A 115,343-nucleotide genomic window follows, 5' to 3' on the forward strand; every position below is an offset into this window, starting at 1 on the left:
CGTCAGCCAACAGGCGATCTTTGCCGCCCGCAAGGAAATCCTGGGCCTGTACATGGCCGATGCGGTAGAGGAATACCTGGTGCAATTGGTCATGGCCACGCGCACCCCGTCCAAATTCGACCCGGAAATGGCCGAGTGGATCGCCTACGGCGCCAGCCCCCGTGGCTCCATCGCCCTGGACCGTTGTGCCCGGGCCCATGCCTGGTTGGCCGGTCGCGATTTTGTCAGCCCGGAAGATATCCAGGCAGTCTTGTTCGACGTGCTGCGCCACCGCATCATCCTGTCGTTCGAAGCCGAAGCGGCCGGGATAGACCAGGACCGCGTGGTACAACGCATTCTTGACGTTGTTGCCGTCGCTTGAAGCCGATGAACGCAAGCGATGGCATACGCGTAACCCTCAGTGAATTGATTGAGATGCGTCACCACGTGCGCGAAGTGCAGCTGTTTTCCACGCCCGGCCAGCGCAGCCCGTTGATCGGTCTGCACCACTCCAAGCTGCGCGGGCGCGGTGTGGACTTCGATCAGGTGCGGGTCTACCAGGCCGGCGACGACGTGCGCACCATTGACTGGCGCGTGACGGCGCGCACCCAGGAGCCGCACACCAAGTTGTTCCACGAAGAACGCGAACGGCCGATCTTTATCATGGTGGAGCAAAGCTGCCGGTTGTTCTTTGGCTCGGGGCAGATGTTCAAGTCGGTGCTGGCCGCACAAGCCGCCAGCCTGATCGGCTGGGCGGCGCTGGGGCATAACGACCGGGTCGGCGGGCTGGTGTTCGGCGACAGCGAGCACTACGAAATCAAGCCCCGGCGCAGCAAACAAAGCCTGTTGCAGCTGCTTAACCGCCTTGTGCGGGTCAATCAGAGCCTGAACACCGAAAGCCGCCCCGAAGCCGACGCTCTGGGCATGGCCTTGCGCCGTGGCCGTGAAGTGTTACGCCCGGGCAGCCTGGGAATTGTGATCTGCGATGAACGAGCGCTGACTGACAGCGCCGAGCAACAGCTGAGCCTGCTGTCGCGACATTGCGACCTGTTGCTGTTGCCCATTTCCGACCCGCTCGATCACGCCCTGCCCGCCGCCGGGTTACTGCGCTTCGCAGAGCGCGGCGCACAGCTGGAGCTGGATACCCTTAACATTGATTTGCGCCAGGCCTACAAAGCCCAGGCCGAAGCGCGCATCGCCCGCTGGGAACGGCTGGCGCAGAAGCTGCGGGTGTTGTTGATGCCCCTGAGCACCCAGAGTGAAATGGTTGAGCAACTGCGCGAGTACCTCAACCCGCAACGGCCGGTTAAAAAACAATGAGCAGCCTGGACCAACTGCAACCGTTGATCGCCCCCCCAGCCATCGGCTTCTGGCCCCCTGCTCCCGGCTGGTGGCTGTTGCTGCTGGTGATCCCACTGCTCGGCTGGGGCCTGTGGAGGCTGCGCCGCTTCCTGCCGGTGCGCCGCCCCGTGGCCCGCGCAGAACAACCACTGGACCCGCTGCGCATCGCCGCCCTGGCCGAACTGGCCTTGATGCCCAAGCCCTACGACGGCGCACCCGCCGGCGCCTGGCTGCAACAACTCAACGGCCTGCTCAAGCGCCTGTGCCGTAACGACTACCCGTACAGCCAGAGCCATACCCTCAACGGCCGCAAATGGCTGGCCTTCCTCGACAACCGCTGCCCGGCTGCCGGCCTGACCCGCTGGATGGTGCTGGTGGAAGGCGCCTACAAGCCCGAATGCAAACTCGATGACAAAGCCATCGCCGGCCTGACTCAAGCTGTCGACACCTGGATCCGCAAACATGTTTGAGTTCGCCTGGCCGTGGATCTTCGCCTTGTTGCCATTGCCCTGGTTGATGCGCTTGATCCTGCCGGTAGCCGACAGCGGCGAGCCCGCGTTGAAAGTCAGCTACCTCAGTGACCTCGAAAGCCTGGCCCGCCGCCGCGCCCGGGCCAACCTGCCCGGCTGGCGTCAGCAGGCGCCCTTCGTGGTGTTGTGGCTGTTGCTGCTGACTGCCGCTGCGCGCCCGCAATGGCTGGGCGAACCCTTGCCGATTGCGGCCAGTGGCCGGGATTTGCTGGTGGCGGTGGACGTGTCCGGCTCCATGGATTTCCCCGACATGCACTGGCAAGACGAAGACGTGAGTCGTCTGGCCCTGGTCAAACACCTGCTCGGGGACTTTCTTGAAGAACGTCAAGGTGACCGCGTGGGCTTGATCCTGTTTGGTACCCAAGCCTACCTGCAGGCACCGCTGACCTTTGATCGGCGCACCGTACGCACCTGGCTGGATGAAGCGCGTATCGGCATTGCCGGCAAGAACACCGCCATCGGCGATGCCATTGGACTGGCGTTGAAACGCCTGCGCCAGCGTCCGGCGCAGAGCCGCGTGCTGATTCTGGTCACCGACGGCGCCAACAATGCCGGGCAGATCGACCCGCTCACCGCTGCGCGCCTGGCCGCTGAAGAAGGGGTGAAAATCTACCCCATCGGTATCGGCGCCGACCCTGAGCAAACCGGTTCCCTGGGCATTCTCGGCGTGAATCCCAGCCTGGATCTCGACGAGCCGGCACTCAAGGCTCTGGCCGAGGCCACCGGGGGGCAGTATTTCCGCGCCCGCGATGGCGAAGAACTGCTGAACATCAAAGAGACCCTCGACACCCTTGAGCCCGTTGAGCAGCAACCGACCCAGGCTCGCCCGGCCCAGGCGTTGTACAGCGGGCCCTTGGCGCTGGCGCTGATCCTGAGCCTGTTGCTGGTGATCCAGGAACGCTGGCCCAACAACGCCTTGCAACGCGCGTTCAACAAGCTGTCGAGCAAAGGGATCTTCCTGCAACAACACCCTGAATGGCGCCAGCGCCTTCAGCGCCTGCGCTTGCGGAGGCGTCGATGATCGCCTTGTGGCCGCACTGGTTCCGGCCTTGGTGGCTGTTGTTGTTGCCGCTGCTCGGCTGGTTGCTGTGGCAATTGTGGCACCGACAAAAACGTGCCGGCCGCTGGCAGATGATCCTGCCACCGGCCTTCCATGCGGTGCTGCTCAGTGGCGGCAACGGCCGCGAGAGCAAAGCGCCGTGGGTGGTATTGGGCATTGCCTGGCTGCTGGCTGTGCTGGCATTGCTGGGGCCCAGTTGGCAACGGGTTGAACAGTCCAGCCAGAAACCATCCGACCCGTTGGTGGTGCTGCTGGAGCTGACCCCGGAAATGCTCGCCACCGACAGCCCGCCCAACCGCCTGGAACAGGCGCGGCGCAAGCTGTATGACTTGCTGCAGGCTCGCACCGATGCGCAAACCGCCATCGTCGTTTATGCCGGCAGCGCTCATACGCTGGTGCCGCTGTCGGACGACCTGGCCACCAGCCGCAACCTGCTGGAGGCCCTGCGCCCCTCGATCATGCCCGAACCCGGCCATCGCGCCGATCTGGCCGTGGAAAAAGCCCTGGGCCTGCTAAAGCAAGGCGGTCTCGGCCAGGGCCGCCTGCTGCTGATCGGCTCGTCGCTGTCGAAACAGGAACGCCAGGGCATCCGTCTGCAATTGCAAAGTGCCCAGGCACCGCCCTTGTCGATCCTCGGCATTGGCAGCCGCGAAGGCACACCGGTGACCCAGGAAAACGGCGAGTTCCTCAAGGACGACCAGGGCGCGATCCTGGTGCCGCGCCTCGACAGCCCGACGCTCAAGGCCTTCGCCAGTGAAATGGGCGGCCGCTACCGTGCGGCGCGCCTGGATGACAAGGATCTGCGCCAGCTCGGTATGCTCGACAGCGTACAAGCCCTGCGCAACGACGGCCAGGTGCTGCACCTGGATACCTGGGCCGACCAGGGTTACTGGCTGCTGTTGCCGCTATTATTGCTGGCCGCTTGTGCCGGGCGTCGCGGCTGGCTGTTCTGCCTGCCATTGCTGCTGTTGGGCGCGCCTCAACCGAGCTACGCCTATGGCCTTCAGGACCTGTGGCTGCGCCCCGACCAGCAAGGCCAATACCTGCTCAAGCACAAGCGCCCGGCCGAAGCCGCCGAACACTTTCAGGACCCGCAATGGCAAGGGGTAGCGCTGTACGAAGCCGGCAATTACGCCGAGGCGATCAAACGTTTTGCCCAGGGCAACGACGCCTATTCCCACTACAATCGAGGCAATGCCCTGGCCAAAGCCGGTGAACTCGAAGCCGCGATCGACGCCTACGAGCAAGCCCTGGAAGCTCAACCCGATTTGCAGCCAGCGCTGAAAAACAAGGCGCTGATTGAAACCCTGATGCAAGAGCAAGCCGAGCCTGAGCCGGCCACGCCTGCAAAAAACGAAGATGACGAAAGCCCACAACCCGGCCAAACTGCGCAACCGGGTGCCAGCGGGCAAACGGGCCAGAGTGGCGAGCAATCGCCCCAGGGCCAGGGCGAAGCCGGCAACGATGAGGCTCAGGCCGGCGCCACGCCACAGCCAGGCGGCAATGAAGTGCCGGGCAGCGAACTGGGCGACGAGCACACCACCACGCCGCCCCTGCGCCCTGTCGACACGCGCCTTGAAGGCGAGCGCCGACAGGCGCTGGAGCAATGGCTGCAAGAGATCCCGGACAACCCCGGCGAGCTGCTGCGGCGCAAATTCTGGTACGAACAGCAACAACATCAGGACACGACTCGATGAGCCGCCGCACCACCCTTTTGCTCCTGCTCGCGTTGTCGGCAGGCCACGCCCAGGCGGCGAACCTGGTCGCCAGCGTAGACCGCAACCGCCTCAATTCCGGGGAAACTGTGGAACTGACGGTGGAGTCCAGCGATGTTACCCAATTCGGCAAGCCGGACCTGTCGCCCCTGGATGCACAGTTCGAAGTCAGCGGCACCCGTCAGATCAACCAACTCACCACCCTGGGCGGCGATAACCACGCCACCACCCGCTGGATTATCACCCTGCTGCCCAAGGAAAACGGCAGCGTGGTCATCCCGCCGTTGCAAGTGGGCGCACTCAAGACACAACCGATCACCCTGCAAGTGGTCGAGACCGCCAGCCAGAACACCAGCACCGAGCTGGCCCCGGTATTTATCGAGGCCAACCTCGACCAGACCGCCGTGTACGTCCAGGCCCAGGCGCTGTTGACCGTGCGCGTGTACCACTCGGTGTCGCTGTATGACGACAGCAGCCTCACGCCCTTGCAGATCCCTGATGCGCGCGTCGAGCAACTGGGCGAGTCGCGCACCTATGAGAAGGTCATCAACAGCATCCGCCATGGGGTGATCGAGACCCGCTACGCCCTTTACCCGCAGCACAGCGGCACGGTGGTGATTCCGGCGCAGACCTTCAGCGCCACCCTGGTGGAGTCGCGCCCCCCTCAGGAAAACACACTGCAGGGCACCAAGCCGGGCAAGATGATCCACGTCAGCTCCGCGGCCCTGCCGTTGACGATCAAACCCAAGCCGGACCTCTACCCCGCCGACGCTCCCTGGCTGCCGGCGCGCAGCCTGACCCTGAGCGAAGGCTGGAACCCCACGCCGGACCACGTACAAGTCGGCGACTCCCTGACCCGCAGCCTCACCGTTCAGGCCGAAGGCCTGTCCAGCGCGCAGTTGCCGGCGTTGCCCAGCCCCGAAGTCAACGGTCTGCGCCGCTATCCCGATCAACCGGTACTGGCCAATCAAACCAGCGACCGCGGCCTGATTGGCAGCCGTGAAGACCGCGAAGCCCTGGTGCCTACCCGCGCCGGAGAGCTGGAACTGCCGCCGGTGGAAGTGGTGTGGTGGAACACCCACGAAGATCATCTGGAACGCACCAGCCTGCCGGCGCGTACTGTGCAAGTGGCGGTCAATCCCAGCCTCGTGGTAGACACCCCCGCCACGCCGACCATCATCACCGCACCCGACGATGAGCGCCTGTGGCTATGGCAACTGAGCACATTGCTGTTGGCCTGTACCACGCTGCTGGGCTTCGGCCTGTGGTGGCGCGCACGCCGACAACCGGCGGTACAACGCGCCGCGCAAACCGGCCCCAGCCCACGCACCCTGCTCGACGACCTCAAGCGCGCCACCCAGGCCAACGACCCTCATGCTACCCGCCAGGCCCTCGACGCCTGGGCGCGACAACAACCCGAAACCCTGGCCGACATGGCCGCACGGTTTGTGCCGCTGTCAGATGCCCTGGACGGCTTGAATGGCGCGCTGTACAGCGAAAGCGGCCAGTACTGGTTGGGGGATGACCTGTGGCGCGCGATCAAGGCGATCCCCGTGGCCGAACGCGAGCAAGACCCGGCCACCGATACCACCAGTTTGCCGCCGCTCTACCCCAAGTAACCCAGCCTTAACCAACACCACAAACCCCTGTGGGAGCGGGCTTGCCCGCGATGGCCATAGGTATGGACACAATTTTGTAGGTTGTTGTAGCAGCACCCAACGGTAACCACGATGCGAAGCGAGCCGCTCTTGATCTGCTCTTGATCTGCTTTTGATCTCAGGCGCCCCGTTAAACCACGCTGGCCGGAATTCGACAGGGATTTGGGGGGTAAACCGGCAGGGATGCCGGTTTAGCCGCCCCGCGCCATGGATGGCGCGTGGCGGCGGCCCCCCAAATCACTGGCGGATTACGGGCACACCGAGCCTAAGCGAGGTGCCGAGTGGTGGGGCAAGAGCCCTTTGGTTACTTTGGGCTGGGCCGGCATTCCGGCTCTTTTCCAAAGTGACCCGCCGTCAGGGCGGAACCCTAAGTGGCCGTTACCTAAATAACGGATATGTACCCGGTCCAACTGTGTTGACTGTCAGGCCGTCTTCACAGGCAAGCCAGCTCCCACATTTGGACTGCGGTGCGTCAGGTAGATAAGCGTAGGCTGTCAGGCCGTCACGGGAGCAAGCTCCCTCGCCACAGGTTCAGCGCTGTACCAAAATTGTGTAGATACCTATGCCGCGATGGCGGTGTAACAGTCGGCAGATGTGCTGGCTGATACTCCGCCATCGCAGGCAAGCCACACACAGTTGATCCGCATCGCCTGCTCGGACGCCCACCTGCACTTAGTGATTACGACGCGGCACCTTCCATTCACGGTGGGGGAATTTGTACAGATAGTTCAGGTTATCCATATCGAACCGGCCATCCTCCTTGCCGGGACCACCGAAGAAGTTGATGCCGATATCCAGCTTGCGTAGCAATTTTGGCCGTGTGAGTAACTCCTTGGCCGCGTGGTGTGCCTCTGGTGAAAATGTCCTGTCGGTCGCTATCAGGCCAGCGGCTTCTTTCAACTCATTGAAGTTCACATAGCTGTCTGTCGCGCCAGCGGCGAACTCGCGGAAGTGGTCGCGGATCAGCCCTATTAGTTGTCGGTCAGTCACGCTTGCGTACGGGCGCGGGTCTGTGGCGCGGGCCTGGGTTTGCGTGCTTCGTGCCTGACGATGGCTAGCTTGGTTTGAGCGACTGTCAGCATCCGGTTGCTTGGGTAAAGCGGTGAAAGCGCTAGTGGAAGGTGGGTTTACTGAAAATGACATGGTGGGCCTCTGATTCATTCAGGGATTGATTGAAAAATCCACCTTCTGGGTGGTCGTCACTCAACCTGCCGTTCCATTCATCACAGTCCGTTCGACATGCATTGTTAAAGGCCAGCAATCCATATCCCTTTAATTTGCAGGACGTTTCCTAGACAATCCTTTGGCCTTGCGCCTGCTCAACCCACTGGCTAGCCTTCGCTTCGTCGCTGCATATCAGCGATCGGGTGTGGAAACCTGGAATGAGTAGGCGTCATGATCGTGTGCAAACGCTCAATGGCGGCTGTGCGCGGGCAGACTTCGGTCTGACTGGGTCCTACTCCCCGGTTTCCACCCCGCGTATGGCTGCCACCTAATTTGTCGTGTGGAAACGGCATAGGACGGCGCCCCAACTGAGTAGGAGCTATACCCATGAGCAAAATCGTCCCCGACCCACCCTTTCCCATTTTCGTCGCCCACGAAGACCTGAGTTTCGAAGACGCCATCGCCAGCATCTCCTCGCTGCTGCGTTGCGCCGCCACTACCGCCACCGAAACCGCCGAGGGACTCAAAGGCGCCCAACGCGACATGGCCTGTTCCACCGCTCACCTGATCGACATGGCCCGCACCCTCGCCGACCGTGCGCTGGATTGCCTGCAACCCAACCCCACTAACGCCCCATAACCCCTGTGTAGGAGCGAGCTTGCTCGCGAAAAACTCGCAGGCGCCGCGTTTATTCAGAAAACACGCGTTATCGTTGACGTTTTTCGCGAGCAAGCTCGCTCCTACAAATAACCATCGCGTCGCCCATAAGTCCACGCGCACTTTTACAGGTAAACTCCCCTCTTTTTCATCTTCTCCACGGAGTTCGCCTTGCGTCTGTTCCACACCTCCGACTGGCACCTGGGCCAAAACCTCCACGGCCAGGAACGCGACTTCGAACACGCCTGTTTCCTGGAATGGCTGCTGGGCCAACTTAAAGCCCAGCGCCCGGATGCACTGTTGATCGCCGGCGATATCTTCGACACGGTCAATCCGCCGCTCAAGGCCCAGGAGCGCCTGTATGACTTCATCATCAGCGCCCACGAACAAAACCCGGCGCTGACGATTGTGATGATCGCCGGCAACCATGACTCCGGCTCGCGTATCGAGCTGCCCGCGCCGTTGATGCGCCGCCTGCGCACCCATGCCCTGGGCCGGGTGCTGTGGCTCGATGATGGCCAGTTGGATGCCGAGCGCCTGCTGATCCCCTTGCCGGATGCCAAAGGCAAGATTGCCGCCTGGTGCCTGGCGTTGCCTTTTCTACGCCCGGCGGAAGTCACCGGTGCGCACTTGGGCGATGATTACTTGCGTGGTATCGGCCAGGTGCACGAATGGCTGATCGCGGCAGCCAATGCCAAACGCAAAAAGGGCCAGGCGCTGATCGCCATCAGCCATGCGCACATGGCCGGTGGGTCGGTATCGGAAGACTCCGAGCGCAGCCTGATCATCGGCAATGCCGAGGCGCTGCCGGCCAGCCTGTTCGATAAAACCGTCGGCTATGTTGCCCTCGGCCATTTGCACAAGCCGCAACAGGTCAATGGCGAAGAGCGTATTCGCTACAGCGGCTCGCCGATTCCGCTGTCGTTTTCCGAGATCGGCTACAAGCACCAGATTCTCGACGTGACGTTCCAGGGCGAAAGGCTGGTGGGCTGCGAACCGATCCTGATTCCCCGCTCCGTCAATCTGCAACGCCTGGATGCCGCGCCCCTGGCCGATATCCTCAAGCAACTCGGTGAGCTGCCCGACATCGACCTGCTCGCCGAAACCCAGCGCCACCCCTGGCTGGAAGTTCGCGTGCGCCTCGACGAGCCGCAACCGGACCTGCGCCAACAGATCGAAACCGCCCTGCAAGGCAAGGCCGTGCGCCTGGTGCGCATCGCCGCCGAATACGCCGGCCAGCGCGGCAACAGCGAAGGCGACGATGAGCGCTTGATCGAACTCGACCAGCTCACGCCCCAGGAATTGTTCAGCCGCGCCTGGCAGGACAGCTATGGCAGCGAAGTGGATGAGCAAACCCTGAAGGATTTCGCCGTGCTGCTCCAGGAAGTGCAACAGGAGGGCGAACAGCCATGAAGATCCTCGCTATCCGCCTGAAAAACCTCGCCTCCCTGGGCGGCCCGTTCGAAATCGACTTTACCGCCGAGCCGCTGGCCAGTGCAGGTTTGTTCGCCATTACCGGGCCGACCGGCGCGGGTAAAAGTACCCTGCTCGATGCGCTGTGCCTGGCGCTGTTTGGCGCCGTGCCGCGCCTGGGTGATACCGGCCAGGCCAAGATGCCGGATGCCGACACGGATATCTCCATCGGCGACCCGCGCACGCTGATTCGGCGTGGCACCGGCGGCGGTTATGCCGAGGTGGACTTCGTCGGCGTCAGTGGCCGTCGTTACCGTGCGCGCTGGGAAGCCAACCGCGCCCGCGACAAGGCCAGCGGCAAGTTGCAGAACAGCCGACAAAGCCTGATCGACCTGGACAGCGACCAACTGCTGGCCAGCCAGAAAACCGAATACAAGACCCAACTCGAATTGGCCCTGGGTCTGAACTTCGAGCAGTTCACCCGTGCCGTCCTGTTGGCGCAAAGCGAGTTCAGCGCCTTCCTCAAGGCCAATGACAATGAGCGCAGCGAACTGCTGGAAAAGCTCACCGATACTGCGCTGTACACCCAACTGGGTCGACGTGCATTCGACAAGGCCAAGGACGCCAGAGACGCCCACAAACAGCTGCAAGACCAGGCCACCGGCGTAGTGCCTCTGGCCCCTGAAGCACGCGCCGAACTTGATCAACAGTTGGCCGAGGCCCAGCAGCGACTCAAGACTCAGCAGGCCCAGCTCAAGCAGTTGGAGTTGCAGCACACCTGGCTTAAAGAGTTGCGTGAATGGCAAGAGCGCCAGCTCAGCGCCGTGGAACAATGGCAGCACGCCCAGCAGCACTGGGACAGCCAAGGCCCGCAACGCCAGGACTTGAGTCGCCTGGAGCAATTGGCACCGCAACGCCATCATTTCTTGCGCCAGGCAGAACTCGGCACGCTGTTGACACCAATCGCCGCGCAGATTCAGCAACATCTGGAGCAGCAAGTCGCCCTGCATACCCGCCAGGACCAGGCGCAACAACAGCAAGTGGCCGCCCAGGCGGCGCTGGCCGAGGCCCTGAAAAACCAGGCCGACGCGGCGCCTCTGCTGCGCCAGGCCGTTGAAGAACAGAACACCCTCGCCCACGTGACCCGGGAGCTGGCCAAGCGCAGCGAAGAGAAAAAGCAACAGCAAAGCGCCTGCGACGAAGGCCAGGCTCTGCTCAAGGGTTTGCAAGACACACAAACTCAAGTCGCCGAACGCCTGCACCGCCTGGCCACCGAGCTTGAGCACAGCGCCGCCCTTGCCCCGCTGAGCGAAGCCTGGAACGCTTACCGCGACCGCCTGCAACAGCTGATGCTGATCGGCAATCGTCTCAACAAGGGCGAGGCCGAGCTGCAGCAACTTGAACAGCGTGCCAGCGCCGCCGCCGAACAGTTCACCCAACAGCGCGAAGCCCTCGACCTGCTCTATCAGGAAGTCGGTGCCGAACCCCACGCGGTGGCCGAGCAAATTCAGTTGCTGGCCAGCCTGCTGCAGGATAATCGCAAGCAACAGCGTGCTTTCGAAGACCTGGCCCGCTTGTGGGACAGCCAGCAGCAACTGGATCAACAGACAGCCGCGCTGACACAACAACTCGCCGATGCCGCGCAACGCCGCGAGCGACTGAACCAGAGCGGTTTGCAAACCAAGGCCGAACTCAGCGTGGCTGAGCAAACCCTCACGGTGACCAAGCAACTGCTGGAACGTCAGCGCCTGGCCCGCAGTGCCAGCGTCGAAGAGTTGCGGGCGCAATTGCAGGATGACCAACCCTGCCCGGTGTGCGGCAGTCACGAGCATCCGTATCACCAGCCCGAAGCTCTGCTGCACAGCCTGGGTCGCCACGACGAAAACGAAGAAGCCACGGCGCAGAAGGCGGTCGACGATCTCAAGGAAAAACTCAACGAACTGCGCGGTGAAGTCGGTGGCCTGATCGCCGAACAAAAGGAGTTCCTGCGCCAACAGGAACAGCTGGCGATACAGCAACAGGGCCTGGCACAAAGCCTGGAGGCCCATTCGCTGTCCGCCTCGTTGTTCAACCAGGACGCCGCCAAACGCAGCGGTTGGCTGGCCCAGCAATTGGCCCAACTGACCCAGAGCCTCACTCAGGACGAACAACGCCAGAGTGCCCTGCTCAACCTGCAACAAAACGCCGGGCGCCTTCAGCAGCAGTTGCAAGCCGCCCAGGAGGCCAGCCAGCAAGCCCGACAATTGCTGGTGGACCAGCAACGGGAATTGGCCAAGGACCGCGAACGCCTCGACGCAGAACTCGCCACTTTCGCCAACTTGTTGCCAGCGCAAACCCTGGAGGGCTTGCGCAGTGCGCCTGCGGCGACCTTCATGCAACTCGACCAGCAGGTCAGCCAGCGCCTTGAGCAGTTGGGCCATCAGCGTGATGAACTGGCCGAGCAGCAGGAGCGCCAGCAGGCCATCGAGAAACAGCAGACCCACCAGCAACATCGCCAGCAGCAGCTTGACGCGCTCACGCTGCAAGCCAGCGAATTAGCTAAGCAACAACAGGTTGTTCAAGAAAAACTCAGCGCCTTGCTGGGTGACCACCCCAGCGCCGAACACTGGCAGCAGCAGCTGGAGCAGGCCGTCGCGCAGTCACGCCAAAGCGAGACCGACGCCAACCAGGAACTGCACACCGTGCACACGGCCCTGGTCCAGCTGGCTGCTGACCTCAAGGCCCAGCAGGACCGTCAGCACGCACTGCAAGCAGAACAACAAGCGCTTGAAACACGCATCAACGAATGGCGCGCCCTGCACCCCGACCTGGATAACCAGGGCCTGTCACGTCTACTGGCCTTTGATGAAGGCCAGGTCGCGCAGCTACGCCAGGACCTGAACAGCAGCGAAAAAGCTGTCGAGCAAGCCAAGGTACTGCTGCAAGAGCGCGAACAGCGCCTGGCCGAACATCAGGCCTTGCACAACGGTAATCTGGACGCCGATCAACTGGACCACAGCCTGGCGGCGCTCAATCAGCAACTGGCCGAAGGCGAGAAACACTGCGCCGAACTGCGCGCCCGTCAAACCGAAGATCAACGCCGCCAGGACGCCAACCAGGCCCTGGCCGAACAGATCGCCAAGGCCTACGAAGAATGGCAACGCTGGGCACGCTTGAATGCGCTGATCGGCTCGGCCACCGGCGACACCTTCCGCAAGATCGCCCAGGCCTACAACCTCGATTTGCTGGTGCACCATGCGAACGTGCAGTTGCGCCAACTGGTGCGCCGCTACCGGCTAAAACGCGGCGGCAGTATGCTCGGGCTGTTGGTGATGGACACGGAAATGGGTGACGAATTGCGCTCGGTGCATTCCCTGTCCGGCGGCGAAACCTTCCTGGTGTCGTTGGCGCTGGCGTTGGGCCTGGCATCCATGGCGTCCAGCACCTTGAAGATCGAGTCGCTGTTTATCGACGAAGGTTTCGGCAGCCTCGATCCCGAGTCCCTGCAATTGGCCATGGACGCTTTGGATGGTTTGCAGGCCCAGGGCCGCAAGGTGGCCGTGATCTCTCACGTGCAGGAAATGCACGAACGCATCCCGGTGCAAATCCAGGTCAAGCGCCAGGGCAATGGCCTGAGCACCCTGGAGGTCAAGTGAGCCAGGCGCTGCTGTATTCGTTCCGGCGCTGCCCCTATGCGATGCGGGCGCGGTTGGCACTGCGCTATTCAGGCGTGCCGGTGCAGATTGTCGAAGTGAGCCTCAAGGCCAAACCGGCAGAAATGCTGGCGCTGTCGCCCAAGGGCACGGTGCCGGTGTTGAGCGTCGAAGGCCGTGTGATCGAGCAAAGCCTTGAAATCATGCAGTGGGCCCTGATGCAGCACGATCCCGAGGATTGGTTGCTGCAAGGTGACCCGACGGTGTATGCGCTGATTACCGAGAATGATCAAGTGTTCAAACATCATTTGAATCGATACAAGTACCCCGAGCGCTTCCCCGAGCAACCAATGGAGGCTTACCGGGCCGAGGGTGAGGTGTTCTTGCGCAAGCTGGAGGCCTTGCTGGCAGAGCGGGAGTATTTGCTGGCCGATCACCTGAGCCTGGCAGATGCGGCACTGGTACCGTTCGTGCGCCAATTCGCCCATGTGGATCGCGAATGGTTTGCGGGGACGCCGTATTATCGGTTGCAGGCGTGGCTTCAACGGTTTCTGGAGTCACCGCTGTTTATTGCGGTCATGGCAAAAGCCTGAGTCTTGTTCGACTAATTGTGGGGGGGGCTTGCTACTGATGTAGGTGGGTCAGTCACAGGTGTGCTTACTGACACTCCCTCATCGGGGCATAGGTATCTACACAACTCTTTGGTGCGACGGCCGGACCTGTGGGAGGGGGCTTGCCCCCGATGGCGGCCTCAGGGCCGACCAGGATGCTGGACTTTGATCGAGTGCATATCCGTTTTTGGGTAGCGGCTGATATGGGTTCCGCTTTTACAGCGGGTCACTTTCGAAAAGCCGGAATGCCGGCCCAGGCGAAAGTAACCAAAGCGCTCTTGCCCCACCACTCGGCACCTCGCTTAGGCTCGGTGTGCCCGTAATCCGCCATGGATTTGGGGGGCCGCCGCCACGCGCCATCCATGGCGCGGGGCGGCTAAACCGGCATCCCTGCCGGTTTACCCCCCAAATCCATGGCGAATTCCGGCCAGCGTGGTTTGACGGGGCGCTTAAGATCAAGAGCAGATCAAGAGCAGATCAAGAGCGGCTCGCTTCGCATCGTGGTTAGCGTCGGCAGTGGCTACAAAAGTTGTGTAGATACCCATGCTTATCGGGGGCAAGCCTCCTCCCACAGTTTAGTCTTCTTCAACCCTGGGTTTTGTGATCCAGCGCTGCATAGAAATTGGCACTCTGTTGCAGGTATTTCTGGGTGTAGGCGGTGACGCTGGATTTTTTGCCGGTGACTTCCACGCTGGCAGCGGCGGGCAATGCTACGGTGGCGGAAACAGCGGAAGCGGCGATGATGGAGAAGAGATTCAAGTTCATGGCGGTAACCCTTGTGTTCGTTTGATTGAGTGGCCGGTGGAGGCCTTGGAATCAAACTTACGCCCGAGGGTTTGACCTTAGAAATGCTTTGAAACAGTAGCTGCTATCAATGCAATTAATACAAAGGCTCAGGCCCCGCATTGCGGGGCCTGCGGCTTATTGACGCACCAGAAACTTGAGATCGCTGGGGGCATCGATCGGCAATTTCTGCACGGTTTTACCCAGCAGACCGGTCTTGGGGTCGCGTTCTACCACCACGATTTCGTTGCTTTTCTGGTTGGCGATCAGCATGAACTTGCCGCTCGGATCGAGGCTGAACTCGCGCGGGTGGTCACCTTCGACCGAGCGACGCTGGATTTCCTTGAGGTGCGCGGTGGCCGGGTCGATGCTGAACACCAGCAACTGATTGGCCGTGCCGCGGTTGCTCACGTAGAGGAACTTGCCATCGCTTGAAACATGCAGCGCCGCACCCGCCTTGTCGGACACCGGTTGGCCGGCGGCATAGTCCAGCAACTGAGTTTGCGTCAGCTTGCCATCGCTGTAATCGAACACCGCGACCTGGGCGCTCATCTCGGTGGTCAGCCAGGCGTGCTTGCCGTCGGCGCTGAACAGCAAATGACGCGGGCCGCTGCCGGGCGGCAGCTGCACCGAGGCCGGATTGGCGGGCGTCAGCGGCAGTTCGTGATTGGCCTTGGGGTCGTACTGGTAGACAAATACTTTGTCAGCGCCCAGGTCCTGCACATACACGTACTTGCCATCCGGCGACGACACCACAGAATGCACGTGATTGGACGTTTGGCGCTCAGGATTCACGCGGCTGGCCGGATGCCCACTCAACTGCACCGGGGCCGACAGCTTGCCCTCGCCGTCTACCGGCAAGATCGCCAGGCTGCCACCCGGGTCTTCCAGTACCGAATAATTGGCGACGAACAGATGGCGGCCATCGGCGGCGACGCTGGAATGGGTTGGTTCGTTGCCCAGGCTCTGCACCTGGTTGATCAGGGTGAGCTGATGATTTTGCGGGTCGATGCTGTAACTGCTGACACGACCAACCGGGTCTTTCTGGCCTGGACCGTTCTCGTTGACCACAAACAGGTACTTCTGGTCTTTGGAAACCGTCAACCACGATGGGTTGGCCGTCTTGGCCGCCAGCACCGGCTTGCCGCTGAACTGGCCGGTACGGCTGTCGAATTGCAGGCGGTAGATGCCTTCGCTGGTACCGGCAGTGTAGCTGCCCACCAGCAGTTCATGGGTGTCAGCCGGTGCAGCCTGCACCGACATGGCACCGACGCTGCCCGCCATTAGCAAGGGCCAGAATTTACGCATCATCATCGGCTTCATCCTCATCGTTATTGTTGCCGGTGAAAGCGCTCATGCAGATCAGACGATGCTCGCCCGATTCACCGGTAAGGGTCCAGCTTTGCAGGGTTTCGTCAAAAGTCGCGGCCTGCACCTGGGCCAGGCTGAACGCCCAGCGTTTTTCTGCGCGACCGTCCATGGCGGTGATCAGCAACTTCTCGTCATTGAGCTCAAAATCGAAGGCGTGCAGGCCGTCGATTTCAAGCATGTCGCTGGTAGCAAGGACGGTGGTCAGGGTCTGGGCAGTCATGGCAGTCAATCATCTACGGGAAAGCTATCGATGATAGCGCAGGGCAGCGAACCCGGTGCTGTTTTCCCGCCCGCCGCAGTTACAAATACATCGAAACACACAGACCAACGCCACGGATCTTGAGGCTCGCATAAAGGTCTGGCGCGATACGGCAACAGCCTCTCACGTATTACCGATTTCGCCTGGATGCCAGTGCGATATTTTTCTTGCGCGTTTTCCATCCAAGCAAAGGAATTGCTCCCATGCAATCGATCAGAAACAACCCACGCGTGTTCACTGCCATATTGCCAACTGAAGCCGTGACGCCGCGTCATGAACCCGTACCCACCCCACCGTCGCCCATCCCTTCCAGAACCGAGCGCTCGGCACCGGTACGCATACCCAGCGCCATACAGAGCAGGCTTGAAGCAACGCCACCAGCGCAGACGCCCACCGAGGTGGTTGCCAACCCATTCGCCAGCCGCCCGACCGTGCGTTCGGTGGTCGCGACCATGCTGGATAGCGCCCTCAAGCACCGCTACCCCACGCTGGACTTCAAGAGTGCCAACACCTCCCTGGCGACCCGCCTACCTGCTGATTCGGAGCAATATGCATTGACTCCGCTACTGGACCTGGCGCTCAAACACCTGGCAACCGGCGCCGATCTGGGCATCACCGCCAAGAGCCAATGGGTCGAATCCGACTCCGCTAACCCTCTGCGTGTGGTCGACGCCGACGGCAACCTGACCACCCTGGACATGCGCACCGTCGAACTGGCCATCCGCGCCCTGCGCTCTGCTCTCCCTGGCGCTTACACCGCAGCCATTAGCCAGTATTGGGGCCAGGATGCCTTCGCTTCCACCAGTCGCTGGCAATGGCTCAGCGACACCCTCAACGACAGGCTACGCGTCGGTGGCCTCCAGCAGCCGGGCCTCAATAACCTGCAACGCGAAACCCTCGACCAAGTCGCACGCTACCCCGACACGGACGAACGCCGTCGGGTCAATGGTGCTGACGCCGCGCAGGTATTCATCGTGCAGACCACGGTGAAACAGGCGCAAACCTCCTCCACGCTGTTAAGTCCTGACCTGTTGATCACGCGCCAGGTGAACGGCCAAAACCTGGTGCTGCATGTAACGCCAGCAGGCGTGGTGACGCCTTACGTTTCTCTAGAGGATTTCGCCTCGGCCCTGTCGGACCGGCTCGCAGGGCAACTGAGCTTTGACCAATTGACCTGGAAGCGCATCGAACCAGACGGCAACATCTTTGATACCCAGGCAGCCGTGATCCTCAACCGCCAGTTGCAGAACCTTCAGGCCATACGGCTGCCAGCCAGCACCCCGGTGGAAAACCTGGAGCAGCTGTTTTCCGAGGCGACCGATACAGCTGCCATCTTCACTAGCCAGCCGACCACGACGCCGGAACGCTTGCAACAGATGAAGCGCAAGCTGCCCGGATGGCTGGGAAATGCCAGCATTGCCGAGCGTTTTGCCTACCAGCGCGACACCCTCGCTCTCGCCAGCAGCGTGGCACGTCATCAAGGGCGCAGTTTCCTCAGCGACATCCCCGATATCCGCACCTACGCCGAGCAGCAACTCAACGCCCAACTGGCATCCAAGGGCTATACCGCGAACGACCTGGAAGTCACTTTCAAAGTCGCAGTGGGTACCCTCGCCGGTGGCTACATCGAACCGATCAGGATGAGCCTGGTGGACATGGCCTTGGCTAACCTTGCAGGCCTGCCCAAGGGGACCATGGAGGTCCGCCTGCGTGGGCAGCCGGTGACCGACCCTCTGATGCCGCAGATGCTCAAGGACCTGATCAACAACGTCGACATTGGCGAGCATTACCCTGCTCTGCTCAAACAGCGCCTGCTCAGTGACACGCCGCCCGCACGTGAATGCGCCACACTGTTCGCCGAGCAGGTGCCATTGCAACTGAACATGCAAGCCCTGGAGCTCAAGCTCAAGGGCGAAGCCGGGATCACCGCGCAAGGCTGTCGTTTTGTCGAGGCCATCAGCCGCCCTGGCACCGGCCCGCGCACGGTCGATAACCAGGAGATCACGGTGCGGCCCCTGGCATTGCTGCGCAAGCCCGGCGCCACACCGGATGTGGTGGCCAATATGTTCCTGATCGAGCCCCAGTTCCCCGTCCGCGGCCCGCACCTGCTCTATCGGCCGATGCTCGCGCCAACGCTTCAGGAGTTCGCCAGCCGCGACGCGCTGTTGGCCGCCATCCAGGCGCCGGGCTCGTTGCAACAAAGCATCCTGGCCTGGCTGCCAGACGACAAAGCCCGTGCGGTCTACGGCAACGGTGGACTCAAGACACCCCACGTCGCCCACTACAGCGTGTTCAATGAATTCGACGCGCCACAAACACCCGCACCGACTACGTTGGCGATCGACGACTATCCTGCGGCCCGCACACTGAGCAAAGACCTGCTCGACGGCAACCTGATGCAACACCTGTACAACAGTAATGCCCAAAGCCTGGTATCCCTTGCCCACGGGCAGTCCACCTCGGATGCGCAGAGCCGCTGGGCGTTGCACAAGGAATTGGGCTGGTTGCTGTTCAATACCCTGCTCCCCGTGTTGCGCGGGCCAGGAGCCATGGCCGGCTGGCTGCTGCAACTGGCCAGTATGGAGAACGATATCCAGCAGGCCAGTGAGTCGACCGGTGGCGACCCCACACAAGCCATGGTGGACTTGCTGGTCAACGTCGCCACGCTCTTGAGCCATACCACGCCCGGCACACCAGCCGAACATCCGTTGGGCAAAACGCCCTTTATGCAGCGTGCAGAAGTCTCAAATCCGCTGCGGCGTGGGGCCCAAACACCAGCGCCCACACAAGTGCTGATAGAACAAGAACCGCCCGCGCCCGGCGGATTGCTCGACAGCCACCAGCCGTTCGACTTTGCCTTTTCCAGCCTGCACGGACTAAGCCCCGCCCAGCGCGCTTATATCGCCACCTTCAGTGTGGCCGCCCCCATCGGCGAGGTCGCACCGATTCAGCAGGGCATGACCGAGGGTCTCTACCTTATTGACGAAAAACTGCATGCCCGTATCGATAACCACTGGTACCGGGTCGCTTGGGATCTGGACGGCGCTTTTGTCATCGATGAGCAAAACAAAGCACGCCCCGGCCCGCCGCTGAGTCGTGACGGCCAGGGGCGCTGGCAGTTCAATATTGGCCCTAAGCTCAAGGGCGGCATGCCCGTCAGCGATCGGATACAAGCCACCCTCGACCACAACCTCAACCAGAGCAAGGCGATGCTCGAAAGATTCAAGGTTGAACGACAAAAAGTGCTGCCTATGGGGGTGCTGATGGAGGACGCCAAAGAGCGGCTCCAGGAGACGCAAGAGAATCTGAAAAAATCGGACAAAACCCTCAGTACTCTTTGGGGCCTGGTCAATAGTGGCGCACGTGGCGCTGACTTCGCCGACCGCTACCAGAAGGAGCTGCGTTTTAACCGCAGCCTGACAGCATTGCTGCGCATTAGCCTGGATAACTTTCAACGATTCGCCGACCCGATCATCACAGGCCGAAAAAACGCACTGCAGGCACTACACAGTGACAACCCGGCAGCTGATCTTGAGACCTTCAAGGAAGTACGTGGCGAGGAGTACAAGGCCATCGCCGAAATCCTGCGTTCGCTCTACGTTGACCATCTTTACGACGCCGGTGAGTTTACCCACGCTTGCTCGGGTGAGCCACTGTCCAAGCTAACAGAAAGAGTGCGCGCCAATCAGCCTGGCGCCTACGCCGAAATGGTCGAAACCATGAGCCAGCGCCTGGATCACCTCGGTCGTTTGATCAAGGCTGCAACCTCCTATGAAGCGTTGCTGGATGAATGGAAAAACGACTCGCCCGTGAATAAGAAACAGGCCGAGCTCTTTATCAAGAGCACCCGACAGCCACCGGCCAATCTGGTGCTGACAACCCGGTTGGAGCACCTGAGCACACTGCGCGAGCTGAGTATCGATCGCACGGTCAACACCCACTCCCCCGAGAAAGACTTCTTTCTTGATCGCTTCAATCGTGCCGAGCTCAATACGGTGTCCCTGGCCCATATCGAGTTGCAACAGCATGAGGGCTACACCGCCGACGAACGTATCGCAGTGCTCAGCAACTTGATCGATAGATACCAGAGCGAACTGAGCAACACCCAGGCACTCCAGGAAATCAGGCCTGAGGGCGTCCGGCCACTTTACGGCGAGTATTTCATTAAATGCCTGCAAGACGTGATCAGCCAGGCCCAGGCCGAGCTGGCCGACCTGATTCGTGAAGAACAACACCTGCCCCCGACAGTGCGCCCCCGGCAGGATCGGGCACGCAAGTCTCCCAACAAGCGGGTGTTCAAGACGCGTGACAAGCAGACTTTGATCGGGACGCTGCGCGACACCCAGCCGGGGCAGACAGTGCCGATCATTGATGTACTTGACCCCCAGAACGGCCAGGCATTGAAAACCTACAGTTGGCACCAGACCGAAGGCGAATGGGTGCAGGTGGTCAAGCCCGAATCGGTCACACCGACTCCGGCGCCCTCGCCAAAACCGTTATCGGCCTATATCAGCACTGCCAGCAAGCTGATGGAGGAGCGGGCATCCATTGAACGCTCGATTCAATTCCAGAAAAAGAAACTCGCTGATCCGACACAGCGAGAGTCCGTCAGCCCCAAGGATTGGAGCGACATGCTTGAGGCCCAGGCGGAGCGCCTTGAGCAAGTGGCAAACCAGGCCCTGGCCAACCACAGCGCAGACAGCGACACCGCCGCCCTGGTGGAACAATGGCAGGAAGCCGCGACGGACATGCGCGAGCAAGCCATTGCCCATCGCTGTGATGGCTACCTGGTCCAGGCGCCGCGCCCGGAAAACATCGACTACCTGTGGACCCACAACCGCGTGGACATCGGCTTGGTCAAGCGCGACAAACCACTCAAAGGGGGCGACTTCCTCACTGAATACGCGATACGCGATAAGAACGGCCTCAAGGACCTGTGGTATGCGCACTTCCACTACCCAAGCGCCGGCTCACCCGTTGAGGCCTACAGCGCTGCGCACCTGAAGATTCCTGCGCAGCGTTACCTGACGCAAAAGGACCTGGTGGGCCAGGCCGGCCAGAACGACACCTCCATCGACCGGATCCTGCGCACCCGGATCAAGCCCCCACTGGACCAGAAACTGTTCTTGAAGTTATAGCCCTGGCGCTGTATGAGCGAGCTTGCTCGCTCATACAGGAGTGGACATTTGAATCGGACTCAGTGGGCAAACAACGAATTGCCCTTCTGCCCCGCGAGCTTCTCGGGCTTGATCAGGAACCGCGCCAGCGCCGGCAGCAGCCACAGCGCGCCGAACATGTTCCACAGCAGCATAAAGGTCAGCATCAGGCCCATATCGGCCTGGAACTTGATGGCCGAGAAGATCCAGGTACATACACCGATGGCCAGGCACAGGCCGGTGAACAGCACGGCTTTACCGGTGGACTTCAATGTCTGGTAGTACGCCTCTTGCAGCGGCAAGCCTGCACGCAGGAAACTTTCCAGGCGGCTGTAGATGTAGATGCCGTAGTCCACGCCGATCCCCACCCCCAGAGCTACCACCGGCAAGGTCGCGACCTTGACGCCAATGCCCATGAACGCCATCAGCGCGTTACCCAGCACCGAGGTCAGCACCAGCGGCAGCACGATGCACAGAGTCGCCGCCCATGAGCGGAAGGTGATCATGCACATGGTCGCCACACACAGGTACACCAGGATCAGGATGATCAGTTCCGACTCCTTGATCACCTCGTTGGTGGCCGCTTCGATCCCGGCATTACCGGCGGCGAGGATGAACTCCAGGCCTTCCTTGTTGTTTTCCCTGGCGAACTCCTGCACGGCGTGCACCGCACGGTCGAGGGTTTCGGCTTTATGGTCGTTGAGGAACACCAGTACCGGCGCCAGCGAGCAATTGTTGTTGTACAGGCCGTCGGCACGGGCGATGGAGTTGTTCAATACGTCGGGGTTGCGCGACAGGGTTTCCCATTTCAGGTTGCCCTCGTTCATGCCCTTGATCATTTGCTTGGACACGGTCACCAGCGAGATCGCCGACTGCACGCCTTCGGTGTTCTGCATCTTCCACATCAACTGGTCGATAGGGGCCATGGCCTCATACCGTGAGCAACCTTCGGCGCGGGTCTTGACCATCACCACCAACACGTCGGAGCTGGTGGAATAGTTGCTGATGATGAAATTGTTGTCTTTGTTGTAGCGCGAGTCCGGGCGCAGTTCCGGTGCGCCTTGGTCGAGGTCGCCGATCTTCAGGTTTTGGCTGTACCAGAGGCCGCCACCAAAGGCGATCAAGGCCAGGAAGATCGAGACCGGCGCGACTTTCGGGCTGGCGAATTTGGCCAGCAGGCGCCAGAACGCATGTTCGCGATTTGCGTCTTTCTTGCTTTTGGCGATGGCACGCTTGCTGATGCCAACGTAGGAAATTGCCACCGGCAACAGGATAAGGTTAGTGAACACGATCACCGCCACGCCGATCGATGCGCCGATGGCCAGCTCACGGATCACGCCGATATCAATGATCAGCAGGGTAATAAAGCCGACCGCATCGGCCAGAATCGCGATCATCCCAGGCAAGAACAGTTGCCGGAAGGTGCGGCGTGCTGCTGTGAGTGCGTTATCGGCCTCGCCCGATTGCAGGGCAATACCGTTGATCTTCTGTACGCCGTGGGAAATACCGATGGCGAAGATCAGAAATGGCACCAGCATCGAGTAGGGATCCAGCCCGAAACCGGCGGCGTGCATCAGGCCCAACTGCCAGACCACCGCCACCAATGTGGTGCTCAGCACAGCGATGGTGCTGCGCAGGCAGTTGGTGAACCACAACAACAGGACCAGGGTGATGCCAAAGGCTACGCCGAAGAACAGCACCACCATGATCAGGCCGTCGATCAGGTCCCCGACTTTCTTGGCGAAACCGACAATGTGGATTTTTACGTTAGGGTTCTGCGCCTCGAACTTGTTGCGGATCTTGTCTTCAAGCTCGTGGGAAAACTTCTGGTAGTCCAGGGCCAACAGCTTGCCCTGGTCCTGCGGGTCCGGGTAGGACTCCAGCAGCGGGATATCAACAATACTCGACTTGAAATCGTTAGCCACCAAACGCCCGACCTGGCCGGACTTGAGCACGTTGTTGCGCAGCTGATCGAGGCTTTGCGGTGAGCCGTTGTAGCTTTGCGGGATCACTTCACCCCCGGCAAAGCCTTCTTCGGTCACCTCGGTCCAGCGCACGCTGGGGCTCCACAGCGACTTGAGGCCCGAACGATCAACACCGGAGATGTAGAACACCTCGTCGTTGATCTGGCGCAGGGTCTCCATGTAGTCCTTGGTGAAAATATCCCCGTCCCTGGCCTCCACCGAAATGCGCACGGTGTTGCCCAGGTTGGCCAGGTCGTTGCGGTGCTCCATCATCTTTTCAATGAAGGGGTGCTTGAGGGGGATCATCTTTTCAAAGCTGGTGGACGGGCGAATCAACGTCGCCTGCCAGAACAGGAAAATGCTCACCAGCAGGCAGATGACGATCACCGCCGGGCGATTGTTAAAGATCAGGCGCTCAAGAAAGGTCGCTTTATCGTTGTGATGACTGCTCATGCGTTCCCCGCCCTTCTTATTGTTTTACGAGTTCGGCGCCAGCGGGCGTAGCGACACGAACGCCACCCTGCCCCACCAGAATCAAGTTGCCATTGCCTGCGGCCGTGACTGCCGAGAGTGAAACCCGGTCCGGGCGATTGAACACGCTGAACGTCTGGCCGTCGTCGTGACTGACCACCACGCTGCCGCCGTTGCCGACCACGACGATGGCGCCATCATCGAGCAACGTGGCACCCGACAGGCCGAACTCCAGCGCACCGCGTGCGGCATTGAGTTCAACCTGTTCCCAGGTGCTGCCGAAATCCGTGGAGCGGTACAGGTTGCCGCGCAAGCCATAAGCCAGCAGGGTCTGCGGCTGCACGGTGCCAATCACCCCAAACAACGAGCCCTCGTAGGGGCCTTCGAGCTTTTCCCAGGTTTGGCCGTCGTCGCTGGAGCGGAACATGCTGCCCTGCTCACCGACAATAAACAGGCCGGCGTCTTTGATAGAGGCGATGGCGTTGAGGTGGAATTGATCTTCGTTATCGAGGCGGTCGCTGACGTCGACCCAGGTGCTGCCGCCGTCGGTGGTTTCAATCAACGCGCCGTAGGCGCCAACGGCCAGGCCGTGCCTGGCATCGTTGAACCACACATCGAGCAACGGCGCTTCGCGCTTGAGGTCTTGATATTGCTGAATCCAGGTGGCGCCGCCATCGGAACTGGCAAGAATTTGCGCATCATGGCCGACGGCCCAGCCCTGTTTGTCATCAACGAAAAACACCGCCGTGAGCAGTTGGCGGGTGGGGACTTTGGCTTGGGTCCAGGTGTTGCCCTGGTCATCGGAATACAGGATATGCCCACGATCACCGACCGCCACCAGGCGTTTGCCGGCGTGCGCCACATCGATCATCAAGCCTTTGGCGGCCTTGGGGGATTCAATCGCAAATACCGCGGCGGCGGGGGTATCGCTGGCGGCCAGCACGGGCGTGGACATCACGGCACCGGCAAGCAGCGAGAGCGCTGTGGCCAGCAACGCAACCCTGCGTGCGGCGCGTGGGCGGCAAACATCCCAACCCATGACAGGCTCACTCATAGACCTTTCTCCCATTTATTATTGTTAGGTCGGCTTATCTTCCAGGACCTTGAAACCTGCAATCTAGAGCGCCTGGAACCAGCAAGGGCCATCCTATCGGGCTTTGGAATCGTCTGACAATCGGCGCTACGTTATCTTTTGTTAACTGATGGGGTTTGGCTACGGCTGAATAGGGCTCTATCAACGCAAGTGATGAATGAATTTTTATTCCATCTCTTGATATTTGTGAATTTTTATTCCATTAATGCCATTCCTGAAAACAATAATCCAAAGGACCACGGCGATGCGTGAACTCGGAATCGGCTTGATCGGCACAGGCTTCATGGGCCGTGCCCATGCGTTGGCGTTCAATAACGCACGGGCGGTGTTCGAACTGCCGGTACAGCTAAACCTGGCCGCGCTGGCCGATGCCGACACCGAACGCGCCCAGCGCTGCGCCACAGCCTGGGGGTTTGCCCAGGCCCATGGCGATTGGCAGGCACTGATCGACGACCCGAAGGTTGACGTTGTGGCGATCACCACCCCCAACCACCTGCACTATCCCATGGCCATGGCTGCGATTGCGGCGGGCAAAGCGGTGTATTGCGAGAAACCCCTGGCCGTGAGCCTGGAGCAAGCCGACGCCATGCGCCGCGCAGCCAGCAGCGCCGGGGTGGTGACGCGGGTGGGCTACAACTACCAGCACAACCCGATGATCGTGTTGGCGCGGCAGATGCTGGCTCGGGGCGAGCTGGGCCAGATCATCAGTTTTCAGGGCGAGTTCAGCGAAGACTTCATGGCCGACCCGCTCTCGCCGTGGTCGTGGCGCTGCGAAGTCGGACACGCCGGCGGTGCCCTGGCCGACCTGGGCAGCCATTTGCTGTCGATGGCACGTTACCTGGTGGGCGATGTGGTCAGTGTGTGCGCCGATACCCAGACGGTTCACGCCCAACGTCCTGCCACCCAAGGCAGCAACGAGTTGAAATCCATCGCCGTGGATGACCAGGTGCACGCCCTGCTGCGTTTCGCCAACGGTGCACGTGGCACGGTGAGCAGCAGTTGGCTCAAGCACGGCTACAAAAACCACCTGAGCTTTGAGATAAGCGGGACCAAAGGCACCTTGGCGTTCGATCAGGAGCGCTTGAATGAACTGCGCCTGCACCGCGTCGGGCAGGACGGTTTTCAACGCGTGTTGGCAGGCCCTGCACTGCCCGGCTATGCGGCGTTCAGCCCGGCGGCGGGGCATCAGTTGGGCTACAACGAGCTGAAGACGCTGGAGGTACAGGAATTGATCATGGCCCTGGCGGGGCAAGGTGCGGATGGCACGGACTTTGAGGCTGCCTGGGAGGTGGAGCGGTTGGCGACGGCGATTCGAGTGGCAGCCCTTGAAGAGCGCTGGGTTGAGGTCTGCGCTCTCTAATCAACCACCGCCTAAATAATCAATCATGTCGCCTCGCCTACGAGGCGACGTCACTCATTGTTGCAAACTCTTCGTACACACTCGTCTTGCTGAAAAAAGCGAAACAACCCACTTAACCAATATCAACTCTATCAAACTAACTGCCAGCCTCAGTTAAAACATCCCGCTGCCCTCCCCGCAAAGTAATCTTTCCGACGACTATTTTTACGCCATTAACAAGTTCACACTTACCTGCTAATACAATTACAAGTCGAAACACCCCACACCTAGAGCCAGCCCCCAAAAAAATATAAGTTAGCTTCCGCCTTCAACTTAACTTTAATGCATAACCAGGCCCTAACTTAAACTCACGCTCAAAGGCACAATCATGTCAACCATTCAAAACTACCCACCTTCACGACTGCTTCATCTGCCAGCGGGTTCCCCTAGCTCACCCATCGATGATTCACCTGCTTCCGAAACCGCTAACAAGGTTGCAAAAAGCCTCACCCGCAGCCACAGAAAAATAAAAGATGAAAATGGTGACGGACAAATAACCGCCTCCTATTCATTTACTCAATTCAGCGAGGCCAAGAAAAGAGCATTCAAGCAGGCTCTTAAATCTTGGGAAGATGTTATAAAAATCAAGTTTGTCGAAAATGGCAAAAATGCTGACACTCACCTGTCAGTTAAAGGCGCTCCAGGTGCGGGTGGTCTAGCCACGCTGCCAAGTGCTCCCGGTATTCGCGCTCTCAGAGAACAGGGCGTAGAAATCAGGGAGAATGAAGGCGCCGGCCTACATGCAGCAATGGTCCACGAAATCGGCCACGCCCTGGGACTTGAGCATCCTGACCTCAAGCTCCCCGAAAGCAGCGACGCTTATAGCACCATGAGTACCGCTTATACCCTGTTTCGCCCTCACGCAAACAAACAGAACGGCTTCGTCTCGGATAACAGTCAGACCCCGATGATGCATGACATTGCCGGCGCTCATCTTATATACAAACCCAACAACGAAACCCGTAAGAGTAATACAACCTACGGTTTCAACTCCAATACAGAACGTGACCACTATTCCCTGTCCTCTCCCAACGACTTGCCGTTCTTTTGTGTCTGGGATAACGGCGGTGAAGACACCCTGGATTTTTCCGGTTTCAAAAATAATCAAAAGATCAACCTGAACGCTGGAAAACTCTCGGACATAGGCGGCCGCAAGGGTAATGTATCAATCGCCAACACCGTTGTTATTGAAAATGCCGTTGGCGGCTCCGGGCACGATGTGTTAATCGGCAATCACGTCAACAACCGCATGACCGGAGGCGCTGGCGGCGACATGCTGACAGGTGGAGGTGGCGCAGATACATTTGTGTATAACAGGGTCAGCGACTCACCTGGTCAGAACCCGGATACGCTCACGGACTTCACCAGTGGCGTCGACAAGATTGATCTATCAAATTTATTGAAAGATGCAGGCATCGAGAAACCCAAGTTGGTTCACGTGCACACGGGGCACAAAGGTGAACTGACGCTGGACTACGATGAGAAGATCAAGCGCCACAGGCTGATCCTGAATGTAACGGGCGACCCGTACTCCATGCTGGTGATTCTGAGTGAAAAGCCTATAAAACCTGAAGACATCTTGACCGGTGCCGAGCCAGGAGTGCCACCTGCACCAAAACCTGCACCCACTTTAGTTCCCAAGGTTCCCGGTCAGGTACCCAAGCCCCCCCAGCCCCCGGTTACGCCTCCACCCGTCGAATGCGCAGGCGCTGACACTGTCCACGGTATCAACGCCAAAACAGGCACGCCCGAATCCAGCCTTTCGCCTCCCACCGACAAGCCTGGCTCCAGCGCGGGTGGTTTGACTGACACCGTGAACATCAACGCCAAAACCCTTATCGAAAATACCAAGGGCGGCACAGGCAACGATCGTATTACCGGAAACAGTGCGGACAACGTGTTGACCGGCGGTGGCGGAGCCGACATCCTGACCGGGAATGGTGGCTTCAACACTTTCACTTACCATGCCGCCAGCGACTCCCGACGCGACAACGCCGACTTGCTGCTGGACTTCACCACAGGCCAGGACAAGATCGACTTGAGCAGCCTGAGCGACAACACGCAGGTCAAGCTCAACTACGTCAGTCAGTACACCGGACAACCGGGCGATACCATCCTGACATTCAACCCAAACACCAATAGGTACTTCCTCGGTATCGATTTGACGGGAAATGGCAAGACTGACTTTTTGATCAAAAGCATCCGACCGATCCACAGCGAGGATGTCATTGGTCTCAATTTCCCGGAAGATGATTACCTCTGACGATTGGCGAGCCCCGGTGAACCGAGTCAGCGCAATGCGCGCCGTAGCACCTTGCCCACCGTGGTTTTCGGCAGTTCCGTGGTACGAAACTCAACATACCTGGGCACCTTGTACCCCGTCAGGTATTCCCGGCAATGCGCAAGAATCTGCTCCTGAGTCAGGGTCGGATCCTTGCGCACCACGATGATCTTGACCTTCTCCCCACTCACCGCGTCCTCAACGCCAATGGCTGCCACCTCAGCCACACCCGGATGCATCGCCACCACGTCCTCGATTTCATTGGGGTACACATTGAAACCCGAGACCAGGATCATGTCCTTTTTGCGGTCCACCAGACGGATATAGCCGCGCGCGTCCATCATCCCGATATCGCCGGTGGACAGCCAGCCGTCGGCATCCAGTACCTCAGCGGTTTCCCTGGGCCGCTTCCAGTAGCCTTGCATCACTTGCGGGCCGCGTACTTGCAGTTCGCCTTGCTCGCCAATGTCAGCCAGCTCGCCGTCTTCGCGCATGAAACGCACCCAGGTCGACGGCAACGGCACGCCGATGCTGCCGGTGAATTCCATCTCGCGCATACGCGAAATATCGATAGGGCTGATGCTCACCACCGGCGAACACTCGGTCAGCCCGTAGCCTTCGATGATCGGCAACCCGGTCACTTCCTTCCAGCGCTTGGCCACCGCAGTGTGGGTGGCCATACCGCCGGCAATCACCAGGCGCAGGTCGGAAAAATCCCGCGAGCAGAACGCCTTGTTCTCCAGCAAGCCGTTAAACAGCGTATTGACCCCGGCAATCCCGTTGAAGCGCTCCTTGCGCAGGATCATCTGCACCCGCTTCACGTCCCGCGGGTTGGCGATGAGGATATTGCGCCCGCCCAGGCACATGAACATCAGGCAATTCACGGTCAGCGAAAAGATGTGGTAGAGCGGCAGCAGGGTTACGTTGGTTTCCTGTTTGTGCTGATCCAGTTGGTCGCCGACCCAGGCCTTGGCTTGCAGCAGGTTGGCGATGATATTGCGATGACTGAGCATCACGCCCTTGGCATCACCGGTGGTGCCGCCGGTGTACTGCAGGAAGGCCAGTTCGTCGTGCTCCAGCGCAACCGGCAAGTGGTGCAACCCCCTGCCCTGTTTGAGCACCTGGTTAAAGCGCAGCGCGCCGGGCAGGTTGAACGCCGGCACCTGCTTCTGCACGCGGCGCAGGATGAAGTTCATCGCCGCGCCCTTGAAGGTGCCCAGCAAGTCGCCGATAGCCGCTATTACCACCCGCTTGACGCTGCTGCCGGTCGTGGCTTTTTCCAGGGTGTGGGCGAAGTTTTCAAAGATCACCACGGTTTCGGCGCCGCTGTCCTTGAGCAGGTGCCGAAGTTCATGAGCGGTGTACAACGGGTTGACGTTGACCACCACGGCGCCGGCCAGGATCGTGCCCAACAGGCAGATCGGGTATTGCAAGCAGTTGGGCATCATCAGCGCCACGCGGTCGCCCTTCTTTACACCCTGGCCCTGTAACCAGGCAGCAAAGGCGATCCCCTGGACCCGCCAGTCGGCATAGGTCATTTCGGTACCGATACTGACGTAGGCGACCCGCTCGCTGAATTTTTCCAGGTGCTCCAGGAACACTTCGCGCAGTGACGGATAGTCCTCGATCCCGGCATCGATGTCCGCCGGAACGCCGGGCAGGTAAGTGTTCAACCAAATGCGTTCGGTGTGTTCCAGGCTGATAGCGTTCATGGCAGTGTCCTTATTGTTGTTTTAAAAGCGCTACTTTTCGACGATGGCGGTAATGCCCAACCCGCCCGCCGCACAGATCGAGATCAGGCCGCGGCCGCCACCGCGTTCATCGATAGCCTTGGCCAGCGCCGCCAACTGCCGACCGCCGGTGGCCGCAAAAGGATGGCCGCAGCCCAGTGAGCCGCCGTTGATGTTCATCTTGCTGCGGTCAATGGTGCCCAGGGGGGCGTCAAGGCCGAGCCGTTCGCGGCAATACTCGGGGTCTTCCCAGGCCTTGAGGGTGCACAGCACCTGGGCGGCAAATGCTTCGTGGATCTCGAACAAATCAAAGTCGGCAAAACTCAAGCCTTCCCGTCGCAACATGCGCGGTACGGCGTAGGCCGGAGCCATCAGCAGCCCCTCGGTGCCGTCGACAAAACTCACCGCCGCCGTCTCGCCCGTGCGCAAGTAGGCCAGCACCGGCCAGCCATTGGCAGTGGCCCATTCTTCGCTGGCAAGCAGCACCACCGAGGCGCCGTCGGTCAAAGGCGTGGAGTTGCCGGCGGTGAGCGTGCCGTTTTGGCGGTCGAATACCGGCGACAGGCCCGCCAGTTTCTCCAGGCTGATATCGGCACGCAGGTTATTGTCGCGGGCCAGGCCGCGATGGGGGCTGATCAGGTCGTCGAAGAAACCGCGTTGATAGGCTGCGTCCAGTCGTTGGTGGCTGGTAAGGGTTAACTCGTCCTGGGCCAGGCGCTTGATCTGCCAGCGCTTGGCCATTTCTTCGCAGTGCTCGCCCATGGACAGCCCCGTACGCGGCTCGCCATTGCGCGGCAGCAGCGGCTTGAACAGCATCGATGGGCGCACCTTGAGAAGTTGCTTGAGCTTGTCGCCCATGCCCTTGGCGCGATTGGCCGCAAGCAAGGTGTGGCGCAAGGATTCATTGATGCCGATGGGCGCGTCGGAGGTGGTGTCGGCGCCGCCGGCAATACCGACTTCGATTTGGCCCAGGGCGATTTTATTCGCCACCAGCAGCGCGGCCTCAAGCCCGGTGCCGCAGGCCTGTTGCACATCATAGGCGGGGGTTTGCGGCGACAGTGTGGTGGACAACAACGTTTCACGGGCCAGGTTGAAATCCCGCGAATGCTTGATCACTGCCCCGGCGGCAAACTCGCCCAGGCGCTGGCCGTGCAGGTTGTAACGGTCGACCAGGCCCTGGAGGGCGGCAACCAGCAGGTCCTGATTGCTGTCATGGGCGTACACCGTGTTGGAACGGGCAAACGGAATGCGGTTGCCGCCGATAATCGCCACGCGGCGGGCCGGGGCCGGGTTGAAGCTGTAGTCACTCATCACTGGCTCTCTTTCCAAATGAACAGCCCGCGCATATGGGGTTTGTCCCCAGCGAAATTGCGCACTTCAAACTCACGGCGTGGGCCGGTCACCGGGTGACTCCACAGGGCGACCTGGCCGGGCAGGAAAATCGGTAACTTGAAATCGCAATGCGCTTGCGCCTGCTCCAGACCACCGGGCGGCTGTTGCGCTGCCAATGCACGGCCCAGCGTCCACATGCCATGGGCGATGGCACGGCGAAAACCAAAGAGCCTGGCGCCGATAACCGAGGTGTGAATCGGGTTGAAATCTCCCGAAACCCTGGCAAAGCGTCGCCCCAGGTCGGCGGGAAGCACCCAGCGTTGGGTGCGCAACAAACCTTCTTCCTGCAATGGCAATGGGTCATTCCACAGCTCACCCACGGGATCGCTGACGTTACGACGCAGGTACAGGCTGTCGCTTTCCCACACCAGCTCGCCCGCACTGAAGGCACGGGTGGCGATGCTCAATGCCTGCCCCTTCGGATGGGCGACCCAGCGCTCGCAGTACACCTCCAGGCGCAACGCCTGGCCCTCGTGCAGGCGTTGGTGCTGACGAATACGATTGGCCAGGTGCACCATGCCGCTGGCCGGGTATGGGAAGCTCGGCCGGGTCAGCAGCATCAGGTGTAAGGGGAAGGCCAATACATGCGGGTAGGACAGCGGCACACCCTGTTCGGCACCAAAACCACAGGCCCGTGCGTACGCAGCGATATCCGCGGGGGCAAGCGCCACCGCAGAGCGCACCAGGCGCGCCTGGGGTAACAGCGGCGCGCCGTCGAGCCTGGGCTTGCGCATAGCGCGTACACCGTCAAGCAACAACTGCGTGCGCGACGGGGGCGGGTCGATAATCCGGGTCACATAGTTCATCGCTTCAGGCCCCCAACAGGCTTTGGCCGCACACCCGCACGACCTGGCCATTCACCCCGCCCGAGGCAGGATGAGCCAGCCAGGCGATGGTCTCGGCCACATCAATGGGCTGCCCACCCTGGGACAACGAATTCATGCGCCGCCCCGCCTCGCGGATCATCAAGGGAATCTTCGCGGTCATCCTCGTTTCGATAAACCCGGGCGCGACTGCATTCACAGTGACCTGCCGCTCAGCCGCACGCGGCGCCAGACCTTGCACCAGGCCAATCACGCCCGCCTTGGAGGTGGCGTAGTTGCTTTGCCCCAGGTTGCCGGCAATCCCGGAGATCGACGACACGCAGACGATACGCCCGCCGGGGTTAACGCCCTGGTTGTCGAGCAAGGCTTCACTGAGCTGCAGCGGCGCCTGGAGGTTAACCGCCATCACACTGCGCCAGGCGGCTTCGGTCATCTTGGCGATGGTCTTGTCACGGGTGATCCCGGCGTTGTGCACCACCACATCAAAGCCACCGTATTGGCTGACATGGGCTTGCAGCAGCGCGGCGGTGTCGGCGGCAGTGATGTCCAGCGGCAAGGCCGACCCACCGACGCTGTCGGCGGCCTGTTGCAAGGCTGGCTGGGCCTGGGGCACGTCCACACACACCACATGGGCGCCGTCACGCGCCAGCACCTGGGCGATGGCCAGGCCGATGCCTCGGGAAGCCCCTGTGACCAAGGCACGGCGACCGGCGAAGGGTTTGTCCCAGTTGACGGCGGTGTCGCCCTCCACAGGTTTTTCCAGGCGCACCACTTGCCCCGAGACATAAGCCGAACGGCGTGACAGGAAGAAGCGCAGGCTGCTGTCCAATGCCTCCTCGGCACCCGGCGCTACGTACAGCAATTGCACGGTGATCGCCCGACGCAGCTCCTTGGCCAGCGAGCGCACCAAGCCCTCCAGCGCGCGTTGAGCGATGGCCTGGGGCAAGTCCTGGCAGTGTTCCGGCGCAGTGCCGAGTACCACCACTCGGCCATGTTGGCCGAGGCGTTTGGCATTGGCGTGGAAGAACAGGTAGAGCTCGTCCAACTGTTGCAGGTCGACCACACCGCTGGCATCGAACACTGCGCCTTGCACCTTGACCGTGGACGGCGCCTTGAGGCTCGCCGCAGTGGCGGCGACGGTGTCGGTGGCGCTGAAGATACGCTGCACCGACGCCGACAGGCGCCCTGCCCCGGCGATGATCACCGGGTTGGCCAACCCGGCCTGGCCGCTGCGATGACGTTGCAGCAGCAAGGGTTGCGGCAAGCCAACAGCCTGGGCCAGGCGACGGCCCCAGGGGGAATTGACGAATGAAAGGTAGTTGTCACTCATAGAGGGTTCCACTCACAACACGAATCCTGGTCCTGACGCCTGTAGGAGCAAGCTTGCTCGCGAAAAATTCACAGGTGCCACGTTCATTCAGGAAACCCGCGTTATCGTTGACGTTTTTCGCGAGCAAGCTCGCTCCTACATCTGGTCACTGTTTCTGTTAGTTGACCGGGGCGTTTTCGCTTTGGCTGCTGCGACGCTTGGCGGTCGGCTCCAGCGCCTGCTTGCGCTGCTGCAACGCCTCCAGCAAACCAAAGTCCTGGGGGAAGTCATCCACCTGGATACCGTGATCGGCGTATTCCACATAGCGCCCCAGCAAGGCGTCCTCGTCGTCGCTGATCAAGTCCAGCGCCCGCGCCTTGACGCGCCAATCGGTGAAGGCCGTCGCAGAAATCGGCAGCGGGCCAAGCAAACCTTGCTTGATGGCGGGTTTGAGCCGAGCCTCGATCGACTCCACTTGGGGCAGTAAACGAAAGCCCAGTTCGCCATAGGCCAGCTTGTCGATTTCCGGGCGCGGGATGTAAGAGTTGGCCAGCAAGCGATCGCGGGTCTCCCCAGGGGTTTGCACCACATCGGCCACCTGCGCCAACAGTCGATCCGACGGTTTGTGCAAGGGAATGCCAAACGGAAAACTCAAGGCGCGCACCACCGCAGCCGCCGGTTTCGAGGGGTAGTTGTCGAGCACTTCGGCCAGGGCTTCATGGGCGCGTAACAGGGCGTCCTGTGCAGCCCAATGCACCAGTGGCAAGTCCGCCTGGGGCCGGCCGTCGTCCTCGAAACGCTTGAGCACGCAGGACAAAATGTACAGCTGCGACAGAATATCCCCCAAACGCCCGGTGATACTTTCCTTGCGCTTGAGAGCACCACCGAGCACGCCCATGGAAACGTCGGAGATCAACGCCAACACTACCGACAGCCGATTGGCCTGACGGTAGTAGGACGCCAGCGCCGGGTCGGTCTTGGCCGGCGCGGCAATCAGGCGCCCACCGGTCAGGGAATGCACTGCTGCACGAACGGTGTTGGCCAGTACAAAACTCACATGGCCGAACATCGCGCTGTCGAAGTCTTCCAGCGCCTTGCGCCGATCGGGGTTGCGCGCCGCTTCCATTTCGCGGAACACATAAGGATGGCAACGAATCAGGCCCTGACCAAAGATGATCAGGCAGCGGGTCATGATGTTTGCGCCTTCCACCGTAATGGCGATAGGGCTTTGCTGGTAGGCGCGGGCGAGGAAGTTGTTGGGCCCCATGCAGATGCCCTTGCCGGCGACGATGTCCATGCCGTCGTTGACGATGATCCGTGCGCGCTCGGTGACGTGGTATTTGGCAATCGCTGAAATCACCGACGGTTTCTCGCCGGCATCCAGGGATGCCACCGAAACCTTGCGCACCGCATCGCAGGCATACAGATGCCCGGCCATGCGCGCCAACGGCGCCTGCACCCCTTCGAACTTGCCGATTGGCAGGCCGAACTGCTTGCGCATAGCTGCGTAGGCCGTGGTGCCGCGCACGGCGACCTTGCCCAGCCCGACATTGGCCGATGGCAAAGAGATCGCCCGTCCCGCGGCCAGGCATTCCATCAACATACGCCAGCCGTTGCCGATTTGTTCACGGCCTCCAATCACCCACTCCAACGGAATGAATACATCCTTGCCGGTGGTAGGCCCGTTCTGGAACACCGCATTCAGCGGCCAGTGACGACGACCGCTGTTCACCCCGGGATGGGAGGTCGGAATCAACGCACAGGTAATGCCCAGGGAGCCGGCAGCGCCGAGCAGCCCGTCCGGGTCTTCGGCGCGGAACGCCAGGCCCAGTACCGTGGCAATCGGGCCCAGGGTGATGTAACGCTTGTCCCAGGTCACTTTGAAACCCAGCACTTCTTCACCTTCGTGCAACCCCTTGCAGACGATGCCCAGGTCCGGGATCGCGCCTGCATCGGAGCCGGCATACGGGCTGGTCAGGGCAAAACACGGGATGTCTTCGCCACGCGCCAGGCGCGGCAGGTAGTAATTGCGTTGGGCGTCGGTGCCGTAATGCAGCAGCAATTCGGCCGGGCCCAGGGAGTTGGGGACCATCACCGAAATCGCCGCCGCCGAGCAGCGGGTCGACAGCTTCATCACCACCTGGGAGTGGGCGTAATGGGAGAAGCCTTTGCCCCCGTACTGCTTGGGAATGATCATGCCGAGGAAGCCAGCGTCTTTGGTGTACTGCCAGCCTTCAGGGGACATGTCTTGCCAGACCTGGGTAGTTTCCCAATCGTTGGCAATGTCGCACAGGGTTTCGACTTCATTGTCGAGAAAGGCCTGCTCCTCTGCACTCAAGCTGGCCGGCGCGGCTTGCAGCAGGCGCTGCCAGTTGGGCTTGCCGCTGAACAACTCGGCATCCCACCACACGGTTCCGGACTCGATGGCCGCACGCTCTGTGTCGGACATCGCCGGCATGATTGTACGAAACAGGCCCAGGGCCTTGCTGGTCAACAGCGTACGGCGCAGGGGTTTGATCGCCAGTACCAAGGCCGGCCCCACCACCAGTACTGCCGCGACGGCAGTGCCCAGGCCTGCCACGATGCTGAACAGGTAACCCGCTGCCAGCCAAACCAGGCCAGCGCCCAGCCACAGCGTGGCGGCGGCTTGTCGATACGCCAGGGCAATCGCTGCTGCGAAACCCACCAATAACCAGATAAGCATAGGGATACCTCTACTTGATTCGGGGTGTGGCCAGAGCACGGGCAAGTCGAACTGCACGACGGCGTAAAGCCACACTACAAACCTGAAAGACTAAATTCAAATTATGTTTTGAAATTTTTATTTAATCATGGAGCAAAAAAACGGCTGACCGAATCAGCCTGTTAAAGGAATGCCGAGAAAAATTACAGCCCTGGGGGACAGCAGCAAGATGAGCTTGCTGCCCTCCTCCGTCCGCTGTGCATGTAGCGCTAGAACGCGTAGGTCGCCGACAAACTCACCACATCCCCGGAAGACTCGGCCTTGCCATCCAGGCTCGCACCCCCCAGGCGATCAACGTTCTTGGTCTTGAGGTTGACCTTCTGCACGAACTGGTGGGAATAGGCCACGTCCAGGCTCAGCCCCTTGACGGCTTTAACGTCGTAACCCGCCCCCAGGGAGAGAAACGTACGGTCGCCGTCCGGGATCCGTGGATCGCGGGTGGAGTTGCGTGTCGGTGTCTGGTCAATGGCAACGCCTGCACGCAAGGTCAGCTCATCGGTCGCACGGTAATCACCGCCGAGGGAGTACATCCAGGTGTTCTTGTAGTTGTAGGGAATGGAGACAATGCGCATGTCGCCGGAGTCGAGCGTCAGGTCCTTGAACGATGACCATTCGGTCCATGTCACGCTCGCCCCCAGGGTCAAGCGATCATTGAACTGATGCACCCAGTCCAGGCCGGCTGTGGCGGGAATATCCAGCTGGACACTGGCATGGGCGCCGTCCGGGGCCAGATTGAGGCCAGGATAGGCTGTGTTGACCAGCGTACCGTTGCCACCGAATGGGCTGGGTTGGGTCATGAGGTTGTAGGAAAACTGATCGGCATACAGGTTGTATTTACCGGTCATCTTGTTTTTGATCTTGGCGTGGTAATTCAAGCCCAAGGTGTCGTGTTCAGTGGGCTTCCACACGACGCCGGCAAACCAGCCAGTCGAGATATTGTCGACTTTGACGCGCATCAACGCGTGCCCCACATCGGAGGGGAAATTGATGCCGCCCAGCTCGGAATCAGACACCGCCGCCGCAGACAACAGGTCGACGTTCTGGCTGACGAAACCCTTGCTGTGCTGCACAATCATGCCGCCACCGATAGAGAACTGGTCGTTGACTTTGAACGACAAGGAGCCCGTCAACCCGACGGTTTCGATTTTGGTATCGACGGCAAAATCGCGCACTTTGGAATCTTCATCCCAGGTGGAGCGCATACCCTGGGGTACAACCTGGCTCAAACCGAAGGCGAACCGGTCGCCAAGCGGCATCACCATGAAGCCAGTCGGCAGCCAGGCGGTGAAGCCACCCTGGCCACCGTCGTTGTTATTGACAGTGGTCGCTGCGCCGTCGGGAAAACCATTCTCGTCCAACGGCGTACTGGAAATCGGGTTGCCGGCATAATCAGAGGCATTACCCTTGTACTTGATCTTGATACGCGCATAGTCGACCGTGAACTGCGCGACGTTATGTTCGACAAACGCCATGGCGGCCGGGTTGTTATAGGCCGAGCTAGGGTCGTTCTTGAATAACGAACCACCGGCAAAGGCCCGACCCCAACCTGGCGCACCGTAGGTAGGGGTAGAAAAACCGCCGGCCTGCACAGGCGCGGTGACTATCGCACCTCCTATCAGTGCCAGCCCCAGCAACACCTGTTGTTTCTTATTATTCATGCCCCACTCCTTATTATTATCTCTCTGAGCCGGCTTTGCCGGTTTGTCTTGCTGCCAGGCCATTGGTGAACTGGCGCCTGGTTCAGGCGCCAGTCCTTGAGCAGGTGATCAACCCCGCACTTCAACCCGCCATCAAGGCACGATGGTGAATGTAGGGCTTGGGGTGACGCTCAAGCTCACGACGGTGCAGTTACCGCTGAGGGTTTGGTTGGTCGCCGTCAATACACCGCCGCTGTAGCCCACCGCAATGGTCGAAGGGCCACAGTTGGAGGCCGGATACAGAACCGAAGCGGCGATGTTGTAGCCGACGTTGGTGACCGACCCAGCGGCCGGGCCGGTTGCGCTCAATACCCATGGCAAGCCGCTGATCTTTGGCAAGGCGCACAGGCCGCCGCCAGTCACAGACACGCCGGTAATTTGCGCTACGCCGCTAGCATTGACGTTCCCGGTAAAGGTCGCGCCGCAGTTAACGGTGGCCTGGAACGAAGATGGCGACTTCACTGAAATGGTGCCTGGTGCGGTGAAGCTCGAGTTCACTGGACTGATGCTATAGGCATTGGCCATGGATGCAGCACCCATGCAAACAGCCAAGGCAGAGAGCGACACGAGAGTTTTCAAGCTTTTCATTGTTTTTCCTCACATGTTATGGCGATTCATTTCGCCAGGGGTAATGGCCATGATCGAGAGGTCACGGTGAAACTGCAGAACTTCCCTTTCCAGCCAAATTTCAATGCATTTACCGCTGCAACAGTTGGAACGGTTTATTCGACCACTTTGAAGTTGGGCGGCATCTTGATCGACACCGTATTGATCTTGCAGTCCTCGCCAATGGCAACATTGGCCGCTTCCAACTTGCCGGTGGCGTTATCCCATGTACCGTCTGCGGTTGAGGGGCCGCACTTGCCGCCCAGGCCGAAGGCATGCACATCGACGCTGATCTTCGACATCGAGCCGCTCTTTGTATCTTTGGCGACCAGCACCCAGGGCAAGTTGATCGCTTCGACGCGACTGCATTTGAGGCCACCGTCGAATTCAACTTTATCGACGTTCACCGACGCGCCATCGGCCGCGACCTTGCCGGCCACCTTGATGGTGCAGTCGGCACTGATCAGCTTGCCTTTGGAAAAGCTGATGGGCCCTTGGGCAGTGAAGGCACTGCCGGCAGGTTCAATACGGGCAGCCTGGGCCTGGTGATAGACAATCAGGCCCATCGCGGCCAGCAGGATGTGGGCGGTGAACTTGGCAGAACTTTGCATGGTGTACGTCCTTCCCTTGAAATTATTTTTGTAGGGTCAAACCACGTTCTTGCACCTGATAGTTCGGGCGATAAGAAACTGCGCGATACACAGATCCCGAATACGCCCGTACTGCTTACTTCATCTCAAAACGGCTTGGCGCTGTTGCTGTACTTCTCCAGATACTTCAAACGCTGTGACGGTTGAAGATTGGTCAGCGTGATATCCCCGGCATAATGATTGAGCACCCGATGGTCCATACGGCGTCGCCACAAGTAAGGCACGTAAGCCCAGACAATCATGCTCGCGTAACCATATGGAAGTTGCGGTGACTCATCGAAGTGGCGCAATGACTGATAACTGCGCGTAGGGTTGGCATGGTGATCGGAATGCCGCTGAAGTTGGAACAGGAAGATATTGGTAACAATGCGGTTACTGTTCCATGAATGGCGCGGCGAGCAGCGTTCGTAACGGCCATTGGGCAACTTCTGACGCTTGAGGCCGTAATGCTCGACATAGTTCACCACTTCCAGCAACGAGAACCCGTAGATGCCCTGGATGATCAGGAATGGAATCACCGCTGCGCCCAACCAGGCAATCATCGCGCCCCACAACACCACGCTGTACATCCAGGCGCTGAGCACGGCGTTCTTCCAGTGCAAGGCCGGCAAACCGAGTTTGCGCAGGCGTTCGCGCTCCAGGTTCCAGGCCGACACGGCACTGAACCACACCGAACGCGGCAGGAATGCCCAGAAACTCTCCCCCAGCCGCGAGCTGGCAGGATCTTCCGGAGTGGCGACCCGTACGTGATGGCCGCGATTATGTTCGGTATAGAAGTGCCCGTAGAACGTCGGCGCCAGGGTGACCTTGGCCAGGAACACCTCAAGAGGCTTGGGTTTGTGCCCCAACTCATGGGCGGTGTTAATCGCGATGCCGGTGGCGGCGCCGGTGGACATTGCCATGCCCAGGTAAGTGAACACGCTGATGGGACCATGCAGTTCAGTGCGTGCGGTGACGAACGCAGCAGCTTTGGCCAGCCAGCTCGACGGTTCAAGCGTCGCCGTAGCGTTCAGCAGGCCGCCACTGATGATCCAGTCGATGCCGCCAGCGGCCAGCCAGCCGGTGATGATCACTGAAGAAATCACAAACAGCACGCCGGTGTAGACGATCCAGCGATAGTAGCGTTGGGATTCGAGGTTGCTGACCGCAGATTCGGGCGGGTTGCTGACGTCTTCGCCGAGCAGGCCGTCGATCAGCGGGATCAGGCCGAAGATCACCAGCACGCCCACCCACCACAATTGCTGCACGCCGGTGCCGATTGCCAGGGCGCCGGAGAGCAAGGGGGTTGCCAGTGGCATGATGCCGAGCCACCACAGGTGGCGTTTGCCGTCGGTCCAGACGTGCGGGGCGGCCAGGGTCTGATTCATGGCAGCCTCCGTACACAGTCGGTGTGTAGTGGAGCAGCAAACAGGGTTACGGAACACTGACTGCCCCGAGAAATCAACCATGCGATAAAAGGCGTTTTTTTCATTATTTTATTCGCTCTTAGGCATTTCAAAAATAATTTCAAATTACACATTGAAATAATTTTTTTAAATAAATAGCGCGGAATCGTTAGGTCGTCAACTAGTTTCTCCAGCCCTTTTCACCGTGACCGAGCAGTCTCTTTTCAGCCGTTTGGTCAGGTGTCCAGAACCGGCATCAACGCCTTTGAACCGCGAATCGGCTGCCCCCCTATCGACTCGCGAAGGCCTTGGGTGGGTGCAGTAATCTGATGTCTGCCCCGGGCCGAACGCGCTTGGAGACCTGCATCACCAGCGCCGCCACGCGCTCTGTTGCGGTGATCGGCAACATATGCCCGCGGCCTTCGACCACTTGCATTTTCAGCCCTGGCACCTTGCTCGCCAGGGCCTGGCCATGTTTCTGAAAGTCGAGCACCTTGTCGTGGGCGCCATAGATCAGCCCGATGGGCAAGGTCAGCTGTGAGTAACGCCTGACCATGTCGGGCAGGTGCTCGTTAACCTGGTTGATCTCGGTGGACGCTGCATAGAAATTGCTTGGCCGCATGCCCAGCAGCCCGCCGCCGCGGGTGGCGAAGTCCGGCGGTGCGGCATCGGGGGCGAAGACGCCTTTGACCACCGCGTTTTTGCTCAGCAGGCCGACAGGCATCGTCAGGGTGTGGGCCATCCAGCGCCGCAGCCAGGCGGGGCGCACCGCCAACGACAGGAACACCAGCGGCAACATGCGTTGCGGATGGGTCAAGGGTGCCACCAGCACTAATCCGGACACTGCATGGGGATGGTCAAGCGCCAGCGCCAAAGCAATCGCGCCACCCAGGGAATGCCCCAGCACCAACGGCTTATCCAGGTCGAGCGTGTTGATAAAAGCCGCGATTTGCCGGGCCTGGGCCGGCAGGTCTGCTGCAGTGCCGCTGCGTCGACTGGAATAGCCAGACCCCGGCCGATCGACGGTGATCACGCGAAAATGCTCACGCAACTGGCCGGACAAGGCATACGTGAGGTTACGACTGCTGCCCATCAGCCCATGGATCATCACCAGCGGCGGGCCTTTGCCCTCTTCGACATAATGAAAGCGCTCACCATCCACCTCGACGAAACGCCCGTCGATCGGAACGCACGCTTCAATGCGCCGCGTCATCCAGGCACTCAAGCCCCATAACACCGCGCTGGCGACCGCCAGCACTCCCGCAGCGACAACCCATTCAACAGACATAGCTCGGTCCTCTGCTTCCCTGCTGCTGGCGACCCGACCGGAATTGATCAGGGCCTCAGCCATCGTCCACACCCTGGACCTGGACTTCATGCATAGAACGCTCGTCCGTCGGACAAATCGCAAATGCGCAACAGGGTCCTAGCGTAGGCGAAATTTTCAGGTAGATTATTTAAAATCTTTTTTAAAATAATTAATTCAATTTTCCTTTGCAATGGTGTTCTATCTAAAAGACAAAACAAAAAAAGGAGCACATCCGATGCCCACCCGCTTTCTATCTATGAGGCACGCCCATGACTGCCCACAGTGATTCAATTGACATTGCCATCATTGGCTCGGGGTTCGCTGGCCTGTGTATGGCGATCAAGCTCAAGGAGGCCGGGCTCACCGACTTCTTCATCGCCGAACAGGCCCAGACCCTCGGCGGTACCTGGCGCGATAACCACTACCCGGGTTGCGCCTGTGACGTGCAGTCCCATGTGTATTCATTTTCCTTTGCGCCCAACCCGGACTGGTCGCGACAGTTCGCGACACAACCTGAGATCCGCGCCTATCTGGAACACTGCGCCACACGTTTTGAGCTGGCGCCCTACCTGCGTTTCGGCATGGCCCTGCAACGTGCGGTATTTGATGAGCAACAGCAGCGCTGGCACCTGAGCTTCAGCAATGGCCGCAAAGTCAGCGCACGGGTGCTGGTATCGGGCATGGGCGGGTTGTCACGCCCGGCGCTGCCGGATATTCCGGGGCTGGACAGCTTCAAGGGCAAGCGCTTTCACTCCCAGCAGTGGGACCATGACTACTCGTTGAAAGGCAAGCGCGTGGCCGTGATCGGCACCGGCGCCAGTGCCATTCAGTTCGTGCCGCAGATCGCGCCACAGGTGGCGCACCTGGACCTGTTCCAGCGTACGCCGCCCTGGATTATGCCCAAACCGGACCGGCCGATTTCAACGCTTGAACGCTGGCTGTTCAAACACGTGCCGTTCACCCAAAAGCTGGTGCGCGGCGCGTTTTATTGGGCACTGGAAGGCCGGGTGGTGGGTTTTGCCTTGCACCCACGCCTGATGAAGATGGTGCAGAAAATCGCCCTGCGTCACCTGCACAAACAAGTGGCCCGCCCTTCCCTGCGCAAAACGCTGACGCCGGACTACACCATCGGCTGCAAGCGCGTGCTGATTTCCAATGACTACTATCCAGCGCTGTCGCGCAGCAATGTAGAGGTGGTCACCGACCGGGTACTGCGCATCGAAGCTGACGGTGTGATCACCGCCGACGGCATCAAGCATCCCGCGGACTGCCTGATCTTCGGCACCGGCTTCCAGGCCAGCGACCCCTTGCCGCGCGACTGCATTATCGGCCGCGCCGGCATCGACCTGATGGACGCCTGGGGCGATGGCGCCCATGCCTACAAAGGCACCACCGTCCCGGGTTATCCCAACCTGTTTCTGATCGTCGGACCCAACACCGGCCTGGGGCATAACTCGATGATCCTGATGATCGAAGCTCAGGTCACCTACATCCTCGATGCCCTGAAACGCATGCAGCGCCAGCGCATTGCCACGGTCGAGGTCAAACCTGCCGTGGAGCACGCCTACAACCTCCAGTTGCAGGACAAACTCAAACGCACCATCTGGAACACGGGTGGCTGCCAGAGCTGGTACCTGGACCCACGCACCGGCAAGAACACCACGCTGTGGCCCGGTTCGACCTGGCGTTTCAAACAGATCACTCGGCACTTTGCGCTCAAGGACTACGTCGCCAGCCCGCTGCCGACGCCCGGCCTGCCACGTCCCGTACCAGCGCCCCACTGCGCCACAGAAGGTAGCCTGTCATGAAGTCATTCAACGGCCGCGTTGCGGCGATCACCGGTGCTGCCTCCGGCATGGGCCGCGCATTGGCGTTGGCCTTGGCACGCGACGGCTGCCACTTGGCCTTGGCCGACAAGAACAGCCAGGGATTGGAACAGACCCTGGAACTGATCCGTACATCGACCTTATCGCCCGTCACCGTCACCACGCAGGTGCTGGACGTCTCTGACCGCCAGGCCATGCAGCAGTGGGCTGCACGCTGTGCGGCAGAACATGGGCAGATCAACCTGGTGTTCAACAACGCCGGGGTGGCGCTGTCGAGTACCGTCGAAGGCGTGGACTACGCCGACCTGGAATGGATTGTCGGCATCAACTTCTGGGGCGTCGTGCATGGCACCAAGGCGTTCCTGCCGTATCTGAAGGCCAGCGGCGAAGGGCATATAGTCAATACGTCGAGCGTGTTCGGCCTGTTCGCCCAACCCGGCATGAGCGGTTACAACGCCACCAAGTTTGCCGTGCGCGGCTTCACCGAGGCGCTGCGCCAGGAACTCGACCTGCAACGCTGCGGCGTATCGGCCACCTGTGTGCACCCCGGTGGCATTCGTACCGATATCTGTCGCAGCAGCCGTATCGACGCGAACATGACCGGCTTCCTCATCCACAGCGAACAGCAGGCCCGCGCCGATTTCGAAAAGCTGTTTATTACCGACGCCGACCAGGCCGCCAAAGTGATCCTGCAAGGTGTACGCAAAAACAAGCGCCGCGTGCTGATCGGCCGCGACGCCTATTTTCTTGACCTGCTCGCCCGCTGCCTGCCTTCGGCCTATCAGGCGCTGGTGGTGTTTGCCAGCAAACGCATGGCGCCCAAGCCGCGCACACAGGTCTTTGAAACCAATGACCAGTCCCGTCTCTGAACAGGAGGACGCACTATGTTGCCGATCCGTCGCGATATCCGTTTTGCCTTGCCTGCCGAGCGCATCAAGAACTGGCATGAACAAGGGCCGGTTATCAGCCATTTCTTCAATGCCCTGTCGCTGCTGTTTCCCCAGGGCGAGCTGTTTTTCATGGACAGCGTGCGCCACTACCGCGGGCAGATCGATGATCCTGAACTGAAAAAGGAAATCCAGGGCTTCATAGGCCAGGAAGCCATGCACAGTCGCGAACATGTGGCCTATAACGACCTGCTGCAAGCGGCAGGCTTGCCGGCGCACACCCTCGACCGACGCCTGAAGTTCTTCCTCGACTTGCAGAAGAAACACCTGCCGCCGTCGTTCAACCTGGCGGTGACCATCGCCCTTGAACACTACACCGCGATGCTGGCGGAAATCCTGCTGAGCGATCCCTCGCGCTTTGGTGATTCACTCAAGGGTTATCAGCAGATGTGGTACTGGCACGCCCTGGAAGAAACCGAACATAAAGCCGTCGCCTTTGATGTCTGGAACCAGGTGATCAAACCCGGCCCCGCACGCTACCTGCTACGCACGGGCACCATGCTGACCACCACCGTCATGTTCTGGCTGGTGGTGCTGGACTTCCACGTGCGCCTGCTGATTGCCGACCGCACCTCGGGCGGCACGTTGAAGGGGCTGTGGCGCATGCTCAAGTATTTGTACGGGCCCAAGGGCGTGTTCCCGCGGATGTTCAGACCGTGGCTGCATTATTTCAAACCGGGGTTTCATCCCTGGGAACATGACAACCGCGCACGCCTGGCGGGCATCGATGGCTTGATTGAAGAGATTGAGCGCACGCGGCGCGGCTATGAGTCGGCCTAGGAGCCCGAATGCCCGTCAGTCAAGGCTTTAGTAGGAGCGAGCTTGCTCGCGAAAAAACCATAGGCGCCGCGCTTATTCAGGAAATACGCATTATCGTTGAGGTTTTTCGCGAACAAGCTCGCTCCTACATTTTGATCTCAGCGCGCCAGGTAAACACGCACCGGATACGGACAGGCACACCGTCGGATCAAACCAACGCCGCCCGCTCACGCACAAAGCGCGGCAACTGATCCCCCGGCAATGCCTTACTGAAATACCACCCCTGGATAATCAACTCAGGCCCCGTACTCAAAAACGCCAACTGCTCGGCAGTCTCCACCCCCTCCACCACCACGCCCAGGTTCAAGGCCTCACAAAAGCGCAACATGCCAGTCAGCACCTGGGCGCCCTTGGGGTCGCGCTGGGCCACCACAAAACTGCGGTCGATCTTGATGAAGTCCACGGGAAACTGATGCAGGTAACTCAACCCCGAAAACCCGGTGCCAAAATCATCGAGATACACTTTTACCCCGATGGCCTGCAGTTTATGAATGGTTTGGCGGGTGGCGGGGATATCGCTGACCAACGCATCTTCAGTGATTTCCACCGACACTCGGCCATCGGCCTGGGCAAGAATTTCCACCAGCCGATCCCCATAGGCGGCGTCCTTCAAGGTGGTACTGGAAATATTGATGGTCATGGGCAGTTCAAAACCGGTCTTGCGCCACTTCTGATACTGACGCACGGCCTGGGACGCCACCCACACATCCACATCCGGCATCAGCCTGGCTTGCGCCAGCCATTGCAGGAACTCCCAGGGTGAATGCACCGTGCCCTGGCTGTCCCGGGCGCGCATCAGCGCCTCGCAGCCGGTGCACAAGCCGGTGCGGGTGGAGACCTGGGGTTGGAATTCAAGGTAGAACTCGTAATCGCTGATCTGCTGGATCCGGCTCAATTCAACCGCCTGTCGCGCCAGGGTCCGATGGGAGGCCATTACCGGATCGAACTCCAGCAGACGGCCTTTTTCTTCGAGGCCGCGAAAGGTCATGTCCAGAGACTTGAGGTAAACCGTGCCACCGTCGATGGACTGACGGTGAATGGCCCGCACGTAAGGCGCATACACCAGCGTGCCCACGCCCAACAGCAGCACTTGCAGGGCCACAGCCGCCAGGTCGCCATGGGTGCTGAGGTAGGCATTAAGCAGCACCGGCGCGGTAAACGGCACGCTGGCCACCGCTGGCGAGACCCAGCCCAATTGCACCGCCGTCAAGGCCACCATCGCGTTGAACGCCGGCACCAGTAGAAACGGTATAAACAAACGCGGGTTGAGGATGATCGGCAAGCCAAACAACAGCACCTCGCTGACGTTGAATAACGACAACGGCAAGCTGGCGATCGCCAGCAATCGCATGGAGTGGCTGCGGGAAAACACCAGGATCGCCAGCAGCAGGCACAAGGTCGCGCCCGATCCGCCGATAAACGCAAAACTGCCGAGCAGGCCGTTATTGAGCAAATACTGGACCGGCTGCCCCGCCGCCACCGCCGCACCGTTAAGCACCACGGCCTGGTCCAGTACGTTAAACAGCGGCTGCATGGCATAGACGCCGTGAATGCCGAAGAACCACAGCAGCGAGTTCATCAGCGTCACGAACAATCCAGTGCTGTAGGGCGATTGCAACGCATCGAGCACCTGGGGGCCCTGCAATTGCGCCACGTAAGGGATCAGCAGCAGCAACGACAGGACCACCACCAGTAACAACGCGGTGATCGCCCCTGGGATCACCATATTGATGGTGCCCTTGAGGTTATGCCCCACCAGGTCTTCATTGACCAGGCGCGTCCAGCGAAAGCGGTGCAGCCAGGCAATGGCAGGCACATTGATCAACGGCGAAGCGATGGCGATAAACAGCAGGAAGGTGGCCGAAGCGCGGGGATAGTCGCGCAACACGAAGGTGGCAACCACCACATGGGCCAGGCACAGGAAGGCGACCGGCAGCTGTGGCAGACGATGTTGGATCGCCAACATGTAACCGATGGAGGCCGCCACCAGCAACGGAATCACCGAGCTTATCTGGTTGTGCAAGCCTGCCAGGAACCCTACTACCTGGGGGTCAAACCCCAGCGCCTGGGCGCATTCGGACAGGATCAGAAAACCGGCGGATACCAACAGACATGGCAGTATCCATAACAATCCCTCACGAATCGCACGCAACGACTCGGTGCTGGCCAGGACCGCCAGGCGCCGGGTAAGGAACAGTTTGAACAGCGTTTGCGCCATGAGCCATCCTCTGCCCGTCACCTATTGCCCCTGGAAGTCAGGGCCGGAAACACACGCTAACGCTACACGTCCTGAGAGCAGGTGCGAAAGACTTTTGCCAGCCCGTGCCGCGCTTTTTGCGACCAGATGCCAGATAGCCACACTAATTCCCTACCGAATTATCGAACTTTCTGACTTGAAGCAACCCCTAAGCCTATCTGAGTCGGTATCATCCGCGCCCGTCTGCATGTTAAAGGATGTTACAACCTGCCAATCAGCAGGTGCGCATTCGGGGAATCAAGCCTGGAACGACAACAGGTACAAAGGAGAGAGCTTCACTATGCAAGACAAGCGGTCGAGCAACATGCGTCCCCTATTTGTCACCATCCTGCTGTGGTTGTGCAGTGTGGTGCTGCTGTTTGTGATCAAGAATGTCATTGAGCTGTTCACCGGGCCTGTCGCTGAAACCTGGGTCGACCTGGCATTGGTGCTGGTCGCTTACCTGATGTTCTTCTTGCTGGCGCCCTTGCAGAACTGGATGCGGCGCAGAGCCCGCAAACGTGCGCGCCTTCACTTGCATGCGCACTCTGCCGATGCCGAGTCCCGTCCCTCGCACTAAGGGTATGTCCTTGTCAGCACCCAGCGATACTTACCAACTTGCTTTGGACAGGTTTTTGCGCGATCAGCCGCACATCGCCGCCGAGCTGGACAGTCTCAACCCATTGGCCGCCCAGGCCAGAGGGGAAACCCTGGCGCAATATCGCGCCGAGCGCTTGCACGAAGCGTTCGAAGCCCACGCGGAGCAGCAACAGCTGTTCGCCTGGGAACTGACCCTCAAACTGACGGCCGACTCCACCGAAGCCTTTGAGGCCCAGCGCCGCGAAGTGCATAAAGAAGTCGCTCAAATGGCCGGCATGGACTGGGCGCAGTACTGCCAGCTGCATGGCCTGGCGGTCTGACCTTTACGCTACAGGCACCAGCGTGGCCGGCTGCTGGCCATCACTTCGCGCAATTCGGCGATTGTTATGGTTCGACGCTGCGGATCTATCGCTAACGCCGAACGCAATGCCGGCCAGCAGTGCCTGGGTAGTTGCGCGGGCCGGGCCAGCCGGTCAGTGGAGGTGCGTGGGCCGATGCGCCGGCCGCTGGCCAGCTCGTACACAATGCAGGCCAGCCCATATACGTCCGCAGCGCCACTCAGCGCACCGCCTTCCAGCAATTCCGGGGCCGCATAGGCGGGTGTCCAGGCATTGAAGCGAGTGCGGCTGACACTCGGCAAGCCCATCGCCTCCTGAGCCTGAGTATGCCCCAGGCCAAAATCGAATAAACGTATGCCCTCCTCTCCCACCATGACGTTGGCGGGTTTCACATCGCCGTGCAGGACGTCCTTTTGGTGGATGTAGGCCAAAGCCTCCAGCAACTGCAGGGCGATGGGTTGCAGTTCTTGCCAGGGCAAACCATAGGGGCACTCCAGCAGCAGCCGATCGAGGGTCACCCCTGGCAGCAGCTCCATGGTGAAGAATGCAATCTTGCTGTGGGTGTCGACCTCAAATGAAAACATCCGTACCACACGCTCGTGCCGCAGGCTGCGGGCCAACGCAAACTCGCCGTACAACAGCACATGCGCGTCGGGGCACTGGGAAATCGACTCGCCCAGCACCTTAAGTGCCACCCTGGAGCAGGGCTCGCCCAATTGTTCATGCAACAGATCGCGCGCACGGTACACCACCCCCATGCCGCCACTGCCCAGAACGTGCTCAAGGTGATAACGCCCGGCCAGCAGACGTGATGGTGCGACCGCCAGGTTCACGGCTGCACCACCACCGCGGTCAGGTCATCTCGCACCGGCCTGCGCAACGCTGCGGCGAATAATTGCTCCACCGCCTGCAGGGGCGTTCGCCTGCTCAGTGCTCGCCCCAGCTCGACATGGCTGAGGGTCTGATACAAGCCATCGCTGCACAACAGAAATACATCCCCTGGGCGGGTACTGAGCTCCAATACCTCAAGCTCCAAACGCGAGCGCGCGCCAACGGCCCGGGTCAAGGCCCTGGCGTCGGGATGCGCCTGGGCTTGCGCCACGCTGAGATGACGCTCGTCCATCAGGCGCCGCAGCAGCGAATGATCTCTGGACAACTGGTAGAGGTTCTGGCCGCGCCATAGATAGCAGCGACTGTCTCCGGCCCAGACACACGCTGCCCGACCGCTCTCCAGCAGCAAGGCAACCACGGTACTGCCCATCGTCGCGCCATCATTTGCGCCGGGCGCTGTCCAGGCTTGCCTCAATCGCTGGTTAACACCTTGCAAACTTTCCCGAACGGCATTGATGCGCTGATCGAGGTTGCCATGAGCCGTCACTGAAGCCAGGTCGCTGACCACCCAACGACTGGCGACATCTCCATACCGATAGCCGCCCATTCCGTCCGCCACAGCCCAGCAACCGCCATGCGGGTTGTCCAGAAACGCATCTTCATTACGCAGTCGCGCCTGCCCTCGCTGGGTGCGCCCGGCACTGCGCCAATGGGCGCCGGCCTGGCTCACAGTTGCTCCGGTAATCGGAAGGTGCGCCATGTGTCGATATCAAACGGGCCGGGCGTGCGCTGGCTGGTCAGCAGGTAATTGGCACGCAGACCGGCGAGGTCTGCCTTGATAATCTGCCTGTTTGCAGCGTTTGCGGGTTCTTTCTGCAGCAGATCGAAGAACCGGAACAGCGACCAGGCCCCGGCGTTTTTCTCAATGCCCAACGGCCGCTGCTCCGTGCCCCTGTCCAGCACAAGACTGCTGCGCCCATTCTCTGCCTCGGTGGGCCAATGAAACGCCACGGGCGTGATCGGACCGTGCCGATATTCCAACTGCTGGTCGCCAAACCGCAGTACGGCTCGGCTGACCGATTGGTCCAGGCTGTAGGGCGCCAAAGTAAATCGCACAGACAACTCCCCCGAATCCTCGCTGAAAAAGCCGCGACGGATTACCTGGGTTTTCGCCAATTGGTCCAGCAGCGAACGCGAAACCGGCAAGCTCTGGCCATCGAGCCCACGCAACCTGTAGCGGCTGCCATCGACGCTGATGAAAGGCCGAAGATAGCCCTCATAAAAACGCGCCATCACCCCCTGCGGTTTGAAGAACTCCTGAAAATCGTGAAGCGCAACATCACTGCTTGCATGGGCATTGAATGGATAACGTCGACGCAGGGCCTTGGCATAAAGGCTATGCACGTCGCTCTGATACCGTTGGTTGACATGCACATAGGCCTGCTCCAGCAAATGCCGCCAACTGTCGTCGGCCACGCCCTCGAACCAACCGGCAAGCGGTAGCGGCAGACGCGCAGCAGCATCACGCACGTTGCCCAGTACATCCTGCTGCCCCTCCATACGCTGCCTGGCACGCAGGAAGGCCGCCTGCTCTGGCGCGCTGTCCCGGTTCAATGCCGTGAGTTGCAGGTGCAGCTCACCGAGCAAACGCAACGCCTGGGTCAACTCTGCGCCGGGGTTGTGCTGCTCATCGAGCAATTGATGCAAGGGTTCAAAACGCTGCTGCAATGCCTGTCGCGGCGCATCGGCAAAAACCGACTGCCCCTCCGCCAGCATCACTTTGGCCACCCCGGCCAGCTCTCCCGACTGCCCGGACACCTTATCCAGCAGCTCATGGCCTGGCAGCAAACGAGTGTTTTCACGCAGTTGCTGCAAGAGCCGAATCAAGGGGGACTGTGCCGAGGTCAGGTTCATGAGCTGGTCGGCATCCTGGCGCAGACTGTCGGTCTGTTGCAGCCTGACACGGCCGAGCACGTCGCTCCAGGCATCGGCATACTCACTGAAATAGCGTTGCTGCAGCTCTGTCATCAAACGCCGCAAATCCTGCGGCCCCAGGTCAGTGCCCTGCCCCAGCACCCAATTATCCTGAGCAATGGCATTGACCAGCCTCGGGCCCTGCGCCTCAAAGTACTGCACATACCTTTTTGTATAGAAACCGGGCACGGGCGGATCGATCGTGGCAAATACCTTCCCCTCGGCCAGACGCAGCGGTTCCAGGTTGCGCGCTTGTTCGCGCAGTACCCGATACACGCCGTCGGCCAACGATTCCCCCCTCAGCACTTCGCGGGCTCGGGCCACTCGCTCGTCGTTAAGCGTTGTGCCAAACGGCAGTTGCATCAGCCGCGCCAAGTGTTCACCCAGACGCTTCTGCGTGGGCATATCCCCGGCAAAACGCACCGACCAAAGGCCTGTCACATGTTGTGCCAGCCAGGCGGCGTCACGACGCTCGCGCAGATTGAGCATCAAATACGCACGCAGGTTATCCAATAACCGCTCGCGGTCTCCCAGGCTGGCGTCTACCTGTTCCTCAAGCTGCGCGGTTATCCAGACCAGCAGTTGCTGTTGCAGCGCCTGCTCATAAGCCTGGTCTACCCAGGGACGACTCAGTTCGCCCTGATACAGGCCAAGGCGCTCGACCAGGCGCACATCCTGCGCCGTCGGAAACACCCGGCTGGCCGCCAGGCGCGCGTCCAACAGCGCCAACAACGCCGGGCTTTCATCGCTAGCAGCCACTACCGACGGCGTCGCGTGGGCGACCAATGCCGCCAGTTGGACCAGGCGTTGATGGTTGACGTTATAGCTGTGCATCCACAGGCCGCCGACGCCGCCAAGAACCAACGCGACTGTCATCGCTTGCAGCCCCTGGCGCTGACGGATGCGCCGCTGCTCCTGGGCTTGCAGGCTCGCAAGGCCGGCTTCGGCAAAGATCACCTGACTGAACAGGCCCCTTACAAAACGTACATGCCTGTCATCGGCACAGGTCAGGAAGAACCCGCGCAAACCATTGATGGGTTGGTAACGATGAGCAGAAAAGGCCATTTCAGCGAACAGGCTTACACGCTCACCGACGCGTGCCGCCTGCTGGGGAAATTCCAGAATCTGACCACGACGTTCAACGTTGCCCTCGTGGTGTAAGCGCGTAATCAGCTCACCGTTCAAACGCTGCAATAATCCCTCGACGGCCTCATGAACCTGGGTAATTTCAGGTATACCGCTGCCGACGGTCAGCGGCTGGCCCAGCAAGCCGTCGGCACTTTCCCCATGAGGTGAATCAAAGAACTCAGTGAATCCGGGCAATCGATCGGCCTGGGTCAACACCAGATAAATCGGCACATCCACATGTAACGTTTGTTGAATCTCCTGCAAGCGCGAGTGCACACGACGGGCATGATGATCCAGGTCGTACTCGCTGGTGTTGAGCAACGTGTCTACCGACAGCGCCACCACCACGCCGTTGAGCGGGCGCACCCGGCGCCGCCACCTGAGGAGATTGAGCAGGGTGGCCCAACCTGCGGCATCCACTGCACTGTCAGGCTGGGTCAGATAGCGCCCCGGAGTGTCGATGAGTACGCCTTCGTCGGCGAAATACCACTGGCAATGAGCGCTGTTGTTCGTCGCTCGCCTGTCCGCGTGATCAGGCGTTAACTGCAAGCCGGCTGCCGCCAACAGCTGGGTCTTGCCACTGCCCGACTCACCCATCAACAGGTACCAGGGCAACTCATGGCGCCACTGCGCACTGCGCTCTCCATAACGGCTGGATGTTTTCAGTAGATGAACCGCATCCTTGAACCGTGCGCGCACGCAGCGTTGCTCGTTCTCCACCGCTTTCGACGGCTGCTGGCGTGTCTGGCGCTCAGACTGTGGGCGCCTGGCGGCACGGCCACCGCTGGCCTGGGCCATCACCAGCCCCCAGAGCAGAAATACGACGCAAATGGTAACCAGACGAGCCGTCGCGCTCTGCCAGATGCGCTGATCATCCACCGCCAGCAGCGGCCCCCAGAACCACACCGCTGCCGCACACAAAAGCGCCAGCAACAGGCTCCAAACCCAAAACCGGCCCAGCACGGCGCCCACACCCTTGAAGAATGCGCTCATTCTTTGCTCCCTGCGTTTACAAGGACGTGCGGATCAAATCCGACGCCGAAAATTGAAGCGGTTGCAACGCCTTCGCGCGCTCCTTGCTCAGCACCCAGGCAAATCCTGTGTACATTGCCAGCAAGCAAACCAGGGTGAAGACGACCAACCCGGTAACGGGAACGACGCACAACCGCGGGCGCCGACTGGCCCCGTGCAATGCAGGCACTGGTGGCACCGACGACGGCTGCCCGCGCACATGCCGGATCTGGCGATACAAGGCATCGCGAACGGCCTCAAGTTGCGACATGCCCCGCTCCATCACTCGGTATTTGCCCTCGAACCCCAGGGATAGGCACAGGTAAAGCAGCTCCAGCATCGCCAGATGCTTCACCGGGTCACGTGACAGACGCTCCAGCAGTTGGAAAACCTTTTCGCCCCCAAAGGTTTCGTTGTGAAAGCGACTCAACAGGCTCACCTTCGACCATTCGCTCTGTGCCCCCCACGCCGTAGTAACGACCGCCTCATCGATCACACTGCACAACACATAGCGCGCCGACATGACCTGGCTGCTTTCAACACCGCTCTGCAAGGCGCGGGTTTCAAATTGAGTCACCGCCAATGACAATCGGTCGTTGAGCGTGCCCAGGTCTTCGCGACCAGAGCAGACCCTGAGCGCCACGATTTCGGCCAATACCGCCCACGCCGCAGCCACCACAGGGTTGAGCCCGGCCTTGAAACTCGACGCATCGAGCATACGGCCGGCATAGATCATGCGGTCCTCCAACTGCTCATAGCGTGGCGGCGACGGGAAGTCGGTCAAGGGCCCCTGTGCAGGCCCATGACTCTCACGGTCGAGCAGGACGGTTCTTTCATCCTGTATGTACTCACTGTCCATGGCATTCAATTCCTGATGGCCCAAAAGTTGAGTTCAAGCCCGGTGAATTCACCGCCTACGTGGAACGCGAAACCACCCGACTGCTGCAATTGCGCGATCTCACGGGCACTCATGTCGAGGATGAAATAGGTCTTGCCGGCATGAAACGGAATCTGGCGCGGCGCCACCGGCAGGGGCTTGACCTTGATACCGGCCAAGTGCAGGTTGACCAACTCACGTATGCGCTCTACCGGCCCGACTTTCAGGTGTGCCGGCAGGCGCTGGCGCAGTTCCTCTGTTTCACACTGCGCGGTAGCTGCCAGGATGAACGTAGCCGTGCCGAGTAGTTTCAATTCGCTGACCGGGCATACCAGGACGCCATACTGGCGTGGCTGCAATGTCAATTCGATCGCATGTTGCTCAAGCACCACCGACAAGACGACGCGTACGCGCTCCATCAACCCGCGAAAACTGGCACCCTGGTCGCTGTGCTGATAATGCACGTCCAGCTGCGCGCGTTTACTGTCACAGGCAAACGTTGATAACTCACCGAGCATCGATACCAACAGGCGGAACAAGGCTTCGGGCCGGACCTGGGCCTGGCTCAGGCAATGCCGCAGCGCAAGTTCGGTACGATTGATCACTTGCAGCATCAGGAAATCACCGAGTTGCGTGCTTGCAGCCGTGCTCTCGCCACGAATGCGCGCCGCGATGGCATCGCCACGGCTGGCAAGCAAACCCACCACCTCGTTAAGGCACGACGCTACGTACCCATGCTCCGGCACAAAAATGAAGGTCGGGATGAACGCGGCATCCAGGCTCACGCCCCCTTCAGCGGTGACGTCCAGCACTTGGGCAACCTTGAGCTTGACGAAGCCCTGATCACTTGGTTGCTCGCCCAGCACAAGGCGTAAGTCGGGACGTGCGCAGCTGATTCGGCAACGCGCATCCACACCCAGGTTGGAGTCCCCCACTTCCACTTCGCATCGCAGGTAACGCGCCAGAACATCGCTCTGTTCAGGCTGGCGCACTTCAAGATGATTGCCGCTGGCCAGGGGCAGTGCCAGGTAAATTGCCTGCCTGCCCGCATCAGTGGGTACCTGCAATACCAGCGGTTCCATAGCGCCACTCAAATCGAACCAGCTGCCGTCCGGCAAGACGCCACTGGCCTGGGTGACCACCAGCTTGCCCAGCTTGAGGTATTGCTCATTCAATTGCAGCGTGAGGAAGCCCCAGGCATCACTGCCCAACAGGCGCGTCTGGTTGAGTTGCTGTTGGTAATAGCGGTCGTTGTGCTGCAAGTGTTGTGGGCGCAGCAACATGCCTTCCTGCCAGATCACTTTATGAACAGGCATCTCAGCGCACCTCCATCACAGCGAGCGGGTCGGCAACGCGTATGCCGTCCTTGTCCAACACCAGATCGGCTCGGTTGCGCTGGTGCATGGTCACGGGTATCAGCAGCCGCCATTGGACGTGCGGCAAGTCTCGGTAAGCCGCCAACACCCCTACAAAACGACTGTCGGGACCGATACGGAGTTTGAGCGCCAGGCGGTCACCTGGGCGCAGTTCGACTTCTTCACTGCTTACCCAGTCTTTTGGCAACAATTGCTGGGCCTTGTCATACAGGCTGAAGAAGTCGGCATGTTCGAAGGCTACGCCATGGCGCAATTCAATCAACTGCACCACAACCGGCGAGGGGCGGCCGTGCAGGTCAGGGTTGACGTGCTCGCTCGCGGTCAATACCACGTCCAGCTTGGTCAGCGTGGAAAAAGGCGATACGGCGCTGCAACCCACCAGGAAACCAAGCGAAAGCAACACCAAAGCGCGGGTGGCTCGATACATGACTATCATCCTGAAAAATCAATGTGCAAAGAGGAGATCAGACGCGCCTGTTCTTCATAGGCTTTGGCGAAATCGTCGGTCAACGAGTGATCGGTCAACGGCCCTTGCGCCACCAAACGCTGGTAGTGACGCTGGTACGCACGCCAACGCGCACCATCGGTGAAAAATCGTCGCGGCTTGCCCTGAGACTCAAAGCACCCGACCAAGCGGTTCGGCTCGAAGGCCGCGTGCAGGTTATTCACGGTGCTTCGACAGGCAGCCAACAGCGCGACCTGATGCACCTGCAGCTCCCGATGAGCCTGACCAATGGCCCGCGCTGCGGGCATTTGCCCCAGAGCCCCTGTATCCAGCAGTGCGGATAACGCCGCATCGGTGTCGCTGAACATTTTCAAGGGGTTCCGGGCCGCGCCCTGACGGTCGAGCGACGCCTTCCCCCATTCCTGATACAGCGCTTCACGCGTGCGCAGGGCTTGTTGCAGCCCCTGGACCGTCAAGCGAAACAAGCCCGCCACCCTGATCGCCAGCGCCTCCCTGGCCGATGGGTCGAGCGTGTCGAGCTCCATGCCCAAGGCCGCCGCGAACTGTGACCAGAACACTCCATCAGTCGATGGTGCCATTGCACTGGCGGGCACCGCAGCCACCTCTACCTCGGGTTCTGCCCGGCGCGGGCATGTCACATGCTCCCGCTCGGTCCCGTGATGCTCTGCCCAGCCCCCTTGCTCATCAACGGCCTCGTTCAGTGCTTCCAGGTCATCCGAGGTGGCCAGTTTCCGGTGATCCAGATCCAGCCCATGCAGAGGGTCCAGGGACAGGAAGGCATCATCGGGAATCGGTACTGCCGCACTGGCACGCAGCTCGCCTGAATGGCGCGCAGGTTGCAACAACCGCGCACGGAGCACCAACGCACCAAGTTCGAATACATCACCATCATTGATCAGTCTCGCCTGCCCCTTGCGCAGGCGTTCAGCACTGCCTGCCACGCCAATACCGTTGCGACTGATATCGGTCAGGAAATAGCGGCCCTCACGGTAACCGACCAATCCATGGTGACTGGAGAGCACGCGACTGGGGTCGGGTATCACCCAGTCACATCCGGGGCCGCGGCCGATCACGCCGCCCACTGCGTCAAATACTTTGCGGGCCGAGGGTTCGGCGTTGGCGCTATCGACCGTACAGACCTCAAACACAAGCTGCATCGTCATGATCCCTCTGCTCATTGGCCACGAATAATTGCCTGCGGGTCACCCAAAGGACGGTACTCGGCATCATCGAACACGTAGTTGGCGTTACAGCCACCCAGCAAACACAACACAAGCAACACGGCGTGCCATGGACGGTCAGGCATCAGGTTTCTCCCACAGTAAAAATCAAGTGCACCATTCAGCATTTCTCCCTGGCATCGCCGACGGGGATGTTCAAACGTGCAAGGCGGTAAAGCAGCGTGCGTCGGGCAACCCCTAGCTCCCGCGCGGTACGGGTGCGATTGCCATGGTTCTTGTGCAAGCAATCGAGCAGGAACACGCGCTCCACTCGTTCCATGCGCTGGCGCAGCGTCACATCGTCGTTCGCGGTCGGCGCCGCAGTCGGTGGCAGCGCCAGGTGTTCCGGCAGGATCACGCCGGCGTCACACAACAGCACGGCACGCTCAACCATGCATTTAAGCTCGCGTACGTTGCCCGGAAAGGCGTGGCCGGACAGTTGATCAAGGGCCAGAGTGGACCAACCCACGGGCGACCTCTGCAGCGCCGCGCACGCCTCTTGCGTGAAATAGCGCGCCAGTTGCAGCACATCGCCGTCTCGCTCACGCAGGGCCGGTAACGTGATCGGGAACTGCACGAGCCGGTAATAGAGGTCTTCGCGAAAGCGCCCCTCGGCGACCATCGCAGCGAGGTCGCGATGAGTCGCCGCAATGATCCGCACGTCGACCTTATGCGCCGCACTGGCACCCAGCGGCCTGACCTCGCCCTCCTGCAAAACCCGCAGCAATTTGGCTTGCAATGCCAGCGGCATATCGCCGATTTCATCCAGCAGCAACGTACCGCCGTGCGCGGCATCAAACAGCCCCGCATGATTGCGCTCAGCCCCCGTGAACGCACCTTTGCGGTAACCGAAAAGCTCGCTCTCAAGCAGCCCTTCAGGGAACGCTGCGCAGTTCTGTACCACGAAGGCCTTGTCCCGGCGCGGACCGGCAGCATGAATGGCGCGAGCCACCACTTCCTTGCCGGTACCGGTCTCGCCACACAGCAGCACGGTGTACGGGGTATGCAGGACTTTACGGATCAACTGGCACGTCTGCCCCATCGCCGCACTGGAGCCAATCAACCCATACTCCCTGGTCAACGGCTTGTTGCACCTGAGCCTTGCATCAACGTTGGGCTGCATACTGCGCAGCATCAGCAGTTGGTTCATGGCGAAGCTGCCCAACTGCGCCAGAGAGGTTGCGTAGCCTTGCAACTGAGCGGGCCTTTGCCGAGCGCACAGCAGCACACCGGCAACCCGCTCACCACGATTGAATAACGGCACGCTCAACAGCGCACGCCAGGGCTTCACCGAGACGGGCAGGAAATGAACGTCATGACAGCTGCTCTGCAGATCGTCCAGGCTCAGGACAACACCTTGGGTCAAGGTGTGACTCAACAGTGGTGGGTGGTGCAGATCGGAATCGGCTGCCACGGCCATCGACGCCCCCTCGGACCAATGCTGAGCAATCAGTTCAAGCCGACCGGTCATTTCATTGAGCAGGTAAAACTGGCTGAGTTCGCATTGGCTCAGTCGCGCCACAGCGGCGACGAGCGCGTCAGGCAACCGGTGCTCATCACGGTCCAATGCCAGGCGTGCAAAGCAGGCAGACAGCGCATTGGCGTATGCCAGCGGATCGCACAGAGCGCCTTGCAGATCCCTATTCGTCATGATCATTAACCCCTGTGAAAATGGCCGGCAAGTGTGACCACGCCGTCGGCCCGTTCATGTTCCAGCCAGGTGGTCCAGCCGAGGCGGCAAAGCGTGTTTTCGCCAATGTGCAACGGCCTGACCTCGCCCGGCGCCAACGTCAGACGCAGGTCGTAGTCCAGAGGGTCGCGCAGGGTCAGCCGCACCAGTGCGCACAGCCGCTGGTACGCTTGTGCGATAGGCAGAAAATCATGCAAACGCTGCCAACACAGCGCCAGCACATGCACCCTGAACTTGCCGCTGCGGTCAGCGATGCGATGCCCTAGGACGAGGTCATGGCCAAGGGCGCTATTGGCCCGCCCAAGATGATTGCACTCCAACCGGCTGACCTCGACCGTGCGCTCCACCCATTGCTCGATAAACACCGCGTCGTGCTTGAAGTAGTAGCGCAGGACAGCCTCGATCAGCGCAGCCGAGTGCACTCGCAAACTCAGCAGGCCCAGGTAAGGCAGCAGGCGCTTGCAATCAAGCTGCGAAGCACTGCGAATTGCACCGTCGCCCAGGCCCATCAAGGCAAACATCTGCTCGGAAAACCTGTCGTTTGCACCTGCGCGGAAACACGCCCGATAACGGTATTTGCGCCAGATCGGCAACATCAGGCGCTGCAGGCGGTGATGGAACAGATCAAGGAAGTCTCGAGTCGGGTTGCCCCCCGAACGCTCGGCAAAGGCTTGCTCAGCGTAAAACGCAGGCAGCGGCGAACCGGCACCGAATAACCCCAATACGTTAAGACGCAAGCGAGCGCGCAAGGCCCCGTGCTCATTAAAAAACTCCACACGGTCGATATCGTGCGCGGCAAACCCGAAACCGGGGTTGGCCTGGAACTCCAGTTGGTCATACAGCGCATCGTCATCCAGCAGCGGATGGGCCTCGCGCAGCCGTTCGATGACCTGCACAATCGCCTGAAATAGCGTGTACTCACGAATCACACGGCAAAGTTGAGTCAAAACAGCGGTTGCTGTCCCATCCGGGATGGCCATAGGTACACGTCTCCTTGTGTGCTGATGACCCGCAACTCGTGATACGAATTGAGGCTGGCATAGAGCGTAAAGAACTGATTGAGAACAGAGGCGAATACAAACAGATCGCCCTGACCGACAAAGCCTTGGGTATCAACCGTCAGCTCGACCCGCAAGCCTCGAACAGGCAGCCCGCGATGCAGACGATCTACTGCCTCATGGCGAATGGAGCGCAAAGCACTCAACCTTTTCTGACTGACCTTCAGCGCCTGTCGGTCGTGATGGCGCGGCAAGTCGTAGGTTTGGAGTATGACTTTCAAGGCATTGATATCGGTCAACGACAGATAGTTGACCGACATATTGCTGATGAGCTTCCACAAAAAATCCTGGTCCAGTGGCGGCGCAAAGCTCGCAGTGGGTGTGGTGATATTGCGAAACCCCAATGACTCCGGAGTCTGTTCACCGGGCAGGCTGATGTCGCCTGCACGAAGCTGGCGCGGCAGGTTGCAATTGGTACAGGTCAATTCGACCGACAGGGTTTCCTGACCTTGTTCGTGGCGGCTGGGCAATCCCATCCAGGTATCAAGCCCGCCATGCTGTACCGAGGAACGCTGGCGAATGCTGTAACTGGGGGGGGCCGCCCAAGCCTCGGGATCGCAGTCATGTTCAAACGACTCGAACGGCACATAGGCCTGATAGCCCAACCCGCCGGGGCGCCACCCGGTGACCTGGTCCACGGAAAACACACTGGCATTGCCCGGCGTATATTCCCCGGGTACCAGCAGGTATTCATCCTGCTTACCATCCAGACGTATGGGGATCGCGTCCTGTTTGAACAGGTTGACGATGGGCGTGCAATACAGCTTCACGTTATCCAGGGTTGGACGCTGGGGTTCACGGCCCTGGGTGTGAAGTTCGAAACGCATCACCATGCCATGCGCCTGCCGGAGCAGCTCGTCAGGCAGCGTGTGCAGCACATTCAGGCCTTCGACGTCGACAAACAGGTATTTCTCGGGGAAGGCGAAGTACTCCTGCAGGTGCCGATAACCGTCAAAGGTATTCTGCGGATAAGGAATCAGTGCCTGCTCCGGGGAAAAACCCACCGGCTGAACCTGAGCGGCACTGAGGCGCAACGTCACAGGTTGTCCGTCGCTGTTTCTCACCGGTATGCCCTCGTGATCCAGCAGCGACAGGCAGATACCGTCGACATGGCGCAACAGGCTGAGGTACAGGCCTTGGCTGATGTAGTGATCGCCAGCCAGGTGCAGCCTCAGCGATTCAAATGCCAACTCACTGAAGTTACCGTCGGTACTCATGGCCAGGTGCAAATCCAGCCAGGCCCCTTCGCCCTGACAGCGGTATTCCAGACCACTGAGTTGCAGGGGCATGATGTCGGTGGCATAGCATGTGCGGAACCGGCAACGCTCACCCTTGATGGGGGCGCTTTCCACGGCGGTGTCCCGAGCCACTCGGACGTTGGGGCCGGCACGTTTTAAAGGGTCAAATTGCAGGATGCTGAAGGCCGGTGTTGGACGCATGTAATGAGGCCATAACAAGTGCATCAACGAATGCGTCAGTTCCGGTAGTTCGTCATCGAGCTTCTGGCGCAGGCGAGCGGTCAGAAATGCAAACCCTTCGAGTAAACGCTCAACATCCGGGTCCTGGCCAGCCTCCGCAAGAAATGGCGCCAGGGCTGGATTGCGCTCGGAAAAGCGCCGCCCTTGTTGGCGCAGGGCGCTGAGTTCACTTTGAAAGTAGCGGTTAAACGTCATGGACGAAAACCTCAACCCGCCCGGCGTGCGCAAGACGTGCCTGAAACACGACCGGTTGCAGGCCGCCATCGATCACTCGCTCAGCGTCAATGACAAATGCCAGAGCCAGAGACCCACCCACAGCGGGCAGCAGCCTTACATGAACATTCGCCAGTCGCGGTTCGTAAGCCTGGATAAAACGCTCGATGTGCAGCCGCGACTGAGTCAAGGATTCATGCAGGCTCAGTCGCATATCGTTGAGATCAGGCAAACCATAATCAGCCAGTGTCTGGACACTGCCCGCACGTGTGCTGAGCATTTTTCCCAGATGTGCGGCGATGGACGCTACGGGGCATCCTGGCGTCGACACACCGCATTCAAGACGTTCGAAAAGGCTGTTGTGCTGAACCATGCCCTGGCCTCTGCTCATTCTTTATCGAGCTTGCCAACCAGGGACAAGGTGAAGTCTGCCCCCATGTACTTGAAATGCGGGCGCACTGTCAGGTTGACGCGGTACCAGCCGGGCTCGCCCTCGACATCGCTGACGACGATGCGCGCGGCACGCAGCGGGCGCCGTCCACGCACTTCGGCGCTGGGGTTTTCCTGGTCTGCTACATATTGGCGAACCCACTTGTTGAGCTCCTGCTCAAGGTCCGTGCGCTCTTTCCAGGCGCCCAACTGTTCTCGTTGCAATACCTTGAGGTAATGCGCCAGACGGTTGACCACCATCATGTAGGGCAACTGCGTGCCCAGGCGGTAATTGAGTTCTGCTGCCCGGCCTTCTTCACTGATGCCAAAGGATTTGGGCTTTTGCACGGAACTGGCGGAAAAGAATGCCGCGTTATCGCTGCCCTTGCGCATGGTCAAGGCGATGAAACCTTCTTGCGCCAGCTCGTATTCGCGCCGATCCGATACCAGCACTTCGGTAGGGATCTTGGTTTCAATCTCGCCCATGCTCTGGAAGTGATGCAGTGGGAGGTCTTCGACCGCCCCGCCGCTTTGCGGACCGATGATATTCGGGCACCAGCGAAAGCGAGCGAAGCTGTCTGTCAGGCGTGTGGCAAAGGCATAGGCGGTATTGCCCCACAGGTAATGCTCGTGGCTGTTAACCACGTTTTCCTGATACGCAAAGGTCTTGACTGGGCACTCAAGGGGATCATACGGGGTGCGCAACAGAAACCGCGGGACGGTAAGGCCAATGTAACGCGCGTCTTCGCTCTGGCGAAAGCTTTGCCATTTGGCAAACTGCGGCCCTTCGAAGTGATCCCGCAGATCCTTCAGGTCGGGCAGCCCGGTGAAGCTTTCCAAACCAAAGAAACTCGGCCCCGCCGCAGCAATAAAGGGTGCGTGAGCCATGCTGGCGACGCTGGAGGCGTATTGCATCAGCTTTACATCGGGCGCACTGGGCGAGAGAAAATAATTGGCAATGATCGCACCCACCGGCTGCCCACCGAATTGACCGTATTCAGCGCTGTAGACATGCTTGTAGAGCCCGGACTGAGTGATTTCCGAAGAATCCTCGAAATCATCCAGCAGGTCCTCGCGCGAGACATTCAACAGCTCTATCTTGATGTTCTCGCGAAAGTTGGTGCGCTCGACCAGCAACTGCAACCCTCGCCAGGAAGCTTCCAGTGCCTGGAAGTCCGGATGGTGCAGGATCTCATCCATTTGCTGGCTGAGCCTGGTATCGATTTGCGCGATCATCTGGTCGACCAGGCGCTTCTTTACCGGTTCGTCACGGTTATGTGGCTTGAGCAGCTCCGCAATAAACGCCGATACGCCGCGCTTGGCGATGCCGTAAGCCTCGTCGTCGGCGCTCAGCAGCGTCTGGGCGGTGATGCTGTCGAGGATGCTGCAGGTTTGGATCGCTTCTACCGATTGCAGCTCGTGTTGAATCGTGGTCATGGTGTCAGTGTCCTTTTACTGAAAAATGTCAGGCATCAGGGCTGGGCAGCCCCAGTTCGGCCAGGACTCGTGCGCGGGAATCACCATGGGTCAATGCCTGCTCGATAGCCTTGCGAAAACTTGGGGTGTTGCCCAATGGGCCCTTGAGCGCCACCAGCGCTTCACGCAGGGCCATCAGCTTTTGCAACTCCGGGATTTGCTCGACCAGATTCGCGGGGTTGAAGTCTTTCATCGCGTTGATGCGGACCTGGATCGCCAGTTCTTGCGCGTCGGCTTGATCCTGAAGACGATTGGGTACGCTCAGCGTCAGGCTCACTGCTTGCTTGGCCAACACCTCGTCGAGGGTGTGTTTGTCGATACCGATGGGCTTGCGATCTTCAAGCTTGCGCAGGTCCACACGTTGGGAGAAGTCCCCCAGCACCAGCAGCTTCAACGGCAGTTCGACTTCTTCCTGGGCACCGCCGACCGCGGGTTTGAAGGTGATATTGATACGTTCCTTGGGGGCTACCGAACCGTCTTTGGCCATGGTGCTTTTCCTTTTATTGGGTGAGGCGCTATTGAAGTACTGCTTCCAGATCGAAATGGCACAACCGGCGATGCACGGCATCCTTGCAGTCGCGTATGGATTGGCTTTGCGGTAACAGGTCGTAGCAGCGGTACAGAAGCTGACCGACTTGCAGGACCAGCGTCGGCTCCCAGCTTTCCAGACCCGTACGCTGTAATTGCAGATCGAGTTGCTCCAGCTGGATCCTGGCCAACTCGTGCTTGCCGGCCGCCATGCACAGCCTCGCCAGTGCCAGGCGCCAATGAAAGCGGCAGCGATCACTGCACGCTGCCTGCAAGCCTTGCTTGATCACCCCCACTGCGGCTTTGAGCCCGTCCTTGCGCAGGCAGGGCATTACTGCCTCCAACGCTGCATCCCAGGGTTGGCTCGTCAGGTCGGTCACGACGTTGCCGGGCTCTGGCTTACGCAGGTGGCGCATCACGTGCAGCGCAATCCATTCGGCTGTTGCAGGGTCGGCAAAGGGGCTGCCGTCGTCGAACCGGTACTCAGTCAGGTGGGGCAGGCGTTGCAGCAGCAGCGCAAAATGTATCTCCAGTTCGCTCATGGCCAGGTCCGCGTGCAAGGCGTCCAGACACTCCCAGGCCATGCGCAAACCATCGAACCAGAACAACGCACCGGCCAGACTGACTTCCAGTTCGAACAGCACATCGGCGTAATGGCCTTGGCTCATGCGCTCCTGATAGCGCTTGAGCTTGTCGGCGGCCAACGGGCGCAGCGCGGTTATTCGCTCGCTGTTGGCGTCGGGGTAGTTGACGAGCATCAGCCACGCAAGGGTTCGGCCCAGGCGCAAAGCCCGCAGGTCGGTGGCGTTCTGGCGCAACCACCACGCGCATAAAGGCCGGGCCTGTTCCTGTAATGAGCGCAGTAATTTGTGCGCCTCTTTCTCGCTGTTGACCGATTGCTCAGGGGTGGGCAACTGCGGCGGCGCTTGCCTGACGCTGGCAATAGCAGCCACGGCTACATCAGCCTCTGCCGCCCCTTGCGCGGCCTCGGCCAGGCGCTGCGCCAATTGCCGTCGAATTGGCAGCAGCACGGGAGCCTCACTCCCAAGATGCTGGGCCCATAGCTGCTCCAGATGTTCGAGGTGTTCCAGCAGCGCCTGACATAAAGGCTGTTGATCGGTGAGCGAGATTTTTTTGGCAAACGCTTGCTCAAGGCGCGTCACCAACCAGCCAAACGCGGCAACGCGGGTACGCAATTTGCCTGGGTACACGTCTGCCCAATGGTGCTCGCAGAGTTCTCGCAGCACACCGAGGCCGGCCAGCAACCCAGCCAATGAATCACGCTGATACAAGGCCCAGGTCAACCAGCAGGCGAGACGCAAATCCTTGGAGTGCTCACGCAGCAGGCATTCGCTGATTTCGCTGACCCGCTGCCAATCCGGCAGCCCATTGCCATGAACCGACTGCGCTTTGCCAAGCTCGCCTTCCAGCGCTTCAAACTCATTGGAAAAGCGCATATCAACGCCCACGAAACTGCCTGACGAACAGGCGGCTCGTGCAACTTCCAAATAATAGGCGTAAGGTTTTTTTGAATAAATCATTTTCGGCCGCACACAACCATCCAAGGCAACACAGGCAAACTTAACGCCATTGAAGTACGTATCAGAGAGCCATTAAATTCCGTTCAAACATATCGAGACACAAGAACCTTAGTCATGCATAAAGCAATCAGCAAGCGACGGACCGAAACTTAAGAAACATCCTACAAGCCGCTATATGCGTGGCGTGCGCAGCTATTTGCGCACACACTCAAGCAATAACAACTCTATCAGCTCGACCAGCCTTATTCTTCACCGCAGAAACATCTGAGCAACTAAGTGCGCATCTATGCGCAATCTTTATAAGCAAAAACAGCCCACAACCCTTAATACAAACCCGTCACGCAGTTCATCAAACCTCGCCCACCCTTATTTCATTGGGCTTCACACTTTCAGGCACGCTTCTTGTTAAAGGTTATAGGCACTTACCCGTTCAGCCATTTCGCTGTTCGGCAACACCTACTCAACCCGGCAAGGAAACCAATCATGCCAACACCCGCGTACCTCTCCATCACCGGTGTCAAACAAGGTTTGATCACGGCAGGCACATTTACTCAGGACTCGGTAGGCAATATTTATCAGGAAGGTCATGAGGATCAGATATTGGTCCAGGCGTTTGCCCACCAAGTGATCATTCCTCGCGATCCGCAATCGGGCCAGCCCACAGGTCAACGCGTGCACAAGCCACTGATGATCAGCAAGGTGTTCGATAAGTCGTCACCGTTGCTGTTCAGCGCCCTGACCAGCGGTGAAGAAGTCTCCTGTCGCCTCGAATGGCTGCGCACCTCGTCTGCGGGGACTCAGGAGCATTACTTCACCATTGAACTGGAGGGCGCGACCATCGTGGATATCCAGTCACGCATGCCCAACTGCCAGGACCCTGACAACGCCCACTTCACCCATATGGAGGATGTACATTTCACCTATCGCAAGATCATCTGGACTCATGAAGTGGCCGGTACTTCCGGCTCGGACGACTGGCGCAGCCCAGTGGCCGGCTAATCACGGCTGAGGCGGGAACAGCTGCCAGGGAAGGTGCTGCTCCCGCCGGCCGATTACACCATCGCCAGTGGATGCTTACGCTTGGGCGCGCCGAACACGCGATCGATGGCGTCCAGGTCATGTTCATCCAGTACCAGCTTCGCAGCGGCGGCGTTGAGCCGGATATGTTCGGGTGTGACCGCCTTGGGAATGGCGATAACCCCCTCCTGGCGCAGCACCCACGCCAGCGATACCTGGGCCGGTGTGACCTCATGGCGACGGGCGATCTGCTTGAGGGTCGGGCTCGACAGCAGCTCGCCGCCCTGGGCAATGGGACAATAAGCCATCAGTGGCAAATGATGCTGTTGCCACCATGGCAACAGGTCGAATTCGATCCCGCGCTCCTCAATGTTGTAGAGCACCTGGTTGGTCGCACATGCAGGGGATGCGAGTTCCTGCAGGTCTGCCACATCAAAGTTGGAAACACCCCAGCGGCCGATTTTGCCGGCCTCGCGCAGTCGCTCGAACGCTTCGACGGTTTCTTCAAGTGGGTACTGGCCGCGCCAGTGCAACAGATACAAATCAATATAATCAGTGCCAAGGCGCTGAAGGCTGGCTTCGCAGGCGCGGGGCACGCCTTTTTGGCTGGCGTTATGCGGGTAGATTTTGCTGACCAGAAACACTTGGTCGCGCTTGCCGTGAATGGCCTCGCCGACCACCTCTTCGGCACCGCCGTCGCCATACATCTCGGCGGTATCGATGAGCGTCAAGCCCTCGTCGATCCCCAGTTGCAGCGCCGCAACTTCGGCGCGGCGCCGGCTCGGGTCTTCGCCCATGCGCCAGGTCCCCTGGCCGATGACAGGGACGGGAACGCCTGCCAGATCAATGGTACGCATGACAACCTCCTGGTGACTGTGCTGATTAACAATGGGGCATTGAGCGGACAAAAGGGTTCAATCGCAGTATGGTTGCCCTTTCGCCAGCCGCCAGGAATTACCGGTAATGCTGTTTGTGGTCATGCTTGGGGGTAAACACCCACGGGCAAAAATTGAAGTACACGACGTGGTGTTCGCCGTGGCGGACACCTTGCAGGCCAGCTACCCGCAATTACGCGACGCCTGGTTTGGCAGCCCCAAGGGCGTGCACATCGACTCATGGATGGCGGTCGATGGCGTCGACGGCTGGAAGGTTGAACTGAGCCATCTGACGCCCCATGGCGACTCGCCCCGCCTGTACTTCATCAACCTCGGCGGCTATGAAGCCAACAGCTTCGGTGAAGCCCATCACTACCTGTTGGTAGTGGCTCACAATAAACAGCAGGCCATGAGCCAGGGCAAGCAGCAGATGCTGCGCCACTGGTCCCAGGCGCACACCGACGGCGTACTGGATATTGACGACTGCCTGCCGATCGATCTGGTGGACGGCCGTTATATCCACCTGGTACAGGGGCCGCACCAACCGATCGTGCAGCGCAACGACTACATCGTACTGCCTTGAACCGCCACGCTGAAAAAGGCGCGACTGAACAGCAGCGGAACTTTGCCAGGAAATAACCGCCTGAATCCGGTAGGCTCACCGTTTTTTTACTCAAGGAGTTACTCCCCATGGCCAAAGCCACCGCCCGTCACATCCTCGTTTCCACTGAAGACAAGTGCAACGAACTCAAGGCCCAAATCGAAGGCGGCGCTGATTTCGCAGAAGTCGCCAAAGCCAATTCCTCCTGCCCATCCAGCCGCCAGGGCGGTGACCTGGGTTCGTTCGGCCCAGGCCAAATGGTCAAGGAATTCGACACCGTCGTATTCAGCGCTCCGGTCAATACCGTACAAGGCCCGGTGAAAACCCAGTTCGGTTATCACCTGCTGGAAGTCACCAGCCGCCAGGATTGATTCAATCGGCGCTATCGCGATAAACAACGGCCCGCCCTTTGGCGGGCCGTTGTGCATGTGATGACTGGCGATGCCCAAGCCGTTAGCGTACAAATCCCTATTCTTTTTAATCCGGCGTTCAAGGCTGATAATGCGATTGGCTTTTTCATCTCTGCTCTGCTCCACCCTGGCCCTGCTGATGGCCAGCACTGCGGCGATCGCGGCCCCGCAAACCTACCTGACGGTTTACGGCGAGCCCGCCAAGTACGCCGCCGGTTTCAGCCACTTCGACTATGCCAACCCCAACGCGCCCAAGGGCGGCAGCCTACGACGTTCGGCGCTGGAGGTCGGGCGGTTTGATCATGTGCTGCCGTATATCGACAAAGGTATCGGCGTGTCCCAGGTCGACGGCTGGGTGTATGCGCCCCTGGCGCTGCGTTCGCTGGATGAGCCCTACACCGTTTATGGCCTGGTGGCAGAAAAGATGGAGCGCGCCGACGACGGCCTGTCGCTGCGTTTCTACCTCAATCCCAAGGCGCGTTTCGCCGACGGCGCCCCGATTACGGCCGAAGACGTGCGCTACAGCTTCGATTTGCTGATGACCCAAGGCAGCCTGCGCTTTCGCACCTTGTTTGCCGACGTCAAGCACGTCGAAGTCGAAGGCGAACGCCAGGTGCGCTTCGACTTCTCCAGCAACGAAAACCGCACCCTGCCCCTGGATATCGCCACCTTGCCGGTGTTCCCGGAGCACTGGTGGAAGACCCGCGACTTTGCCAACGGCGGCGGCTACGAAGCCCCGCTGGGCAGCGGCCCGTACAAAGTCAGCAAGATCGACGCCGGCAGCACCATCACCTTTACCCGCGACCCGAATTGGTGGGGCAAGGATTTGCCGGTCAGCCGTGGCCTGTACAACTTTGATCACCTGAGTCTGGAATATTTCGGCGATACCGAAGTGGCACGCCAGGTACTGCGTGGAGGCGCCTACGACTTCAACCGTGAATTCTCCGCCACCGGCTATTCCATCGGCTACAACGGCCCGGCCCTGGACGATGGCCGCCTGCAGCGCGCGCACCTGGCCAAAGAGATGCCGCAACCGGCCCAGGGCTATGTGTTTAACGTGCAGAAGCCGATTTTCAAGGATCGCCGCGTGCGCCAGGCCCTGGCGATGCTGTGGGATTTCGAATGGGCCAACCGGCAGATGATGCGCAATCTCTACATCCGCCAGCAAAGCTATTTTTCCAACAGCCCGCTGGCGGCCAGCCAATTGCCGACCCAGGAAGAACTGGCGATCCTGGAGCCGTTGCGCGGGCAAATCCCGGATGAAGTGTTTACCCAGGTGTTCAAGGCCCCGGTCACCGACGGCAGCGGCATGATCCGAGATAAACAACTGCAAGCCCTGGCACTGCTGGAGGACGCCGGCTGGAAACCTTTGGGTGACAAGCTCGTCAACGCCCAGGGCGAGCCGCTGGAGTTCACCTTCCTCAATGTCCAGAACGGGCTTGAGCGCCTGTTATTGCCCTACAAACGCAACCTGGCACAGATCGGCATCACCCTCAATATCCGCCGCATCGACTCTTCGCAGTACGTGAACCGCCTGATGGCCCGTGACTACGACATGATCGTCACCGGTTTCCCGGTCACCACCTCGCCCGGCATGGAGCTGTACAACTACTTCGGCTCCGCCGCTGCGTTCGATCCGGGCGCCAACAACTACATCGCACTCAAGGACCCGGCCGTCGATACGCTGATCAACGGTTTGGTGAAGGCCGACACCCAGGCGCAGATGCTCACCTACGCCCACGCCCTGGACCGTGTGCTGCAATGGAATTACCTATGGATCCCCAACTATTACCCACCGGGCACCTCCGCCGCGTGGTGGAACCGTTTCGGGCGCCCGGCCATCGAGGCGAAGAACGATGAGGCCCTGGAGACCTGGTGGGAAATCAGCCCCACCCCGCTGACGAACGAACAAATGCAGGCTGAGTTGAAAAAACGCGGAGAGGCCCACTGATGTTTGCCTATATCGTACGGCGCCTGCTGCTGATCATCCCGACGCTGGTGATCATCCTGTTGGTGAACTTCGTGATCGTGCAGGCCGCGCCCGGCGGGCCGGTGGAGCAAGCCATCGCCCACTTGCAAGGCATTGGTGGCGGTGGTGTGGCGGGCGCATCCGGCGAAGGCATCAGCGGCTCGCGGGCCAGTCGTGGCCTGGACCCGAAGCTGATCAAGGACATCGAAAAACAATACGGCTTCGATAAATCCGCACCGGAACGCCTGTGGCTGATGCTCAAGAACTACGCCCAGCTGGATTTTGGCAACAGTTTCTTTCGCGGTGCGACGGTGACCGACCTGATCCTGGAAAAGATGCCGGTCACCATTTCCCTTGGCCTGTGGGCGACGCTGATCACCTACCTGGTGTCGATCCCCCTGGGGATACGCAAGGCCGTGCGCCATGGCAGCAGCTTTGACATGTGGAGCAGCACGGCCATTGTGATTGGTTATGCGATGCCGGCGTTCCTGTTTGCGATGTTCCTGATTGTGGTGTTCGCCGGTGGTACGTCGCTGAACTGGTTCCCGGTGCGCGGATTGGTGTCGGAAAACTTTGCCGAACTGAGCACCGTGGGCAAGGTGGCCGACTATTTCTGGCACCTGGTTTTGCCGGTGACGGCGCTGGTGATCGGCGGGTTTGCCACCTTGACCATCCTTACCAAGAACTCGTTCCTCAATGAGATTACCCGCCAGTACGTGGTCACCGCCCGCGCCAAGGGCCTGAGCGAACGCCGGGTGCTTTACGGCCATGTGTTTCGCAATGCCATGTTGTTGGTGATCTCGGGGATTCCCCAGGCGTTTATCAGTGTGTTTTTTGCCGGTTCATTGCTGATCGAGGTGATCTTCTCCCTCGATGGCCTGGGCCGTATGAGCTACGAGGCCGCAGTGTCCCGTGACTACCCGGTGGTATTCGGCTCGCTGTTTATCTTCACCCTGTTCGGCCTTCTGATAAAACTCATCGGTGACCTCTGCTACACCCTGGTGGACCCGCGTATCGACTTCGCTGCGAGGAACGCCTGATGTTCAACTTGTCACCCGTGGCGCGTCGGCGTTTCGAGCGCTTCAAGAAAAACCGCCGTGGCTGGTGGTCGCTGTGGTTGTTTATCGGCCTGTTTATCCTGACCCTGGGCGGCGAGTTGATCGCCAATGACAAACCCTTGGTGCTCAGCTTCAAGAACGAGCTGTATTTTCCGGTATTCAAGCGCTACACCGAACAGCAGTTCGGCGGGCAGTTGCCGTTCCAGGCCGACTATCGCAGTGACTATGTGCAAAAGCTGATCAAGCAGGACGGCGGCTGGATGTTGTTCCCGCCGATTCCTTTCAGCGACGACACCCCCAATTATGAGCTGACCCGCCCTGCCCCGAGCCCGCCGTCGACTGTGAACTGGCTGGGCACCGATGATCAGTCCCGCGATGTGTTGGCGCGGGTGATCTTCGGGGCCCGGGTGTCGATCCTGTTTGCTCTGGCCTTGACCGCCATCAGCGCCGCCATCGGCATTGCCGCCGGTGCGTTGCAGGGTTACTACGGCGGCTGGGTGGACTTGCTCGGGCAGCGCATTCTGGAGGTGTGGTCCGGCCTGCCGGTGCTGTACCTGCTGATTATCCTGTCGGGGTTTGTGGAGCCGAATTTCTGGTGGTTGCTGGGGATCATGGCGCTGTTTTCCTGGCTGGCGCTGGTGGATGTGGTGCGCGCCGAGTTCCTGCGCGGGCGCAACCTGGAATACGTCAAGGCCGCACGCGCTCTGGGCCTGGGCGACGCCAAGATCATTCGTCGGCATATCCTGCCCAATGCCATGACCGCAACGCTGAGCTATTTGCCGTTTATCTTGACCGGGGCGATATCCACCTTGAGCGCTCTGGATTTCCTCGGCTTCGGTATGCCGGCCGGGAGCGCGTCTCTGGGTGAGCTGATCGCCCAGGGCAAGCAGAACCTGCAAGCCCCCTGGCTGGGCCTGACCGCGTTTTTCACCTTGGCGCTGATCCTGTCGTTGCTGGTGTTTATCGGCGAGGCGTTGCGTGACGCCTTCGACCCTCGCTCATGAGTAATTGCCTATGAACCTGATCGAAATCCGCGACCTGTGCGTCGCGTTCAGCGGCCAGACCGTGGTACGCAATCTGAGCCTGGATGTGCGCCCCGGCGAGTGCCTGGCGCTGGTGGGTGAGTCGGGCTCGGGCAAATCGGTAACCGCCCACTCAATCCTGCAATTGCTGCCCGAGGCCGGCACCGAAACCACGGGCTCGATCAAGTATCGCCGCCAGGAGCTGATCGGCGCGGCACCGGCCACCCTGCAAAAACTGCGCGGCAACCGCATTGCGATGATCTTCCAGGAGCCGATGACGTCCCTGAACCCATTGCACACCATCGAAAAGCAGATCGGCGAAACCCTGCTGCTGCACAAGGGGCTGGGCGGCAGGCAAGCGCAGGCGCGCATTCTCGAACTGCTGGACCTGGTGGGCATCCAGAAACCCCAGGAACGGCTCAAGGCCTACCCGCACCAGTTGTCCGGCGGCCAGCGTCAGCGAGTGATGATCGCCATGGCCCTGGCCTGCGAGCCGGAGCTGCTGATTGCCGACGAACCCACCACCGCGCTGGACGTGACCGTGCAGCGCAAAATCCTGCTGCTGCTCAAGTCCTTGCAGCAACGCCTGGGCATGTCGCTGTTGCTGATCAGCCATGATCTTAACCTGGTGCGCAGTATCGCTCAGCGGGTTTGCGTGATGCGCGCCGGGGAAATTGTCGAGCAGGCTGACTGCCAAACCTTGTTCACGGCCCCGCAGCACCCTTACAGCCGCTTGCTGCTGGACGCCGAGCCATCGGGCGACGTGTTGTGCAGCGAGCCGCGCGAGACGGTATTGGAGGTCAATGACCTGAGCGTGCAGTTTCCGCTCGGGGGCGGGTTATTCCGAGCCAAGACCTACCTGCGTGCGGTCGACGGCATCAGCCTCAGCGTGCAACGCGGCAAGACCCTGGGGATTGTCGGCGAATCCGGCTCGGGCAAGTCGACCCTGGGCCAGGCAATCCTGCGCCTGCTCGACTCCACCGGCAGCATTCGCTTTCAGGGCGAGGCCCTCGACCCGCTCAACCATCAGCAGATGCGCCCGTGGCGCAAGCAGATGCAGGTGGTGTTCCAGGACCCCTATGGCAGCCTCAGCCCGCGCATGTCGGTGCAGCAAATCATCAGCGAGGGCCTGGAAGTGCATGCGCCATGCAGCCTGACCGATCGCGATGCCCAGGTGATCCAGGTGCTCAAGGACGTGGGCCTCGACCCGGCCAGCCGACATCGCTACCCCCATGAGTTTTCCGGTGGTCAGCGCCAACGCATCGCCATCGCCCGCGCCCTGGTGCTCAAACCGGCGTTAATGCTGCTCGACGAGCCGACCTCGGCCCTGGATCGTACGGTGCAGAAACAAGTGGTGGCATTGCTGCGTGAACTGCAGGACAAATACGGCCTGACCTACCTGTTTATCAGCCACGACCTGGCCGTGGTACGTGCCATGGCCCATGACATGATCGTGGTCAAGGATGGCAAGGTGGTGGAGTGTGGCGCCAGCCATGACGTATTCGAATCGCCCCAACACCCCTACACCAAAGAACTGCTGGCCGCAGCACACATCCCCTTGTAGGAGCGAGCTTGCTCGCGAAAAACTTAAATACCGCCGTTTTCCCGGATGCACCGCATTATCGTTGACGACCTTCGCGAGCAAGCTCGCTCCTACAGGATTTTGTTTCCATGAGTACCAGCCTCAAGGACTACCAACAGGTTCGCGGCCTGGCCATTCAATCGTTGTTCGAGATCATCGAGCAGTCCAGTGAAGGCACGGTCATCGTCGATCGCGACGCGAATATCGTGTGGATGAACGAGCGTTACGCCAAGCGTTTTGGCCTCAAGAGCGCCGACCAGGCCATCGGCCAGCCCTGCGAGCAGGTGATTTCCAACAGCCTGTTGCGTCAGGTGGTGCGCGATGACCGGCCGATCCTGCTGGATATCCAGGACACCCCCAAGGGCCCTTTGGTGGTGATGCGCCTGCCGATCCACGATGATGCCGGGTCGGTGATCGGCGCGATTGGGTTTGCGCTGTTCGACGAGTTGCGCAACCTGTCGCCGCTGATCGAGCGTTACCTGAGCATGCAGCAGGAGCTGGCCTCCACGCGTTCGCTGCTGCGTTCGCGGCAAAGCAAATACAACTTCGCGCATTTTATCGGCACCAGCGCCGCCAGCCTGGAGGTCAAGCGCCGGGCGCGGCGCAGTGCGAGTGCCGAGTCGCCGGTGTTGCTGCTGGGGGAAACCGGCACCGGCAAAGAGCTGCTGGCCCAGGCCATCCATGGTGCGTCACCGCGGGCGCACAAAGCCTTTGTGAGCATCAATAGCGCGGCGATTCCCCATGACCTGCTCGAAGCCGAGTTCTTCGGCACCGCGCCCGGTGCGTTTACCGGCGCCGACCGCAAGGGCCGCCCCGGCAAGTTCCAGATCGCCCAGGGCGGCACGCTGTTTCTCGACGAAATTGGCGACATGCCGCTGCCACTGCAAAGCAAATTGCTGCGGGTGTTGCAGGAAAAAGAATTCGAACCGGTGGGCTCCAACGAGATGCTGCACAGCGATGTGCGGGTGATTGCCGCGACGTCCATGGACCTGGAGGCGGCGATCAAGCGTGGCGAGTTTCGTGCGGATTTGTATTACCGCCTCAACGTACTGCCGATCCAGGTACCCCCGCTGCGTGAACGGCTTGGGGATATTCCGGCGTTGAGCGAGGCAATCCTTGAGGAGTTGCGCAGCCAGCACGAACTTGATCGCGATGCCCTGGCGTTGCTGGCCCAACATGCCTGGCCGGGCAATATCCGCGAACTGCGCAATGTGCTGGAGCGGGCGGCGCTGTTGAGTGATGACCTGATGCTCAATGCCAGCGACCTTCGCGCAGCGATTGGCACATTCAGCCCGGTACAACGAGGCGCGGTGGCGGCGGTAGAGGGCGAAACCTTTGCGGCGGCGCGGGAGCGGTTTGATCGGCAGGTGATTGCGGGGGCGCTCAAGGCCAGTGAAGGAAATGTTGTAGAGGCGGCCAAGCGGTTGGGGCTTGGGCGGTCGACGTTGTATAAAAAAATGCTGGCGCTTGGACTCACTTAGTCTCAATAAAGAGACGCCATTCCCAATATCAAGACATTCTTATATGGGAGCTGGCTTGCCTGCGATAGCGGTCTAACAGTGCCCTACAAGCCAGCTGAACCACCGCTATCGCAGGCAAGCCAGCTCCCACAAGGATCTCCACTCGTCTCCAGATTGAGACTGCCGTCTCGAAAATCACTCTAAATCCAAGATAAATCCTTACATATCAACAAGTTAAAAATATGGCACGCATCTCGCTATAGCTTCCTCCCACAGCCTCACCCCACAACAATAACAATCCGATGGAGACACACCATGAGTGTGATCATTGCCCTGGCCGCGCTCGCGCTGCTGATGCTGGCCGCCTACCGTGGCTATAGCGTTATCCTGTTCGCCCCCATCGCAGCCCTCGGCGCAGTGCTGCTCACCGACCCCTCCGCCGTCGCCCCTGCCTTTACCGGGGTGTTCATGGAAAAGATGGTCGGTTTTATCAAGCTGTATTTCCCGGTGTTCCTGCTCGGTGCGGTATTCGGCAAGCTCATTGAGCTGTCGGGGTTTTCGCGCTCGATCGTGGCGGCTGCGATCCGCTTGCTGGGCACGCGCCAGGCGATGCTGGTGATCGTGCTGGTCTGCGCCCTGCTCACCTACGGTGGTGTGTCGCTGTTCGTGGTGGTGTTTGCGGTGTACCCGTTTGCCGCCGAGATGTTCCGCCAGAGCAATATCCCCAAGCGCCTGATCCCGGCGACCATCGCCCTCGGCGCGTTCTCGTTCACCATGGACGCCCTGCCCGGCACGCCGCAGATCCAGAACATCATCCCCAGTACCTTCTTCAACACCACCGCCTGGGCGGCGCCGTGGCTGGGGCTGATCGGCACGATCTTCGTGTTTTGCGCCGGTATGCTCTACCTCGCGCGCCAGCGCAACAAAGCCCAGCGCGCCGGTGAAGGCTATGGCACCGAGTTGCGCAATGAGCCGGAAACCGCCGACAACCTGAGCCTGCCCAACCCCTGGCTCGCGCTGTCGCCGCTGATCCTGGTGGGGGTCATGAACCTGCTGTTCACCCACTGGATCCCGCAGTGGTACGGCAAGACCCACAGCCTCAGCCTGCCAGGCATGAGCACGCCGGTGACCACCGAAATCGCCAAGCTCACCGCGATCTGGGCGGTGCAGGCGGCGTTGCTGGTGGGGATTATCGTGGTACTGGTGTTCGGCTTCTCCGCGATCAAAAGCAAGCTGGCCGAAGGCAGTAAAAGTGCGGTCAGCGGTGCGCTGCTGGCGGCAATGAACACCGCCTCGGAATACGGCTTTGGCGCAGTAATCGCCTCGCTGCCAGGCTTTCTGGTGCTGGCGGACTGGCTCAAGGGCATCCCCAACCCGCTGGTCAACGAAGCGATTACCGTGACCCTGCTGGCAGGTATCACCGGCTCGGCGTCCGGCGGCATGAGCATCGCCCTGGCGGCCATGTCCGAGAGCTTTATTTCAGCGGCCCATGCGGCCAATATCCCCCTTGAAGTGCTGCACCGGGTCGCGGCCATGGCCAGCGGCGGCATGGACACCCTGCCCCACAACGGCGCGGTGATCACGCTGCTGGCGGTTACCGGGCTGACCCACCGCGAAGCCTACAAGGACATCTTCGGCATCACGATTATCAAGACCCTCGCGGTGTTCGTGGTGATCGGTACTTTCTATGCCACTGGCATTGTGTGAGGTTTTCATGACGACGTTGAATGGCAAGACCGCCCTGGTCACCGGCTCCACCAGCGGCATCGGCTTGGGGATAGCCCTGAGCCTGGCCAAGGCCGGCGCCAACCTGATTCTCAATGGCTTTGGCGATGCCAGCGCGGTGATCGCCCAAGTGCAGGCGTTTGGCGGCAAGGTCGGGCATCACCCGGCGGATGTCAGCGACCCGGCGCAGATCGCCGACATGCTCGCCTACGCCGAGCGCGAGTTCGGTGGCGTGGATATTCTGGTCAACAATGCCGGCATCCAGCATGTGGCCGCGGTGGAAGACTTCCCGGTGGAGCGCTGGGATTCGATTATCGCCATCAACCTGTCCTCGGTGTTCCACAGCACCCGTTTGAGCTTGCCGGGCATGAAGGCCAAGGGCTGGGGGCGTATCGTCAATATCGCCTCGGTGCATGGGCAAGTCGGCTCAGTGGGCAAGGCGGCGTATGTGGCGGCCAAGCATGGGGTGATCGGCCTGACCAAAGTGGTGGGCCTGGAAACCGCCACCAGCAACGTAACCTGCAACGCCATCTGTCCGGGCTGGGTGCTGACGCCGCTGGTGCAGAAGCAGATTGATGATCGTGTGGCCAGTGGGATCGACCCGCAACAGGCGCAGCAGGATTTGCTGGCTGAAAAGCAGCCGTCCCTGGAGTTTGTGACGCCGTCGCAGCTGGGTGAGCTGGTGCTGTTTTTGTGCAGCGAAGCTGGCGCCCAGGTGCGCGGTGCGGCATGGAATATCGACGGTGGCTGGCTGGCCCAATAACCCCCAGACACCGGAGATCAAAATGTGGGAGGGGGCTTGCTCCCGATAGTAGTGTGTCAGGGTAGACATTTGTAACTGAACCACCGCTATCGGGAGCAAGCCCCCTCCCACATTGGAACGCTATTGTTTGGAAGACCGATACTAGAACAAGAGATTTCGCTATGTCCGACATCCTCTGGCAACCCTCGCCCGAACGCATCGCCAACACACGGATGGACCAGTTCCGCCGCTTCATCAACCAACGCCACGGCCTGCACCTCCACGACTACCCTGCCCTGCACCAATGGAGCATCGACCAGCGCCCGGACTTCTGGCAGGCGATTGTGGCGTTCTTCGACGTGCAGTTTCGCAGCCCGTCCAGCGTCACACTGATCGAAGACATCGAGATGCCCAGCGCCCAATGGTTTCCCGGCGCCACCCTGAACTTTGCCGAACACCTGTTGCGCCGCCGCGACAATCATCCTGCGGTGGTGGCTGTCAGCGAAGACGGCCAACGTGAACAATTGAGCTATGCGCAACTGGCGGAGCACGTTGCCGGCCTGCAAAAAAGCTTGCGGGCGGCCGGGGTTGGCATGGGTGACCGGGTGGCCGCGTGCATGCCCAACACCTGGCAAACCCTGGTGGGTATGCTTGCCACTACCAGCCTCGGCGCGATTTGGTCGTGCTCCTCGCCGGATTTCGGCACCCAGGGCGTGATCGATCGGTTCGGCCAGATCGAACCCAAGGTGCTGATCACCTGCGCCGGCTACCGCTATGCAGGCAAAAACATCGACCAGAGCGCCAAGCTCAATGAAATCCTCGCGCGCCTGCCCTCCCTGCAACAGCTGATCATCGTGCCCTACGCCCGGCCTCAGGCGCAGGTTGGCGATTACCTCAGCCAGGCGCGGGTCACGCTGTGGGACGACTTCTACCAGGCCGGCGGCGAGCCTGAATTTGTCGCTGTGCCGTTCGATCATCCGCTGTATATCCTCTACTCCAGCGGCACTACCGGCATCCCCAAATGCATCATCCATGGCACCGGCGGCGTGCTGCTCACGCACCTCAAGGAGCACGGCCTGCACGCCGACCTGAGCCGCGAGGATTGCCTGTTCTACTACACCACCTGCGGCTGGATGATGTGGAACTGGCTGGTGTCAGTGCTGGCGATCGGTGCCACGGCGGTGCTGTATGACGGCTCACCGTTTCACCCCGGCCCCGAGCGTTTGATCGACCTGATCGATGCAGAAAGAATCAGCGTGTTCGGCACCAGCCCCAAGTTCCTCGCCACCCTGGAGAAAGCCGGGCTGCAACCACGCCTGAGCCACGACCTGAGCAGCCTCAAGGGCCTGATTTCCACCGGTTCGCCGCTGTCACCCCAGAGTTACGACTATGTGTACCGCGAGATCAAGCGCGAGCTGTGCCTGTCGTCAATGTCCGGCGGCACCGATATTGTCTCCTGCTTCGTGATCGGCAACCCCGTGCTGCCGGTGCGGCGCGGCGAGATGCAGTGCAAGAGCCTGGCCATGGCCATTGAGGTGTGGGACGACCAGGGCCGGCCGCTGATCGGGGAAAAAGGCGAACTGGTCTGCACCCGGCACTTTCCGGCCATGCCCATCGGGCTGTGGAACGATCCGCAGCAGCAAAAGCTGCGTGCCTCTTATTTCAGCCAGTTCCCCGGCGTATGGGCCCAGGGCGACTACGCCGAGCAGCGGGCCAATGGCAGCCTGTTGATTCATGGGCGCTCAGACGCGGTGCTCAACCCTGGCGGCGTACGCATCGGCACCGCCGAGATTTACCGCCAGGTGGAAAAAGTCCCGCAGGTGCTGGAAAGCCTCGCCATCGGCCAACGCTGGCAAAACGATGTGCGTGTGGTGCTGTTTGTGCGCCTCAATGACGGCGTCGAGCTGGATGAGGCGCTGCAACAGCAGATCCGCCAGGTGATCCGTGCCAACACTACGCCGCGCCACGTACCGGCCAGGATCCTCGCTGTCACGGACATCCCTCGCACCATCAGCGGCAAGATCGTGGAGTTGGCGGTGCGCAACGTGGTACATGGGGAGCCGGTAAAGAACACCGATGCCCTGGCCAATCCCGAAGCACTGGAGCAGTTTCGCCGACGCCCTGAACTGGATTTTTAGATGAAAGGTTTCAGCGCTGAGCCGCTGTTTTGAAGAAAAACCGTCAAGGCGTGCTATTTTTCCGGGGTAGTCATCCATTGATGCTCCTTGGGCCGATGTTCCTTGGGACAATGGGTGTGGTCATTTTTCAAAGCGTCGTGTTCAGGGCTTTTTTTCATGAATGGAACATCCACCGGTAGCGAAGCCGCTGCATTGATCAAGCGGCTGGACTGGGCGCAAAGCCCCCTCGGTGAGGCCAGTGATTGGCCGCAAAGCCTGCGCACCGCCGTTGATATCGTCGTGCATTCACCGATGCCGATGGTGCTGCTGTGGGGTCCGCAACTCATACAACTGTATAACGATGGTTTTGCCCAACTGGTGGGCAACAAGCATCCCGGCGCCCTGGGCCAGCCTGCGCACCAGACCTGGCCGGAACTGCAAAGCTTTGCTGCGCCGGTCTACGATGCAGTGCTCGGCGGCCAGGTGCGGACCTTCAGCGAGCAGCGTTTTGTATTGCAACGCGAATGTCGCGACACCGAAATCTGGCTCGACCTGACCTACAGCCCGGTGCGCGATGAAAGCGGCCTGGTGGCAGGCATTCTGGTCACCGCTATCGAAACCAACGAACGGCGCAGCAAAACCCTGGAACTGCAACAGCGCTCCGAAGAGAGCCTCAAGGCCCAGCACAACACTGAGCAGCGCCTGCAACTGGCGCTGGCGGCGACCGATGCCGTGGGCACCTGGGACTGGGACATTGGTGAAGACCACTTTATCGCCGATGCACATTTTGCCTACCTGCACGGTGTCTCTCCCAGTGACGCCGGCCTGCTGCCCATCAGCGCCTATCTGCTCGGCGTGCATCCCGAAGACCGTGGCATGGTCACGCGCAGCATCAAGCATTGCATCACGTTCGGCACTGAATACGCCGAGGAGTATCGCCTGCTGCAAGCCGACGGCCAGGTGCGCTGGGTATTCGCCCGTGGCCGCTGCTACAAGGACCAACAAGGCCGACCCGCACGCTTTCTCGGTGCCGCGCTGGACCTCACCGAGCGCAAGCACACCGAACAGGCACTGCGCCAGAGCCAGACGGAGCTGCAACTGATCATCAACGCCATGCCGGTGTTGATCAGTTACGTGGACCATGAACAGCGCTTTCGCCTGAACAACAGCGCCTACCTCGACTGGTACGGCAAGACGCCCCAGGAGCTGTACGGCAAGACCATCCGTGAAGTACTCGGCGACGAGGTATATGCCGGGCGTATCGACAAGATCGAAGCGGCCCTGAACGGCAAGGCGTGCAGCTTCATGACCCTCACGCCTCATCGCGATGGCCGCCCACGTCATGCGCTGATGAAATACCTGCCACGCTTCAGCAATGACGGCTCGGTGAACGGCTTCTACATTTTTGTGATCGACGAGACCGAACGCAAACTCACCGAAGAAGCCCTGCGTCATCTCAACGAGAACCTCGAAGAGCGTGTAGCCCAGCGCACCCAGGCGCTGGCCGAGGCCAACCAGCGCCTGCAAAACGAGATGTTCGAACGCGAACGGGCCGAAGACGCCCTGCGCCATGCCCAGAAGATGGAAGCGGTAGGCCAGCTCACCGGCGGCATCGCCCATGACTTCAACAACATGCTCACCGGCATCATCGGCAGCCTGGACCTGATGCAGCGCTACATTGCCGCCGGGCGCAGCGAGGACATTGGCCGCTTTGCCGACGCTGCCGTGTCCTCGGCCCATCGCGCCGCCGCCCTGACCCATCGCCTGTTGGCGTTTTCGCGGCGCCAGTCGCTGGACCGCCGCCCCACCGATCCCAACCAGTTGGTGGCGTCCCTGGAAGATCTGTTCCGGCGCACCAAGGGTGCGCATATCGCGCTCAAGGTGCAACTGGGCAAAGACATCTGGCCGGTCAACACCGACGCCAGCCAATTGGAAAACGCCCTGCTCAACCTGGTGATCAACGCCCGCGATGCCATGCCCGACGGCGGCGAGTTGCTGATCGAAACCGCCAACAGCTACCTGGACGGCACCGACATCACCACCCTGGAGCCGGTCAAGGCAGGCGACTACGTGATGCTCGGCGTGAGCGACAACGGCAGCGGCATGGCACCCAAAATCCTCGCCAAGGCGTTCGACCCGTTTTTCACCACCAAGCCCATCGGCCAAGGCACTGGCCTTGGGTTGTCGATGATTTACGGCTTTGCCCAGCAGTCCGGTGGTCACGTGACCATCCAGAGCGAACCGGGCCAGGGCACCTGCGTGCGCCTGTACTTGCCGCGCCTGTATGGCACCGCACTGGAACGCGACCTACCCGTCAGCCTGGCCGAAGCCCCGGTGGCCCTGGCCGGTGAAGCGGTGGTGGTGGTCGAGGACGACCCGGCGGTGCGCATGTTGGTGGTCAATGTGCTTGATGAACTGGGCTATACCGCGCACCAGGCGGCGGATGCGCGTGCCGCGCTGCCGCTGCTGGAGTCGGATTTGCGCGTGGATTTACTGGTAACCGACGTCGGCCTGCCGGGCATGAACGGCCGGCAACTGGCTGAAATCGCCCGCCAGCATCGCCCTGGCCTACGGGTGTTGTTCATGACCGGTTATGCCGAGAAAGCCGCTGAGCGCCAGGGCTTTCTGGAAGACGGCATGGACATGGTCGCCAAGCCGTTTTCCATCGACCTGCTGGCCACCAAAATCCGCAGCATGATCGGCGTCGAGGCCTGAGTTCAGGCATAATCGCGCGCCGTCGTACACCTGGTAGAGATCAATGAAAGCCCAAGCCCGTCATATCCTGGTGAAAACCAGCGAAGAAGCCGAACAGCTCAAGCAGCGCATTGCCAAGGGCGAAGCCTTTGACGTGCTGGCCAAGAAGTACTCCACCTGCCCGTCGGGCAAGCGTGGCGGCGACCTGGGTGAAGTACGGCCCGGGCAGATGGTGGGGGCGATTGATGCGGTGATCTTCAAGAAGCCGGTGAAGGTGGTGCACGGGCCGATCAAGAGCAAGTTTGGCTATCACCTGGTGCAGGTGTTTTACCGGGATTGAGTGGATGGCTTCAGTCCGCTATCGCAGGCAAGCCAGCTCCCACATTTAGCGGTATACACCCACTCAAATGTGGGAGCCGGGCTTGCCCGCGATCCGCCGCAGGCGGCCATTCATCTCGGTATCAGCGCCCCCGGCAGCTGAATCACCCGGCTCGCCAGCCGATGCCCCGCCAAGGCAGCTTCTTGCGGCGAACCACCCTTGAGCCGGCAGGCCAAATACGCCGCACTGAACGAATCTCCCGCCGCCGTGGTGTCCACCACCTTTTCCACCTTCAACGCCGGCACCGCAAAGCGCTCCCCCGCGCAACGAATCACGCAGGCGTCCGCTCCCCGCTTGAGCACCACTTCTGCAATCGACGGGTACGCCGCAAACACCTGCTCGCTATTCTCATAGCCAAACAACGCGCGTTCGTCATCCTCGGTGAGCAAGGCCATATCCACTTCGGCCAACACCCTGCGATACGCCGCACGGGCCGCTTGCACATCGACCCACAGCCGTGGCCGGTAGTTGTTATCGAACACCACCTTGCCACCCCGGCGGCGGGTTTCGACCAGGGTGTCCAGCAAGCGCTCGCGCCCGACCTCGCCCAGCACCGCCAGGGTGATGCCGCTGAAATACACCACGTCATAGTCCGGCAACGCTGCCAGGATCGGCTCGGCCGCAGGCGTGGTGAAGCAATCGCGCACAGCCGCTTCGTTGCGCCAGTAGAGAAACTTGCGCTCGCCCTTGGCGTCGGTCTGGATGCAGTACAAGCCAGGCAAGCGTCCAGGCAGGCGCTGGACCATGCCCAGGCCGAGGCCCTCGGCTTGCCATTGCTGGCACATGGCGTCGCTGAAGCTGTCATCACCCAGGGCGGTGACGTAGTCGACGCTGGCGCACTCGCCCAGCTCACGGCGCAGGTACACCGCGGTGTTCAGGGTGTCACCGCCGAAGCTCTGGTGCAGGCTGCCGTCGGCGCGGTGTTGCAGTTCGATCATGCATTCGCCGATGAGGGCGATGTGGGGGTGGGTGTTCATGGCAGAGTTCTCAGGTGTGCTGGAGGGCCCCATCGCGGGCAAGCCCGGCTCCCACACTTGACCCTATTCCAACTGGAGGAATGCAGTCGAATGTGGGAGCTGGCTTGTCGGGTCGCCGCATCGCTGCGATAGCCGCGACGCGGTCTAGAAGCAGGTACGCAGAGACTCAACCACCTGCAACTGCTCATCCACCAGGCACCCCACCTGCCATTTATCAAACGTCAGGCAAGGATGGGACGTGCCAAACGAAATGATGTCACCAATACGCAATTCAACGCCCGGCGCTACGGTCATGAACGCATGTTGGTCCATTACCGCCGTCACCTTGCAGGCGCTCACATCATCAGCGTGCACCGGGACAATTCCGGCCTTGTAGCGCTTGAGCGGCACCGGCAAACCGGCGTCGTAGGCCACGTCGCGCTTGCCCAGGGCAACTACCGCAAAACCCGGCTCCGGCAGCGACTGCACGTGCGCCCAGACTTCCATGGCCGGGCGCAGGCCCTCGTTGAGGTCGCTGCGTCGGTCGAGTACACAGCATTGCGCATCTTTGTAGATGCCATGGTCGTGGGCCACGTAGCTGCCCGGGCGCAACACACTGAGGAAACGCCCGGCGGCGTTCTGCGCCTCGAACGATTCAGCGATCAGGTCGTACCAGGCCGAGCCCGACGCGGTGATGATCGGCTTGGGCAGGTCGAACAGGCCGCTGTCTTGCAGGTCTACCGCCAGGCGCACCAGGCTGGCAGCGAAGTCGCGGATACCGCTGATGGCGTGCTCGCCGTGGATCACCCCTTCGTAACCTTCGATACCGGTCAGCGCCAATGCCGGCTGGGCCTTGATCGCCTGGGCCAGCTCGCGCACCTCTTGCTCGCTGCGACAGCCACACCGGCCGCCGACCACGCCGTACTCGATCATCACGTTCAGGCGCAGGCCGCGCGCGGCGAAGAACAGGCCCAGGTCCGCGACGTTGTCCGGGTGATCGACCATGCAATGGAAGTCGAAATCCTGATCGGCCAGCAGGTCGGCGATCAGCGCCATGTTCGGCGCACCCACCAATTGGTTGGCCATCAGCACACGGCGCACGCCACCGGCGTAGGCGGCGCGGGTTTGCACCGCGTTGGCCAGGGTGATGCCCCAGGCACCGGCAGCGATCTGACGCTCGAACAGCGCGGGCATCATGCTGGTCTTGCCATGGGGCGCCAGCTCGGCGCCGCTGTGGCTGACGAAGTCCTGCATCCAGCGAATGTTGTGCTCCAGGGCGTCACGGTGCAGCACCAGGGCCGGCAGGCTGACATCGCGAACCAAATGGGCACCGACGGCGGCGGCACCTTTTTCAACGGCATTGAGGGCAGACATGGAAAACTCCTATTCGTTGATACGCCGGGCCAGGCTGTTGGCGCTGTTGATCAGCACCCGGCGATAGTCATGGTAGTTTTTGCTGGCATCGGCCCGAGGGGCAACGATGCACAGGGTCGCAATACAAGTGCCCTGAGCGTCCCGCACCGGGGCGGCAAAGCAATGGGTGAAGGTGTCGGCGACACTGTCGAAGGAAAAGAACCCATCCAGGCTGGCCTGGCGAATCTGCGCCAGGAAGGTGTCCAGCGGCAGGCGCAGGCCATCCGGCAGGATGAAATCGTCGGGGTCGATCAACTCGATGATCTGCTGGTCACTCAAATGCCCCAGCAACAAACGCCCGGAAGCGGTCCACGGGATCGGCGCGTTTTCACCGATATCCGAAGAAATACGGAAATGCCGCTGGCCTTCGCGCATCAGCGCCACCGTGTACTTGCGCCCGTTGAGCAGGCACATCTGCGCGGTTTCGTGGGTTTGGCTGACAATGTCCTGCAGGACGTGGTCGGCCTCGCGGGTCAGGTCGAAATGGCGCAAGTGTGCCTGGCCGAGGAAATACAGCTGCCGACCCAGGTACACGTGGCCGTCCTTGCCCACGGTTTCCAGGATGCGCCGCTCCAGCAGCGACGCCACCAGCTCGTAGACCGTGGATTTGGGGCTGCCAATGCCACTGGCAATATCATTCGGGCGCAGGGGCTGGCCGATTTCCTTGAGAAAATCGAGAATATCGAACGCACGGTCCAGGCCTTTGGCGCGGCGTTTGATGGTGTCTTCGGTCATGGCAGTGGCGGGTCCCGTCAAAATTCCAGGGTCTGGCAGAGATCTCCTGTGGGAGGGGGCTTGCCCCCTCCCACAGTTGACTTGCTGTGGTCTTTAGAGTGGGGGATTCAGCCCTTTTTCTTGTAAGCCACGCAATCGATCTCGACCTTGCAATCAACCATCATATTGGCCTGTACACAGGCACGCGCCGGGGCGTGTTCCGGGCTGAAGTATTCGCCGAACACCTTGTTGAAACTCCAGAAATCCCGCGGGTCTTCCAGCCACACGCCGACGCGTACCACGTCCTTGAGCTCGTAGCCGGCTTCTTCAAGGATCGCCACTACGTTGCGCATGGTCTGACGGGTTTGCTCAATGATGCCGCCGCTGATGATTTCGCCATCCACCGCCGGCACCTGGCCCGACACATACAGCCAGCCATCAGCCTCCACCGCGCGTGCGAACGGGCGTGGCTGGCCGCCACCTGCGGTGCTGCCGGTACCGTAACGAGTAATGCTCATACACGTTGCTCCTTATAAAAAACGACCGCGCTTAAAATTCCACTTCAATGACCACAGATTCCGTTATAGCGGAATTTGGTTTGTAACAGCGGAATAGCTCGCAGAAAGTGTGCCACACCCAGGGGATGAAAAATATGCTGCCGGGAAACTCTTTAGGGATCAGCGAGAGGGTTATCGACGCGGTAAACGGCGTTGCGCCGTCGGCTTGGGGCTTGCTGCGCAACACTCCACACAGGTGTTACTGCGCCCCCATGCAGACCGCGGCGACCTGTGAAGGTTGACAGTAGACGCGGGCAAGCCTCGCGCTTAGCGTTGGCAGAAACCGATACGGCCTGGAGGGAATTCATTATGGGAATCGCCACTTGGAGCATTCCAAGCGCCAAGGCGTTTGAACGCCTGCTGAACACACCGCGCCCAGTGTTCGTTCTATTTGTCTCCGAACACTGCCCCGCCTGCGCGCAAGCGGGAACGTTATTCGAACAGGCAGCCTGGAAGCATCCCTGGATAGTCAGCGTGGTGCTCGACTGCGCCCATACGCCGAGGCACCCTGACGTAACAGGCACCCCGACGCTGCTGATCTACCTAAAAGGGTCTCTGGTAGAAAAACTCAAAGGCTTTGGCCCCCTTGAAGAACAAGCGCAGTGCGTGAAGGAGATCTTCAGCCGTTATGACCTGAACAAGGGCGCAACTGCACTTGCGTCACTCGACGCTCCTCCACTTCAGCCACCGTCAAACGCCAGCCCTCATGCTCCAGACAATCCCCTACCACTGGCAGGCGGTCGAGCAGGCTCATCACCAACCCCGCCAGGGTTTGATAATCCTCGGTCGCCGCAGCCTTGAAGCCCGTGCGTTGACGCACCAGATTGAGATTCAAGGCGCCGTTGGCACGAAAACCATCGCCCTGCTCGATAATGTCCGGGCCTTCGATTTCACTGGCATCGGGCAATTCACCGGCGATGGACTCCAGAATATCGGTCATGCTCAACACGCCCATGAAATCCCCGAATTCGTTGATCACGAAGGCAATATGGGTGGACTCCTGGCGCATCTGCTCCAGGGCATTGAGGATCGAAAAACTCTCCAACAGGTTGATCGCCCGACGCGCCAGGTGTTCCAGGTTCGGCTCGTTGCCGGCCAGGTATTCCTTGAGCAATTCTTTCTTGTGCACAAAGCCCAGGGGTTCATCCACCGCACCGTTGCGGATCAGTGGCAAGCGCGAGTAGGACGAATGCATCAGCTTCAGGCGGATCGTGTCGGGATCGTCCGCCAGGTCGATGCAGTCCACCTGGGCCCGAGGGGTCATCAGGGTACGAATCGGTCGCTCGGCCAGTTGCAGCACGCCGCTGATCATCACTCGCTCACGTCGATCAAACAGCGGGCCCTGCGCAGTATCCGATTCGCCCAGCAGGTCGGCGACCTCCTCACCCACCTCTTCCACCGCCAGGCTGCGGCCACCCAATAAACGCATCACTGCATGGGCCGTACGCTCACGCACCGGCAGCACACCTTGCGCTGATTTTTTGCGACGCGAGCGGGCAATCTGGTTGAACACCTCGATCAGGATCGAGAAGCCAATGGCCGCGTACAGGTAACCCTTGGGAATATGGAAACCCAAGCCTTCGGCGGTCAGGGCAAAACCGATCATCATCAAGAAGCCCAGGCACAGCATGATCACGGTCGGGTGCGCATTGACGAAACGGGTCAGCGGCTTGCTCGCCACGATCATCAAACCAATGGACACGATCACGGCGATCATCATCACCGCCAGTTCGTCCACCATGCCCACGGCGGTGATCACCGCATCCAGGGAGAACACCGCATCCAGCACCACAATCTGCGCCACGATCGGCCAGAACATCGCGTAGGCGACATTGCCCTTGTGCTGGGCCACATGGCCTTCCAGGCGTTCGTGCAATTCCATGGTGGCCTTGAACAACAGGAACACACCACCGAACAACATGATCAGGTCACGACCGGAAAAGCTCTTGTCGAACACTTCGAACAACGGCTGGGTAAGGGTCACCAACCAGGAAATACTCGCCAACAGGCCCAGGCGCATCAGCAGGGCCAGGGACAAACCAATCAACCGCGCACGGTCGCGCTGCTCCGGCGGGAGCTTGTCCGCCAGGATCGCGATAAACACCAGGTTGTCGATACCCAGCACCAGTTCCAGCACAATCAAAGTCGCCAGGCCCAGCCAGGCCGTAGGATCCGCTAACCATTCCATTTATTGAGTCTCTGTATTCAAGGTTTTCAGAACGCCGGGCACGGCAAGGTGCGGTCATAAGACCGGGACAAGGTTAGCAGTCGGAATACGGGGTGCTTCAGGGGGAACAGCGACAGCGGTTGTCTTGGGGAAAGACGACTGGGAGGCTCCGAGAGGGTGTTCATGCAAGTCCTGAAATGACAAAAGGACTTGAATCCTACATTCGAAATACAAATTTCCCACAACGCAAAACTATTACAAAACCTGTAAACCCCTATCAGAAGCACAGCTCCCACAGAAAGCCTGCCCGCCTGGCAGATAGACGATTCATCAGGGTTTACGAGTGGCATCGTCCAGCGCCAGGATGGTGTGGGCGTTGGTGACGGTGGTCGCCAGTGTATTGATCACCCCCGACCGCAACGCCCCCAGCGTCGCCGCGGCCTTGGTGTTTTCACTGGCGATCGCCACCACATCCGGAATGCGAAACAGCTCCTGTACCGTCAGCCCGATCACGCGCCCCTGGATGGCGTTGACCGCCGGCTGGCCGTGTATGTCGATAAAGTCATAGCCCATCATGTCGCCCACCGTACCGGACAAGCGCGCCTGGGCGATTTCCTGGGGCGAGAACCAGCCCATGCGTACCATATTGCTGTTTTCGCTCATGTCGCCAATGCCGATCAGCGCGATGTCGGCACGTCGCGCGCGGTCGAGGGTGGAGCGCACCGTGTCGTTATTGATCAACACACCACGCAGCTCAGGGTTGGCCACCAGTGCCGGGGCGTACAGGCTTTCACTCTCGCCGCCAAAGCGCAGGGCCAGGCGCCGGCAGATATGGTCGGGGTTCATGTACTCGCCGGCCTTGAGCGAACCACCGATGGCACACACAAACGTGCAGTTGCGCGTCACCGGCAGGAACACATTATCGGCCACCGCGCCGACGTTACGGCCCATGCCCACGGCGACGATCATGCCGTCGCCCAGGGTTTTGTTCAGGTAGTTGGCGACCAGGCTGGCGACCGCCGAGCGCTGGGTGTCGGGATCGCTGTGGTCAACGGCGATCAAGGCGCGGTCGAGCTTGAAGCGCTCCACCAGCGCGCGTTCCAGTTCGTTGTTCATCGCCGGGTGCTGCAACACGCGAACCTCGACAATACCCTCGTCCCGCGCACGCTTGAGCAGGCGGCTGACTTTGGCCCGCGACAGATCGAAGCGTTTGGCAATGGCTTCCTGAGTGACGTTCTCAAGGTAATAGAGCATCGCCACTTCGGTCATTTGATCGATATCACTGGCCATGCGCTGGGTACTGTCACTCATGGGGACGGGCTTCCGTTTCGGCGTCAAAGGCACATTCTCCCGACTCTTGCCCCGTGCCGTCCACTACTGATGCCCATCGCGCTCGATTGCATTGATGCGCTCCACCTTGGCCCCGGAACGCGCCGCCTCAAACTCCGAGGCCAGGAACGCCGTGACAATGCTCTTGGCCAGCTCCGCGCCGATCACCCGCGCACCGATGGACAGGATCTGCGCATCGTTGCTCTTGCGCGCCCGCTCCGCCGAGTAAGTGTCATGGGCCTGGGCCGCACGGATACCCAGCACCTTGTTCGCCGAAATGGCCATGCCGATGCCGGTGCCACATACCAGCACACCGAGACGCTGCTGACCGGCGCTGATGGCGTTGGCCACGGCCAGCGCGATGTCCGGGTAGAGCACCGGCGCGGTGGAATGGGTGCCGAAGTCGGTCACCGGATAACCCAGCGTCTCGATATGCCGCTTCAACAGCTCTTTAAGCTCAAAACCCGCTTCATCGCATCCGATAGCCACCGGAAAGGGTGTGTTCATGGCGTCTGGCTCCGCTGCCCTGATCCTGATTAAGACTGATCATATGATCATTCAGTGAAATTTCGCTCAGTCATTTCTTGGTCATTCCACCTCATCTGTCAAGCGCGATTTAACAGACCCTCCGGTCAAAGCGGCCTCAAAAGCAAATATTGCCGCTACAGATGAGAATCAACGCTTTTAAGTGAAAGAGATTGACTGATCAGAATTTCATTTGATACACATATGCTCACAGCGAAACATGACTGTGCGACCTAATAAGAATTCACAGCACGAGGACACGCCGATGGCCACGCCATTACTGCTCCAGGCTGAACATGTCGCCAAGGCTTATGCCGGGGTGCCGGCTTTGCGTGACGGGCGCCTTTCCTTGCGCGGCGGCAGCGTCCACGCCCTGTGCGGCGGCAATGGCGCCGGCAAGTCGACCTTCCTGAGCATCCTGATGGGCATCACCCAACGTGACGCCGGCAGCATTCTGCTCAACGGTACGCCGGTGCAGTTCAACCGCCCCAGTGAAGCCCTGGCGGCCGGGATCGCGATGATCACCCAAGAGCTCGAACCCATCCCCTACATGACCGTCGCCGAGAACATCTGGCTGGGCCGCGAACCGCGCCGCGCCGGTTGCATCGTCGACAGCAAGGCCCTGAACCGCCGCACCCGCGAGCTGCTCGAAAGCCTGGAGTTCGAGGTCGACGCCACCAGCCCCATGCACCGCTTGAGCGTGGCGCAGATTCAGCTGGTGGAAATCGCCAAGGCGTTCAGCCATGACTGCCAGGTAATGATCATGGACGAGCCGACCTCAGCCATCGGCGAGCGCGAGGCAGAAACCCTGTTCAAGGCCATACGCCGCCTTACGGCACGGGGCGCCGGCATCGTGTACGTGTCCCATCGCTTGAGCGAACTGGCGCAAATCGCCGATGACTACAGCATCTTCCGCGATGGCGCCTTCGTGGAAAGCGGGCGCATGGCCGATATCGACCGTGACCATCTGGTGCGCGGCATTGTCGGCCAGGAACTGACGCGCATTGACCACAAGGTTGGCCGCGAATGTGCCGCCGATACCTGCCTGCAAGTGGACAACCTGAGCCGCAACGGCGAGTTTCACGACATCAGCCTGCAATTGCGCCGCGGGGAGATCCTCGGCATTTATGGGCTGATGGGCTCGGGGCGCAGCGAGTTTCTCAACTGCATCTACGGCCTGACCGTGGCCGATTCCGGCAGCGTCACCCTGCAAGGCAAACCCATGCCCATCGGGCTGCCCAAGGCCACCATCCACGCTGGCATGTCACTGGTCACCGAAGACCGCAAGGACAGTGGCCTGGTGCTGACCGGCAGCATCCTGTCGAACATTGCGCTGTCGGCCTACAAGCGCCTGTCGAGCTGGTCGCTGATCAATGCACGCAAAGAAACCCAACTGGCCGAAGACATGGTCAAGCGCCTGCAGATCAAAACCAGCTCCCTGGACCTGCCGGTGGCGTCCATGAGCGGCGGCAACCAACAAAAAGTCGTGCTCGCCAAATGCCTGTCCACCGAGCCGGTGTGCCTGCTCTGCGATGAGCCCACCCGCGGTATCGACGAAGGCGCCAAGCAGGAGATCTACCACCTGCTCGACCAGTTCGTGCGGGCCGGTGGCGCCGCCATCGTGGTGTCGTCCGAAGCCCCGGAACTGCTGCACCTGAGCGATCGCATCGCCGTATTCAAGGGCGGACGGCTGGTAACCATCAGCACCGACACCGCCCTTTCCCAGGAAGCCTTGTTGAGTCTTGCCTCATGAATGCCAAAACCCTTGCCGCCCCTGTCACCACCCCGCCACGCAATCGCTTGCGCCTGTCCCTGGACCGCTTCGGCCTGCCGCTGGTGTTTATTGTGCTGTGCGTGGTGATGGCGTTTTCCAGCGAATACTTCATGACCTGGCGCAACTGGATGGACATCCTGCGCCAGACCTCCATCAACGGCATCCTCGCCGTGGGCATGACGTATGTGATTCTGACCAAGGGCATCGACTTGTCGGTGGGTTCGATCCTGGCCTTTGCCGGTTTGTGCAGCGCGATGGTCGCCACCCAGGGCTATGGCCTGTTGGCGGCAGTCAGCGCCGGAATGTTTGCCGGGGCGATGCTCGGCGTGGTCAACGGCTTTATGGTCGCCAACCTGTCGATCCCGCCGTTCGTGGCCACCCTGGGTATGCTCAGCATCGCGCGCGGCATGACCTTTATCCTCAATGACGGCAGCCCGATCACCGACCTGCCCGACGCCTACCTGGCGCTGGGTATCGGCAAGGTCGGCCCGGTGGGCGTGCCGATCATCATCTTCGCCGTGGTCGCGCTGATCTTCTGGATGGTGCTGCGCTACACCACCTACGGCCGCTATGTGTACGCCGTGGGCGGCAATGAAAAAAGCGCACGCACCTCCGGCATCGGCGTGCGCAAGGTGATGTTTTCGGTGTACGTGGTGTCGGGCCTGCTCGCCGGATTGGCCGGCGTGGTGTTGTCGGCACGGACCACCTCTGCCCTGCCCCAGGCCGGGGTTTCCTATGAGCTGGACGCGATTGCCGCGGTGGTGATCGGCGGCACCAGCCTGTCGGGCGGTACCGGCAGCATTGTCGGCACCTTGTTCGGGGCGCTGCTGATCGGCGTCATCAACAACGGCCTGAACCTGCTCGGCGTGTCCTCCTATTACCAGCAGGTCGCCAAGGGCCTGATCATCGTGTTCGCAGTACTGATCGACGTGTGGCGCAAGAAAAAACGCTGAAGAACGACCGATAACAATAACTGGAGTTCGACTTATGAAACTGGGTACTACCCTGGCCGCCGCGGCGGCCCTCTCCCTGCTCGCCAGCAGTATCGCCATGGCGGCCGACGGCAAGACCTACAAGATCGGCGCCGCCGTCTACGGCCTCAAGGGCCAGTTCATGCAGAACTGGGTGCGCGAGCTCAAGGAACATCCGGCGGTCAAGGATGGCACCGTGCAGTTAACCGTATTCGACGGCAACTACGACGCTCTGACCCAGAACAACCAGATCGAAAACATGGTGACCCAACACTACGACGCGATTCTGTTTGTACCGATCGATACCAAGGCCGGTGTCGGCACTGTCAAGGCGGCCATGAGCAACGACGTGGTGGTCATCGCCTCCAATACGAAAGTAGCCGATGCCAGCGTGCCGTATGTGGGGAACGACGACGTCGAAGGCGGCCGCCTGCAGGCTCAGGCCATGGTCGACAAGCTCAACGGCAAGGGCAACGTGGTGATCATCCAGGGCCCGATTGGCCAGTCGGCGCAGATCGACCGGGAAAAAGGCGAGCTGGAAGTGCTGGGTAAACACCCCGACATCAAGATCATCGAGAAGAAAACCGCCAACTGGGACCGCGCCCAGGCCATGACCCTCACCGAAGACTGGCTCAACGCCCACCCCAAGGGCATCAACGGCGTGATCGCCCAGAACGATGATATGGCCCTGGGTGCCGTGCAGGCTCTGAAGTCCCACGGACTGACCTCCAAAGAGGTGCCCGTGACCTCCATCGACGGGATGCCGGATGCGATCCAGGCGGCGAAAAAAGACGAAGTCACCACCTTCCTCCAGGACGCCCAGGCCCAATCCCAGGGCGCACTGGACGTGGCCCTGCGCGCCCTGGCCGGCGAGGACTACAAGCCGCAATCGGTGATCTGGGAGCGCTACGCCAAGGACGTGAAATGGGCTGACGGCACGGCCAGGAACTACATCCTGCCCTGGGTGCCGGTGACCAATGCCAATGCGGACGCGCTGTACAAGCAAGTCAGCGGCGGCAAGTAGTCAGTGGCTTGAAACACAGTCAACTGTGGGAGCTGGCTTGCCTGCGATGCGGGCACCTCGGTGCATCAGGTAGACCGGGTCGATGCAATCGCAGGCAAGCCAGCTCCCACATTGGACCGCGTTCTACCTTTTGATCTGTAACGGGAGTTATTCATGTCTGGTTTCTGGAACCAAGCCTTCGACCTCAGCGGCCGTTGCGCGGTGATCACCGGGGGCGCCGCCGGCATTGGCCTGGCCTGTGCCACCCTGCTGGTGGAGCGCGGTGCGCGGGTGGCGCTGCTTGACCGCGACCCAGCGGTGGTCGAGGTGGCCGCCAGCCTGGGTGCCGGGCACCTGGGCATTGCCGTCGACCTCGGGAAGATCGACCAGATACAACCGACCGTCGACAAGGTTTTCGCACACTTCCAACGCCTGGATTACCTGATCAACAGCGCAGGCGTCGTGCTGCTGGACAAGGCCGTCGACGTCAGCGAAAGCGCCTGGGACACCACCCTGGACATCAACCTCAAGGCCAGTTTTTTCATGGCGCAGGCCTGCGCCAGGCACATGATCGCCCAGGGCAGCGGGCGCATCGTCAACCTGGCGTCCCAGGCTGCCGTGATTGGCCTGGACCGTCACGTCGCCTACTGCGCCAGCAAGGCGGCGATTGTCGGCATGACCAAGGTATTGGCCATGGAATGGGCGCCGCAGATCAACGTCAACGCCATCTCCCCCACCATTGTCGAAACCGCCCTGGGCAAAAAAGCCTGGGCCGGTGAAGTGGGTGAACGGGCCAAATTGCAGATCCCGGCGGGGCGCTTTGCCCAACCGGAAGAAATCGCCGGGCTGGCGTTGTACCTGCTCAGTGATGCCGCGCAGATGATCACCGGCGCCAACATGGTGATCGATGGCGGCTACAGCATTCAGTAATTCATCTTAATGTCGTGAGGTCTTGTCATGTCCACCGTCACCGAACGCACACCCGAACAGCTCGCCCCGAGCATCCCCAAAACCATGCAGGCCGTGGTCTGCCATGGGCCGGAAGACTACCGCCTGGAAACCGTTGACGTACCCACCCCAGGCCCCGACGAGATTCTGACCAAGGTCGAGCTGTGCGGCATTTGCATGGGCGATATCAAGACCTATCGCGGCGCACCATCGTTCTGGGGCGACGCCGAGCAACCGCGTTACGTGAAGCCGCCGATGATCCCGGGGCATGAGTTCGTGTGCCGTGTGGTCGCCCTCGGCCCGGGTGCGGAAAAGCGCGGCGTGGCGGTCGGCGACCGGGTGATTTCCGAACAGATCGTACCGTGCTGGGGTTGCCGCTTCTGCAACCATGGCCAGTACTGGATGTGCCAGAAGCACGACCTGTATGGCTTCCAGAACAATGTGCAGGGCGCCATGGCTCAGTACATGATCTTTACCAAGGAAGGCATCATTCACAAAGTGCCGGAATCCATCGCCCCCGACGAAGCGATCCTGATCGAGCCATTGGCCTGCTCGCTGCACGCAGCGGAGCGCGCCAACGTCGACCATGACGACATCGTGGTGGTCGCCGGCGCCGGCACCCTGGGCCTGGGCATCATCGGCGCGGTGCGGTTGCGCAACCCGAAAAAGCTTATTGTGCTGGACATGAAACCCGAACGCGCCGCCCTCGCCCTGCGCATGGGCGCCGACGAAGTCTGGAACCCCGCCGAGGTCGATGTGCTGGCGAAAATCCGCGAGATTACCGACGGCTACGGCTGCGACATCTATATCGAAGCCACCGGGCATCACAAGGCGGTGAACCAGGGGTTGGCGATGCTGCGCAAGCTGGGGCGCTTCGTCGAGTTCAGCGTATTCAATGACGAGGCCACGGTGGATTGGTCGATCATTGGCGACCGCAAGGAGCTGGATATCCTCGGCTCGCACCTGGGGCCTTATATGTACCCCAGGGCCATCGACTTTATCGGCAACCGCAAAATCGACATGCGCGATGTGGTGACCCACAAGTTTGCGCTGGCGGACTTCAAGGAGGCGTTTGCAGTGATGGAGCGCGGCGATAAATCGCTGAAGGTTGTGCTCGAACCCTGATTGCAGCGACAACACACAACCCTGTGGGAGCTGGCTTGCCTGCGATGACGGTGCACCAGATAAAAATGCGCCAACTGACACACCGCCATCGCAGGCAAGCCAGCTCCCACAGGGGAATAGTGCCGCCCCTTACAACAAGAACACAGGAACCCGCGTTATGAATCGAGTCATCAACGATCCCGACCAAGTGGTCGAGGACATGCTGCGCGGCATCCTGGTCGCGCACCCGGAACTGCGTCAGTACGAAACCAACCCACGGGTCATCGTCAAGGCTCGGCCCTCCGGCCAGGGCCGGGTCGGCATCGTCACCGGGGGCGGCTCCGGGCATGAACCGGCGTTCCTCGGGTACGTCGGCCCGGGCCTGGTGGATGCCGTCGCCGTCGGTGAGATTTTTTCCTCACCCACTGCCAAGAGTTTTTTCGACGCCTTCCGCGCCGCCGACCATGGCGCAGGCGTCGCCTGCCTGTATGGCAACTACGCGGGCGACAATATGAACGTCAAGCTGGCGATGAAGATGGCCGCCAGCAAAGATATGCGCATCCGCACGGTGGTCGCCAACGACGACGTGGCGTCCGCGCCCAAGGCCGATATCGCCAAGCGTCGCGGCGTGGCCGGGGAAATCTTCATGTGGAAGATCGGCGGTGCCGCCGCCGCCCAGCATTACGATTTGGACGGGGTCATACGTGTCGCGCAGAAAACCGTCGATCAGTGCCGCTCAATCGGCATCGGCCTTACGCCCTGCACCATCGCCGCCGTGGGCAAGCCGAACTTCCAGATCCCCGACGGCCAAATGGAATTGGGCATCGGCCATCATGGCGAGCCGGGCATCGAAGTCATCCCGATTGAACCGGCCGCCGCCATGGCCGAGCGGATGCTGGCGCCAATCCTGGCCGACCGCGATTTCAGCCAGGACGACAGTGTAGTGGTGCTGGTCTCGGGCCTTGGCGCTACACCCGTCATGGAGCTGTATATTTTCTACGCCGAGGTGGAAAAACAACTCAAGGCCAAGGGCTTGAAAATTCACCGTTGCTACGTCGGCAACTACTTCACCTCCCTGGAAATGATGGGCGTGACCCTGACCCTGCTCGGCCTCGATGCCGAACTCAAAACCCTGATCGACCAACCCTGCCGTTCCATCGGCATGACACAGGCGGAGTGAACCATGAGCCAGCACTTTTCCACCCATGACGGCAGCGCCATCGTCGCCGACCTGGTCAGCGTGATCGTGGCCAACCGTGAATACCTCAGCGAAGTCGACGGCGCCATTGGCGATGGTGACCACGGCATCAACATGGCCAAGGGTTTCGCCCATTGTGGTCGTACCATCGAAGGGCGCCAATTGACCCTGGCCGAGGCGCTGGACGAATTGACCCTGAGCCTGATGGAAGGCATCGGCGGCTCCATGGGGCCGTTATATGGCAGCCTGTTTATCGGCATGGCCGATCAAGTGCGCAGCAGCGAGAAGATTGACGCCGCCACCTTCGCCCAGCTGCTGCGCGGGGGCCTGACCTCGTTGCAGGACATCACCGAAGCCGGTGTGGGCGACAAGTGCTTGATGGATACTTTGATTCCGGCGGTGGAGGCGTTTGAACGGGCTCATGGGTCTGGGGCTTCGTTCAACGATGCACTCGATGCGATGAAAAGCGCCGCTTCTCAAGGGCGGGATTCGACCAAGGACCTGGTGGCCAAGATTGGTCGGGCCAGTCGTTTGGGAGAGCGTTCACTCGGGGTGCTGGATGCCGGAGCGGTGTCGTGCTGCCTGATCCTTACGCAGTTGGCGGACTCTATTCAGCCTCGCCTGGTCTGATCTTGCCCAGGGCCCTGTAGGAGCGAGCTTGCTCGCGAAAAACTCACAAACGCCACGTTTATTCAGGAAACACGCGTTATCGTTGAAATTTTTCGCGAGCAAGCTCGCTCCTACAGAAGGTGCTTCACACCTGGTTCACCCGTGTTTTCAGTGGCGGCTTACCAGAACCGCTGCTGGGTCAACCGGCTCCACCAGGTCAACAGCACCCGGTCCACCGAACCACTGGCCGCCAGGCCCACGCGCTCTTGCAGGCTCTTACGCTCGGCATAGTGCAAGTGGAACACTTCGGCGGTCTTGGCCTTGGTGGCCAGGTATTCGTCGCTGGTTTGCAGCTCATCGACCAGCTGTTTGTCGAGGGCGGCAACACCCAGCCACACTTCACCGGTCGCCACCTCGTCAATCGCCAGCTGTGGGCGGTAGCGCGAGACGAAGTTCTTGAACAACTGGTGGGTGATATCCAGATCTTCCTGGAATTTCTCCCGGCCTTTCTCGGTATTTTCGCCAAACACCGTAAGGGTGCGCTTGTATTCACCGGCGGTCAGCACTTCGAAGTCGATGTCGTGCTTTTTCAGCAGGCGGTTGACGTTGGGCAACTGCGCCACCACGCCAATGGAGCCGAGTATGGCGAAGGGTGCACTGATAATCTTCTCGCCGATGCACGCCATCATGTAGCCGCCGCTGGCCGCCACTTTGTCGATGCACACGGTCAACGGCACGCCGGCCTGGCGAATACGCGCCAGTTGCGACGAAGCGAGGCCATAGCTGTGCACCATGCCGCCGCCGCTTTCCAGGCGCAGCACCACTTCATCCTTCGGGGTAGCCAGGCTCAGCAGTGCAGTGATTTCGTGGCGCAGGCTTTCGGTGGCTGACGCCTTGATGTCGCCATTGAAATCCAGCACAAACACCCGTGGCTTGACCTCGGGCTTCTTCTTGTCTTTCTTCTTTTCGGCTTTGCTTTCAGACTTGCGCAGCGCCTTGAGCTGGTCCTTGTCGAGCAGGCTCGACTCCAGGCGCTCGCGCAGGCCCTTGTAGAAATCGTTCAGCTTGCTGACCTGTAATTGGCCGGCGGCTTTACGACGACCCTTGCTGCGCAGCGCTGCGAAGCTGATCAATACCACCAGAATAGCGACCACCAGGGTGACGGTCTTCGCCAAAAAGCTCGCGTATTCGGCCAAAAAATCCATATGTCTCCTTAAGAATGCACTGCGCCAGGCGCGGATGGCCCCAGCATACCGACGCCACTGCGTTGGAGCCAGTGATCAAACCGCCAGCAGGTGGGCTCCAACGGGCTTTTAAAACAAGCGTATGTTTTTTCATTGACAGCTCGCAGGCATCCTCATAACCTCGCCAGACTTTCAACGTACCGGGAAAACGGACGTGGGCAGCATCTATCTGATTCGACATGGCCAAGCCTCCTTCGGTGCAGACGACTATGACGTCCTGTCGCCCGTCGGTGTGGAACAGGCGCAAGTGCTCGGTCGCCATCTGGCAGACCTGGGCCTCGTGTTCGATCGCTGCATTGCCGGCGACCTGCGTCGCCAGCAGCACACCGCTACCGCTACGTTCGATCAATACAGCGCCCTGGGCCTGCCGGTGCCGATGCTGGAAACCGACAGCGCCTTTAATGAATTCGACGGCGAAGCCATCATTCGCGGCCTGCTGCCTGATTTACTCGGCAGCGAGCCCAATGCCATGCATATCCTGCGCAATGGCCCGCAGAACCGCAGCGAGTTCCAGCGCATCTTCGCTCTGATCATCGAGCGCTGGCTGGCCGGCACCTATGACCCGCCGGGGCTGGAAAGTTGGCTGGGGTTCGTCGAGCGCGTGCAGGGTGGCCTGCAGCGCATCCTTGACGCCGCCCGGAGCGCCGACAAAATCGCAGTGTTCACGTCCGGCGGCACCATCACCGCCCTGCTTCACCTGATTACCCGAATGCCTGCCGCGCAGGCGTTCGAAATGAACTGGCAAATTGTAAACACCTCGCTCAACCAGCTGAAATTCCGCGGTCGCGAGGTGGCACTGGCTTCCTTCAACAGTCATGCCCACCTGCAACTGTTGAAGGCGCCGCAGCTCATCACTTTCCGATGAGCTGCGGCCAACCGTGACCCCAAGGTCACTGGACTCACCATAAAGGATCGAAACCATGACTGACGTAGCCAAAGCTGTAGAAGCAATGAAAGCCAAATTCAACCCAGGCGCTGCCGAAGGCCTGGACCTGGTGTTCGGTTTCCGTATCGACGACACCAAGAATTTTTCGCTGGTGGTCAAGGACAAGACCTGCGAACTCAAAGAAGGTGAAAACCCTGACGCTCAGGTCACTCTGGTGATGGACAGCGAGACTCTGGAAGGCATCGTCGACGGTTCCACCGACGGTATGCAAGCATTCATGGGCGGCAAATTGCGCACCGAAGGCGACATGATGCTGGCGATGAAATTAAGCGAACTGTTCCCTTCCTGATTCGGGGTAACTGCGCTCAAACTATCCCGCCTTCACAGGCGGGATTTTTTTGCCTGTACGTTCGGCCCGGTCACCAACCGTCTCTCAACATCCGCAGCTCCAAATGCTGCAATAACATAATGGTTTTGCCATCCACGATGTCGCCGCTCTGCACCATCGCCAGTGCCTGCTCGAACCCCAGCTCCAACACCTCGATGTCCTCGCCTTCTTCTTCCAGCCCGCCGCCCGCCCCCACACGATCCCCGGGCTGATACTCGCCGATAAAAAAGTGAATTCGCTCGGTTACCGAGCCCGGGCTCATGAACGCCGCGTAGATTTTTTCCACGTGGCCCACGCGGTAGCCGGTCTCTTCTTCGGCTTCCAGGCGTATGCGCTCTTCGGGGCTGGCGTTGTCGAGCAAGCCGGCCGCCGCTTCGATCAGGTAGCCGGAGTAATCGTTGACGAACGTCGGCATACGGAACTGGCGAATCAGCAGCACCGTGCGGCGCTCGCGGTTGTACAAGAGGATCGTTGCGCCGTTGCCCCGGTCGTAGACCTCACGCGTCTGGGCTTGCCAGCTGCCGTCGCGACGGCGCAGGTCGAAGCTGTATTTCTTCAACAGGTACCAGTTGTCCGAGAGGGTTTCTTCGGCGGTGATGCGCACGGGGCTGCTGTTCATGGATGGGCCTATGCAGGTGGAGCAGAGAGCGGTTTTACCTGCGCAAACTACAGGGTTTGCTCTGCTGTGAAGCTGCCCACCCTAGCAACTCACACCCGGGTTGTTCAATGCTGTAACACTTTCACCTTTCACGATCGTCGTATTAATACCTGCGTTCGCGAGCCTTCTGGTAAAACCCGTGCTTCGCCTTTGTCCTGGAGCCTTCATGCTATCCCGTTTTATCACCCGCCTGGGCCTGCGCTGGCTGCCCTTGCTGTGCATGGCCGCGTTGGTCATCGGCCTGCCGGTCGGCTGCGCCGTGCTGCAACACAAGGAACGCGAACTGGTGTTTCGCATCGAACCGGGGACGGCCAGCTGGTACACCGGCCTGCCCAAGGCCGTGCAGGAGTTCGAACTCAAGCCCGCCAGTTTCAAGTCGGGGCAGAACATTCATGGCTGGTGGTACCCGGCCGCGAACAAAGACGCACCGGCCATCCTCTACCTGCACGGGGTGCGCTGGAACCTCACGGGCCAGCTGTTTCGCATCGAGCAATTGCACGCACTGGGCTTCTCGGTGCTGGCCATCGACTATCGCGGCTTTGGCCAAAGCCAGGGCGACTTGCCATCCGAGACCACGGTCAACGAAGACGCACGCATCGCCTGGGAACGCTTCCAGATCCTGCAGCCAGACCCGGGCAAGCGTCTGATCTATGGGCACTCACTGGGAGGTGCAGTCGCTATCGATCTCGCCGCTGAGCTGGGCAAGCAAGTGCCACTGCCGGTACGCGGGCTGGTGATCGAATCCACGTTCACCTCTTTGGCGGATGTGGCCACGGCCGTTGCCAACACCTCGTTGCCGGTGCGCTGGCTGCTGTCGCAGAAGTTCGACTCCATCGACAAGATTGCCGACATCCACATGCCCTTGCTGGTGGTCCACGGCCTCGATGACCGCTATGTTCCACCGCGCTTCAGCCAGCAATTATTTGAAGCCGCCCAGCAACCCAAGCATTTGTTATTGGTGCCCGGTGCCAGCCATAACAACAGCATGAGCCTGGCCGGTCGCAGCTATGGCAAGGCGCTGGAAAACCTCATGCGCACGAAGATGCCCGCCCGCGTAGTGACACACTCCACAGGGCGCGACAACGCGTCATAAACATACATTTCGGCACTGGGTTCGCGCTTGGCTGTCAAGCGCAAACCCTGCCCATGCTGGCCCGAAACTGAAGTTGATCAAATAATGATCTTCGCTCAAATCGCCAACGCTGCCGGGCCTTCGCAAAGTTATCCACAGAGATACCCACGGTTTTCGTGGACAACTCTTTTTATATTTTTACGTTTTTTTGCTCAGGCAGCACTTTCAGGAAAGGTGCCAGGCAGCAAAATTTCGCGATTCACATCGCGTATATCGTTATAGCCACACAACGCCATCGACACGTCCAACTCACGGGCGATGATATCGAGCGCCTTGGTCACACCCGCCTCGCCCATCGCCCCCAGGCCATACAAGTGCGGGCGACCGATCATGGTGCCCCTGGCGCCCAGCGCCATGGCCTTGAGCACGTCCTGGCCGGAACGAATGCCACCGTCGAGCCACACTTCAATGCGGTTGCCTACGGCTTCAACAATGGCCGGCAACTGGCTGATGCTCGACGGCGCACCATCGAGTTGCCGACCACCGTGGTTGCTCACCACCAACGCATCCGCGCCGGAGTCGGCCGCCAGCCGCGCATCCTCCACATCGAGGATGCCCTTGATGATCAACTTGCCGCCCCAGCACTTCTTGATCCACTCCACATCGTCCCAACTCAGACGCGGGTCGAACTGCTGCGCCGTCCATGACGACAGCGAACTCATATCGGCCACGCCCTTCACATGCCCGACGATATTGCCGAAGCCACGCCGCTGGGTGCCGAGCATACCCATGACCCAGCGCGGCTTGGTCATCATGTTGAGGAGATTGGGCAGGGTCAGTTTGGGCGGCGCCGACAAGCCATTGATCAAGTCTTTGTGGCGTTGCCCCAGGATCTGTAGGTCCAGTGTCAGCACCAGCGCATCCACCCCGGCAGCCTTGGCGCGTTCGATCAGTTGCTCGATAAACCCACGGTCGCGCATCACATAAAGCTGGAACCAAAAGGGCTGACCGACATGCTCGGCAATGTCTTCCAGCGAGCAAATACTCATGGTCGACAAGGTGTAGCGCAGGCCGAACGCCGCCGCAGCGCGGGCGGTCAGGATTTCGCCATCGGCATGTTGCATACCGGCCAGGCCGGTAGGTGCCAGGGCCACGGGCATGGCCATGTCCTGGCCAATCATGCTGGCGCGGATCGAACGCTCATCGATATTGCGCGCCACGCGCTGGCGGAACTTGATGCGCGCAAAATCGCTTTCATTGGCGCGGTAGGTGCTCTCAGTCCAGGAGCCGGAATCGGCGTAGTCGTAGAACATCCGCGGCACACGCTTTTGCGCCAGCTTGCGTAAGTCTTCGATGGTTGTGATCAACGACATCGGGTCACCTCTCCCTGAACTGAACACAGAGAGTAACCGGCCATCGCCCAGGCAACCAGCCGTTGCGTTTATCGCAGCCGGTGATTAATCTCGCATAAACCCGCAATAAAGCGCACAAACATGCACAACGCCCATCAAGCCATCGACCTGCCCTCTCTGCGTAAACAAAAGATCCTGTTGCTGCTTGAACGCGACGGCAAGGTCACCGCCTCGGAGCTTGTCGAGCATTTCGCCGTGTCCCAAGACACCATTCGCCGCGACCTCGGCGAACTCGCCGCCGCGGGTTTATTGCAGCGCGTACACGGCGGCGCCCTGCCCCGGCCCAGGGACACCGGCAAGGACTTCTTTACCCGTGTCGGCGAGACTACCGAGGTCAAACGCGACCTTGCACGTCTGGCGGCGGAGCGGGTTGAAGATGGCCAGATCGTGCTGTTCGATTCCGGCTCCACCACCTTGCAAATCGCTCAGTCATTGCCGCACACCATTCACCTGACCGTGGTCACCCCGTCGCCGATGATTGCCATCGCCCTGGCGGACCATCCGCATGTAAAGGTGATCCTGGCCGGCGGCCAACTCAATCCCGCCACCCTTTCAACCGGCGGCCATGAAGCGCTGCGCCTGATCCAGAGCATCAAGGCCGACCTGCTGTTTACCGGCGTCTGCGCGCTGCACCCGCAAGTGGGCATTACCTCGCTGCACTTCGGCGAGGTGGCGGTCAAGCAAGCCTTGATCGACAGCGCGTCCCAGGTGGTGGCGGTGACAACCTCAGACAAACTCGGCGCGGTGGAACCGTTTGTGGTGGCGCCGTGCAGTCGTATTCATACGCTGATTACCGAGTGGGATGCGCCGGGGGTGGAGGCCTATGAGCAGTTGGGGTTAGAGGTGCAGCGGGTGATAGATCAGTGACGCAGCAACGACTGATGAATGCGGCGCTCTCCAGTTTTTCGCGAGCAAGCTCGCTCCTACAGAAAAGCAGAAGCCTGCGGCTGGTAAGCACATGCTGGGTCAGAACAACACATCCGCCGCATCACGCATAAAAATCTCGATGGTCTTGGGGCCAACACCGTCGAATTCAGCCAGGCGCTGTTCAAACGCCTGGCGATCTTCGCTGGCCTGCCGAATCCTGGTGATCTTGCCGCCGTAATCGGCATTGAGCCTGGCACTCAGGTCCAGCAGGCGTTGCGCCGTGGTTTCGTCGTAACGCACGTAATGCGCCCGCCCCAGCATCGCCACCAACTCCCGCGATGTGCAGTGCTGCAATTTGCGCGGCGTATTACGCCCCTCCTCCTCAACGATCACCTTGTACGCCTGGGCGGCGATGGGTGCCTGAATGCGCTTGCCCATCAGGAAGCTGGCGATAAACCACTTGAACAGGCTGGCGTCATCATCAGGCTTGAGCTGGATGCCCAACTGCGCCGCGCTGATGGAACGAGCCATGCTCAATGCCCCTTGTCGAGCGTCTCGTTGATCGCATCCGTCTGACGTTCAATGTCCTTGATCGAGGTAGGTGTCACGACTTTGTCGATGGTTTCGGTCTTCGGGTTTGCACGCTCCAGTGTCTGCCCTTTCGTACCTTCAGCCTTACCCTTCTGCGCGTCTTCAGAGCTGACAGGGTCGGGGGTTTTATCGCCGCGCGTGTGTTCGTTCACTGTGCAATCTCCTGAAAATAAGGGCCTCCAAACAGTGGCGGCCTTATGCAGCAGAACACGCTGAATTTGAATTGGTTCAAGGAAATTGCCACGCCTGACCGTCGGGCAATCGCGCGCAAAAAAAATTAAACCTTTTGCTCGGCACCCCGCTCAACTCTTGGGTACGGCATCACGCCATTTCCTGAGGAGAGACACCATGACCACTCGACTGATGAAACAAATGGGCCTGACCTTCGCACTGGTTGCCGGCTCGATGTCTACTGCGATGGCAGCCACGTCCAACGACTTTGTCGACAACGCCGCCGAGGGCGGCATTACCGAGGTGGAAGCCGGCAAGCTGGCGCTGGAAAAAAGCAGCTCGGCAGACATCAAAACCTTCGCGCAGCACATGGTGACCGACCATACCAAAGCCAATAACGAGCTCATGACTCTGGCAAAAAAACTCGATATCGAGGTGCCGGATGACGCCGCCCTGACCGACAAGGCGAAGAAAGCGATTCTGGAAATGCGCGATGAGTCGTTCGACAAGGCCTACGCCAACAACCAGGTGGCCGCCCATGAAAAAACCGTCGAACTGTTCAAGAAAGAAGCGGCCTCTTCGGACAACGCCGAGCTGAAAGCTTTCGCTGCCAAGACGCTGCCGACCCTTGAGGCTCATTTGAAAATGGCCAAGGAACTGCAAAGCAAATACGCCAAGTAATTAACCTGACACAGGAGGCATCTGAATATGAGTTCGCAACTCACAGGCAAGAAAATCCTCGTTATCACGTCCAACACCGGGATCGAGCGCGACGAGCTGCTCAAACCCCTGGAAACCCTGCGTGGCTACGGCGCGACCGTGACGCACGCCTCCAGCAAGGGCGGCACCACCCAGACCTTTGTCGGCGATACCGAAAAGGACGGGACTGTAGAGTCCGATGTGCAATTGTCTGATGTGGTCGGCGGCAACTTCGATGCACTGGTCATCCCGGGCGGGACGGTGAATGCCGACACCTTGCGCCAGGACGCCGCGGCGTTGCGCTTGATCAACGAGTTCGCTCAGGCAGGCAAGACCATTGCCGCGATCTGCCACGGGCCGTGGACGCTGATCGACGCCGGCGTGGTCAAGGGTAAAACCCTGACCTCGTACAAAAGCGTGCGCATAGACCTGGAAAACGCTGGCGCTGCCGGCGTGGTGGATGCCGAGGTCAAGGAATGCAAAGCCAATGGCTGGACCTTGATCACCTCGCGTACACCGGACGATTTGCCGGCATTCAATGAGGCGATTGCCAAGGCTGTGGCGGGCTGATCCTAACTAACGAATGACAACAGGCGCCCATGGGGCGCCTGTTTTTATAGGGCTCACCGACTCAGCTCTTGCGATGCTCTGCCATCTCGCGCTTGGGCCCGAACATCGCCCATGCGATCAACCCCAACAGCGGCACAAAAACCAGCACCACCACCCACAGTCCCTTGGTCTCCCAGCCACCGGTACTGCGCAGGACGATATTGATCGCCCACAGTTCCAACAGCAGCAGAATCACTGCCAATATGATCCAGATATATTCTATTTGCATGATTCACCTCCTGAGGTCTAAAGGTTAGGTCAAGCAGATCGCTCAAGGGTTCCATTAGAATTTTCAGGCAAGGCTTACGAGCCGCCGGCAGGCGTGCGTTGTGCAATCCCCAAAGGACCAGACCATGCAAGCTGCACGACAACCACGCCTAAATAAACGCCTATCTGCTTGATTTAAATAGTGATTTAACCTCAATGAAAATTGGTATGGCTGATGCAAATCTCTCACTACGAGGCGTGCGTTTCGACATGCCCGACCACTACCCGTGAGGTTGCACATGAATGCCATCGATCTGCTCAAAGCCGACCATGAACGCGTCAAGACCCTGCTGACCCAACTGAGCGAATCCACCGAGCGCGGGGTTAAAAAGCGCACCGAGTTGCTCGCCAGGCTCGAGATGGAAATCACCCTGCACACCCAGCTTGAAGAAGAAATCCTGTATCCCGCTTTCAGGAAAGCCGGCGGCAAGGAACAGGAGGTCATGTATCACGAGGCCAAGGAAGAGCACCGCACCGTCGACGCGCTGGTGCTGCCCGACCTGAAGCAGACCGAGCCCTCCTCCACCGAGTTTTCCGGACGTGTGAAAGTGCTTAAGGAATTGCTTGAGCACCACATCGAAGAAGAGGAATCGGAGATGTTTCCCCAGGCGAAAAAACTGCTGGGCAAGGCCACACTTGAAGAACTGGGGGCCGAAATGGAGGCAATGAAAGCGGCCTACAAAAAAGCCTCGACCAACAAACCCATCGCAGCCTGACAGACCCGCCAATCAAAGCTCAAGCGACAGCCCCACGGGGTCTGTCGCGCTATCGAGCTTCACCAGTGATTTCTCCTCGCCTACTCGGCGACCCGGCCGACCGAGCCGGCCTGCAGGCCCATGCTAGCGTGCCATTGCCCATGGCATTGGCACTGGGCTTTCAGGAGATTCACCACAATGGACACGCATTCGCCCACCTACACCAGGCTCTTCAAGGAAGACTGGGAGCTGCTTTGCTCGGCTTCCTCCATGGCTGCCATCGATTCCCCCGTCGCCTATTTGAAGGCGCTGTATGTATTTGCCCAGACGCTTGAAAACAGCGCAAACGGCCAGACCGGCAAAGTCACCCTGGACCAGCGGCGACCTGAGCTCAAGGCATTGCCCATCGATGAACGCAGCCTGACGGCTGTGATCCCCCAACTGTCGATCATTAATGAAACCCTTGCCCACCAGATCGACACATACCTTACAAAGACCGCGGGGGAAAACCGTGGACGCTCGCTTGATACGGTGCTCGGTCTTCAACGCTTTCCATTCGCCCTGCCGTTTGAGCGAGCCCATCGGCAATGCTGGCTCAGCTTGTCCGCAGGTAAGCCGCAACTGGGGGAACTCAGTTATCGCATCAGTCTGAAGCTGCCCACTACCCAACGCGCTCAGAACGCCTACGGCGTGGTCAGGCACGCAGCCTATGAAGCACAGCGATTGCTGTGCGGCTTGAGTCCTGCACAGCAAAACTTGTTGACGGAACCCTTTCTGGATAGCTCGGGTAACTTGCACGCCACTGAATTTTTCGCGCGGCACTACGGCCTCCAGGAGGAGTCGCTCAGGAAAATGTCCCACTGGCTGCACCAAACCGAACTGACTCGCAACCAGGCCCAGGCATTACTGGCCTGCGGCAGGGACCTGCCGGTGCTCTCGGGCAATGTATCTGCCGCCGCACTGCCAAGGCGATCCGCCCGGCGACAGATCCATGAACGGGCAGCCTACGTGAACGGCCCGATAACCGAGAATGCCCAGACGCAACAACCGCTGTCGATAGCGAACGCCGAACTGCAAAACACCTCATGGAACCGCTACCAGCGCCTGCACCGAATGATTCGCCTGCAACGCTGGACGCAACTGCCGTTTGAGGCGCTGGACGCGCTGTTGATCAGCGTGGTGCGGCGTGAGCAGGACGCTGATCTGCATCAGCCCTGTAACGACAATACCCTGCGGGCGCTGGGTGTCTACCGCTACCTGGAGCGGCGTTACGGCCTGCCACTTGAAGGGTTCGCGGCGATGCTGGATGAACTCCCTGTGTGGGCGTCGGGCAATCGCCTGTCGCTGTATGACCAGGTGTTCAACCACGCTTCAATGCCAGGCGAGACACTGCGGGTGGATGTGCCGAATTTGGCGCTGCATGAAGCGCTGCCGGACAACCTTCGACATCGGCTGTGTGCGGGTCTGAACCTTGGGGACACCCCCGACGCCTTGCATTGGGTGATCGGCCAGGCGCGTCGATACCTGCCTTCGCCCTGCCCGCCGCTGACGTTCTATAGCGCCCTGTACCGCCAGGCCCGTATCGCACGGTTGTTCGGGCTCTCGGTGCTCGACAGTCATCACGTGGCGGCACTGCTCGGCGGGACGGATTACACAGTCCAACTGGTCAACCCCTCACTGCGCCGCTCCGGCGTCAACGCACCGCCAGACATGCTCGATGTGCTGATGCAAATGGATTGGCTGGTCGGTTGGCTCAAGGACACACGCCAATCGGTTGACCAGCTTCGCCGCCGATTAGTCCTGGAGCCGGACGTACAGCCGGCCCAGATCCAGGCGTACCTCAACCAGCTCGATGACCTGGTGCAATTGACCCGACAGGGACTGCTGGCGCCAGAAGACATCGCCGACCTTACGCTGCCCCAGCCCGAGCCTGACACCAGGTCCGCGCCCATTCCCTGGCATGCCCTTATTGTTCAGGGCCTGCTGCACAGCCCCCCCCAGTTCAAGCCGTCAGCCCCCACGGAACTGCCCAGGACACTGGTGCAACTCATTGAAGCTCGAACCCTGAGCCTGGACCCGGACCGCAACGCGGCCCAGCACGCCGTTGCCAAACACGCAATAACCAAGAAGCTGGGCGAGTTCTATCGGCAGCTGCAGCCCTTGAAGGACAAAATCGATGCGCTGTTCAGCACCCCATCGAATGTGCCTGGCGATCCGGCACTGCACCTGCAATCGCGCAGGCTCGCCGCCCGCCAGATTGCGCGTACGGCCACTGCGCAATCCCACCTGGACCTGGTCAAACATCTGTTGCTGCTGTTGCCGGACGCCGAAGAGTTATTGGAGCTGGCGGTGAGCCGCCAGACCCTGAACACCTTTTTGCTCCACCCGCACTGGTTGAGCCAGGAGCAGACGCAAGGCTCGCTGCTCAAGCTGACATTGAACACGCTCTACCTGCTGCAGCGCTTTGCCCACTGCCTCGACACCTATGGGCTGGCCCAGGACAGCGTGCTCGATTATCTGCAACGCGCCAACACACCCTCTCCGGCCGGCGTCGACACCTCTGCCACCACACGACTGGCCGCCCTGCTCAAGTGGGAGGTCGGCGAGATTGAGCATCTGGCCGCCCATCTGCCGAACAAACAGGTAAACACCCTGGCCGACCTGGACTGGATCCTGCGTTGCCACCAGGCCGTCAGGCTCACCGGGCTCTGCGCCAAAACCCTGCTCAAGGCAACCGACCTGCACGCCACATTGATGAACGAGGACTGGCGACACGTCGGTTCGGCATTGATCACTACCGCCCCATAACACCGCTTTGTTTCGACCGGATCAAGGAATGACCATGTCTGCCCCCATCACCCAACACCTCAACGAACAGCTGCGCGACGCGATGCTGGCGTTCTACATGCACACCGTACTGCCCGAAGACCCCGTCTTGCAGACACTGCAACCGACCGACACCTTAAAGCGCTTCGACGATGTCTACACCTACTGGCTGCTCGACCCCCAGGTCAGCCACGCGGTGCCCACCACCCGTATTGCCAGCGCGATTGCCAGCCTTCAGCAATACATCAACGCGATATACCTGGGCCTCGAACCCGGTTATGAGCAAACGGGGATGAGCGCTGCCCAGCAGACCGAATGGCGAGACACCTTGCTGACCTACTCGCTGTGGCGTGCCAACCAGCAACTTCGCCACTACCCGGCCAGTTACCTGAGCCCCACCCTGCGCCACGACAAGAGCGACAGTTTCAGGCAGCTGGAAGACGAGTTGAACCAGTTCCGGACCGAGCCGGCATCGCTCTTGAAGGCTGTCCACGGTTACCTCAATCGCTTCGAAGAGCTCGCCAATATCAGAACCCTCAATGGCTATATCGATGGCGACAAGGACAGCTTCGCCAGCAGTACCTATTACTTCGTTGGCAAATCCAGCTCTGAAAACACCTATTACTGGCGCACGCTGGCGATGTCTGAGCGCTCGGCCGAGGACGACGCTCCCAACCCAACGGCCTGGTCGGGATGGGAAAAAATCCACCTGTCCATCGACGACAATGTTCCCGAACAAACGATCCGCCCAGTGGTGTTCAATGGCCGTCTTTTCCTGGTGTGGGCCCAGTGCATCAATCCGACGTCCTCCACCAAAGACATCACACCGTTTGGGCGCGGCGACGTTGAGTCCGACAAGGAATACCAGCAGCGCCTGGATACCCGGGTAAAAACTACCTACCTGCAGTTTCGGCTGTACTTCTCGTTCAAAAAGCTCGATGACAGCTGGAGCACGCCGCAACTGTGCATCCAGGAATACAGCATCGCCAAAGACCTCGACGAGTTGAGTTCAGAGGACTTGATGAGTGCCACCCACACGATTGCCGTTGTCGACAATAACGCCCACGCACCGTCGCTGTTTCTGGGCCTCATCGCCCATCCGAACGCGCGAGCACCCGCGCAGAACAACGGCAGCCATCGAAATTTTTACCAAGCCATTCGTGTGGACGAATACTTCAACACCCATTGGCTTGAGAGCATCGGCAGCACGCGCAAGACGCGCATGTGGCTCAATGAGTCCGACCTGGAACTGGCGGGGCGCTACCTGGCCATGTTTGCACACCACAACCACGAAAGGTTTCAGTTCAGGGCCACAAAAACCGCTCATGTAAATGTGGAGGGCTTAACCCATGACGCGCCGCACAGCACTGCCGGCGGCTGGAATTATGCAGGCCACCAGAACAAGATCCGTGCGCTGACGAGCGCCGATATCAAGTTCAACACCACGACCTCCATACTGGAGGTGACGACCCGGCTCGCAGAAGGCTTTGAACCGCATCGCACCCTGCTCTTCCACTACGACAAAGAGTTGGTCACGTTTACCCTGACCCTGAGTACAGACGGCGTGCCCCCGGCAAATGACACGGTGAAGTTGATCGCCACCTCACAGATCCATCTCAAGAGCGCCGTACTCGTTGACTTGCACTCCGTGCAAATCGAGCTGAGCCTCAAGTGCCAGAAAACCGGAGTCGAACAGGTTGACTTTATTCGCGATGAAAGCAATAAACCGTTCATCCTTGCCCTACCCCCGAAAAAAAATGACAGCACCAACCCGGATTCAGTCACCCTGGACCTGGACGGGAAATACATTTCACGCGAGGCCTTTGAGTATTTTTCCAACGCGCCGGAATCGACTTACCTGGTTTCGCTGACATTCTATAAAAATCGCGACTCAATACCGGACCATCAGCACGACTTGTTCGTGGGCGCTGCCACTCTCTATCAAATACAACGTCTGTACAGGCCCGTACTGATGTATATGAAACAAGCCAATGCTGGTTTTCCGGAAACCCTCAACAGGAGCAATACCGTGCTGGTCGGGCACGCCGAACACTCGCGCCGTAACCTGCGCGATGCCTTCACCGAACTGTCCATAAAGCATTTTTTTGACGTACCGATCGAGTTCTCGCCGCAGACGATGAGGCCTTATGGCGAGGACCCCGGCAACCCTCCCTCGGCCTCATTAACCCTTATCCACGGCGTGTTGATACTGGACAGCGATGTGCGCTATCCCTCGCCCACCATTCTGGGCTATGCGCTGAAAACCGCCACATTCACGCTCGCCCCTCCGAGCCGTCCTCCTGTCATCCCGCTGGCCCCGCGTATTCGTCGGCTCACATCGGCACCCTATGGGACGGCGGAGTTCATCGATTTCAACGCCAGCGCCATCGAGCACGGCGTTACGCCTGCGCACAAGCGTGCGCCCATTCGTACCAACACCTGTGTCGCGGGCCTGCTGACCAAAACCGCGGGGGTCGATGTGCACCACGTGTTCTCCTTGCCCATGGACGCCTGGCGTGAACCACCGCTGGCGGGCGAAAAGGATCACAGCCTGCTGGACTTCCAGGGGGCCCATGGTGCGTATTACTGGGAGCTGTTTCTTTACCTGCCCTGGTTGTTGGCGCACCGCTTGAACCTGGAACAGCAATATGCCGACGCCGAAGTCTGGATACACTTTCTGTTCGATCCCGCACGCCAGTCCGCCCATTGGCGTCAGCCAATGCTGTTGGCCGACACCACACTCCAACCCAGCCAGACCTTGCTTTGTGCTCATCGACTGGCCAAAAGCAGCCCCGTGCATTTTCGCCAGGCGCTTTACCTGTTGTATGTCGATATCCTGCTTAATCGCGGTGATGCGGCCTACCGGCAAATGAGCCGCGATAGCCTGGCCGAAGCCAAGCTGTGGTACATCCGCGCCAAAGGATTACTGGGGCCACGCCCACCGTTCAACGCTGTCGATCCCTGGGTGACCACCACCCTGGACCAGCTGCAAAGCCCCTCGGCACTTGGAACAACGCCACTGCCTGCCGGCACAGCACGGCTGTGCCGATCCCTGAGCCCGGACCTGCTGACGCGCTGGGACAAGGTCGATGCGCGCCTGTACAACCTTCGCCATCACCTTGACCTGACCGGCAAGCCCATGAGCCTGCCGCTCTACGCCGCCACACTGACGCCCCAGGCGCTGCTGGCCACCTATCAGCAAGTCACCGTCGCCACCAGCGTGCAAACATCGCTGCGCACTGCACAAGCCGGGCACTATCGCTTCAAGGTCGTACTGGCCCACGCCTTGCAGGCCGTCGATAACCTGATCCAGTTGGGAGCAACCTTGCTGTCACTGTTGGAGCGCAAGGAGCAGGCTCACTCTGTAGAATCCCAGCAACAACAGGCCTGGGACCTGGCCAGGTTAGCCGTCGAGCAACAAGCCCAGGCCGTGCAGTTCGATAGCAGAAACAGGGATGCCCTGCTGGCCGGGCGGCGCATCGTCGAGGCCCGGGTCGCGTTCTTCGAGCAGCAACTCAAGGTCGGCATCAGTCCGGCAGAAGCCCAGGCCACCCAGGCGTATCAGGACAGCGCACACTGGGAAACGGCAGCCGCAGTTGCCCAGGCCGGCGCGGGCCTGGCGATGCTGATACCGAATATTTTCGGCACCTCCAATGGCGGCGTGCGTTACGAAGGTGCCTTTCACGCGCTGCAAGCCATGTCCCAAGGCATGGCCAACGAAAAGCGCGCCAACGCCGCCCACCTCGACCGCACCGACCTGTTCGCCCGCCGCGCCGCCGAGTGGGGCAATGCGTT

General features: G+C 60.3%; 93 protein-coding genes and 1 pseudogene (2 of these 94 only partly in view). 48 read left to right on the top strand and 46 right to left on the bottom strand.

Annotated features, from left to right (window positions below; genetic code table 11):
- The 6 genes in view from TX23_RS18945 to TX23_RS18970 are tightly spaced (at most 5 nt apart) and all read left to right on the top strand, a layout consistent with a single transcriptional unit that may run on beyond the window.
- Positions 1 to 361: the 3' end of an AAA family ATPase gene (locus tag TX23_RS18945; RefSeq protein WP_005787860.1), read on the top strand. The gene continues 599 nt to the left of window position 1, outside the view; the window shows 361 of its 960 coding nt (coding positions 600-960); its start codon lies off the left edge, out of view; its stop codon occupies positions 359 to 361.
- Between the two features lie 5 nt (positions 362 to 366).
- The gene (locus TX23_RS18950; RefSeq protein ID WP_005787858.1) at positions 367 to 1,299 is read left to right on the top strand and encodes a DUF58 domain-containing protein; all 933 of its coding nucleotides are present in this window, start codon (positions 367 to 369) and stop codon (positions 1,297 to 1,299) included.
- Complete coding sequence (locus TX23_RS18955; protein WP_057703515.1) at positions 1,296 to 1,790, top strand: DUF4381 domain-containing protein; 495 nt, start codon at positions 1,296 to 1,298, stop codon at positions 1,788 to 1,790. The genes TX23_RS18950 and TX23_RS18955 overlap by 4 nt, the downstream gene beginning before the upstream one ends.
- Positions 1,783 to 2,871: a vWA domain-containing protein gene (locus tag TX23_RS18960; protein ID WP_057703516.1), complete on the top strand. Its 1,089-nt coding sequence runs from the start codon at positions 1,783 to 1,785 to the stop codon at positions 2,869 to 2,871. Before TX23_RS18955 ends, TX23_RS18960 begins: the two co-directional genes overlap by 8 nt.
- Positions 2,868 to 4,607: a tetratricopeptide repeat protein gene (locus tag TX23_RS18965; protein ID WP_057703517.1), complete on the top strand. Its 1,740-nt coding sequence runs from the start codon at positions 2,868 to 2,870 to the stop codon at positions 4,605 to 4,607. The genes TX23_RS18960 and TX23_RS18965 overlap by 4 nt, the downstream gene beginning before the upstream one ends.
- Positions 4,604 to 6,244 carry a BatD family protein gene (locus TX23_RS18970; RefSeq protein WP_057703518.1) on the top strand — a complete coding sequence of 547 codons (1,641 nt, stop codon included), beginning with the start codon at positions 4,604 to 4,606 and terminating at the stop codon, positions 6,242 to 6,244. The genes TX23_RS18965 and TX23_RS18970 overlap by 4 nt, the downstream gene beginning before the upstream one ends.
- A gap of 711 nt (positions 6,245 to 6,955) precedes the next feature.
- Here TX23_RS18970 and TX23_RS28250 read toward each other — a convergent pair.
- A complete protein-coding gene (locus TX23_RS28250) occupies positions 6,956 to 7,426 on the bottom strand; it encodes a hypothetical protein (RefSeq protein WP_209445924.1) in 471 nt (156 codons plus the stop codon).
- 408 nt (positions 7,427 to 7,834) lie between these two features.
- Here TX23_RS28250 and TX23_RS18980 point away from each other — a divergent pair, with 408 nt between their 5' ends.
- From TX23_RS18980 to TX23_RS18995, 4 genes are all read left to right on the top strand, one after another.
- Positions 7,835 to 8,086, top strand: coding sequence for a DUF6124 family protein (locus TX23_RS18980; protein WP_057703519.1), 252 nt, complete (start codon positions 7,835 to 7,837; stop codon positions 8,084 to 8,086).
- Between the two features lie 189 nt (positions 8,087 to 8,275).
- Positions 8,276 to 9,517 carry an exonuclease SbcCD subunit D C-terminal domain-containing protein gene (locus TX23_RS18985; protein ID WP_057703520.1) on the top strand — a complete coding sequence of 414 codons (1,242 nt, stop codon included), beginning with the start codon at positions 8,276 to 8,278 and terminating at the stop codon, positions 9,515 to 9,517.
- Complete coding sequence (locus tag TX23_RS18990; RefSeq protein WP_057703521.1) at positions 9,514 to 13,152, top strand: AAA family ATPase; 3,639 nt, start codon at positions 9,514 to 9,516, stop codon at positions 13,150 to 13,152. The genes TX23_RS18985 and TX23_RS18990 overlap by 4 nt, the downstream gene beginning before the upstream one ends.
- Positions 13,149 to 13,742 (top strand): glutathione S-transferase, encoded by a 594-nt coding sequence (locus TX23_RS18995; protein ID WP_057703522.1) that lies wholly within the window; start codon positions 13,149 to 13,151, stop codon positions 13,740 to 13,742. Before TX23_RS18990 ends, TX23_RS18995 begins: the two co-directional genes overlap by 4 nt.
- A gap of 603 nt (positions 13,743 to 14,345) precedes the next feature.
- On the opposite strand, the gene TX23_RS19000 is transcribed toward TX23_RS18995, so the two are convergent.
- The 3 genes from TX23_RS19000 to TX23_RS19010 form a co-directional block, all read right to left on the bottom strand.
- On the bottom strand, positions 14,346 to 14,525 hold the full coding sequence (locus TX23_RS19000; RefSeq protein WP_057703523.1) for a hypothetical protein: 180 nt from the start codon (positions 14,523 to 14,525) through the stop codon (positions 14,346 to 14,348).
- Positions 14,526 to 14,681: 156 nt separating this feature from the next.
- Positions 14,682 to 15,857 carry a lactonase family protein gene (locus TX23_RS19005; RefSeq protein WP_057703524.1) on the bottom strand — a complete coding sequence of 392 codons (1,176 nt, stop codon included), beginning with the start codon at positions 15,855 to 15,857 and terminating at the stop codon, positions 14,682 to 14,684.
- Complete coding sequence (locus tag TX23_RS19010; RefSeq protein ID WP_057703525.1) at positions 15,844 to 16,134, bottom strand: DUF5629 family protein; 291 nt, start codon at positions 16,132 to 16,134, stop codon at positions 15,844 to 15,846. Before TX23_RS19010 ends, TX23_RS19005 begins: the two co-directional genes overlap by 14 nt.
- 242 nt (positions 16,135 to 16,376) lie before the next feature.
- On the opposite strand from TX23_RS19010, the gene TX23_RS19015 reads away from it, so the two are divergent.
- Complete coding sequence (locus TX23_RS19015; protein ID WP_244885969.1) at positions 16,377 to 21,311, top strand: dermonecrotic toxin domain-containing protein; 4,935 nt, start codon at positions 16,377 to 16,379, stop codon at positions 21,309 to 21,311.
- Positions 21,312 to 21,370: 59 nt separating this feature from the next.
- On the opposite strand, the gene TX23_RS19020 is transcribed toward TX23_RS19015, so the two are convergent.
- Both TX23_RS19020 and TX23_RS19025 read right to left on the bottom strand, forming a co-directional pair.
- On the bottom strand, positions 21,371 to 23,746 hold the full coding sequence (locus tag TX23_RS19020) for an efflux RND transporter permease subunit (protein ID WP_057703526.1): 2,376 nt from the start codon (positions 23,744 to 23,746) through the stop codon (positions 21,371 to 21,373).
- A gap of 16 nt (positions 23,747 to 23,762) precedes the next feature.
- On the bottom strand, positions 23,763 to 24,803 hold the full coding sequence (locus tag TX23_RS19025; protein ID WP_057703527.1) for a WD40/YVTN/BNR-like repeat-containing protein: 1,041 nt from the start codon (positions 24,801 to 24,803) through the stop codon (positions 23,763 to 23,765).
- Between the two features lie 298 nt (positions 24,804 to 25,101).
- On the opposite strand from TX23_RS19025, the gene TX23_RS19030 reads away from it, so the two are divergent.
- Both TX23_RS19030 and TX23_RS28680 read left to right on the top strand, forming a co-directional pair.
- A complete protein-coding gene (locus TX23_RS19030) occupies positions 25,102 to 26,217 on the top strand; it encodes a Gfo/Idh/MocA family protein (RefSeq protein ID WP_057703528.1) in 1,116 nt (371 codons plus the stop codon).
- Positions 26,218 to 26,584: 367 nt separating this feature from the next.
- Positions 26,585 to 28,519 carry a M10 family metallopeptidase C-terminal domain-containing protein gene (locus tag TX23_RS28680; RefSeq protein WP_057703529.1) on the top strand — a complete coding sequence of 645 codons (1,935 nt, stop codon included), beginning with the start codon at positions 26,585 to 26,587 and terminating at the stop codon, positions 28,517 to 28,519.
- A 26-nt stretch (positions 28,520 to 28,545) separates the two neighbouring features.
- On the opposite strand, the gene TX23_RS19040 is transcribed toward TX23_RS28680, so the two are convergent.
- From TX23_RS19040 to TX23_RS19085, 10 genes are all read right to left on the bottom strand, one after another.
- Positions 28,546 to 30,249, bottom strand: a complete 1,704-nt coding sequence (locus TX23_RS19040) for an AMP-binding protein (protein WP_057703530.1) — start codon at positions 30,247 to 30,249, stop codon at positions 28,546 to 28,548.
- 30 nt (positions 30,250 to 30,279) lie between these two features.
- Complete coding sequence (locus TX23_RS19045; RefSeq protein WP_057703531.1) at positions 30,280 to 31,578, bottom strand: acetyl-CoA C-acetyltransferase; 1,299 nt, start codon at positions 31,576 to 31,578, stop codon at positions 30,280 to 30,282.
- Positions 31,578 to 32,465, bottom strand: a complete 888-nt coding sequence (locus TX23_RS19050; RefSeq protein ID WP_057703532.1) for a MaoC/PaaZ C-terminal domain-containing protein — start codon at positions 32,463 to 32,465, stop codon at positions 31,578 to 31,580. The genes TX23_RS19045 and TX23_RS19050 overlap by 1 nt, the downstream gene beginning before the upstream one ends.
- A gap of 4 nt (positions 32,466 to 32,469) precedes the next feature.
- On the bottom strand, positions 32,470 to 33,813 hold the full coding sequence (locus tag TX23_RS19055; RefSeq protein ID WP_057703533.1) for a 3-oxoacyl-ACP reductase: 1,344 nt from the start codon (positions 33,811 to 33,813) through the stop codon (positions 32,470 to 32,472).
- Positions 33,814 to 33,970: 157 nt separating this feature from the next.
- A complete protein-coding gene (locus TX23_RS19060) occupies positions 33,971 to 36,496 on the bottom strand; it encodes an acyl-CoA dehydrogenase (RefSeq protein ID WP_057703534.1) in 2,526 nt (841 codons plus the stop codon).
- Positions 36,497 to 36,744: 248 nt separating this feature from the next.
- Positions 36,745 to 38,193 (bottom strand): outer membrane protein transport protein, encoded by a 1,449-nt coding sequence (locus TX23_RS19065; RefSeq protein WP_057703535.1) that lies wholly within the window; start codon positions 38,191 to 38,193, stop codon positions 36,745 to 36,747.
- Between the two features lie 132 nt (positions 38,194 to 38,325).
- Positions 38,326 to 38,820: an alkane oxidation protein activator PraB gene (gene praB, locus TX23_RS19070; RefSeq protein WP_057703536.1), complete on the bottom strand. Its 495-nt coding sequence runs from the start codon at positions 38,818 to 38,820 to the stop codon at positions 38,326 to 38,328.
- A 134-nt stretch (positions 38,821 to 38,954) separates the two neighbouring features.
- The gene (gene praA / locus TX23_RS19075) at positions 38,955 to 39,449 is read right to left on the bottom strand and encodes an alkane oxidation protein activator PraA (protein ID WP_057703537.1); all 495 of its coding nucleotides are present in this window, start codon (positions 39,447 to 39,449) and stop codon (positions 38,955 to 38,957) included.
- Positions 39,450 to 39,574: 125 nt separating this feature from the next.
- Positions 39,575 to 40,855, bottom strand: a complete 1,281-nt coding sequence (locus tag TX23_RS19080; protein WP_057703538.1) for an alkane 1-monooxygenase — start codon at positions 40,853 to 40,855, stop codon at positions 39,575 to 39,577.
- A 307-nt stretch (positions 40,856 to 41,162) separates the two neighbouring features.
- Complete coding sequence (locus TX23_RS19085; protein WP_057703635.1) at positions 41,163 to 42,161, bottom strand: alpha/beta fold hydrolase; 999 nt, start codon at positions 42,159 to 42,161, stop codon at positions 41,163 to 41,165.
- A 290-nt stretch (positions 42,162 to 42,451) separates the two neighbouring features.
- Here TX23_RS19085 and TX23_RS19090 point away from each other — a divergent pair, with 290 nt between their 5' ends.
- From TX23_RS19090 to TX23_RS19100, 3 genes are read left to right on the top strand one after another with little or no spacing between them, the layout of a single operon-like run.
- A complete protein-coding gene (locus TX23_RS19090; protein ID WP_057703539.1) occupies positions 42,452 to 43,990 on the top strand; it encodes a flavin-containing monooxygenase in 1,539 nt (512 codons plus the stop codon).
- Positions 43,987 to 44,877 carry an SDR family NAD(P)-dependent oxidoreductase gene (locus tag TX23_RS19095; protein WP_057703540.1) on the top strand — a complete coding sequence of 297 codons (891 nt, stop codon included), beginning with the start codon at positions 43,987 to 43,989 and terminating at the stop codon, positions 44,875 to 44,877. The genes TX23_RS19090 and TX23_RS19095 overlap by 4 nt, the downstream gene beginning before the upstream one ends.
- A gap of 15 nt (positions 44,878 to 44,892) precedes the next feature.
- Entirely contained in the window at positions 44,893 to 45,735 is an 843-nt protein-coding gene (locus tag TX23_RS19100) for a metal-dependent hydrolase (RefSeq protein ID WP_057703541.1), read from the top strand.
- 187 nt (positions 45,736 to 45,922) lie between these two features.
- Here TX23_RS19100 and TX23_RS19105 read toward each other — a convergent pair whose 3' ends face one another.
- On the bottom strand, positions 45,923 to 47,992 hold the full coding sequence (locus TX23_RS19105; protein ID WP_057703542.1) for a PTS sugar transporter subunit IIC/EAL domain-containing protein: 2,070 nt from the start codon (positions 47,990 to 47,992) through the stop codon (positions 45,923 to 45,925).
- A 343-nt stretch (positions 47,993 to 48,335) separates the two neighbouring features.
- Between TX23_RS19105 and TX23_RS19110 the strand changes: the two genes are divergently transcribed.
- Both TX23_RS19110 and TX23_RS19115 read left to right on the top strand, forming a co-directional pair.
- On the top strand, positions 48,336 to 48,590 hold the full coding sequence (locus TX23_RS19110) for a hypothetical protein (RefSeq protein WP_232910529.1): 255 nt from the start codon (positions 48,336 to 48,338) through the stop codon (positions 48,588 to 48,590).
- Positions 48,591 to 48,600: 10 nt separating this feature from the next.
- A complete protein-coding gene (locus TX23_RS19115) occupies positions 48,601 to 48,930 on the top strand; it encodes a DUF6388 family protein (protein ID WP_057703636.1) in 330 nt (109 codons plus the stop codon).
- Positions 48,931 to 48,938: 8 nt separating this feature from the next.
- Here the strand turns inward: TX23_RS19115 and TX23_RS19120 are convergent, their stop codons facing one another.
- The 15 genes from TX23_RS19120 to tssA are packed head-to-tail and all read right to left on the bottom strand — an operon-like array spanning position 48,939 to position 66,244.
- Positions 48,939 to 49,781 (bottom strand): serine/threonine-protein kinase, encoded by an 843-nt coding sequence (locus TX23_RS19120; RefSeq protein ID WP_057703544.1) that lies wholly within the window; start codon positions 49,779 to 49,781, stop codon positions 48,939 to 48,941.
- Positions 49,778 to 50,509: a PP2C family protein-serine/threonine phosphatase gene (locus TX23_RS19125; RefSeq protein ID WP_082629657.1), complete on the bottom strand. Its 732-nt coding sequence runs from the start codon at positions 50,507 to 50,509 to the stop codon at positions 49,778 to 49,780. Before TX23_RS19125 ends, TX23_RS19120 begins: the two co-directional genes overlap by 4 nt.
- Positions 50,506 to 53,874, bottom strand: a complete 3,369-nt coding sequence (gene tssM / locus TX23_RS19130; RefSeq protein ID WP_057703546.1) for a type VI secretion system membrane subunit TssM — start codon at positions 53,872 to 53,874, stop codon at positions 50,506 to 50,508. Before tssM ends, TX23_RS19125 begins: the two co-directional genes overlap by 4 nt.
- 16 nt (positions 53,875 to 53,890) lie before the next feature.
- The gene (icmH, locus tag TX23_RS19135; protein WP_057703547.1) at positions 53,891 to 54,751 is read right to left on the bottom strand and encodes a type IVB secretion system protein IcmH/DotU; all 861 of its coding nucleotides are present in this window, start codon (positions 54,749 to 54,751) and stop codon (positions 53,891 to 53,893) included.
- A 5-nt stretch (positions 54,752 to 54,756) separates the two neighbouring features.
- Positions 54,757 to 56,085, bottom strand: a complete 1,329-nt coding sequence (gene tssK, locus TX23_RS19140) for a type VI secretion system baseplate subunit TssK (protein ID WP_057703548.1) — start codon at positions 56,083 to 56,085, stop codon at positions 54,757 to 54,759.
- A gap of 1 nt (position 56,086) precedes the next feature.
- Positions 56,087 to 56,572, bottom strand: a complete 486-nt coding sequence (gene tssJ / locus TX23_RS19145) for a type VI secretion system lipoprotein TssJ (RefSeq protein WP_057703549.1) — start codon at positions 56,570 to 56,572, stop codon at positions 56,087 to 56,089.
- Positions 56,573 to 56,577: 5 nt separating this feature from the next.
- Positions 56,578 to 57,774: a type VI secretion system-associated FHA domain protein TagH gene (gene tagH / locus TX23_RS19150; RefSeq protein ID WP_057703550.1), complete on the bottom strand. Its 1,197-nt coding sequence runs from the start codon at positions 57,772 to 57,774 to the stop codon at positions 56,578 to 56,580.
- Between the two features lie 11 nt (positions 57,775 to 57,785).
- On the bottom strand, positions 57,786 to 57,917 hold the full coding sequence (locus TX23_RS19155) for a hypothetical protein (RefSeq protein WP_057703551.1): 132 nt from the start codon (positions 57,915 to 57,917) through the stop codon (positions 57,786 to 57,788).
- A 35-nt stretch (positions 57,918 to 57,952) separates the two neighbouring features.
- On the bottom strand, positions 57,953 to 59,482 hold the full coding sequence (locus TX23_RS19160) for a sigma-54 interaction domain-containing protein (RefSeq protein WP_057703637.1): 1,530 nt from the start codon (positions 59,480 to 59,482) through the stop codon (positions 57,953 to 57,955).
- Positions 59,483 to 59,487: 5 nt separating this feature from the next.
- Positions 59,488 to 60,501: a type VI secretion system baseplate subunit TssG gene (gene tssG, locus TX23_RS19165; protein WP_057703552.1), complete on the bottom strand. Its 1,014-nt coding sequence runs from the start codon at positions 60,499 to 60,501 to the stop codon at positions 59,488 to 59,490.
- Complete coding sequence (tssF, locus tag TX23_RS19170) at positions 60,465 to 62,252, bottom strand: type VI secretion system baseplate subunit TssF (RefSeq protein WP_057703553.1); 1,788 nt, start codon at positions 62,250 to 62,252, stop codon at positions 60,465 to 60,467. The genes tssG and tssF overlap by 37 nt, the downstream gene beginning before the upstream one ends.
- Positions 62,242 to 62,643, bottom strand: coding sequence for a type VI secretion system baseplate subunit TssE (gene tssE, locus TX23_RS19175; protein ID WP_057703554.1), 402 nt, complete (start codon positions 62,641 to 62,643; stop codon positions 62,242 to 62,244). Before tssE ends, tssF begins: the two co-directional genes overlap by 11 nt.
- Before the next feature lie 14 nt (positions 62,644 to 62,657).
- Positions 62,658 to 64,136 (bottom strand): type VI secretion system contractile sheath large subunit, encoded by a 1,479-nt coding sequence (gene tssC, locus TX23_RS19180; RefSeq protein ID WP_057703555.1) that lies wholly within the window; start codon positions 64,134 to 64,136, stop codon positions 62,658 to 62,660.
- Positions 64,137 to 64,164: 28 nt separating this feature from the next.
- A complete protein-coding gene (gene tssB, locus TX23_RS19185; protein WP_057703556.1) occupies positions 64,165 to 64,662 on the bottom strand; it encodes a type VI secretion system contractile sheath small subunit in 498 nt (165 codons plus the stop codon).
- A 28-nt stretch (positions 64,663 to 64,690) separates the two neighbouring features.
- Complete coding sequence (gene tssA / locus TX23_RS19190; RefSeq protein ID WP_057703557.1) at positions 64,691 to 66,244, bottom strand: type VI secretion system protein TssA; 1,554 nt, start codon at positions 66,242 to 66,244, stop codon at positions 64,691 to 64,693.
- 483 nt (positions 66,245 to 66,727) lie between these two features.
- Here tssA and TX23_RS19195 point away from each other — a divergent pair, with 483 nt between their 5' ends.
- Complete coding sequence (locus TX23_RS19195) at positions 66,728 to 67,243, top strand: Hcp family type VI secretion system effector (RefSeq protein ID WP_057703558.1); 516 nt, start codon at positions 66,728 to 66,730, stop codon at positions 67,241 to 67,243.
- Positions 67,244 to 67,296: 53 nt separating this feature from the next.
- On the opposite strand, the gene TX23_RS19200 is transcribed toward TX23_RS19195, so the two are convergent.
- Positions 67,297 to 68,118, bottom strand: coding sequence for an aldo/keto reductase (locus TX23_RS19200; protein ID WP_057703559.1), 822 nt, complete (start codon positions 68,116 to 68,118; stop codon positions 67,297 to 67,299).
- Between the two features lie 106 nt (positions 68,119 to 68,224).
- Between TX23_RS19200 and TX23_RS19205 the strand changes: the two genes are divergently transcribed.
- The 12 genes from TX23_RS19205 to TX23_RS19260 all read left to right on the top strand — a co-directional run bounded on the left by TX23_RS19205 (position 68,225) and on the right by TX23_RS19260 (position 83,856).
- Positions 68,225 to 68,719: a DUF1543 domain-containing protein gene (locus tag TX23_RS19205; RefSeq protein ID WP_057703560.1), complete on the top strand. Its 495-nt coding sequence runs from the start codon at positions 68,225 to 68,227 to the stop codon at positions 68,717 to 68,719.
- A gap of 107 nt (positions 68,720 to 68,826) precedes the next feature.
- Complete coding sequence (locus TX23_RS19210) at positions 68,827 to 69,108, top strand: peptidylprolyl isomerase (RefSeq protein WP_003174386.1); 282 nt, start codon at positions 68,827 to 68,829, stop codon at positions 69,106 to 69,108.
- 130 nt (positions 69,109 to 69,238) lie between these two features.
- On the top strand, positions 69,239 to 71,098 hold the full coding sequence (locus TX23_RS19215; protein WP_057703561.1) for an extracellular solute-binding protein: 1,860 nt from the start codon (positions 69,239 to 69,241) through the stop codon (positions 71,096 to 71,098).
- Positions 71,098 to 72,156 (top strand): microcin C ABC transporter permease YejB, encoded by a 1,059-nt coding sequence (locus tag TX23_RS19220; RefSeq protein WP_032876053.1) that lies wholly within the window; start codon positions 71,098 to 71,100, stop codon positions 72,154 to 72,156. The genes TX23_RS19215 and TX23_RS19220 overlap by 1 nt, the downstream gene beginning before the upstream one ends.
- Positions 72,156 to 73,178 carry an ABC transporter permease gene (locus TX23_RS19225; protein WP_057703562.1) on the top strand — a complete coding sequence of 341 codons (1,023 nt, stop codon included), beginning with the start codon at positions 72,156 to 72,158 and terminating at the stop codon, positions 73,176 to 73,178. Before TX23_RS19220 ends, TX23_RS19225 begins: the two co-directional genes overlap by 1 nt.
- A 10-nt stretch (positions 73,179 to 73,188) precedes the next feature.
- Positions 73,189 to 74,760, top strand: a complete 1,572-nt coding sequence (locus tag TX23_RS19230) for an ABC transporter ATP-binding protein (RefSeq protein ID WP_057703563.1) — start codon at positions 73,189 to 73,191, stop codon at positions 74,758 to 74,760.
- Between the two features lie 107 nt (positions 74,761 to 74,867).
- Positions 74,868 to 76,259 (top strand): sigma-54 interaction domain-containing protein, encoded by a 1,392-nt coding sequence (locus tag TX23_RS19235; protein WP_057703564.1) that lies wholly within the window; start codon positions 74,868 to 74,870, stop codon positions 76,257 to 76,259.
- A gap of 294 nt (positions 76,260 to 76,553) precedes the next feature.
- On the top strand, positions 76,554 to 77,945 hold the full coding sequence (locus TX23_RS19240) for a GntP family permease (RefSeq protein WP_057703565.1): 1,392 nt from the start codon (positions 76,554 to 76,556) through the stop codon (positions 77,943 to 77,945).
- Between the two features lie 7 nt (positions 77,946 to 77,952).
- Positions 77,953 to 78,726 (top strand): 3-hydroxybutyrate dehydrogenase, encoded by a 774-nt coding sequence (locus TX23_RS19245; RefSeq protein ID WP_032876062.1) that lies wholly within the window; start codon positions 77,953 to 77,955, stop codon positions 78,724 to 78,726.
- A 161-nt stretch (positions 78,727 to 78,887) separates the two neighbouring features.
- Complete coding sequence (locus TX23_RS19250; protein ID WP_057703566.1) at positions 78,888 to 80,843, top strand: acetoacetate--CoA ligase; 1,956 nt, start codon at positions 78,888 to 78,890, stop codon at positions 80,841 to 80,843.
- A 156-nt stretch (positions 80,844 to 80,999) separates the two neighbouring features.
- Positions 81,000 to 83,537, top strand: coding sequence for a PAS domain-containing hybrid sensor histidine kinase/response regulator (locus TX23_RS19255; protein WP_057703567.1), 2,538 nt, complete (start codon positions 81,000 to 81,002; stop codon positions 83,535 to 83,537).
- A gap of 43 nt (positions 83,538 to 83,580) precedes the next feature.
- Positions 83,581 to 83,856 carry a peptidylprolyl isomerase gene (locus tag TX23_RS19260; RefSeq protein ID WP_003174397.1) on the top strand — a complete coding sequence of 92 codons (276 nt, stop codon included), beginning with the start codon at positions 83,581 to 83,583 and terminating at the stop codon, positions 83,854 to 83,856.
- A 110-nt stretch (positions 83,857 to 83,966) separates the two neighbouring features.
- On the opposite strand, the gene TX23_RS19265 is transcribed toward TX23_RS19260, so the two are convergent.
- The 4 genes from TX23_RS19265 to TX23_RS19280 all read right to left on the bottom strand — a co-directional run bounded on the left by TX23_RS19265 (position 83,967) and on the right by TX23_RS19280 (position 87,496).
- A complete protein-coding gene (locus TX23_RS19265) occupies positions 83,967 to 84,872 on the bottom strand; it encodes a sugar kinase (protein ID WP_057703568.1) in 906 nt (301 codons plus the stop codon).
- 144 nt (positions 84,873 to 85,016) lie between these two features.
- Positions 85,017 to 86,225, bottom strand: a complete 1,209-nt coding sequence (locus TX23_RS19270; protein ID WP_057703569.1) for an amino acid deaminase — start codon at positions 86,223 to 86,225, stop codon at positions 85,017 to 85,019.
- A 9-nt stretch (positions 86,226 to 86,234) separates the two neighbouring features.
- Positions 86,235 to 86,999, bottom strand: a complete 765-nt coding sequence (locus tag TX23_RS19275; RefSeq protein WP_057703570.1) for an IclR family transcriptional regulator — start codon at positions 86,997 to 86,999, stop codon at positions 86,235 to 86,237.
- 107 nt (positions 87,000 to 87,106) lie between these two features.
- A complete protein-coding gene (locus tag TX23_RS19280) occupies positions 87,107 to 87,496 on the bottom strand; it encodes a RidA family protein (RefSeq protein WP_057703571.1) in 390 nt (129 codons plus the stop codon).
- 348 nt (positions 87,497 to 87,844) lie between these two features.
- On the opposite strand from TX23_RS19280, the pseudogene TX23_RS27385 reads away from it, so the two are divergent.
- Positions 87,845 to 88,129 (top strand): annotated as a pseudogene (locus TX23_RS27385) (thioredoxin family protein); the annotation flags it as partial.
- A 25-nt stretch (positions 88,130 to 88,154) separates the two neighbouring features.
- Here the strand turns inward: TX23_RS27385 and TX23_RS19285 are convergent.
- From TX23_RS19285 to rpiB, 3 genes are all read right to left on the bottom strand, one after another.
- Positions 88,155 to 89,723 (bottom strand): TerC family protein, encoded by a 1,569-nt coding sequence (locus TX23_RS19285; protein ID WP_057703572.1) that lies wholly within the window; start codon positions 89,721 to 89,723, stop codon positions 88,155 to 88,157.
- A gap of 309 nt (positions 89,724 to 90,032) precedes the next feature.
- Positions 90,033 to 91,013: a sugar-binding transcriptional regulator gene (locus TX23_RS19290; protein WP_057703573.1), complete on the bottom strand. Its 981-nt coding sequence runs from the start codon at positions 91,011 to 91,013 to the stop codon at positions 90,033 to 90,035.
- A gap of 63 nt (positions 91,014 to 91,076) precedes the next feature.
- The gene (rpiB, locus tag TX23_RS19295; protein WP_057703574.1) at positions 91,077 to 91,538 is read right to left on the bottom strand and encodes a ribose 5-phosphate isomerase B; all 462 of its coding nucleotides are present in this window, start codon (positions 91,536 to 91,538) and stop codon (positions 91,077 to 91,079) included.
- A 283-nt stretch (positions 91,539 to 91,821) separates the two neighbouring features.
- On the opposite strand from rpiB, the gene TX23_RS19300 reads away from it, so the two are divergent.
- The 7 genes from TX23_RS19300 to dhaL all read left to right on the top strand — a co-directional run bounded on the left by TX23_RS19300 (position 91,822) and on the right by dhaL (position 99,184).
- Complete coding sequence (locus TX23_RS19300; protein ID WP_057703575.1) at positions 91,822 to 93,309, top strand: sugar ABC transporter ATP-binding protein; 1,488 nt, start codon at positions 91,822 to 91,824, stop codon at positions 93,307 to 93,309.
- Positions 93,306 to 94,283 carry an ABC transporter permease gene (locus tag TX23_RS19305; protein ID WP_057703576.1) on the top strand — a complete coding sequence of 326 codons (978 nt, stop codon included), beginning with the start codon at positions 93,306 to 93,308 and terminating at the stop codon, positions 94,281 to 94,283. The genes TX23_RS19300 and TX23_RS19305 overlap by 4 nt, the downstream gene beginning before the upstream one ends.
- A gap of 34 nt (positions 94,284 to 94,317) precedes the next feature.
- Positions 94,318 to 95,325 (top strand): substrate-binding domain-containing protein, encoded by a 1,008-nt coding sequence (locus tag TX23_RS19310; RefSeq protein WP_057703577.1) that lies wholly within the window; start codon positions 94,318 to 94,320, stop codon positions 95,323 to 95,325.
- 153 nt (positions 95,326 to 95,478) lie between these two features.
- Complete coding sequence (locus tag TX23_RS19315) at positions 95,479 to 96,234, top strand: SDR family oxidoreductase (protein ID WP_057703578.1); 756 nt, start codon at positions 95,479 to 95,481, stop codon at positions 96,232 to 96,234.
- 27 nt (positions 96,235 to 96,261) lie between these two features.
- Positions 96,262 to 97,377 (top strand): MDR/zinc-dependent alcohol dehydrogenase-like family protein, encoded by a 1,116-nt coding sequence (locus TX23_RS19320; protein ID WP_032876099.1) that lies wholly within the window; start codon positions 96,262 to 96,264, stop codon positions 97,375 to 97,377.
- A gap of 157 nt (positions 97,378 to 97,534) precedes the next feature.
- Complete coding sequence (locus TX23_RS19325) at positions 97,535 to 98,536, top strand: dihydroxyacetone kinase subunit DhaK (protein WP_057703579.1); 1,002 nt, start codon at positions 97,535 to 97,537, stop codon at positions 98,534 to 98,536.
- Positions 98,537 to 98,539: 3 nt separating this feature from the next.
- Positions 98,540 to 99,184 carry a dihydroxyacetone kinase subunit DhaL gene (gene dhaL, locus TX23_RS19330; RefSeq protein ID WP_057703580.1) on the top strand — a complete coding sequence of 215 codons (645 nt, stop codon included), beginning with the start codon at positions 98,540 to 98,542 and terminating at the stop codon, positions 99,182 to 99,184.
- Positions 99,185 to 99,342: 158 nt separating this feature from the next.
- On the opposite strand, the gene sohB is transcribed toward dhaL, so the two are convergent.
- The gene (gene sohB, locus TX23_RS19335; protein ID WP_057703581.1) at positions 99,343 to 100,368 is read right to left on the bottom strand and encodes a protease SohB; all 1,026 of its coding nucleotides are present in this window, start codon (positions 100,366 to 100,368) and stop codon (positions 99,343 to 99,345) included.
- Positions 100,369 to 100,561: 193 nt separating this feature from the next.
- Between sohB and TX23_RS19340 the strand changes: the two genes are divergently transcribed.
- Positions 100,562 to 101,272: a histidine phosphatase family protein gene (locus tag TX23_RS19340; RefSeq protein ID WP_057703582.1), complete on the top strand. Its 711-nt coding sequence runs from the start codon at positions 100,562 to 100,564 to the stop codon at positions 101,270 to 101,272.
- A gap of 55 nt (positions 101,273 to 101,327) precedes the next feature.
- Positions 101,328 to 101,642 (top strand): SCP2 sterol-binding domain-containing protein, encoded by a 315-nt coding sequence (locus TX23_RS19345; RefSeq protein WP_057703583.1) that lies wholly within the window; start codon positions 101,328 to 101,330, stop codon positions 101,640 to 101,642.
- Positions 101,643 to 101,712: 70 nt separating this feature from the next.
- Here the strand turns inward: TX23_RS19345 and TX23_RS19350 are convergent, their stop codons facing one another.
- The gene (locus TX23_RS19350; protein ID WP_057703584.1) at positions 101,713 to 102,300 is read right to left on the bottom strand and encodes an NUDIX domain-containing protein; all 588 of its coding nucleotides are present in this window, start codon (positions 102,298 to 102,300) and stop codon (positions 101,713 to 101,715) included.
- Positions 102,301 to 102,505: 205 nt separating this feature from the next.
- On the opposite strand from TX23_RS19350, the gene TX23_RS19355 reads away from it, so the two are divergent.
- Positions 102,506 to 103,432, top strand: coding sequence for an alpha/beta hydrolase (locus TX23_RS19355; RefSeq protein WP_057703585.1), 927 nt, complete (start codon positions 102,506 to 102,508; stop codon positions 103,430 to 103,432).
- A 191-nt stretch (positions 103,433 to 103,623) separates the two neighbouring features.
- On the opposite strand, the gene TX23_RS19360 is transcribed toward TX23_RS19355, so the two are convergent.
- On the bottom strand, positions 103,624 to 104,784 hold the full coding sequence (locus TX23_RS19360; protein WP_057703586.1) for an alpha-hydroxy acid oxidase: 1,161 nt from the start codon (positions 104,782 to 104,784) through the stop codon (positions 103,624 to 103,626).
- Between the two features lie 120 nt (positions 104,785 to 104,904).
- Here TX23_RS19360 and TX23_RS19365 point away from each other — a divergent pair, with 120 nt between their 5' ends.
- Positions 104,905 to 105,690 carry a DeoR/GlpR family DNA-binding transcription regulator gene (locus TX23_RS19365; protein ID WP_057703587.1) on the top strand — a complete coding sequence of 262 codons (786 nt, stop codon included), beginning with the start codon at positions 104,905 to 104,907 and terminating at the stop codon, positions 105,688 to 105,690.
- Between the two features lie 99 nt (positions 105,691 to 105,789).
- On the opposite strand, the gene TX23_RS19370 is transcribed toward TX23_RS19365, so the two are convergent.
- Positions 105,790 to 106,221, bottom strand: coding sequence for a hypothetical protein (locus tag TX23_RS19370; RefSeq protein ID WP_057703588.1), 432 nt, complete (start codon positions 106,219 to 106,221; stop codon positions 105,790 to 105,792).
- Between the two features lie 2 nt (positions 106,222 to 106,223).
- Positions 106,224 to 106,433: a hypothetical protein gene (locus TX23_RS19375; RefSeq protein ID WP_057703589.1), complete on the bottom strand. Its 210-nt coding sequence runs from the start codon at positions 106,431 to 106,433 to the stop codon at positions 106,224 to 106,226.
- A 196-nt stretch (positions 106,434 to 106,629) separates the two neighbouring features.
- Here TX23_RS19375 and TX23_RS19380 point away from each other — a divergent pair, with 196 nt between their 5' ends.
- Together TX23_RS19380 and TX23_RS19385 are read left to right on the top strand one after the other, a co-directional pair.
- The gene (locus tag TX23_RS19380; protein ID WP_057703590.1) at positions 106,630 to 107,133 is read left to right on the top strand and encodes a DUF4142 domain-containing protein; all 504 of its coding nucleotides are present in this window, start codon (positions 106,630 to 106,632) and stop codon (positions 107,131 to 107,133) included.
- 27 nt (positions 107,134 to 107,160) lie between these two features.
- Positions 107,161 to 107,721, top strand: a complete 561-nt coding sequence (locus TX23_RS19385; protein ID WP_057703591.1) for a type 1 glutamine amidotransferase domain-containing protein — start codon at positions 107,161 to 107,163, stop codon at positions 107,719 to 107,721.
- A gap of 61 nt (positions 107,722 to 107,782) precedes the next feature.
- Here the strand turns inward: TX23_RS19385 and TX23_RS19390 are convergent, their stop codons facing one another.
- On the bottom strand, positions 107,783 to 107,989 hold the full coding sequence (locus TX23_RS19390; protein ID WP_005788888.1) for a hypothetical protein: 207 nt from the start codon (positions 107,987 to 107,989) through the stop codon (positions 107,783 to 107,785).
- Positions 107,990 to 108,266: 277 nt separating this feature from the next.
- Between TX23_RS19390 and TX23_RS19395 the strand changes: the two genes are divergently transcribed.
- The 3 genes from TX23_RS19395 to TX23_RS19405 form a co-directional block, all read left to right on the top strand.
- Complete coding sequence (locus TX23_RS19395) at positions 108,267 to 108,743, top strand: hemerythrin domain-containing protein (RefSeq protein ID WP_057703592.1); 477 nt, start codon at positions 108,267 to 108,269, stop codon at positions 108,741 to 108,743.
- Positions 108,744 to 108,920: 177 nt separating this feature from the next.
- Complete coding sequence (locus TX23_RS19400) at positions 108,921 to 111,530, top strand: Tc toxin subunit A (protein WP_057703593.1); 2,610 nt, start codon at positions 108,921 to 108,923, stop codon at positions 111,528 to 111,530.
- A 34-nt stretch (positions 111,531 to 111,564) separates the two neighbouring features.
- Positions 111,565 to 115,343 carry the 5' portion of a Tc toxin subunit A-related protein gene (locus TX23_RS19405; RefSeq protein WP_057703594.1) on the top strand. Its footprint extends 937 nt past the window's final position, so only the first 3,779 of its 4,716 coding nucleotides appear in the window; it begins with the start codon at positions 111,565 to 111,567; the stop codon falls past the right edge of the window.

It is taken from the genome of Pseudomonas paralactis (assembly GCF_001439735.1).
In the GTDB taxonomy this organism is placed as follows: Bacteria; Pseudomonadota; Gammaproteobacteria; order Pseudomonadales; family Pseudomonadaceae; genus Aquipseudomonas; species Aquipseudomonas paralactis.

Bases quoted from the DNA above. Each gene is read 5' to 3' on its own strand.
- TX23_RS18950 (WP_005787858.1), top strand. From the start codon at position 367: ATGAACGCAAGCGATGGCATACGCGTAACCCTCAGTGAATTGATTGAG.
- TX23_RS18955 (WP_057703515.1), top strand. From the start codon at position 1,296: ATGAGCAGCCTGGACCAACTGCAACCGTTGATCGCCCCCCCAGCCATC.
- TX23_RS18960 (WP_057703516.1), top strand. From the start codon at position 1,783: ATGTTTGAGTTCGCCTGGCCGTGGATCTTCGCCTTGTTGCCATTGCCC.
- TX23_RS18965 (WP_057703517.1), top strand. From the start codon at position 2,868: ATGATCGCCTTGTGGCCGCACTGGTTCCGGCCTTGGTGGCTGTTGTTG.
- TX23_RS18970 (WP_057703518.1), top strand. From the start codon at position 4,604: ATGAGCCGCCGCACCACCCTTTTGCTCCTGCTCGCGTTGTCGGCAGGC.
- TX23_RS28250 (WP_209445924.1), bottom strand. From the start codon at position 7,426: ATGTCATTTTCAGTAAACCCACCTTCCACTAGCGCTTTCACCGCTTTA.
- TX23_RS18980 (WP_057703519.1), top strand. From the start codon at position 7,835: ATGAGCAAAATCGTCCCCGACCCACCCTTTCCCATTTTCGTCGCCCAC.
- TX23_RS18990 (WP_057703521.1), top strand. From the start codon at position 9,514: ATGAAGATCCTCGCTATCCGCCTGAAAAACCTCGCCTCCCTGGGCGGC.
- TX23_RS19000 (WP_057703523.1), bottom strand. From the start codon at position 14,525: ATGAACTTGAATCTCTTCTCCATCATCGCCGCTTCCGCTGTTTCCGCC.
- TX23_RS19005 (WP_057703524.1), bottom strand. From the start codon at position 15,857: ATGATGATGCGTAAATTCTGGCCCTTGCTAATGGCGGGCAGCGTCGGT.
- TX23_RS19010 (WP_057703525.1), bottom strand. From the start codon at position 16,134: ATGACTGCCCAGACCCTGACCACCGTCCTTGCTACCAGCGACATGCTT.
- TX23_RS19015 (WP_244885969.1), top strand. From the start codon at position 16,377: ATGCAATCGATCAGAAACAACCCACGCGTGTTCACTGCCATATTGCCA.
- TX23_RS19020 (WP_057703526.1), bottom strand. From the start codon at position 23,746: ATGAGCAGTCATCACAACGATAAAGCGACCTTTCTTGAGCGCCTGATC.
- TX23_RS19025 (WP_057703527.1), bottom strand. From the start codon at position 24,803: ATGGGTTGGGATGTTTGCCGCCCACGCGCCGCACGCAGGGTTGCGTTG.
- TX23_RS19030 (WP_057703528.1), top strand. From the start codon at position 25,102: ATGCGTGAACTCGGAATCGGCTTGATCGGCACAGGCTTCATGGGCCGT.
- TX23_RS28680 (WP_057703529.1), top strand. From the start codon at position 26,585: ATGTCAACCATTCAAAACTACCCACCTTCACGACTGCTTCATCTGCCA.
- TX23_RS19040 (WP_057703530.1), bottom strand. From the start codon at position 30,249: ATGAACGCTATCAGCCTGGAACACACCGAACGCATTTGGTTGAACACT.
- TX23_RS19045 (WP_057703531.1), bottom strand. From the start codon at position 31,578: ATGAGTGACTACAGCTTCAACCCGGCCCCGGCCCGCCGCGTGGCGATT.
- TX23_RS19050 (WP_057703532.1), bottom strand. From the start codon at position 32,465: ATGAACTATGTGACCCGGATTATCGACCCGCCCCCGTCGCGCACGCAG.
- TX23_RS19055 (WP_057703533.1), bottom strand. From the start codon at position 33,813: ATGAGTGACAACTACCTTTCATTCGTCAATTCCCCCTGGGGCCGTCGC.
- TX23_RS19060 (WP_057703534.1), bottom strand. From the start codon at position 36,496: ATGCTTATCTGGTTATTGGTGGGTTTCGCAGCAGCGATTGCCCTGGCG.
- TX23_RS19065 (WP_057703535.1), bottom strand. From the start codon at position 38,193: ATGAATAATAAGAAACAACAGGTGTTGCTGGGGCTGGCACTGATAGGA.
- praB (WP_057703536.1), bottom strand. From the start codon at position 38,820: ATGAAAAGCTTGAAAACTCTCGTGTCGCTCTCTGCCTTGGCTGTTTGC.
- praA (WP_057703537.1), bottom strand. From the start codon at position 39,449: ATGCAAAGTTCTGCCAAGTTCACCGCCCACATCCTGCTGGCCGCGATG.
- TX23_RS19080 (WP_057703538.1), bottom strand. From the start codon at position 40,855: ATGAATCAGACCCTGGCCGCCCCGCACGTCTGGACCGACGGCAAACGC.
- TX23_RS19085 (WP_057703635.1), bottom strand. From the start codon at position 42,161: ATGTCTGTTGAATGGGTTGTCGCTGCGGGAGTGCTGGCGGTCGCCAGC.
- TX23_RS19090 (WP_057703539.1), top strand. From the start codon at position 42,452: ATGACTGCCCACAGTGATTCAATTGACATTGCCATCATTGGCTCGGGG.
- TX23_RS19095 (WP_057703540.1), top strand. From the start codon at position 43,987: ATGAAGTCATTCAACGGCCGCGTTGCGGCGATCACCGGTGCTGCCTCC.
- TX23_RS19100 (WP_057703541.1), top strand. From the start codon at position 44,893: ATGTTGCCGATCCGTCGCGATATCCGTTTTGCCTTGCCTGCCGAGCGC.
- TX23_RS19105 (WP_057703542.1), bottom strand. From the start codon at position 47,992: ATGGCGCAAACGCTGTTCAAACTGTTCCTTACCCGGCGCCTGGCGGTC.
- TX23_RS19110 (WP_232910529.1), top strand. From the start codon at position 48,336: ATGCGTCCCCTATTTGTCACCATCCTGCTGTGGTTGTGCAGTGTGGTG.
- tssM (WP_057703546.1), bottom strand. From the start codon at position 53,874: ATGAGCGCATTCTTCAAGGGTGTGGGCGCCGTGCTGGGCCGGTTTTGG.
- icmH (WP_057703547.1), bottom strand. From the start codon at position 54,751: ATGGACAGTGAGTACATACAGGATGAAAGAACCGTCCTGCTCGACCGT.
- tssK (WP_057703548.1), bottom strand. From the start codon at position 56,085: ATGCCTGTTCATAAAGTGATCTGGCAGGAAGGCATGTTGCTGCGCCCA.
- tssJ (WP_057703549.1), bottom strand. From the start codon at position 56,572: ATGTATCGAGCCACCCGCGCTTTGGTGTTGCTTTCGCTTGGTTTCCTG.
- tagH (WP_057703550.1), bottom strand. From the start codon at position 57,774: ATGACGATGCAGCTTGTGTTTGAGGTCTGTACGGTCGATAGCGCCAAC.
- TX23_RS19155 (WP_057703551.1), bottom strand. From the start codon at position 57,917: ATGCCTGACCGTCCATGGCACGCCGTGTTGCTTGTGTTGTGTTTGCTG.
- TX23_RS19160 (WP_057703637.1), bottom strand. From the start codon at position 59,482: ATGACGAATAGGGATCTGCAAGGCGCTCTGTGCGATCCGCTGGCATAC.
- tssG (WP_057703552.1), bottom strand. From the start codon at position 60,501: ATGGCCATCCCGGATGGGACAGCAACCGCTGTTTTGACTCAACTTTGC.
- tssF (WP_057703553.1), bottom strand. From the start codon at position 62,252: ATGACGTTTAACCGCTACTTTCAAAGTGAACTCAGCGCCCTGCGCCAA.
- tssE (WP_057703554.1), bottom strand. From the start codon at position 62,643: ATGGTTCAGCACAACAGCCTTTTCGAACGTCTTGAATGCGGTGTGTCG.
- tssC (WP_057703555.1), bottom strand. From the start codon at position 64,136: ATGACCACGATTCAACACGAGCTGCAATCGGTAGAAGCGATCCAAACC.
- tssB (WP_057703556.1), bottom strand. From the start codon at position 64,662: ATGGCCAAAGACGGTTCGGTAGCCCCCAAGGAACGTATCAATATCACC.
- tssA (WP_057703557.1), bottom strand. From the start codon at position 66,244: ATGATTTATTCAAAAAAACCTTACGCCTATTATTTGGAAGTTGCACGA.
- TX23_RS19195 (WP_057703558.1), top strand. From the start codon at position 66,728: ATGCCAACACCCGCGTACCTCTCCATCACCGGTGTCAAACAAGGTTTG.
- TX23_RS19200 (WP_057703559.1), bottom strand. From the start codon at position 68,118: ATGCGTACCATTGATCTGGCAGGCGTTCCCGTCCCTGTCATCGGCCAG.
- TX23_RS19205 (WP_057703560.1), top strand. From the start codon at position 68,225: ATGCTGTTTGTGGTCATGCTTGGGGGTAAACACCCACGGGCAAAAATT.
- TX23_RS19210 (WP_003174386.1), top strand. From the start codon at position 68,827: ATGGCCAAAGCCACCGCCCGTCACATCCTCGTTTCCACTGAAGACAAG.
- TX23_RS19215 (WP_057703561.1), top strand. From the start codon at position 69,239: ATGCGATTGGCTTTTTCATCTCTGCTCTGCTCCACCCTGGCCCTGCTG.
- TX23_RS19220 (WP_032876053.1), top strand. From the start codon at position 71,098: ATGTTTGCCTATATCGTACGGCGCCTGCTGCTGATCATCCCGACGCTG.
- TX23_RS19225 (WP_057703562.1), top strand. From the start codon at position 72,156: ATGTTCAACTTGTCACCCGTGGCGCGTCGGCGTTTCGAGCGCTTCAAG.
- TX23_RS19230 (WP_057703563.1), top strand. From the start codon at position 73,189: ATGAACCTGATCGAAATCCGCGACCTGTGCGTCGCGTTCAGCGGCCAG.
- TX23_RS19235 (WP_057703564.1), top strand. From the start codon at position 74,868: ATGAGTACCAGCCTCAAGGACTACCAACAGGTTCGCGGCCTGGCCATT.
- TX23_RS19240 (WP_057703565.1), top strand. From the start codon at position 76,554: ATGAGTGTGATCATTGCCCTGGCCGCGCTCGCGCTGCTGATGCTGGCC.
- TX23_RS19245 (WP_032876062.1), top strand. From the start codon at position 77,953: ATGACGACGTTGAATGGCAAGACCGCCCTGGTCACCGGCTCCACCAGC.
- TX23_RS19250 (WP_057703566.1), top strand. From the start codon at position 78,888: ATGTCCGACATCCTCTGGCAACCCTCGCCCGAACGCATCGCCAACACA.
- TX23_RS19255 (WP_057703567.1), top strand. From the start codon at position 81,000: ATGAATGGAACATCCACCGGTAGCGAAGCCGCTGCATTGATCAAGCGG.
- TX23_RS19260 (WP_003174397.1), top strand. From the start codon at position 83,581: ATGAAAGCCCAAGCCCGTCATATCCTGGTGAAAACCAGCGAAGAAGCC.
- TX23_RS19265 (WP_057703568.1), bottom strand. From the start codon at position 84,872: ATGAACACCCACCCCCACATCGCCCTCATCGGCGAATGCATGATCGAA.
- TX23_RS19270 (WP_057703569.1), bottom strand. From the start codon at position 86,225: ATGTCTGCCCTCAATGCCGTTGAAAAAGGTGCCGCCGCCGTCGGTGCC.
- TX23_RS19275 (WP_057703570.1), bottom strand. From the start codon at position 86,999: ATGACCGAAGACACCATCAAACGCCGCGCCAAAGGCCTGGACCGTGCG.
- TX23_RS19280 (WP_057703571.1), bottom strand. From the start codon at position 87,496: ATGAGCATTACTCGTTACGGTACCGGCAGCACCGCAGGTGGCGGCCAG.
- TX23_RS19285 (WP_057703572.1), bottom strand. From the start codon at position 89,723: ATGGAATGGTTAGCGGATCCTACGGCCTGGCTGGGCCTGGCGACTTTG.
- TX23_RS19290 (WP_057703573.1), bottom strand. From the start codon at position 91,013: ATGAGTGACAGTACCCAGCGCATGGCCAGTGATATCGATCAAATGACC.
- rpiB (WP_057703574.1), bottom strand. From the start codon at position 91,538: ATGAACACACCCTTTCCGGTGGCTATCGGATGCGATGAAGCGGGTTTT.
- TX23_RS19300 (WP_057703575.1), top strand. From the start codon at position 91,822: ATGGCCACGCCATTACTGCTCCAGGCTGAACATGTCGCCAAGGCTTAT.
- TX23_RS19305 (WP_057703576.1), top strand. From the start codon at position 93,306: ATGAATGCCAAAACCCTTGCCGCCCCTGTCACCACCCCGCCACGCAAT.
- TX23_RS19310 (WP_057703577.1), top strand. From the start codon at position 94,318: ATGAAACTGGGTACTACCCTGGCCGCCGCGGCGGCCCTCTCCCTGCTC.
- TX23_RS19315 (WP_057703578.1), top strand. From the start codon at position 95,479: ATGTCTGGTTTCTGGAACCAAGCCTTCGACCTCAGCGGCCGTTGCGCG.
- TX23_RS19320 (WP_032876099.1), top strand. From the start codon at position 96,262: ATGTCCACCGTCACCGAACGCACACCCGAACAGCTCGCCCCGAGCATC.
- TX23_RS19325 (WP_057703579.1), top strand. From the start codon at position 97,535: ATGAATCGAGTCATCAACGATCCCGACCAAGTGGTCGAGGACATGCTG.
- dhaL (WP_057703580.1), top strand. From the start codon at position 98,540: ATGAGCCAGCACTTTTCCACCCATGACGGCAGCGCCATCGTCGCCGAC.
- sohB (WP_057703581.1), bottom strand. From the start codon at position 100,368: ATGGATTTTTTGGCCGAATACGCGAGCTTTTTGGCGAAGACCGTCACC.
- TX23_RS19345 (WP_057703583.1), top strand. From the start codon at position 101,328: ATGACTGACGTAGCCAAAGCTGTAGAAGCAATGAAAGCCAAATTCAAC.
- TX23_RS19350 (WP_057703584.1), bottom strand. From the start codon at position 102,300: ATGAACAGCAGCCCCGTGCGCATCACCGCCGAAGAAACCCTCTCGGAC.
- TX23_RS19355 (WP_057703585.1), top strand. From the start codon at position 102,506: ATGCTATCCCGTTTTATCACCCGCCTGGGCCTGCGCTGGCTGCCCTTG.
- TX23_RS19360 (WP_057703586.1), bottom strand. From the start codon at position 104,784: ATGTCGTTGATCACAACCATCGAAGACTTACGCAAGCTGGCGCAAAAG.
- TX23_RS19365 (WP_057703587.1), top strand. From the start codon at position 104,905: ATGCACAACGCCCATCAAGCCATCGACCTGCCCTCTCTGCGTAAACAA.
- TX23_RS19370 (WP_057703588.1), bottom strand. From the start codon at position 106,221: ATGGCTCGTTCCATCAGCGCGGCGCAGTTGGGCATCCAGCTCAAGCCT.
- TX23_RS19380 (WP_057703590.1), top strand. From the start codon at position 106,630: ATGACCACTCGACTGATGAAACAAATGGGCCTGACCTTCGCACTGGTT.
- TX23_RS19385 (WP_057703591.1), top strand. From the start codon at position 107,161: ATGAGTTCGCAACTCACAGGCAAGAAAATCCTCGTTATCACGTCCAAC.
- TX23_RS19390 (WP_005788888.1), bottom strand. From the start codon at position 107,989: ATGCAAATAGAATATATCTGGATCATATTGGCAGTGATTCTGCTGCTG.
- TX23_RS19395 (WP_057703592.1), top strand. From the start codon at position 108,267: ATGAATGCCATCGATCTGCTCAAAGCCGACCATGAACGCGTCAAGACC.
- TX23_RS19400 (WP_057703593.1), top strand. From the start codon at position 108,921: ATGGACACGCATTCGCCCACCTACACCAGGCTCTTCAAGGAAGACTGG.